110 protein-coding genes (1 of these 110 running past the window's edge) are annotated in these 111,614 nt (G+C 63.8%); 51 read left to right on the top strand and 59 right to left on the bottom strand.

From position 1 onward, the window contains the following. The 5 genes from M8744_RS17825 to lpdA all read left to right on the top strand — a co-directional run. Positions 1-1,839, top strand: the 3' portion of a protein-coding gene (locus tag M8744_RS17825) for an AsmA-like C-terminal region-containing protein (RefSeq protein WP_251413143.1). Its footprint begins 1,452 nt before the window's first position; only the last 1,839 of its 3,291 coding nucleotides appear in the window; its start codon lies off the left edge, out of view; it ends in the stop codon at positions 1,837-1,839. A 2-nt stretch (positions 1,840-1,841) separates the two neighbouring features. Next, complete coding sequence (gene queA, locus M8744_RS08475; RefSeq protein WP_251413140.1) at positions 1,842-2,903, top strand: tRNA preQ1(34) S-adenosylmethionine ribosyltransferase-isomerase QueA; 1,062 nt, start codon at positions 1,842-1,844, stop codon at positions 2,901-2,903. Positions 2,904-3,014: 111 nt separating this feature from the next. Next, on the top strand, positions 3,015-4,274 hold the full coding sequence (locus M8744_RS08470) for an MFS transporter (protein WP_251413124.1): 1,260 nt from the start codon (positions 3,015-3,017) through the stop codon (positions 4,272-4,274). 99 nt (positions 4,275-4,373) lie between these two features. Beyond that, positions 4,374-4,961 (top strand): DUF924 family protein, encoded by a 588-nt coding sequence (locus tag M8744_RS08465; RefSeq protein WP_251413121.1) that lies wholly within the window; start codon positions 4,374-4,376, stop codon positions 4,959-4,961. 125 nt (positions 4,962-5,086) lie between these two features. Then, positions 5,087-6,481 carry a dihydrolipoyl dehydrogenase gene (lpdA, locus tag M8744_RS08460; protein WP_251413119.1) on the top strand — a complete coding sequence of 465 codons (1,395 nt, stop codon included), beginning with the start codon at positions 5,087-5,089 and terminating at the stop codon, positions 6,479-6,481. Positions 6,482-6,487: 6 nt separating this feature from the next. Here the strand turns inward: lpdA and M8744_RS08455 are convergent, their stop codons facing one another. Continuing rightward, on the bottom strand, positions 6,488-6,883 hold the full coding sequence (locus M8744_RS08455; protein WP_251413104.1) for a rhodanese-like domain-containing protein: 396 nt from the start codon (positions 6,881-6,883) through the stop codon (positions 6,488-6,490). Between the two features lie 205 nt (positions 6,884-7,088). Between M8744_RS08455 and uvrA the strand changes: the two genes are divergently transcribed. Beyond that, a complete protein-coding gene (gene uvrA, locus M8744_RS08450) occupies positions 7,089-9,959 on the top strand; it encodes an excinuclease ABC subunit UvrA (protein ID WP_251413091.1) in 2,871 nt (956 codons plus the stop codon). 209 nt (positions 9,960-10,168) lie between these two features. Here the strand turns inward: uvrA and M8744_RS08445 are convergent, their stop codons facing one another. From M8744_RS08445 to M8744_RS08410, 8 genes are all read right to left on the bottom strand, one after another. Further along, on the bottom strand, positions 10,169-10,366 hold the full coding sequence (locus tag M8744_RS08445) for a YgaP family membrane protein (RefSeq protein ID WP_251413080.1): 198 nt from the start codon (positions 10,364-10,366) through the stop codon (positions 10,169-10,171). 69 nt (positions 10,367-10,435) lie between these two features. Further along, a complete protein-coding gene (locus M8744_RS08440) occupies positions 10,436-11,092 on the bottom strand; it encodes a Crp/Fnr family transcriptional regulator (protein WP_251413077.1) in 657 nt (218 codons plus the stop codon). Between the two features lie 39 nt (positions 11,093-11,131). Then, a complete protein-coding gene (gene mmsB / locus M8744_RS08435; protein WP_251413074.1) occupies positions 11,132-12,004 on the bottom strand; it encodes a 3-hydroxyisobutyrate dehydrogenase in 873 nt (290 codons plus the stop codon). Positions 12,005-12,007: 3 nt separating this feature from the next. Next, positions 12,008-13,048 carry an enoyl-CoA hydratase/isomerase family protein gene (locus M8744_RS08430; RefSeq protein ID WP_251413059.1) on the bottom strand — a complete coding sequence of 347 codons (1,041 nt, stop codon included), beginning with the start codon at positions 13,046-13,048 and terminating at the stop codon, positions 12,008-12,010. 39 nt (positions 13,049-13,087) lie between these two features. Further along, entirely contained in the window at positions 13,088-14,233 is a 1,146-nt protein-coding gene (locus tag M8744_RS08425; RefSeq protein WP_251413056.1) for an acyl-CoA dehydrogenase family protein, read from the bottom strand. Between the two features lie 84 nt (positions 14,234-14,317). Further along, positions 14,318-15,451 carry a carboxylate-amine ligase gene (locus tag M8744_RS08420; RefSeq protein ID WP_251413052.1) on the bottom strand — a complete coding sequence of 378 codons (1,134 nt, stop codon included), beginning with the start codon at positions 15,449-15,451 and terminating at the stop codon, positions 14,318-14,320. A gap of 117 nt (positions 15,452-15,568) precedes the next feature. Further along, positions 15,569-15,889 carry a hypothetical protein gene (locus M8744_RS08415; RefSeq protein ID WP_251413046.1) on the bottom strand — a complete coding sequence of 107 codons (321 nt, stop codon included), beginning with the start codon at positions 15,887-15,889 and terminating at the stop codon, positions 15,569-15,571. A 165-nt stretch (positions 15,890-16,054) separates the two neighbouring features. Next, positions 16,055-17,554, bottom strand: a complete 1,500-nt coding sequence (locus tag M8744_RS08410) for a CoA-acylating methylmalonate-semialdehyde dehydrogenase (RefSeq protein ID WP_251413041.1) — start codon at positions 17,552-17,554, stop codon at positions 16,055-16,057. Positions 17,555-17,674: 120 nt separating this feature from the next. Here M8744_RS08410 and M8744_RS08405 point away from each other — a divergent pair, with 120 nt between their 5' ends. The 3 genes from M8744_RS08405 to coaD all read left to right on the top strand — a co-directional run bounded on the left by M8744_RS08405 (position 17,675) and on the right by coaD (position 19,654). Continuing rightward, the gene (locus M8744_RS08405) at positions 17,675-18,565 is read left to right on the top strand and encodes a LysR family transcriptional regulator (RefSeq protein WP_251413785.1); all 891 of its coding nucleotides are present in this window, start codon (positions 17,675-17,677) and stop codon (positions 18,563-18,565) included. 71 nt (positions 18,566-18,636) lie between these two features. Continuing rightward, the gene (locus tag M8744_RS08400) at positions 18,637-19,071 is read left to right on the top strand and encodes a CBS domain-containing protein (protein ID WP_251413038.1); all 435 of its coding nucleotides are present in this window, start codon (positions 18,637-18,639) and stop codon (positions 19,069-19,071) included. An 85-nt stretch (positions 19,072-19,156) separates the two neighbouring features. Further along, entirely contained in the window at positions 19,157-19,654 is a 498-nt protein-coding gene (gene coaD / locus M8744_RS08395) for a pantetheine-phosphate adenylyltransferase (RefSeq protein ID WP_251413036.1), read from the top strand. Between the two features lie 6 nt (positions 19,655-19,660). Here the strand turns inward: coaD and M8744_RS08390 are convergent, their stop codons facing one another. The 3 genes from M8744_RS08390 to gap all read right to left on the bottom strand — a co-directional run bounded on the left by M8744_RS08390 (position 19,661) and on the right by gap (position 21,896). Then, positions 19,661-20,602, bottom strand: coding sequence for an alpha/beta fold hydrolase (locus M8744_RS08390; protein WP_251413024.1), 942 nt, complete (start codon positions 20,600-20,602; stop codon positions 19,661-19,663). Between the two features lie 72 nt (positions 20,603-20,674). Then, complete coding sequence (locus tag M8744_RS08385) at positions 20,675-20,818, bottom strand: hypothetical protein (protein ID WP_251413021.1); 144 nt, start codon at positions 20,816-20,818, stop codon at positions 20,675-20,677. Positions 20,819-20,894: 76 nt separating this feature from the next. Continuing rightward, a complete protein-coding gene (gap, locus tag M8744_RS08380) occupies positions 20,895-21,896 on the bottom strand; it encodes a type I glyceraldehyde-3-phosphate dehydrogenase (RefSeq protein ID WP_251413018.1) in 1,002 nt (333 codons plus the stop codon). A gap of 204 nt (positions 21,897-22,100) precedes the next feature. On the opposite strand from gap, the gene M8744_RS08375 reads away from it, so the two are divergent. Next, positions 22,101-23,072 carry a DUF808 domain-containing protein gene (locus M8744_RS08375; RefSeq protein WP_251413001.1) on the top strand — a complete coding sequence of 324 codons (972 nt, stop codon included), beginning with the start codon at positions 22,101-22,103 and terminating at the stop codon, positions 23,070-23,072. On the opposite strand, the gene M8744_RS08370 is transcribed toward M8744_RS08375, so the two are convergent. Further along, on the bottom strand, positions 23,069-23,227 hold the full coding sequence (locus M8744_RS08370; RefSeq protein ID WP_251412997.1) for a hypothetical protein: 159 nt from the start codon (positions 23,225-23,227) through the stop codon (positions 23,069-23,071). The genes M8744_RS08375 and M8744_RS08370 overlap by 4 nt on opposite strands. Before the next feature lie 58 nt (positions 23,228-23,285). Continuing rightward, entirely contained in the window at positions 23,286-25,307 is a 2,022-nt protein-coding gene (gene tkt, locus M8744_RS08365; RefSeq protein WP_251412994.1) for a transketolase, read from the bottom strand. Between the two features lie 241 nt (positions 25,308-25,548). On the opposite strand from tkt, the gene M8744_RS08360 reads away from it, so the two are divergent. Next, positions 25,549-26,049 (top strand): hypothetical protein, encoded by a 501-nt coding sequence (locus M8744_RS08360; RefSeq protein ID WP_251412991.1) that lies wholly within the window; start codon positions 25,549-25,551, stop codon positions 26,047-26,049. After that, positions 26,042-26,437 carry a cell division protein ZapA gene (locus M8744_RS08355; protein WP_251412989.1) on the top strand — a complete coding sequence of 132 codons (396 nt, stop codon included), beginning with the start codon at positions 26,042-26,044 and terminating at the stop codon, positions 26,435-26,437. The genes M8744_RS08360 and M8744_RS08355 overlap by 8 nt, the downstream gene beginning before the upstream one ends. Positions 26,438-26,797: 360 nt before the next feature. Here the strand turns inward: M8744_RS08355 and grxD are convergent, their stop codons facing one another. From grxD to M8744_RS08330, 5 genes are all read right to left on the bottom strand, one after another. Beyond that, positions 26,798-27,160: a Grx4 family monothiol glutaredoxin gene (gene grxD / locus M8744_RS08350; RefSeq protein WP_251412987.1), complete on the bottom strand. Its 363-nt coding sequence runs from the start codon at positions 27,158-27,160 to the stop codon at positions 26,798-26,800. Further along, positions 27,157-27,420, bottom strand: coding sequence for a hypothetical protein (locus M8744_RS08345; protein WP_251412975.1), 264 nt, complete (start codon positions 27,418-27,420; stop codon positions 27,157-27,159). The genes grxD and M8744_RS08345 overlap by 4 nt, the downstream gene beginning before the upstream one ends. A gap of 16 nt (positions 27,421-27,436) precedes the next feature. Beyond that, entirely contained in the window at positions 27,437-27,673 is a 237-nt protein-coding gene (locus M8744_RS08340; RefSeq protein ID WP_251412974.1) for a BolA family protein, read from the bottom strand. Between the two features lie 66 nt (positions 27,674-27,739). Continuing rightward, positions 27,740-29,899: a phosphoribosylformylglycinamidine synthase subunit PurL gene (purL, locus tag M8744_RS08335; protein ID WP_251413772.1), complete on the bottom strand. Its 2,160-nt coding sequence runs from the start codon at positions 29,897-29,899 to the stop codon at positions 27,740-27,742. Between the two features lie 87 nt (positions 29,900-29,986). Further along, positions 29,987-30,496: a hypothetical protein gene (locus M8744_RS08330; RefSeq protein ID WP_251412962.1), complete on the bottom strand. Its 510-nt coding sequence runs from the start codon at positions 30,494-30,496 to the stop codon at positions 29,987-29,989. A 118-nt stretch (positions 30,497-30,614) separates the two neighbouring features. On the opposite strand from M8744_RS08330, the gene M8744_RS08325 reads away from it, so the two are divergent. Beyond that, entirely contained in the window at positions 30,615-31,622 is a 1,008-nt protein-coding gene (locus M8744_RS08325; protein ID WP_251412959.1) for a pyridoxal-phosphate dependent enzyme, read from the top strand. A gap of 287 nt (positions 31,623-31,909) precedes the next feature. Here the strand turns inward: M8744_RS08325 and M8744_RS08320 are convergent, their stop codons facing one another. Next, positions 31,910-32,815: a LysR family transcriptional regulator gene (locus M8744_RS08320; RefSeq protein ID WP_251412956.1), complete on the bottom strand. Its 906-nt coding sequence runs from the start codon at positions 32,813-32,815 to the stop codon at positions 31,910-31,912. Between the two features lie 176 nt (positions 32,816-32,991). Here M8744_RS08320 and M8744_RS08315 point away from each other — a divergent pair, with 176 nt between their 5' ends. From M8744_RS08315 to M8744_RS08275, 9 genes are all read left to right on the top strand, one after another. Further along, positions 32,992-36,399, top strand: coding sequence for an indolepyruvate ferredoxin oxidoreductase family protein (locus M8744_RS08315; RefSeq protein ID WP_251412941.1), 3,408 nt, complete (start codon positions 32,992-32,994; stop codon positions 36,397-36,399). 95 nt (positions 36,400-36,494) lie between these two features. After that, positions 36,495-37,382, top strand: coding sequence for a lysophospholipid acyltransferase family protein (locus tag M8744_RS08310; RefSeq protein WP_251412938.1), 888 nt, complete (start codon positions 36,495-36,497; stop codon positions 37,380-37,382). 17 nt (positions 37,383-37,399) lie between these two features. Further along, positions 37,400-38,212 (top strand): glutamate racemase, encoded by an 813-nt coding sequence (locus M8744_RS08305; protein ID WP_251412934.1) that lies wholly within the window; start codon positions 37,400-37,402, stop codon positions 38,210-38,212. 124 nt (positions 38,213-38,336) lie between these two features. Then, positions 38,337-38,783, top strand: coding sequence for a cytochrome c maturation protein CcmE (gene ccmE / locus M8744_RS08300; protein WP_251412928.1), 447 nt, complete (start codon positions 38,337-38,339; stop codon positions 38,781-38,783). Positions 38,784-38,844: 61 nt separating this feature from the next. Continuing rightward, on the top strand, positions 38,845-39,456 hold the full coding sequence (locus tag M8744_RS08295) for a holin-associated N-acetylmuramidase (RefSeq protein ID WP_251412924.1): 612 nt from the start codon (positions 38,845-38,847) through the stop codon (positions 39,454-39,456). Continuing rightward, the gene (locus M8744_RS08290; protein WP_251412921.1) at positions 39,447-40,028 is read left to right on the top strand and encodes a holin family protein; all 582 of its coding nucleotides are present in this window, start codon (positions 39,447-39,449) and stop codon (positions 40,026-40,028) included. The genes M8744_RS08295 and M8744_RS08290 overlap by 10 nt, the downstream gene beginning before the upstream one ends. Positions 40,029-40,096: 68 nt before the next feature. Next, positions 40,097-42,073, top strand: a complete 1,977-nt coding sequence (locus M8744_RS08285) for a heme lyase CcmF/NrfE family subunit (RefSeq protein WP_251412918.1) — start codon at positions 40,097-40,099, stop codon at positions 42,071-42,073. Then, positions 42,070-42,534 (top strand): cytochrome c-type biogenesis protein, encoded by a 465-nt coding sequence (locus tag M8744_RS08280; RefSeq protein ID WP_251412915.1) that lies wholly within the window; start codon positions 42,070-42,072, stop codon positions 42,532-42,534. The genes M8744_RS08285 and M8744_RS08280 overlap by 4 nt, the downstream gene beginning before the upstream one ends. A gap of 75 nt (positions 42,535-42,609) precedes the next feature. Further along, positions 42,610-43,386, top strand: a complete 777-nt coding sequence (locus M8744_RS08275; RefSeq protein WP_251412912.1) for an enoyl-CoA hydratase-related protein — start codon at positions 42,610-42,612, stop codon at positions 43,384-43,386. A gap of 84 nt (positions 43,387-43,470) precedes the next feature. Here M8744_RS08275 and gltA read toward each other — a convergent pair whose 3' ends face one another. Further along, the gene (gene gltA / locus M8744_RS08270) at positions 43,471-44,766 is read right to left on the bottom strand and encodes a citrate synthase (RefSeq protein WP_251412909.1); all 1,296 of its coding nucleotides are present in this window, start codon (positions 44,764-44,766) and stop codon (positions 43,471-43,473) included. Between the two features lie 86 nt (positions 44,767-44,852). Further along, the gene (gene gltX / locus M8744_RS08265) at positions 44,853-46,253 is read right to left on the bottom strand and encodes a glutamate--tRNA ligase (protein ID WP_251412906.1); all 1,401 of its coding nucleotides are present in this window, start codon (positions 46,251-46,253) and stop codon (positions 44,853-44,855) included. 79 nt (positions 46,254-46,332) lie between these two features. Between gltX and M8744_RS08260 the strand changes: the two genes are divergently transcribed. Continuing rightward, positions 46,333-48,366 (top strand): ComEC/Rec2 family competence protein, encoded by a 2,034-nt coding sequence (locus M8744_RS08260; protein ID WP_251412903.1) that lies wholly within the window; start codon positions 46,333-46,335, stop codon positions 48,364-48,366. On the opposite strand, the gene lexA is transcribed toward M8744_RS08260, so the two are convergent. From lexA to M8744_RS08230, 6 genes are all read right to left on the bottom strand, one after another. Beyond that, on the bottom strand, positions 48,360-49,055 hold the full coding sequence (lexA, locus tag M8744_RS08255; protein ID WP_251412900.1) for a transcriptional repressor LexA: 696 nt from the start codon (positions 49,053-49,055) through the stop codon (positions 48,360-48,362). The genes M8744_RS08260 and lexA overlap by 7 nt on opposite strands. Positions 49,056-49,115: 60 nt before the next feature. Then, complete coding sequence (locus M8744_RS08250; RefSeq protein ID WP_251412885.1) at positions 49,116-50,300, bottom strand: molybdopterin molybdotransferase MoeA; 1,185 nt, start codon at positions 50,298-50,300, stop codon at positions 49,116-49,118. Then, the gene (gene moaC / locus M8744_RS08245) at positions 50,300-50,773 is read right to left on the bottom strand and encodes a cyclic pyranopterin monophosphate synthase MoaC (protein ID WP_251412883.1); all 474 of its coding nucleotides are present in this window, start codon (positions 50,771-50,773) and stop codon (positions 50,300-50,302) included. Before moaC ends, M8744_RS08250 begins: the two co-directional genes overlap by 1 nt. Further along, positions 50,773-51,585, bottom strand: coding sequence for an indole-3-glycerol phosphate synthase TrpC (gene trpC / locus M8744_RS08240; protein WP_251412872.1), 813 nt, complete (start codon positions 51,583-51,585; stop codon positions 50,773-50,775). Before trpC ends, moaC begins: the two co-directional genes overlap by 1 nt. A gap of 93 nt (positions 51,586-51,678) precedes the next feature. Beyond that, the gene (gene trpD / locus M8744_RS08235) at positions 51,679-52,701 is read right to left on the bottom strand and encodes an anthranilate phosphoribosyltransferase (protein WP_251412870.1); all 1,023 of its coding nucleotides are present in this window, start codon (positions 52,699-52,701) and stop codon (positions 51,679-51,681) included. After that, positions 52,698-53,279: an anthranilate synthase component II gene (locus M8744_RS08230; protein ID WP_251412868.1), complete on the bottom strand. Its 582-nt coding sequence runs from the start codon at positions 53,277-53,279 to the stop codon at positions 52,698-52,700. Before M8744_RS08230 ends, trpD begins: the two co-directional genes overlap by 4 nt. Positions 53,280-53,459: 180 nt before the next feature. On the opposite strand from M8744_RS08230, the gene M8744_RS08225 reads away from it, so the two are divergent. Beyond that, the gene (locus tag M8744_RS08225; protein WP_251412866.1) at positions 53,460-55,049 is read left to right on the top strand and encodes a divergent polysaccharide deacetylase family protein; all 1,590 of its coding nucleotides are present in this window, start codon (positions 53,460-53,462) and stop codon (positions 55,047-55,049) included. Positions 55,050-55,106: 57 nt separating this feature from the next. On the opposite strand, the gene M8744_RS08220 is transcribed toward M8744_RS08225, so the two are convergent. The 3 genes from M8744_RS08220 to M8744_RS08210 all read right to left on the bottom strand — a co-directional run bounded on the left by M8744_RS08220 (position 55,107) and on the right by M8744_RS08210 (position 57,320). Continuing rightward, entirely contained in the window at positions 55,107-55,673 is a 567-nt protein-coding gene (locus M8744_RS08220) for an rRNA large subunit pseudouridine synthase E (RefSeq protein WP_251412863.1), read from the bottom strand. A 61-nt stretch (positions 55,674-55,734) separates the two neighbouring features. After that, a complete protein-coding gene (locus tag M8744_RS08215; protein WP_251412861.1) occupies positions 55,735-56,583 on the bottom strand; it encodes a PhzF family phenazine biosynthesis protein in 849 nt (282 codons plus the stop codon). A 38-nt stretch (positions 56,584-56,621) separates the two neighbouring features. Continuing rightward, complete coding sequence (locus M8744_RS08210) at positions 56,622-57,320, bottom strand: endonuclease/exonuclease/phosphatase family protein (RefSeq protein WP_251412859.1); 699 nt, start codon at positions 57,318-57,320, stop codon at positions 56,622-56,624. Between the two features lie 32 nt (positions 57,321-57,352). Between M8744_RS08210 and M8744_RS08205 the strand changes: the two genes are divergently transcribed. Together M8744_RS08205 and M8744_RS08200 are read left to right on the top strand one after the other, a co-directional pair. After that, positions 57,353-57,988, top strand: a complete 636-nt coding sequence (locus tag M8744_RS08205; protein WP_251412838.1) for a DUF2238 domain-containing protein — start codon at positions 57,353-57,355, stop codon at positions 57,986-57,988. A 42-nt stretch (positions 57,989-58,030) separates the two neighbouring features. After that, the gene (locus M8744_RS08200) at positions 58,031-58,927 is read left to right on the top strand and encodes a DMT family transporter (protein ID WP_251412825.1); all 897 of its coding nucleotides are present in this window, start codon (positions 58,031-58,033) and stop codon (positions 58,925-58,927) included. Positions 58,928-58,966: 39 nt separating this feature from the next. On the opposite strand, the gene mnmA is transcribed toward M8744_RS08200, so the two are convergent. Continuing rightward, positions 58,967-60,109 carry a tRNA 2-thiouridine(34) synthase MnmA gene (gene mnmA / locus M8744_RS08195; RefSeq protein ID WP_251412824.1) on the bottom strand — a complete coding sequence of 381 codons (1,143 nt, stop codon included), beginning with the start codon at positions 60,107-60,109 and terminating at the stop codon, positions 58,967-58,969. 137 nt (positions 60,110-60,246) lie between these two features. Here mnmA and sciP point away from each other — a divergent pair, with 137 nt between their 5' ends. From sciP to M8744_RS08170, 5 genes are all read left to right on the top strand, one after another. After that, a complete protein-coding gene (gene sciP, locus M8744_RS08190) occupies positions 60,247-60,525 on the top strand; it encodes a CtrA inhibitor SciP (RefSeq protein ID WP_251412811.1) in 279 nt (92 codons plus the stop codon). 99 nt (positions 60,526-60,624) lie between these two features. Next, positions 60,625-61,350, top strand: a complete 726-nt coding sequence (ctrA, locus tag M8744_RS08185) for a response regulator transcription factor CtrA (RefSeq protein ID WP_251412809.1) — start codon at positions 60,625-60,627, stop codon at positions 61,348-61,350. Positions 61,351-61,432: 82 nt separating this feature from the next. Beyond that, positions 61,433-63,556, top strand: a complete 2,124-nt coding sequence (gene ligA / locus M8744_RS08180) for an NAD-dependent DNA ligase LigA (protein ID WP_251412806.1) — start codon at positions 61,433-61,435, stop codon at positions 63,554-63,556. Next, entirely contained in the window at positions 63,553-65,643 is a 2,091-nt protein-coding gene (recG, locus tag M8744_RS08175; RefSeq protein ID WP_251412790.1) for an ATP-dependent DNA helicase RecG, read from the top strand. The genes ligA and recG overlap by 4 nt, the downstream gene beginning before the upstream one ends. Positions 65,644-65,732: 89 nt before the next feature. Further along, on the top strand, positions 65,733-65,873 hold the full coding sequence (locus tag M8744_RS08170) for a hypothetical protein (RefSeq protein ID WP_251413824.1): 141 nt from the start codon (positions 65,733-65,735) through the stop codon (positions 65,871-65,873). Positions 65,874-66,075: 202 nt separating this feature from the next. On the opposite strand, the gene M8744_RS08165 is transcribed toward M8744_RS08170, so the two are convergent. Continuing rightward, entirely contained in the window at positions 66,076-66,528 is a 453-nt protein-coding gene (locus M8744_RS08165; RefSeq protein WP_251412788.1) for an iron-sulfur cluster assembly scaffold protein, read from the bottom strand. Positions 66,529-66,593: 65 nt separating this feature from the next. On the opposite strand from M8744_RS08165, the gene hisI reads away from it, so the two are divergent. Then, positions 66,594-66,953 carry a phosphoribosyl-AMP cyclohydrolase gene (gene hisI, locus M8744_RS08160; RefSeq protein WP_251412784.1) on the top strand — a complete coding sequence of 120 codons (360 nt, stop codon included), beginning with the start codon at positions 66,594-66,596 and terminating at the stop codon, positions 66,951-66,953. Positions 66,954-67,076: 123 nt separating this feature from the next. Here hisI and gluQRS read toward each other — a convergent pair whose 3' ends face one another. From gluQRS to M8744_RS08140, 4 genes are all read right to left on the bottom strand, one after another. After that, positions 67,077-67,967, bottom strand: a complete 891-nt coding sequence (gene gluQRS / locus M8744_RS08155) for a tRNA glutamyl-Q(34) synthetase GluQRS (protein WP_251413770.1) — start codon at positions 67,965-67,967, stop codon at positions 67,077-67,079. 2 nt (positions 67,968-67,969) lie between these two features. Continuing rightward, a complete protein-coding gene (locus M8744_RS08150) occupies positions 67,970-68,584 on the bottom strand; it encodes a class I SAM-dependent DNA methyltransferase (RefSeq protein ID WP_251412767.1) in 615 nt (204 codons plus the stop codon). Between the two features lie 22 nt (positions 68,585-68,606). Next, positions 68,607-69,962, bottom strand: coding sequence for a methylenetetrahydrofolate--tRNA-(uracil(54)-C(5))-methyltransferase (FADH(2)-oxidizing) TrmFO (trmFO, locus tag M8744_RS08145; RefSeq protein ID WP_251412764.1), 1,356 nt, complete (start codon positions 69,960-69,962; stop codon positions 68,607-68,609). Positions 69,963-70,268: 306 nt separating this feature from the next. Continuing rightward, positions 70,269-71,054, bottom strand: a complete 786-nt coding sequence (locus M8744_RS08140; RefSeq protein ID WP_251412761.1) for an enoyl-CoA hydratase — start codon at positions 71,052-71,054, stop codon at positions 70,269-70,271. A gap of 57 nt (positions 71,055-71,111) precedes the next feature. On the opposite strand from M8744_RS08140, the gene M8744_RS08135 reads away from it, so the two are divergent. Further along, the gene (locus M8744_RS08135) at positions 71,112-71,531 is read left to right on the top strand and encodes a PaaI family thioesterase (RefSeq protein WP_251412758.1); all 420 of its coding nucleotides are present in this window, start codon (positions 71,112-71,114) and stop codon (positions 71,529-71,531) included. A 119-nt stretch (positions 71,532-71,650) separates the two neighbouring features. Here the strand turns inward: M8744_RS08135 and speE are convergent, their stop codons facing one another. After that, a complete protein-coding gene (gene speE / locus M8744_RS08130; RefSeq protein ID WP_251412755.1) occupies positions 71,651-72,496 on the bottom strand; it encodes a polyamine aminopropyltransferase in 846 nt (281 codons plus the stop codon). Then, on the bottom strand, positions 72,493-73,002 hold the full coding sequence (speD, locus tag M8744_RS08125) for an adenosylmethionine decarboxylase (protein WP_251412752.1): 510 nt from the start codon (positions 73,000-73,002) through the stop codon (positions 72,493-72,495). Before speD ends, speE begins: the two co-directional genes overlap by 4 nt. Positions 73,003-73,229: 227 nt before the next feature. Here speD and M8744_RS08120 point away from each other — a divergent pair, with 227 nt between their 5' ends. From M8744_RS08120 to rpsI, 3 genes are all read left to right on the top strand, one after another. After that, positions 73,230-74,135 carry a DMT family transporter gene (locus M8744_RS08120; RefSeq protein ID WP_251412735.1) on the top strand — a complete coding sequence of 302 codons (906 nt, stop codon included), beginning with the start codon at positions 73,230-73,232 and terminating at the stop codon, positions 74,133-74,135. Between the two features lie 177 nt (positions 74,136-74,312). Then, positions 74,313-74,780, top strand: a complete 468-nt coding sequence (gene rplM, locus M8744_RS08115; RefSeq protein WP_251412733.1) for a 50S ribosomal protein L13 — start codon at positions 74,313-74,315, stop codon at positions 74,778-74,780. Next, entirely contained in the window at positions 74,780-75,274 is a 495-nt protein-coding gene (gene rpsI, locus M8744_RS08110) for a 30S ribosomal protein S9 (protein ID WP_251412717.1), read from the top strand. Before rplM ends, rpsI begins: the two co-directional genes overlap by 1 nt. Before the next feature lie 124 nt (positions 75,275-75,398). Here rpsI and M8744_RS08105 read toward each other — a convergent pair whose 3' ends face one another. The 7 genes from M8744_RS08105 to guaA all read right to left on the bottom strand — a co-directional run bounded on the left by M8744_RS08105 (position 75,399) and on the right by guaA (position 82,529). Continuing rightward, a complete protein-coding gene (locus tag M8744_RS08105) occupies positions 75,399-76,016 on the bottom strand; it encodes a TetR/AcrR family transcriptional regulator (RefSeq protein ID WP_251412700.1) in 618 nt (205 codons plus the stop codon). Then, positions 76,009-76,878: a polyphosphate kinase 2 gene (ppk2, locus tag M8744_RS08100; RefSeq protein WP_251412697.1), complete on the bottom strand. Its 870-nt coding sequence runs from the start codon at positions 76,876-76,878 to the stop codon at positions 76,009-76,011. Before ppk2 ends, M8744_RS08105 begins: the two co-directional genes overlap by 8 nt. A 64-nt stretch (positions 76,879-76,942) precedes the next feature. Continuing rightward, positions 76,943-77,911 carry an alpha/beta fold hydrolase gene (locus M8744_RS08095; protein ID WP_256474199.1) on the bottom strand — a complete coding sequence of 323 codons (969 nt, stop codon included), beginning with the start codon at positions 77,909-77,911 and terminating at the stop codon, positions 76,943-76,945. A gap of 1 nt (position 77,912) precedes the next feature. Further along, positions 77,913-78,836, bottom strand: a complete 924-nt coding sequence (gene metA, locus M8744_RS08090; RefSeq protein WP_251412684.1) for a homoserine O-acetyltransferase MetA — start codon at positions 78,834-78,836, stop codon at positions 77,913-77,915. Positions 78,837-78,881: 45 nt separating this feature from the next. Continuing rightward, positions 78,882-79,742: an ATPase gene (locus M8744_RS08085; RefSeq protein ID WP_251412670.1), complete on the bottom strand. Its 861-nt coding sequence runs from the start codon at positions 79,740-79,742 to the stop codon at positions 78,882-78,884. 160 nt (positions 79,743-79,902) lie between these two features. Beyond that, positions 79,903-80,802: a DMT family transporter gene (locus M8744_RS08080; protein ID WP_251412667.1), complete on the bottom strand. Its 900-nt coding sequence runs from the start codon at positions 80,800-80,802 to the stop codon at positions 79,903-79,905. 158 nt (positions 80,803-80,960) lie between these two features. Further along, positions 80,961-82,529 (bottom strand): glutamine-hydrolyzing GMP synthase, encoded by a 1,569-nt coding sequence (gene guaA, locus M8744_RS08075; RefSeq protein ID WP_251412664.1) that lies wholly within the window; start codon positions 82,527-82,529, stop codon positions 80,961-80,963. A gap of 179 nt (positions 82,530-82,708) precedes the next feature. On the opposite strand from guaA, the gene M8744_RS08070 reads away from it, so the two are divergent. Then, positions 82,709-84,256, top strand: a complete 1,548-nt coding sequence (locus tag M8744_RS08070; protein ID WP_251413758.1) for a trimethylamine methyltransferase family protein — start codon at positions 82,709-82,711, stop codon at positions 84,254-84,256. Here M8744_RS08070 and M8744_RS08065 read toward each other — a convergent pair. Continuing rightward, the gene (locus tag M8744_RS08065) at positions 84,249-84,551 is read right to left on the bottom strand and encodes a DUF6477 family protein (RefSeq protein ID WP_251412650.1); all 303 of its coding nucleotides are present in this window, start codon (positions 84,549-84,551) and stop codon (positions 84,249-84,251) included. The two genes, M8744_RS08070 and M8744_RS08065, sit on opposite strands and share 8 nt — an antisense overlap. Before the next feature lie 243 nt (positions 84,552-84,794). Between M8744_RS08065 and M8744_RS08060 the strand changes: the two genes are divergently transcribed. Then, on the top strand, positions 84,795-85,904 hold the full coding sequence (locus M8744_RS08060; protein ID WP_251412647.1) for a DUF6456 domain-containing protein: 1,110 nt from the start codon (positions 84,795-84,797) through the stop codon (positions 85,902-85,904). Here the strand turns inward: M8744_RS08060 and mobA are convergent. Continuing rightward, on the bottom strand, positions 85,865-86,497 hold the full coding sequence (mobA, locus tag M8744_RS08055; protein WP_251412644.1) for a molybdenum cofactor guanylyltransferase MobA: 633 nt from the start codon (positions 86,495-86,497) through the stop codon (positions 85,865-85,867). The genes M8744_RS08060 and mobA overlap by 40 nt on opposite strands. 68 nt (positions 86,498-86,565) lie before the next feature. Between mobA and M8744_RS08050 the strand changes: the two genes are divergently transcribed. Continuing rightward, positions 86,566-87,072, top strand: a complete 507-nt coding sequence (locus tag M8744_RS08050) for a DUF2478 domain-containing protein (protein ID WP_251412635.1) — start codon at positions 86,566-86,568, stop codon at positions 87,070-87,072. Positions 87,073-87,102: 30 nt separating this feature from the next. On the opposite strand, the gene M8744_RS08045 is transcribed toward M8744_RS08050, so the two are convergent. Together M8744_RS08045 and M8744_RS08040 are read right to left on the bottom strand one after the other, a co-directional pair. Then, positions 87,103-89,226, bottom strand: coding sequence for a 3-hydroxyacyl-CoA dehydrogenase NAD-binding domain-containing protein (locus tag M8744_RS08045; RefSeq protein ID WP_251412632.1), 2,124 nt, complete (start codon positions 89,224-89,226; stop codon positions 87,103-87,105). 2 nt (positions 89,227-89,228) lie between these two features. After that, positions 89,229-90,434 (bottom strand): acetyl-CoA C-acetyltransferase, encoded by a 1,206-nt coding sequence (locus M8744_RS08040; protein ID WP_251412617.1) that lies wholly within the window; start codon positions 90,432-90,434, stop codon positions 89,229-89,231. A gap of 147 nt (positions 90,435-90,581) precedes the next feature. Here M8744_RS08040 and M8744_RS08035 point away from each other — a divergent pair, with 147 nt between their 5' ends. After that, positions 90,582-91,451, top strand: a complete 870-nt coding sequence (locus M8744_RS08035) for an alpha/beta fold hydrolase (protein ID WP_251412615.1) — start codon at positions 90,582-90,584, stop codon at positions 91,449-91,451. A 33-nt stretch (positions 91,452-91,484) separates the two neighbouring features. Here M8744_RS08035 and M8744_RS08030 read toward each other — a convergent pair whose 3' ends face one another. Then, complete coding sequence (locus M8744_RS08030) at positions 91,485-92,510, bottom strand: LacI family DNA-binding transcriptional regulator (protein WP_251412612.1); 1,026 nt, start codon at positions 92,508-92,510, stop codon at positions 91,485-91,487. A gap of 177 nt (positions 92,511-92,687) precedes the next feature. On the opposite strand from M8744_RS08030, the gene denD reads away from it, so the two are divergent. From denD to M8744_RS07990, 8 genes are read left to right on the top strand one after another with little or no spacing between them, the layout of a single operon-like run. Further along, the gene (gene denD, locus M8744_RS08025; RefSeq protein ID WP_251412609.1) at positions 92,688-93,683 is read left to right on the top strand and encodes a D-erythronate dehydrogenase; all 996 of its coding nucleotides are present in this window, start codon (positions 92,688-92,690) and stop codon (positions 93,681-93,683) included. Between the two features lie 19 nt (positions 93,684-93,702). Next, positions 93,703-94,671, top strand: a complete 969-nt coding sequence (locus M8744_RS08020) for a TRAP transporter substrate-binding protein (RefSeq protein ID WP_251412589.1) — start codon at positions 93,703-93,705, stop codon at positions 94,669-94,671. 59 nt (positions 94,672-94,730) lie between these two features. Beyond that, on the top strand, positions 94,731-95,231 hold the full coding sequence (locus M8744_RS08015) for a TRAP transporter small permease (RefSeq protein ID WP_251412586.1): 501 nt from the start codon (positions 94,731-94,733) through the stop codon (positions 95,229-95,231). After that, positions 95,228-96,511 (top strand): TRAP transporter large permease, encoded by a 1,284-nt coding sequence (locus M8744_RS08010; RefSeq protein WP_251412583.1) that lies wholly within the window; start codon positions 95,228-95,230, stop codon positions 96,509-96,511. The genes M8744_RS08015 and M8744_RS08010 overlap by 4 nt, the downstream gene beginning before the upstream one ends. Continuing rightward, complete coding sequence (gene ltnD / locus M8744_RS08005) at positions 96,511-97,401, top strand: L-threonate dehydrogenase (RefSeq protein ID WP_251412580.1); 891 nt, start codon at positions 96,511-96,513, stop codon at positions 97,399-97,401. The genes M8744_RS08010 and ltnD overlap by 1 nt, the downstream gene beginning before the upstream one ends. After that, positions 97,401-98,651 carry a 3-oxo-tetronate kinase gene (gene otnK, locus M8744_RS08000; RefSeq protein WP_251412577.1) on the top strand — a complete coding sequence of 417 codons (1,251 nt, stop codon included), beginning with the start codon at positions 97,401-97,403 and terminating at the stop codon, positions 98,649-98,651. The genes ltnD and otnK overlap by 1 nt, the downstream gene beginning before the upstream one ends. Continuing rightward, positions 98,648-99,295, top strand: a complete 648-nt coding sequence (otnC, locus tag M8744_RS07995; RefSeq protein WP_251412574.1) for a 3-oxo-tetronate 4-phosphate decarboxylase — start codon at positions 98,648-98,650, stop codon at positions 99,293-99,295. The genes otnK and otnC overlap by 4 nt, the downstream gene beginning before the upstream one ends. Further along, positions 99,292-100,053: a hydroxypyruvate isomerase family protein gene (locus M8744_RS07990; RefSeq protein WP_251412572.1), complete on the top strand. Its 762-nt coding sequence runs from the start codon at positions 99,292-99,294 to the stop codon at positions 100,051-100,053. Before otnC ends, M8744_RS07990 begins: the two co-directional genes overlap by 4 nt. 34 nt (positions 100,054-100,087) lie before the next feature. On the opposite strand, the gene M8744_RS07985 is transcribed toward M8744_RS07990, so the two are convergent. Continuing rightward, positions 100,088-100,822, bottom strand: a complete 735-nt coding sequence (locus M8744_RS07985) for a helix-turn-helix transcriptional regulator (RefSeq protein WP_251412570.1) — start codon at positions 100,820-100,822, stop codon at positions 100,088-100,090. A gap of 53 nt (positions 100,823-100,875) precedes the next feature. On the opposite strand from M8744_RS07985, the gene M8744_RS07980 reads away from it, so the two are divergent. Further along, entirely contained in the window at positions 100,876-102,480 is a 1,605-nt protein-coding gene (locus tag M8744_RS07980; RefSeq protein WP_251412568.1) for an FAD-dependent monooxygenase, read from the top strand. Continuing rightward, positions 102,477-102,680: a hypothetical protein gene (locus M8744_RS07975; RefSeq protein ID WP_251412552.1), complete on the top strand. Its 204-nt coding sequence runs from the start codon at positions 102,477-102,479 to the stop codon at positions 102,678-102,680. Before M8744_RS07980 ends, M8744_RS07975 begins: the two co-directional genes overlap by 4 nt. Positions 102,681-102,729: 49 nt before the next feature. Here the strand turns inward: M8744_RS07975 and M8744_RS07970 are convergent, their stop codons facing one another. Together M8744_RS07970 and M8744_RS07965 are read right to left on the bottom strand one after the other, a co-directional pair. Beyond that, complete coding sequence (locus tag M8744_RS07970) at positions 102,730-103,857, bottom strand: acyl-CoA dehydrogenase family protein (protein WP_251412549.1); 1,128 nt, start codon at positions 103,855-103,857, stop codon at positions 102,730-102,732. Positions 103,858-103,860: 3 nt separating this feature from the next. Further along, entirely contained in the window at positions 103,861-105,009 is a 1,149-nt protein-coding gene (locus tag M8744_RS07965; protein ID WP_251412531.1) for a CaiB/BaiF CoA transferase family protein, read from the bottom strand. A gap of 84 nt (positions 105,010-105,093) precedes the next feature. On the opposite strand from M8744_RS07965, the gene M8744_RS07960 reads away from it, so the two are divergent. Continuing rightward, the gene (locus M8744_RS07960; protein WP_251412528.1) at positions 105,094-105,993 is read left to right on the top strand and encodes a LysR family transcriptional regulator; all 900 of its coding nucleotides are present in this window, start codon (positions 105,094-105,096) and stop codon (positions 105,991-105,993) included. A 93-nt stretch (positions 105,994-106,086) separates the two neighbouring features. Here the strand turns inward: M8744_RS07960 and M8744_RS07955 are convergent, their stop codons facing one another. The 5 genes from M8744_RS07955 to M8744_RS17820 all read right to left on the bottom strand — a co-directional run bounded on the left by M8744_RS07955 (position 106,087) and on the right by M8744_RS17820 (position 111,127). After that, positions 106,087-106,761: a c-type cytochrome gene (locus M8744_RS07955; RefSeq protein ID WP_251412516.1), complete on the bottom strand. Its 675-nt coding sequence runs from the start codon at positions 106,759-106,761 to the stop codon at positions 106,087-106,089. After that, entirely contained in the window at positions 106,748-108,130 is a 1,383-nt protein-coding gene (soxC, locus tag M8744_RS07950) for a sulfite dehydrogenase (protein ID WP_251412514.1), read from the bottom strand. The genes M8744_RS07955 and soxC overlap by 14 nt, the downstream gene beginning before the upstream one ends. 601 nt (positions 108,131-108,731) lie before the next feature. Next, positions 108,732-109,136, bottom strand: a complete 405-nt coding sequence (locus tag M8744_RS07945; RefSeq protein WP_251412505.1) for a hypothetical protein — start codon at positions 109,134-109,136, stop codon at positions 108,732-108,734. 44 nt (positions 109,137-109,180) lie between these two features. Beyond that, positions 109,181-109,630: a cupin domain-containing protein gene (locus M8744_RS07940; protein ID WP_251412503.1), complete on the bottom strand. Its 450-nt coding sequence runs from the start codon at positions 109,628-109,630 to the stop codon at positions 109,181-109,183. Positions 109,631-109,840: 210 nt separating this feature from the next. Beyond that, positions 109,841-111,127: a helix-turn-helix transcriptional regulator gene (locus M8744_RS17820; protein WP_251412500.1), complete on the bottom strand. Its 1,287-nt coding sequence runs from the start codon at positions 111,125-111,127 to the stop codon at positions 109,841-109,843. Positions 111,128-111,614 lie beyond the last annotated feature (487 nt).

Here is a 111,614-nt window from a genome sequence, read left to right as displayed (position 1 = left end):
CGCAGCGCGCCGCGCGCGGGCCCCGATCTGTATCTCGGCCTGCGCTTCGAAGATACCGAACTGACCGTTCTCAAGACCTTTCCGCATATGACAGGGGCCGCCGGGCAAGCGGTGCTGCGCGATTCACGTTTCGTGGTCTCGGCCGATGCGGGCCGGATGGCCGCGCCCCAGGGTGGCGTGGTGGACATGGCCGGCACGTCTTTCATCGTGCCCGACGTGCGTATCAGGCAGGCGCCCGCCCAGGTGCGGCTAAAGACGCGATCGAGCATAACTTCGGCGCTGTCCTTGCTTGACCTGGACCCGTTCAACTACCTGCGAAAGGCCGGCCGCGCGGTCACGTTGGCCGATGGGCAGGCCGCTATCGACGGCACGCTCGATATCATCCTGAAAAAGGGGCTGAAACCCGACGAGGTGGGTATAGCGGCCCGGGCCCGGCTGCTTGATGTGCGCAGTACCGACATCATGCCGGGACGGGTGCTGACGGCGCCCGCCCTGGATGTCGAGGTGACGCGGACGCGCCTGCGGATCGGCGGCCAGGGCCGCGTCGGGCAGGTGCCTTTCGACGCGTTCTGGGAAACCGCGTTGGGCGGCGGCGTTGGTGGCAGCCGGGTCGAAGGCGAGATCGCGCTGACCCCCGAATTCGCGCAAGAGTTCAACCTGGGGCTTCCTGACGGCACGTTGGACGGCGAGGCGCCCGCGACGATCGCCTTGACGCTTCCGGTTGGCGAGACGCCGGAATTCACGCTGCGCTCGTCGCTCAACGGGCTGGCGTTGTCGCTGCCATCGCTGGGCTGGTCGATGACGCGCAATCAAGACGGAACGCTGGAACTGGCCGGGCTTCTGGGCGACAGGCCGCGCATCGACCGCCTTGTGCTGGAGGCGCCGGGCCTGAGCGCCTCGGGGCAGATCACGTTGCGAGACGACGGCCAACTGGCCGAAGCACGTTTCGACCGGGTCCGGGCGGGCGGCTGGCTGGATGCGCCCGTGGTCCTGACGGGCCGTGGCGCGGGCGCCTCTCCCGCCGTGGCCGTGAATGGCGGCACCATCGATCTGCGCCGCACCGCGATGTCCGGTGGCGGGGGCGGCACGGCCGGTGGGGGCGCGCCGATTTCCCTGGCGCTGGAGCGTCTGCAAATTTCCGACGGGATCGCGCTTACCGATTTTCGGGGCGAGTTTTCCACAGCGCGCGGCATGGATGGCAGCTTTGACGGGCGCGTCAACGGTAACGCCTTTGTCACCGGCCGCGTGGTGCCGCGCGACGGGCGCAGCGCCTTTCGCATTCAATCGGATGATGCGGGTGCTGTCTTTGCGTCGGCGGGCCTGTTGAGCCAGGCGCGGGGCGGCGCGCTGGACCTGACGCTTTTGCCGGCGGGCGGCCAGGGCAGCTATGACGGGTTTCTGAATGTCGAAAGCGTGCGCCTGCGCGACGCGCCCGCGCTGGCCGCGCTGCTGAACGCGGTCAGCGTGGTGGGGCTGCTTGAACAACTGGGCGGCTCGGGTATTCTTTTTTCGCAGGTCGAGGGTGACTTTCGGCTGACGCCTGACAGCGTTACGGTCAAAAACTCGTCGGCCACCGGGTCTTCGCTGGGCATTTCGATGGATGGCACCTATGAGATCGCCAGCGGGGCGATGGACATGCAGGGCGTGTTCTCGCCCTTTTACATGCTCAACGGGATCGGCTCGGTGCTGACGCGCAAGGGCGAGGGGTTGATCGGCTTCAATTACCGGCTTACGGGAACGGCCGACGCGCCGCGCGTACAGGTCAACCCGCTGTCGATCTTCACGCCTGGCATGTTCCGCGAAATTTTCCGCCGTCCGGCGCCCCAGGTAACGCAGTAGACATGAAACTGTCCGATTTCGATTTCGATCTGCCCGAGCGGCTGATTGCGACGCGCCCCGCGCGCCCGCGCAGCGCGGCCCGGCTGTTGTTGGCGCAGGGCGACGCGATTGATGACCGCCACGTTTTCGACCTGCCAGACATCCTGCAGCCTGGCGACCTGCTGGTGCTGAATGATACCAAGGTGATCCCCGCGCGCCTGACGGGGCAGCGCGTGCGCGATGCCGGGCAAGGCCCGGTCAGCGCCCGGATCGAGGCCACGTTGCTGGAACCGCAGGCCGATGGCACCTGGAACGCGCTGCTCAAGCCCCTGCGCAAGGTGGCCGAGGGGGAGACCATCGTTTTCTCGCCCGACCTGTCGGCGGTTCTTGAACGGCGCAAGGATGGGCGGGGCGCGTTGCGCTTCAACCTGACGGGAGAGGATTTCGACGCCGCGCTGGCGCAGGCGGGGGCCATGCCGTTGCCGCCCTATATCGCGGCCAGGCGCCCCGCCGACGAGCATGACAAGCACGACTACCAGACCGTCTGGGCTGCAAGAGCCGGGGCCGTGGCCGCCCCCACCGCATCGCTGCATTTCGACGCGCCTTTGCTGGAAAGGCTCGCCGCGCGTGGCGTGGCGTTCACCCACGTGACGTTGCATGTGGGCGCGGGCACCTTTCTGCCGGTCAAGGTCGAGGACGTCACCACCCACAAGATGCACGCCGAATGGGGGCAGGTCAGCCAGGCCGCCGCCGACGAGATCGGGGCGACCCGGGCGGCAGGCGGTCGCGTGATCCCGGTGGGGACGACGGCGCTGCGCCTGATCGAAACCGCGGCGCGCGACACCGGCGCCATCCGCCCGTGGGAGGGAGAGACCGACATCTTCATCTATCCCGGTTTCACCTTCCGCGTCACCGATGCGTTGATGACGAATTTCCACCTGCCTAGATCTACCTTGATGATGCTGGTTTCGGCATTGATGGGCCATGACCGGATCCGCCGCATCTACGAGCACGCGGTTTCGCATGACTACAGGTTCTTTTCCTACGGCGACGCCTCTTTGCTGATACCGCCGCGCGACGGTTGAACCGCGCTTTCGAACGTGAAAACCCTCAACGATGTATAAAGAGTCGCATTCCGCCCTTACTTAAGGGGGCGAAACGGTTAGAGACAGCCCCGAGCGGCAAGGGAGAATGACGTGCTTCAGGTTCTATCCAATACGTGGGCCTTGCTTCTGGGCATGGCGCTTTTGATGCTGGGCAACGGCCTGCAAGGGTCGCTTCTCGGTGTGCGCGGCGAGGCGGCGGGATTCAGCACGCTTGAGCTGTCATTCGTCATGTCGGCCTATTTCGTGGGCTTTTTGGGCGGCTCGCGCCTGACGCCCGAGCTTATCCGCCGCGTGGGGCATGTGCGCGTCTTTGCGGCGCTGGCCAGTTTCGTGTCGGCGGTGCTGATCCTTTATCCGGCGTTCCAGCACCCTTACCTGTGGGTTGCGGGGCGCGTGGCCATCGGGTTCTGTTTCTCGGGGGTCTATGTCACGGCCGAAAGCTGGTTGAACAACTCGGTCAACAACGATCAGCGCGGGCAGGCGCTGTCGCTTTACATGATCGTGCAGATGGTTGGCATCGTGGCCGCCCAGGGCGTTTTGAACCTGCCGGATTCCAGCGGCTATCTTCTGTTCATCGTCGCCTCGGTCCTGGTTTCGGTCTCTTTCGCGCCGATCCTTTTGTCGATCTCGCCGACACCGGCCTTTGAAGCGACAAAACCCATGACTCTCAAGCAGTTGCTTACGGTGTCGCCCTTGGGTTTCGTGGGCATGTTCCTGCTGGGCGGTGTCTTTTCGGCGCAGTTCGGCATGGCGGCGGTGTTCGGCGCCGAGGCCGGGCTGAGCCTTGCGCAGATCTCGCTGTTCATCGCGACATTCTATATCGGCGCCACGATCGTTCAGTATCCGCTGGGCTGGGTGTCCGACCGCATGGATCGGCGTGTTCTGATCCTGGGGTCTTCGGCCGCGGGCGGGGCGGCGGCAATCCTGGCGTTTTCCGCAGGCCAGAACTACAACATCCTTTTGCTGTCGGCCTTTTTGATAGGGGGGTTGTCGAACCCGCTTTATTCCTTGCTTCTGGCCTATACCAACGACTTCCTCGAATTCGAGGACATGGCCGCCGCATCTGGCGGCATGGTGTTCGTCAACGGTGTGGGCGCGATCTCGGGGCCCCTGATCACCGGTTGGCTGATGAACGTGATGGGGCCATATGGCTTTTTCATCATCATCGCCGTGTTGATGTTTGCCCTAGCGGGATATGCCGGCTATCGCATGACGCAGCGCGCGGCGCCTTCGGTGGAAGATACCGGCAGCTATGCGCCGGTTATGCCAACCTCTTCGGTGGTGGCGATCGAGGCGGCGCAGGAATATGCCGCCGACATGGCCGAAGACGCCGAAAAAGAAGACTCCTGATAACAAAATGTCGCAACTGTAGTAAATATTTACTGTTAATTCGCGGCCCGGTCTGTGTAACAATTTATTAACGAATTCACTGGAGAGACGGAGGCTCCAATGGTGACGGTTGAACAGGTCTTGTCGTTCTGGTTGGACGAGGTCGGGCCAAAGGGCTGGTACGAGGGAGGAGAAACGCTGGATGAGCAGATCCGCGATCGGTTCCTCGACGCGTGGAAACAGGCGGCGGACGGCGCGTGCAGCCTGTGGCTGACCTATCCCAGCGGGGTGCTGGCCTATATCATCCTGACAGACCAGTTTCCCCGCAACATGTTTCGTGGCCATGCCGACAGTTTTGCCACCGACGACGTGGCGCTGGCCGCTGCGAAATGCGCGATCGACAAGAAATGGGATATGGCAATCGACGAGCCGGCGCGGCAGTTCTTTTACCTGCCCCTGATGCATTCGGAAAACCTGTGCGACCAGGAACGCTGCGTTCGCCTGGTGAAAGAGCGGATGCCCGAAACCGGGAAATCCAACCTGTTCCATGCCCGCGCCCATCGCGAGGTGATACGCGAGTTTGGCCGCTTTCCGTATCGTAGCGCGGCGCTGTCGCGCCCCACGACCCCGCCCGAAGATGCCTACCTGGCGGCGGGCGGGTACGGCCATACCGTGCGCCAGATGCAGGAACTGGCCCAGGCCTGCTGAACCGCGCCGGCCCTGTCGGATGCCCTGTCGGCAACGGCCCACCCGCCGTTGCCTTTTCACCGGGCGCGTTGCCAGAATTCCGAAAATAGTTTAATGCTTAACTAATTTTGGAATCGGAGGGCGCCATGGCTGCCAAATCGTTCGACATCGTTGTGATCGGGGCAGGGCCCGGCGGCTACGTCGCCGCGATCAGGGCCGCGCAGTTGGGCCTGTCGGTTGCCGTGGTCGAGCGTGAGCACCTGGGCGGTATCTGCCTGAACTGGGGCTGCATCCCGACCAAGGCCATGCTGCGCAGCGCCGAGGTGTTTCACCTGATGCACCGTGCCAAGGAATTCGGTCTTTCGGCTGATGGAATCGGCTACGACCTGGATGCGGTGGTGAAACGCTCACGCGGGGTGGCGGGCCAGCTTGCCAGCGGCGTGGGCCACCTTCTCAAGAAGAACAAGGTCACCGTGGTGATGGGCACGGCCAGCATCCCCGCCAAGGGCAAGGTCAGCGTCAAGACGGACAACGGCACCGAGGATCTGACCGCCAAGCACATCATCCTGGCCACGGGCGCCCGCGCGCGCGAACTGCCCGGCCTCGAAGCCGATGGTGACCTGGTCTGGACCTACAAGCACGCGTTGGAACCCAAGCGCATGCCGAAAAAGCTCTTGGTTATCGGCTCGGGGGCGATCGGAATCGAGTTTGCCAGCTTTTTCAACACGTTGGGCGCCGATACCACGGTGGTTGAGGTGATGGATCGCATCCTGCCCGTGGAAGATGCCGAGATCAGCGCCTTTGCAAGAAAGCAGTTCGAAAAGCAGGGCATGACGATCCGGCAAAAGGCCACGGTCAAGCAACTGGACCGTGCCAAGGGCAAGGTGACGGCCCATATCGAACAGGACGGCAAGACCGAGAAACTGGATTTCGACACCGTGATTTCCGCGGTCGGCATCGTCGGCAACACCGAGGGGCTGGGCCTAGAAGAGTTGGGAGTCAAGATCGACCGGACCCATGTCGTGACCGACGAATATTGCCGCACCGGGGTAGAGTGGCTGTATGCCATCGGTGACATCTCAGGCGCGCCGTGGCTTGCCCACAAGGCCAGCCACGAAGGCGTGATGGTGGCCGAGATGATCGCGGGCCAGAAGGTGCACCCGGTCAAACCCGACAGCATCGCGGGCTGCACCTATTGCCAGCCGCAGGTGGCTTCGGTCGGCATGACCGAGGCGCAGGCAAAAGAAGCCGGGTATGACCTAAAGGTGGGCCGCTTTCCCTTCATTGGCAATGGCAAGGCCATTGCCCTCGGCGAGGCCGAGGGCATGGTGAAAACGGTGTTCGACGCCAAGACAGGCGAGCTTTTGGGCGCTCACATGGTCGGGGCCGAAGTCACCGAACTGATCCAGGGGTACGTGGTTGGCCGGCAGTTGGAAACGACCGAAGAAGACCTGATGCAGGCGGTTTTCCCGCATCCGACCTTGTCAGAAATGATGCATGAATCGGTTCTCGATGCCTGGGACCGCGCGATTCACTATTGAACGCGCTCAGCGCGTCACGGCACCTCCAGCGCGCGCCCAGTCGTTCAGCCCGCCCAGGTTCACCACCTCGGCATAGCCCAGCTTTTCAAGCAGCCGCTTGCCATGGGCCGAGCGTGCGCCGCTTGCGCAATATAGGGCCACGGGCTTTGCCGGGTTCAGCTTGGGGTGCTTGTCGGGGTGGCTTGGGTCGGCCAGGTCGGCCAGCCGCATAAGCGGAGCGTGAATCGCGCCTTTCGCCTGTCCGGTCATGGCCAGTTCCCCCGCCTCGCGCACATCGACAAGCGTCACGTCACCGGCGGCTATCCGGGGCATGAGCGTGTCGAAATCGACCTTTCGTGACGGGTTGAGAAAACCGAACATCGTTGGATCCTTGTCATTTCCATCGGCAAGTTTGGCGCGCATGCGCTGTGGATGCGTGCATCATGCCCTACAAATTCCAAAATGGGAATGTAAAAACGAAATACCACCCCTCTCCGGCGGGGAGTTGCGCATAATGCCGGCAACTTGATCGCCGCCGGGCGAGTATGTTCCGCTTCCGTTCGCATATTTTGGTTGGAGACTCGGGCATGCTCACCTATGTGTTAACCGTTGGTTTCCGGGGGCAGAGATGGCCGAACTGAAAAAGATCGAAGTGCGCGGCGCGCGCGAGCACAACCTGAAAGGTATCGACGTGGATATCCCGCGCGATGAGCTGGTGGTCATCACCGGGTTGTCGGGGTCTGGAAAATCCAGCCTTGCCTTCGACACGATCTATGCCGAGGGGCAGCGGCGCTATGTCGAAAGCCTGTCGGCCTATGCGCGGCAGTTCCTCGACATGATGGAAAAGCCCGATGTCGACCACATCACGGGCCTGTCGCCCGCCATTTCGATCGAGCAGAAAACCACGTCGAAAAACCCGCGCTCGACCGTTGGCACAGTCACCGAGATTTATGACTATCTTCGCCTGCTGTTCGCTCGTGTCGGCACGCCCTATTCGCCGGCCACCGGCCAGCCCATCGAGGCGCAGCAGGTGCAAGACATGGTCGATCGTGTCATGGCCATGGAAGAGGGCACGCGCGGCTACCTGCTTGCCCCCATGATCCGCGACCGCAAGGGCGAATACCGCAAGGAGTTTCTGGAACTGCGCAAGCAGGGCTTCCAGCGTGTCAAGGTTGACGGGCAATTCCACGAGTTGGACGAGCCGCCGACGCTCGACAAGAAATACCGCCATGACATCGACGTGGTCGTTGATCGCATCGTGGTAAAAGAGGGGCTGGAGACGCGCCTGGCCGACAGTTTCCGCACCGCGCTGGACCTGGCCGATGGTATCGCCGTCCTGGAAACCGCCCCGCGCGAGGGCGACCCCGAGCGCATTACCTTTTCCGAGAACTTCGCCTGTCCTGTCAGCGGCTTTACCATACCTGAAATCGAGCCTCGGCTGTTTTCGTTCAACGCGCCCTTCGGTGCCTGCCCTGAATGTGACGGGCTGGGGATGGAGCTTTTTTTCGACGACCGGCTGGTGGTTCCCGATCAGAACCTGAAGATCAGCGATGGTGCGCTGGCGCCGTGGCGCAAGGGCAAATCCCCCTATTTCCTGCAAACGATCGAAGCGATTGCCAAGCATTACGGGTTCGACCGCAACGCCAAGTGGAAAGACCTGCCCGCCCATGTGCAACAGGTGTTCCTGTACGGGTCGGGGGACGAGGAGATCCAGTTTCGCTATGACGAGGGTGGGCGCGTCTACCAGGTCAGCCGCGTGTTCGAAGGGGTCATTCCAAACATGGAACGGCGCTATCGCGAAACGGATTCCAGCTGGGTGCGCGAGGAATTCGAACGCTACCAGAACAACCGCCCCTGCGGGGCTTGCGGCGGTTATCGTCTGCGCGAAGAGGCGCTGGCGGTGAAAATCGGCACGCCCGATCAGTTGCTGCACGTGGGTCAGGTGGTCGAGATGTCGATCAAGGAGGCCTATGCCTGGTGCGACACGGTGCCCGCCGCGCTCACCAAGCAGAAGAACGAGATTGCCCGCGCCATCCTCAAGGAAATCCGGGAACGTCTTGGTTTCCTGAACAACGTGGGACTGGAATACCTGACGCTCAGCCGCAATGCCGGCACCTTGTCGGGCGGCGAAAGCCAGCGTATCCGGCTGGCCAGCCAGATCGGTTCGGGCCTGACCGGCGTTCTGTACGTTCTCGACGAACCCAGCATCGGCCTGCACCAGCGCGACAATTCGCGCTTGCTGACCACGCTGAAGAACCTGCGCGACCAGGGCAATACCGTGATCGTGGTCGAACATGACGAAGAGGCGATCCGCGAGGCCGATTACGTGTTCGATATCGGCCCAGGTGCCGGGGTGCATGGCGGGCAGGTGGTCAGCCACGGCAAGCCCGCCGATGTCGCGGCCGACCCGGCCAGCCTGACCGGGCAATACCTGTCAGGTGCGCGTGAAATAGCTGTGCCTTCCAAGCGTCGGAAAGGAAACAAGAAAAAGCTGACGGTAGTCAAGGCCACGGGCAACAACCTCAAGGATGTGACGGCCGAGTTTCCGCTGGGCAAGTTTGTCTGCGTGACGGGTGTGTCGGGTGGCGGCAAGTCCACGTTGACCATCGAAACGCTGTTCAAGACAGCGTCGATGCGGCTGAACGGGGCGCGGCAGACACCGGCCCCGTGCGAGACGATCAAGGGGTTGGAGCACCTCGACAAGGTTATCGACATCGACCAGCGCCCGATCGGCCGCACCCCGCGCAGCAACCCGGCCACCTACACGGGCGCCTTCACCCCGATCCGCGATTGGTTCGCCGGCCTGCCCGAAGCCAAGGCGCGCGGCTACAAGCCGGGGCGGTTCAGCTTCAACGTCAAAGGGGGCCGCTGCGAGGCCTGCCAGGGTGATGGCGTCATCAAGATCGAGATGCATTTCCTGCCCGATGTCTATGTCGAATGCGAGACATGCAAGGGCGCGCGTTACAATCGTGAAACTTTGGAAATTCGATTTAAAGGCAAAAGCATAGCAGACGTTCTTGATATGACGGTTGAAGAAGCGCAAGAGTTCTTCAAGGCCGTTCCCAGCATCCGTGAAAAGATGGATGCGCTGATGCGCGTCGGGCTGGGCTATATCAAGGTGGGCCAGCAGGCGACCACGCTGTCAGGCGGCGAGGCGCAACGCGTGAAGCTGTCGAAAGAGTTGGCCAAGCGCTCGACGGGCCGCACACTTTACATCCTGGACGAGCCCACGACGGGCCTGCATTTCGAGGATGTGCGCAAGCTGCTGGAAGTGCTTCACGAACTGGTCGAGGCGGGCAACACCGTGGTGGTGATCGAACATAACCTCGATGTCATCAAGACCGCCGACCACATCATAGATATCGGCCCCGAGGGCGGTGATGGTGGTGGTGAGATCGTGGCCACCGGCACCCCGGAAGAGGTGGCCGAGGTCGCGCGCAGCCACACGGGGCATTACCTGAAGCCGATGTTGAAGCAGGGCAAGGTAGCCGCCGAATAGCGCGCGAACGGGCCGTGCAGGCCAGTTCGGCCTGCGCGACTGTGCGCTTTGATCCCGCTTGGTAACTCTTGGCCGGGGGTGGCGCCACCACATCGTGACCCTTGAACGTGCCTTTGCAGGCGTGATGCAAGTCGCGCCGCCCCTTGTCGCAGGTCGCGCCTTTGCGCGGTGACCTGCTAACTAGGGTGCGGGGCGACTCGCGGGGCGCATTACTTGGTCTTGCAGGTATTGATGCCCAGCAACTGATAGGGCGGGCACCAGCCGATAATGCCGGTGGCCAGCGGGATGATGCCCAGCAGGTACAGCCAGCTATACCCGCCGCCGCCATTGAGGAAAAAGCCCGCGATCAGGGCGACGCCCACCACGATGCGCAGAATGCGTTCGAAATTGCCGATATTCTTGGTCATTGGTCGACTCCTTTATCGTCGGATGTGGCGTGATGATACCAACTCGCGCGGTGCGCGTCTGTGACCGCGTCACATTTCGCCGCTGGCGATCCGGGCCAGGGCGTCCTTGTCATGGATCTCGACCGTGCCGCGCCCCGTGCGCACCAGCCCGCGCCGTGCCCAGGCATCAAGCCGGCGCGTGACCACCTCGCGCGCGGTGCCGACTTGGGTGGCCAGTTCCGATTGGGTGGCTCGCACGGTACTGCCACCGCCGGCCAGCAGCAACAGCCTGTCGGCCAGGCGGCATTCGACGCGGGTAAACGCGACCTTTTCCAGAAGCGTCATCATCGTCTGCATGCGCTGCGCGAAGGCCCCAAAGACCAGGGCCCGGAAAGGGGCCGAGCGGTTCATGAGGTCCAGGAACATGGCGCGCGGGATCAGCACCAGTTGCGTGGTGCAGGTGGCCTGGGCCTCGGCGGAATAATCGCTGTCGGACAAAAGGCCCATTGTCGTCTGGATGCAGGATTGGCCCGGTTCGACCGAGTAAAGCAGCATTTCGCGGCCCGACGCGCCCGTCAGGCAGACATCGACGCATCCCGACAAGACGAAGGCGTATCCCTGCACACGGTCGCCGGGGCGAAAAAGAACCGCGCCGGCAGAGAGCGTTTGCGCGGGCAGGGCGGCAAGGCGCGCCCGGTCGGGCGCGTCAAGCGTGGCCAGTGGCGTGCTGTCGGGGGACCATGTCATGACGATGACATAGCCCGCGCGCGCATCCGCGCCAAGCGTTCAGCCGCGCCCGCGTTTTTCGAACCGGGGCAACATGGCGCTGAAATCGCGCCCCGTTCCGCCCTCGTCCTCGACGAATTGCCGGTAAAGCGCCAGCGCCGCCTGGCCCATCGGGGTATCGGCGTCCACCGCTTCGGCGGCTTGCTGCGAAAGCCCGAGGTCTTTCAACATCAATTCGGCCGCAAAGCCGGGTTTGTAATCGTTGTCAGCAGGCGATTGCGGGCCCACACCCGGCGCGGGGCAATAGGCGTTCATCGTCCAGCTATAGCCCGACGAGGTGCTGACCACGTCGAACATCTTTTGCCGGTCCAGCCCCAGCTTGTCGGCCAGGGCAAAGGCCTCGCAGGTCGCGATCATGGTCACGCCCAGGATCATGTTGTTGCAGATCTTGGCTGCCTGGCCTGCGCCCGCCTCGCCGCAATGCACGGCCTTTTGTCCCATGATGTCGAACAGCGGCTCGGCCTTGGCAAAGGCATCCGCGCTGCCGCCGCACATGAAAGTCAGCGTGCCCGCGGTGGCGCCGCCCACACCGCCCGACACGGGCGCATCGACAAAGCCAAGGCCCGCCTTTTCCGCCTGCGCGGCCACGGCGCGGGCGCTGTCGACATCGACGGTCGAGCAATCGACCAGCGTCGCGCCAGCCTCCATCGCGGGGACAAGCTCGTCGGCGACGTTGCGCAGGATCTGGCCATTGGGCAGCATGGTGATCACCACCTCGGCCCCTTTGGCGGCCTCGGGCCCGCTGGCGGCTTGCGCCACGCCGTCGACGGTGACGCCCGCCACGTCATAGCCTGTCACCTCGTGCCCGGCGGCGACAAGGTTGGCGGCCATCGGCGCGCCCATGTTGCCTAGTCCGATGAATCCGATTTTCATGGCTTATTCCTCCTCCTCGAATGTCAGGGCGTCCGCGCCCAGCGGTTCCAGCAAGGCGGCGACGTCGTCCGGGCTGACCGTGTCGAGGTCATGCCGCCATTGCGGGTTGCGATCCTTGTCGATGATGGCGGCACGGACTCCTTCCAGGAAATCGGCCTGTTCCATCGCGCGCCAGGTAAAGCGGTATTCCATGTCGAGCGCGGCGCGAATCCCCGCCCCGGCGCGCAGCCGTTTCAGCATTTCAAGCGTCACGGCCATCGACAGGGGGGAATTGCGGGTGATCGACTTGAGCGCGCTTGCGGCCAGCTCGCTGTCATCGGCGCGCAGCGCGGCCAGAATGGCGGGCAGGCTGCCCTCGTTGAACAGCGCGTTGATACGGTCCATCTGCGGCGCAAGCGTGCCTTGCGGTGTGGGCAGGGCGGCGGCGGCCACGTCTGCCGCGTCGCCGGTTTCGCACAGCCGTGCGATCAGGGCGGGCCACTGATCCTCGGGCAGGTAGTGGTCGGCAAAGCCGGCCACGATGGCATCGCCCGGCCCCATGCGCGCCGCCGTCAGGCCCAGGTATTCGCCCAGCCGCCCCGGCGCCCGCGCCAAGAGGAGCGAGCCGCCCACGTCGGGCACCAGCCCGATGCCACATTCGGGCATGGCGATCTGGCTGCTGTCGCCCACGACGCGGTGGCTGCCGTGACAGCCCACGCCCACGCCTCCGCCCATGACAAAGCCCTGCATCAGGCTGATCACGGGTTTCGGGAACTCGAACAACGCCGCGTTCATGCGGTATTCATCGGCCCAGAACGTGCGGCCATAGGTGAAATCGCCCTCGGTGCCGCTGCGATAGAGGTCGGCAATGTCGCCGCCCGCGCAGAACGCCTTGTCACCGGCCGCGTCGATCACGACGACACGCACCGCGTCGTCGTGGCGCCAGTCGCGCAAGGCGGCATGCAGAGCCATAGCCATGTCATATGTCAGCGCATTGAGCGCCTTGGGCCGGTTCAGGGTGATGCGCCCGGCGCGGCCCTCGGTGCGAATGTCGATCTCGGTCATGTCTCCCCCGGTGTTTCAGCGGCAAGGCCCGGCAGGCGCTCAGCCGCGATCGGCCAGCATCTGGCGGCTGATGATCATGCGCATGATCTCGTTCGTGCCTTCCAGGATCTGGTGCACGCGCAAATCGCGCACGATCTTTTCCACCCCGTAATCGGCCAGGTAGCCATAGCCGCCATGCAATTGCAGGCACTGGTTGGCCACGTCAAAGGCGTTGTCGGTGACCAGGAGTTTCGCCATGGCACAGAACTTGGTCGCGTCATGCGCGCCATTGTCCAGCTTCCACGCGGCCTGCCGCAGGAAGGTGCGGGCCGATTCCAGCTTTACCTCTTGCTCGGCCAGGCGGAATTGCAGGGCCTGGAACTGGTCGATGGTCTGGCCGAAGGCCTTGCGCTCGCCCATGTAGGCCAGCGTCAGGTTCAACGCCTGCTGCGCGGCTCCCAGCGCACTGGCCGCGATGTTCAACCGGCCGCCATCCAGCCCCGCCATGGCATAGCTGAACCCGCGGCCCTCTTCACCGATCAGGTTGTCGAGCGGTACGGTGCAATCGTCGAACTGCACCTGCGCTGTGGGTTGGCTGCGCCAGCCCATCTTGTCTTCAAGCCCGCCATAGCTCAGCCCGTCGGCGCCCGATTCGACAACGACCGTCGAAATGCCCTTGGGCCCCTTGTCGCCGGTGCGCACCATTGTCACGTAGGCATCGGAATAGCCGCCGCCCGAAATGAACGCCTTGGTGCCGTTCAGGCGATACCCCTCGTTCGTCCTTTCCGCACGCGTGCGCAGCGCCGCCGCGTCCGAGCCGCTGCCCGGTTCGGTCAGGCAATAGGAAAAGACCTTGTTCATCGCGCACAGGTCGGGCAGCCATTTCTGCTTGGTTTCATCGCTGCCGAACTTGTCGATCATGCCGCCGCACATGTTGTGGATCGACAGGAACGACCCCACCGAAGGGCAGGCCATGGCCAGCGCCTCGAACACAAGCGTCGCATCCAGGCGGCTCAGGCCAGAACCGCCCCATTCCTCGGAGACGTAGATCCCGCCCAGCCCCAGCTCGGCCACCTTGGGCCACAGCTCTTTGGGGATGGTGCCCTGTTTTTCCCAATGCTGCGCGAAGGGCGCGATATGTTCCTGGCCAAAGGCATGGGCCATGTCGAAGATGGCGGTCTGTTCTTCGCTCAGTGCGTAATCCATCTGTCTCCTCCCGGGATGCGGCGAATTGAACGACTGTTTAATTCCCAATCCTTACAGCAGTTTTTCAACGGTTGGAACCGGGGTTCAGAGATCGGCGTGAAACTCGTCTATCAGGTGGGCCACGACGGCGCGCATCGCCGCGTCATGGTCGCGGCCCAACTCTCGTGCGCGCGCATAAACGCCGCGTTGCAGGCTGGCGGAATTGCCCGTCGCCACGATGGCGCGGGTGTTTTCGACCTCGGCCAGCGCATCCAGTGCGGCGGCATCCTCGGCCACCAGGGCCACCAGTTCGTCGGCCAGCATGTCAGGGGGCACGATCTCGTGCGCGCCGAAATTGATCAGCCCCTGCGACAGGCCATACCGCTGCGCGCGCCAGCGATTTTCGTCGACCAGGAAGGTGTCGTAGATTCGCCAGCGTTGGTTCTTCAGGCTCAGCCGCCACAGCATCCGCGTCAGCGACTGGACCAGCGCCGCCAGCGTCAGCGTGGTTTCCACCCGCGGCGAACCATCGCAAATGCGCGCCTCGATGGTGGGAAAACGGGACGAGGGGCGCAGATCCCACCAGATCTTGCTGGCATCCTCGATCACGCCCAGCTCGGTCAGCGCGGCCACCGAGCGTTCGAAACTGCCCCAGCTTTCCAGCCGCGGCGGAAGGCCGGTACGCGGCAGGTTGTCGAACACCGTCAGCCGATACGAGGACAGGCCGGTATCCTCACCCTGCCAGTAGGGCGAGGAACAGGACAGCGCCAGAAGATGCGGCAGGAAATAGGCAAGCTGGTTCATCAGGTCGATGCGCTGGTCGGGGGCGTCGATTCCAACATGCACATGCATCCCGCAGATCAGCATCCGCCGCACCACGCCGGCAAGATCCTGGCGCAGGCTGTTGTAACGGTCGCGGTCGGTATGGTGCTGCTGGCGCCAATCGGCAAACGGGTGGCACGAGGCGGCGATGGGGGCCAGGTTGTAATCGGCCGCGATACGCGCCACGGTGCTGCGAAGGTGGCGCAGGTCGTCGCGCGCCTCGGCCACGTCGGCGCAGACACGGGTGCCAATTTCCACCTGGCAATCCAGGAATTCGGGGCTGAACTGCCCCTCCAGCGCGGCGCCGCAGCGTTCCATCAACTCGGTGGGGGCGGGCGACAGGGCCAGGCTGTCGCGATCGACCAGCAGGTATTCCTCTTCGATGCCGATGGTGAAATCCGGTTGTGCGATGGCCATCGGCTGATCCTCCCTGCCGGGTCAGTTCAGCAGGGATCGTGCGCGAAAACAAGTGGAAGGGTGCATGGGCCATGCCAAGGCGGCAGACGTGCTGCCAGCCGGCGCAAGCTGGTCGCTCTACCCGGGTGCGACGGCCCGCAACCTGGCCATGTTCAGCCCGGCAACCCCCAGAAACGACAGCGCCTGCGCCTCGTCGTCGAAAATGCGGGCAACCACGCCGCGCAGGCCATCCCAGCTGCGTTGCACCATGCATGCCAGCTTGATGGTTTCGTGCGTTGTCGCGAAATAGGCCATCAGCGTTTCGGCGCCGCCTGTGCCCAGGAAATCCGCCTTGCGGGCCTGCATGTGCAGCAATCCGGGGTGGTCGAGGGCAATGCCGGTGACATCTTGCAGATCGACCAGGTGCCTGTGGCAGCGCCCGGCTTCGGCATCTGTCATGAAACGCGCGAACGCATCCAGGGTTTCATCCGCCCGGACAAACCCGGAGTAACGGACGTAAACCAAGCCCTTATCGGGGAATATATGATAGGAAACCGCCATGTCCCGATCCGGCAAGGCAATGCCGCGCGACCGGGGGCCGCGCGGCATTCTGGTGTGTCAGGCTCAGTCCATGGCCTTGAAGTTGAACTCGCCACCTTCCTTGATGCCGCTGGGCCAGCGTGCGGTCACGGTCTTGGTGCGGGTGTAGAACTTGAACGCGTCCGGCCCGTGCTGATTCAGGTCGCCAAAGGCCGATTTCTTCCAGCCGCCGAAGGTATGATAGGCCAGCGGCACCGGGATCGGCACGTTGACGCCGATCATGCCCACGTTGACCCGGGCGGCGAAATCGCGCGCGGCGTCGCCATCGCGGGTAAAGATCGCGGTGCCGTTGCCCATCTCGTGATCCATGGCCAGTTGCAGCGCCTCTTCGTAGCTGCCGGCGCGCACGGTCGACAGGACGGGGCCAAAGATTTCCTGCTGGTAGATGTCCATGTCGGGCGTCACGCGGTCAAAAAGATGCGGGCCGATAAAAAACCCGTCCTCGTAACCCTGCAGGTTGAAATCGCGGCCATCCACGACCAGCTCGGCGCCCTGGTCGACACCGGATTGCACCAGCCCAAGGATCTTTTCCTTGGCCGCGGCGGTCACGACGGGGCCGTAATCCACGTCGTCGCCTGCCGTGTAGGGGCCGACTTTCAGCTTTTCGATGCGCGGCACCAGCTTTTCGATCAGGCGGTCGGCGGTTTCGTCGCCGACCGGCACGGCCACGGAAATCGCCATGCAGCGTTCGCCAGCCGCACCATAGCCCGCACCCACCAGCGCGTCGGCGGCCTGGTCCATGTCGGCATCGGGCATGATGATCATGTGGTTTTTCGCACCGCCAAAGCACTGCACGCGCTTGCCGTTCGAACAGCCCCGGCCATAGATGTACTCGGCGATGGGGGTCGAGCCGACAAAGCCGATCGACTGGATCACCGGGTGGTCAATGATCGCATCAACCGCTTCCTTGTCGCCGTTGACGACCTGCAGGATACCCTTGGGCGCGCCGGCCTCTTCCATCAGTTCGGCCAGCATCAGCGGAACGGACGGGTCGCGCTCGGACGGCTTGAGGATGAAGGCGTTGCCGCAGGCAATGGCGGGCGCGAACATCCACATCGGGATCATGGCGGGAAAGTTGAAGGGCGTGATGCCCGCGGTGACGCCCAGCGGCTGGCGCATCGAGTACATGTCGATGCCGGGGCCGGCGCTGTCGGTGAACTCACCCTTCAGCAGTTGCGGCGCACCGATGCAGTATTCCACCACCTCAAGGCCGCGCTGCACATCGCCCTTGGCGTCGGGCAGCGTCTTGCCGTGCTCGCGGCTCAGCGCCTCGGCCAGCTTGTCCATGTCGCGGTTCAGCAACCGGACGAATTCCATCATCACCCGCGCCCGGCGCTGCGGGTTGACCGCGCCCCATGCCGGTTGCGCGGCGGCGGCGAAGTCGACGGCGCGGGCCATTTCGTCGGTGCTGGCCAGCGGGCATTTTGCCTGCACTTCGCCGGTGGCGGGGTTGAAGACATCGGCGAAGCGGCCCGAAGTGCCCTTCACGTGTTCGCCGTTCATATAGTGGGTCAGTTCCTGCATGGAATCCTCCTCTGATCTATCACCGACAGGATAGGCTTGCAAAATTCACAGGTATAGAGGCAAGATTCCAAAAAGGTATTGCGAATTTGCAAGAGGGGGCAGGACATGAGCGGCACCGACATCCATTGGGACGACCTGCGCATCTTTCTGGCCGTGGCCCGCACCGAAAGCCTGTCGGGCGCGGGCAAGCTGCTGCGCGTCGATCCGGCCACCGTGGGCCGCCGCATCGCCCGGCTGGAAGAGGGGATGGGCACCGCGCTTTTCGCCAAATCGCCCCAGGGCTACGCGATGACGGATGCGGGCCAGCGCCTGCTGACCCATGCCGAACGGGCCGAACAGGCCATGGCCGGCGCCCTGGAAGAGGTCCAGGGCCAGGCCGGCAGCCTGTCGGGGCAAATTCGGATTGGCGCGCCGGATGGGTGCGCCAACTACCTTCTGCCGCAGGTCTGCACGCAGATCATGGCCGAGAACCCCGACCTCGAAGTGCAGATCGTCGCGCTGCCGCGCGTGGTGAACCTGTCCAAGCGCGAGGCAGACATGGCCATCGGCGTCAGCCCGCCCGCCACCGGCCGCCTGCTGGTGCAGCGGATCACCGATTACAAGCTGCACCTTGCGGCATCGCGCGCCTATCTCAAGCATCATCCGCCCATCAAGACGCTTGATGATCTGCGCGGTCACCGGATCATCGGCTACATCCCCGACATGATCTTCGACAAGGAACTGGATTACCTGAACGAGATCGGGGTCGAGCGGGTAACCATGGCCTCGAACTCGGTTTCGGTTCAGTTCAACTGGTTGCGCAAGGCCGGTGGCATCGGCGTGGTGCATGACTTTGCCATTCCCTCGGGCCACGGCATCCTCAAGGTGCTGCCCGACAAGATCAGCCTGACCCGCAGTTTCTACCTGATCCGTCACGCCGACGACCAGCGGCTTGAGCGTTTGAACAGGTTCGCCGCCGCCCTGAGCGAGGGGTTGCGCGCCGAGGTTGCGCGGCTTGAAGCGCGAAGCTGAGCGCAAACTTGACAGAATGTCGCGGCCGCGCGACGCTGATCCGGCCTGCACGAGCAAAGGGAGGGCGCGTCATGCTGGTCCATCAGATCCTTAAATCCAAGGGCGAGGGCCCTGTTATCACGGTCAAGCCGGGCATGCTGGTGTCGGATGCCGCGCAGATCCTGGCCGAACGTCGGATCGGCGGCGTGATCGTTTCAAGCGATGGCGCGGCGGTCGAGGGCATCCTTTCCGAACGCGACATCGTGCGCAACCTGGCCCTGCGCGGGGCGGTCTGCCTGTCGGAAACGGTCGACGAAATGATGACCCGCAACCCCAGTTGCTGCCGCCGCGAGGATACCGCCGACAACGTGTTGCAACGCATGACCGATGGCCGGTTTCGCCACATGCCGGTCACCGAGAACGGCGCGCTGGTGGGGATCGTGACCATCGGCGACGTGGTCAAGGCGCGGCTGGAAGAACTGGCGATGGAACGCAACGCGCTGGAGGGCATGATCATGGGCCATTAGGCGGCCCGGGCAAAATCGGGTTGCATTCCGCCGGGCAATATTATTGCGTGCTGGCAACCAAAAACGCGTTGAGCGAGGGACAGTCATGCGCATCGGCCTCTACCCCGGCACTTTCGACCCGATCACCCTGGGTCATATCGACATCATCCGCCGCGCGGCGACACTGGTTGACCGGCTGGTGATCGGTGTGGCGATCAATCGTGACAAGGGGCCGCTGTTCTCGCTGGAAGAGCGGGTCGACATGATCGAATCCGAGTGCAAGGCCCTGAGCGAGGAAACCGGCACCGAGATCGTGGCGCATCCGTTCGAGAACCTGTTGATCAACTGCGCCCATGACGTGGGCGCGCAGGTGATCGTGCGCGGCCTGCGCGCGGTGGCCGATTTCGAGTATGAATTCCAGATGGTCGGGATGAACCGCGCGCTCGACAGCTCGGTTGAAACCGTGTTCCTGATGGCCGATGCACGCCACCAGGCGATCGCGTCGAAGCTGGTCAAGGAAATCGCCCGGCTCGATGGCGACGTGTCGAAATTCATCCCGCCCCTGGTCAAGAACAGGCTTCTGGCCAAGCTGGACAAAGGCTAGGCGGGCCTAAACCCCCGGATCGTTGCGCCGGATGAAATCGGTGCAGGCCTCGGGCCGGGTCAGCGGCAACATGTGCCCGCCGGCGATCAGTTCAAGCGTGATCGCGGGATGCTCGGCCACCAGCTTGCGCCCCTGGGTCTCGGCCGACAGGATCCTGTCGTCCTCGCCAAACAGAACGGCCATTGGAACGGGCATCTCGGCATAGCCGGCGCGCATCCACTTGATATCCGTCATCGACGCCACGTAATCGCGGCTGGTCGCGACGAACGACCCGGGCCGCAGCCCCAACAGCCCGCCACCTTTCGTGCCGTAATCGGCGGGCACCCGGTCGGGGCCGAATACAAGATCGAAAACCAGGTCGGTGCTGCGCATGCCCATAGGCGTGGCCAGCGTCCATGCGGCAATCTTCCGCATCAGCGGCGACCTTATGCCAAGGCTGGCAAATGCGGGCGAGGGCGCATCGCCCCCGCGCGTGAGCGGGGCCAGCAAGGCCAGCCCACGGATCTTTTCGGGGTGGTCCAGCGCAAGGCAAACGCCGATTGCACCCCCAAGCGAATGACCCACGATCAGCGGGCGGTCCAGCCCCAGCTTGTCGATCACCTCGGCCACGTAGCCGGCCTGCGCGCGCGGGTTGGCTGCCGCGCCCTCGGGCCGCTCCGACCAGCCCATGCCGGGCCGGTCGATGGCGATGCAGCGATGGGTCTCGGCCAGCGCGTCAACCAGCGCGTAATCGAAATTGCCCAGTTGCGCGCCCAGCCCGTGCACCATCACGATGGCCGGGCCCTGGCCCTTGTCGACATAGTGCAGCCGCCCGGTCGATATCTCGATGAACTGCCCGCGCGGGGGCACCGCGGCCTCGACCTTGCGTTTGGTGTTCCAAGTGAACCAGACCAGCCCCGCCACTGTCAGCGCCACCAGCCCCAGCACAAGCCAAAGGATCGTCAGCATCTTCAAAACCCCCGTTATCGTTTGACCGCAACGATAGGGGCAGGGGGCCGCGCTGGCCAGCGGGTCGTCACGTCACCGCCAGAACGCCAGCCATTCGATCAGCGCCAGCCCCTTCTTGGCAAGGAACAGCAGGGCGGCCCCGTCTTGCGAATAGTGATCATACCCTAGGGCGGCGAGGATCAGCAGCCCAAGCGCGATGGCGATCTGGTTGGTCATGATATGCGGTCCGGGCGGTTGTGCATGGCACAGGTATGGACCGGGCCGGGGCGCCGCGCAAGCGCCCCGCGCGGGGTCAGAGCAGCCGGCCCATCGCGGCGGCCACGTCGGCCATGCGGCACGAAAAGGCCCATTCGTTGTCATACCAGGCCAGCACCCGCACCAGGCGCTTGCCTGTCACCTTGGTCTGGTCGGGCGCGAAGATCGAGCTTTCCTCGGTATGGTTGAAATCGATCGAGACCTTGGGCGCGGCATCATAGCCCAGAATGCCCTTGAGCGCGCCGTTCGCGGCCTCGGCCACGACCGCGTTCACATCCGCTTCGGTCACGTCCCTTTTGGCCACGAACGTCAGGTCGACCGCCGACACGTTGGGCGTGGGCACGCGGATGGCCGAGCCATCGAGCTTGCCCTTGAGCTGTGGCAGAACCTCGCCCAGGGCCTTGGCCGCGCCGGTCGAGGTGGGGATCATCGACATGGCGGCGGCGCGGGCGCGGTACAAATCCTTGTGCCGGCGGTCATGCGTTGGCTGGTCGCCCGTGTAGGCATGGATCGTGGTCATTATGCCGCTTTCGATGCCGATCCCGGCATCCAGCACCTTGGCCAGCGGCGCCAGGCAGTTGGTCGTGCATGACCCGTTCGAAATCATGACATCGCCCTTGGCAAGCTGGTCGTCGTTCACGCCCATCACGATGGTCTTTTGCACGTTCTTGGCAGGTGCCGAGATCAGCACCGACTTGGCGCCGCGATCCAGGTGCTTTTTCGCCTTGTCGCCATCGTTGAACTGGCCCGTGCATTCCAGGACCACGTCAACGCCCGACCAGTCCAACTCGTCCATCTCATAGGTCGAGAACATCTGCATCTCGCCCTGGCCCAGGTCCATCGTGCCATCGCCGATCTTGACCTCGTTACCGAAACGCCCGTGAACGCTGTCATAGCGGATCAGGTGAGCGGCGGTTTCCAACGGGCCGGTGGCATTCACCTTGACCACGCGCACATCCTGGCGCGCGGCCTCGGCGATGTGCATCAAGGTGCAGCGCCCGATACGTCCAAACCCGTTGATGCCAAGCGTGATGGTCATGTTCCTGATCTCCTGCACATGAGAGTGAGTTTGCGCGCGGTATAGTGTGCGCCGCCCGCGCCGGAAAGGTGAAAAGCGGCGGTTTTACACGCTGTTAGCGCAAACCGACGGCGGTTGCGCTAACAGCCCGACAAAGCAGCGGCCTTGCGGCGCGCGCTGCATGGAGTAGGGTGGCGTCAACGGGTCAGGCAGGGGTTTGCAGGTATGAGCGGTCTTTTGGCATTGCTGGATGATGTGGCGGCGATCGCGAAGGTCGCGGCCACCAGTGTTGATGACGTGGCCGCCGCCGCCGCGAAGGCCGGCAGCAAGACGGCCGGTGTCATCATCGACGACGCGGCCGTGACGCCGAAATACGTGCAAGGCTTCGCGCCCGCGCGCGAATTGCCGATCATCTGGCGCATCGCGCGCGGGTCTTTCTTCAACAAGCTGGTAATATTGCTGCCCGTTGCGCTTTTGCTGGCCAATTTCGCGCCGTGGATGGTGACGCCCCTGCTGATGCTGGGCGGGTCTTACCTTTGTTTCGAAGGCGCGGAAAAGATATTCCACACGTTGTTTCCCCATGCCGACAAGCATGTCGCGGCCGACATGTCGGTAAAAGACCCCGGCCACCTCGAAGAGGAAAAGGTGAAGGGGGCGATCAAGACCGATTTCATCCTGTCGGCGGAAATCATGACCATCTCGCTGGCCGCGATCGAGGCGCCGAATATCTGGATGCAGGGCGCCACGCTGGCGCTGGTGGGGATCATCGTGACCATCGCGGTCTATGGCTCGGTCGGGCTGATCGTGAAGATGGACGACGTGGGCCTGTTCATGGCGAAGAACGCGCGCACCGGGGCAGGCCGGACCTTTGGCCGGGGGCTGGTGAAATTCATGCCGGTGCTGCTGAAGGTGCTGTCGGTGGTGGGCACGGCGGCGATGTTGTGGGTGGGCGGTTCGATCATGGTGCACGGGCTGCATGATCTGGGCCTGGACGTGCCGTATGACCAGATCAAGCAACTGGCCGCGGCGGTGGCCGGCGGCATCGAAAGCGGCGCGGGCGCCGTGAAATGGGCGGTCACCGCGTTGAGCGACGGCCTGCTGGGCCTGGGGTGGGGGCTGCTGCTGATTCCCATCGTGACGCGGGTGGTCGGCCCGGCGATCGCGGTCGTGACGGGCCAGAAGACCACCGATCATTAACCGCGGTTTAACCGCTGCGCGCGCAGGGTGCCGGCATGAAAGCGCATCTGCCCATTCCCGCGCCCACGCTGCGGTTTTCCCATGGTCGAGAACGCGGACCGGTTCATCGTTTTCTGCAACAATGAACCGGTCCGCGTGATCTGTTGAAAATCCATGTTTCATGGATTTTCGCCCGATTTTTCGTGAAAACCCGGCGCAAGGCGGGGGCGACGGTCAGCCCAGCAGGCGTTTTACCTCGTTCACCACGGCTTCCGCAGTGATCCCGAACTTTTCGTACAGAACCTCTGCCGGGGCCGACGCGCCGAAGCTGTTCATCCCGATGAACCCGGCCTTGGTTTCGCGCCCGCGCTCGCCGCACAGCCAGCGGTCCCAGCCCTGGCGCACCGCTGCCTCGACACCCACGCGCACCGGCCCGGCAGGCAGCACGCGGCGGCGATATGCCTCGTCTTGTTCCGCGAACAGCTCCATGCAGGGCATCGAAACCACGCGGGTGCCGAGTCCCTCGGCTTCCAGCGTCGCACGCGCCTCCATCGCGATGGCCACTTCCGAGCCGGTCGCGATCAGGATCGCCTGGCGCTTGCCGGCCTCGGCCTCGGCCAGGACATAGGCGCCCTGCGCCGTCAGGTTCTTGACCTTGTGCTGGTTGCGCAGCGTCGGCACGCCCTGCCGCGTCAACGACAGAACCGACGGCGTCGCCTTGGCCGTCAGCGCCAGTTCCCAGGCCTCGGCGGTTTCCACCGTGTCGCAGGGGCGGAAGACCATCGTGTTGGGCGTGGCGCGGCTGATCGCCAGGTGCTCGACGGGCTGGTGCGTCGGGCCATCCTCGCCCAGCCCGATGCTGTCATGGGTCATGACGAAAACGCTGGGAATCTTCATGAGCGCGGCCAGGCGCATGGCGGGGCGTGCGTAATCGGTGAACGCCATGAAAGTGCCGCCATAAGGCCGGATGCCGCCATGCAGCGCCATGCCGTTCATCGCCGCCGCCATGCCGTGTTCGCGGATGCCCCAATGCACGTAGCGGCCCTTGCGGTTATCCACGTCAAAAACGCTCATATCGGCGGTCTGCGTGTTGTTCGAGCCCGACAGGTCGGCCGAGCCGCCCACGGTTTCGCCCATCACCGGGTTGACCAGTTCAAGCACCATTTCGCTGGATTTGCGGGTTGCCACCTTGGGCGTGCTTTCGCTGACCTGTTTTTTCAGCGCGCGGATCACGGCAGACAGCTTTTTCGGCACGTCGCCCGCCAGCCTGCGTTCAAACTCGGCCCGGCGGCGCTCGGACAGCTCTGCCATCCGCTCTTGCCAGGCGGCGTGCTCGGGCGCACCGCGGCGGCCGATCTCTTCCCATTGCGCCTTGATCGCCTCGGGCACCTCGAAGGGGCCGCCCGTCCAGCCATAGGCCTGTTTCGCGGCGGCCAGTTGCCCCGCATCGGTCAGCGCCCCGTGGCCCTTGGACGTGTCCTGTGCCGCATGGCCCAGCGCGATATGCGTCTTGCACGCGATCATCGAGGGTTTGCGCGATTTCTTCGCCGCCGCCAGCGCGGCGTCGATGGCCTCGGGGTCGTGACCGTCGATTTCCTGCACGTGCCAGCCCGCCGATTTGAACCGGGCCACCTGGTTGGTGTCGTCGGCCAGCGAAACCTGGCCGTCGATGGTGATGTTGTTGTTGTCCCACATCACGATCAGCCGGCCCAGGCGCTGTCGGCCCGCAAGGGTGATCGCCTCCTGGCTGACCCCTTCCATCAGGCAGCCGTCGCCCGCCATCACGTAGGTGAAATGATCGACGATCTTCCTGCCGAAGGTGGCGCGCTGCATTTCCTCGGCCATGGCAAAGCCCACCGAATTGGCAAGCCCCTGGCCCAGCGGGCCGGTGGTGGTTTCGACCCCGTCCAGCAGGAAGTTCTCGGGGTGGCCGGCCGTTTTCGCGCCCCACTGGCGGAAATTGCGCAGCTCTTCCAGCGTCACTTGCTGGTAGCCGGTCAGGTACAGCAACGAATAGATCAACATGCTGCCGTGACCCGCCGACAGGATGAACCTGTCACGGTCGGGCCAAAGCGGCGCGGCGGCGTCGAACTTCAGGTGCTTTTCGAACAGCACGGTTGCCACGTCGGCCATGCCTATCGGCATGCCGGAATGGCCGGAATTGGCGGCATGCACCGCATCAAGCGTCAGGGCGCGAATGGCGGCTGCGCGCATCCAGTGATCGGGGTTTGCGGAACGCAGGGCTGAAATGTCCACGGGGGGATGTCCTCTGATAGCGGGGCTTGGGTCTCAGTGCTCAATACCAGCCCCGTGCCCAAGATCAAGCGGACGCGCTAAGTGCTTGGTGTCAAAGGGGGCGCATTTTGACGGGGCATTGGATAGACTGTCGTGCAAAAGGAATACCCGGCCGATTCGCCGGGCAGTTCCACAGGCCGGCGCAGCGGATCGAAAAGGCAAACGCCACCCTGCGCCATGACAAGGGTGAAGGCAAAGAGGCATGAGCGATATCACCGAACTGGAACGACGCCTGACAGCCGCGATGGATCGCATCGCGCGCGGTCTTGACGGTATCGGGGCCGCACCGGGCGGCGCCGACCCCGAAGAGATGGCGCAGCTGAAACAGGCGCTCGAAGATGAAAAGCTGGTCACCGCCCAGCTTGAAGAGCGGATCAAGACCCTGCATGAACGCCAGGACAAGGCCAGCACCGCGCTGCAATCGGAACTCGACGAAGCGCGCAGCACGGCGGCCCGGCTGGATGACGAATTGCAGCGGCTGCGCCAGGCCAGCGAACAGTTGCGCGAAAGCGTGGCCAAGCTGCGCGAGGCAAACGCTGCCGGCGTTGCCGAGCCGCACCTGATCAACAAGGCCATGCTGGCCGAGATCGAGGCGTTGCGCGCCGCGCGCGCCACCGATGTGGCCGAGGCCGACGCCATCATGGCCCGCATCGCGCCGCTTCTGGCGCAGGGCACGGACACGGAGGAGGGGGAAAATGCCTGAGGTTGAAATCCGTATCGGCGGCCGCGCCTTCGAAGTGTCCTGCCAGGAAGGCGAAGAACATTACCTGATGGCCGCGGCCGCGATGCTCGATACCGAGGCCGCGACGCTCAGCCAGCAGATCGGGCGTCTGCCCGAGGCGCGTATGCTTTTGATGGCCGGCCTGATGCTGGCCGACAAGACGGCGGGCGTCGAAGACAAGCTGCGCGAGGCCGAGGCCAGGATGGCCGACATGCAGGCCGAGATCGAGCGGTTGAAATCCGCACCCGCGCCCGAACCTGAACGGATCGAGGTGCCGGTGATCCCTCCGCAGATCACGGAAACCATGGCCGAACTGGCCGCGCGGGCCGAGTCGCTGGCCGACCGGCTGGATGAAAACGCCAAGGCCTGAGGCGCGGGGCAGGGGCGAAACGCGGTAACGCGGGCACCCAACCTTCGGCCGGGGCAGCCGTGGCCGAACGGCCCCGAACCCGGGGCGTGGCGCGCTGCGTATTCCGCTCAAGGCGCAAGCGCCCTGGGCGACGCCGCGTTAACCTTTGGTCGGCTTGGGCGCGGCAGCGCCCGCGCGGTATCCAGCCGAAAGCGCGCGGTTTTGGTGCCGGGCGGGGCGGCGGCGCCAGCTTGGGTCTCGACCGGACCTATTTTCACGGGGCAGGATGCAAAAAGCGCGCGATTGCCGTGGCATATCGCGCGCTCTTAACAGGCCGGGCGGGGCGTTACCGTGCGGTTTTCGCCCAGGATCGCGCGGAAGTCAGGCGTTCGCTTCGCGGATCTTGTCGGCGGCATCCTTGTCATAGGCCACGCCGTTCTGCTCGAACATCTGGTCCAGCTCGCCCGACAGGGTCATCTCGGTGATGATGTCGCAGCCGCCCACGAACTCGCCCTTGACGTAAAGCTGCGGGATGGTGGGCCAGTCGGAATAATCCTTGATGCCCTGGCGGATCGCGTCATCCTCGAGCACGTTCACATCGGCAAAATCAACGCCCATGTAGGTCAGCACGCCCGCGACACGCTGCGAAAACCCGCATTGCGGCATCGTCTTGGTGCCCTTCATATACAGCACGACATCGTTGGACTTGTTCGTTTCCTCGATCTTGGTCTTGGCGTCGGTCATTCTGATTTCCCTTTCACATCAGTGATTTGGCGTTTCGCCGCCGGCACGAAGCGGCGGGCGTATTCCTGTGGGTCACGCGGCACTTTCCAGCTTGTGTCATGCCCGCCCAAGCCCGAACTGTAGTTGGAGCGCAGCGTGTGGTACCCCTTGCCCGGTTCGCTGCCGCGCGGCGCATCGTCACCGCCCTGCGCACGCTGGCGCACCACGCCGATCGCCACGGTCACGGCCAGGATCAGCCCCAGCAGGATCGGTATGGTCACGCCGGTTCCCATCGGCCTAGTCGGGCGCGCGCGTTGTCAGTGCCAGGGCGTGCAATTCGCCGCTGGGGCCATCCATCTTGCCCTTCAAGGCGGCGTAAACGGCCCGCTGCTGCTGCACCCGGTTCTTCCCGCGAAAGCTCTCGTCGATCACCACGGCGGACATGTGAACACCATCGTCGCCCTCGACGATGATCTGCGCATCGGGGAAGGTTACGCGCAGAAGGTCTTCGATCTCCTGGGGATGCATCGGCATTGGTAAGGTCTCCTGTGCTTCACTTGAAAGATGTAAGGGTGATATGTCTTTAAGGCAAGCCGCCGATCACCCGACCGCAGCCTCGAACGCGCCGCGATACAGCGCGGCAAGTTCGCTCAAAGGTGCCTCGGCCCCGCCCATGCGCACGTTGGAACCTGTGAACTTGCCAACGGTCTTCAGCGGCAAGCCCGCCCGGCCAGCGGCAATCATCAGCGCCTCTGCCTGGTCGAAATTGCACGCGATCAGGTAGCGGGCCTGGTCTTCGCCGAATAGCTGGCCCATGTCGCCGTCATCGAGTTGCACCCCGACGCCGCCGGCCTCGGCCATCTCGAACGCGGCCAGGGCCAGCCCGCCATCGGCCAAGTCGGTGCACGCCTTTATCATCTCGTGATTGGCGCGGATGAATTCGCCATGCGCGCGCTCGGCCTCCAGGTCGACATGGGGCGCGTCGCCGTCTTCGCGGTTGAACACCTCGTAGAGCAGCGCCGACTGGCCCAGATGGCCTTGCGTTTCGCCCAGCAAAAGCGCCACGTGCCCGTCACGCGCGCAGCCGGTGATCGCCTGTTCGGGGCCGTCGATCAGGCCCACGGCGCAGATCGTGGGGGTGGGCAGGATTCCCTGGCCATCGGTTTCGTTGTAAAGCGACACGTTGCCCGACACGATGGGCGTGTCCAGCACGCGGCAGGCCTCGCCGATCCCCTGGATCGCACCGACGAACTGGCCCATGATCTCGGGCTTTTCGGGGTTGCCGAAGTTCAGGTTGTCGGTGGTGGCCAAGGGCCGCGCGCCGACGGCGCAAAGATTGCGATACGCCTCGGCCACGGCCTGCTTGCCGCCCTCGACAGGGTTGGCCCGCACGTAGCGGGGCGTGACATCGCTGGTAAAGGCAAGGTGCTTGTCGGTGCCGTGGACCCGCACGATGCCCGCGCCAAGCCCCGGCGTCTGGACCGTGTCGGCCATCACCATCGTGTCATACTGTTCATAGACCCATTGCTTGGCGGCATAGTTGGGGCTGCCAATCAGCGCCTTGAGCGCGTCGATCGGATCGACGCCGGGCACGTCATCGAGCGGCTCGGGCGCTTCGGTCGGGGCCCAGGGGCGGTCGTATTCGGGCGCGGCCGAAGACAGTTTCGACAACGGCAGATCGGCCTTTACGTCATTGCCATGCAGGATCAGGAACCTGTCTTCGGCGATGGTTTCGCCGACGATGGCGAAATCCAGGTCCCATTTCTCGAACACGGCGCGGGCCTCGGCCTCCTTTTCGGGGCGCAGCACCATCAACATGCGTTCCTGGCTTTCGGACAGCATCATTTCATAGGCGGTCATGGCCTCTTCGCGCTGCGGCACGTCGTCAAGTTGCAGCTGGACGCCCAGCCCGCCCTTGTCGCCCATTTCCACGGCCGAGCAGGTCAGCCCCGCCGCGCCCATGTCCTGGATCGAGATCACCGCGCCGGTGGCCATCAGTTCAAGCGTGGCCTCCATCAGGCGCTTTTCGGTGAACGGGTCGCCCACCTGCACGGTCGGGCGCTTTTCCTCGATCGACTCGTCGAACTCGGCGCTGGCCATGGTGGCGCCGCCCACGCCGTCGCGCCCTGTCTTGGCGCCGAGATAGACTACCGGCATGCCGACACCGCTGGCGGCCGAGTAGAAGATCTTGTCGGCATCGGCCAGGCCCGCGGCAAAGGCATTCACCAGGCAGTTGCCATTATAAGCAGCATGGAAACGCACTTCGCCCCCGACGGTGGGCACGCCGAAACAGTTGCCATAACCGCCGACCCCCTCGACCACGCCATGCACGAGTTGCCGGGTCTTGGGGTGGCTTATCTCGCCGAATGACAGGCTGTTCATCGCCGCGATGGGGCGCGCGCCCATGGTGAACACGTCGCGCAGGATGCCGCCCACGCCGGTGGCCGCGCCTTGGTAGGGCTCGATATAGCTGGGGTGGTTGTGGCTTTCCATCTTGAACACCACGGCCTGCCCGTCGCCGATATCGACGACACCCGCGTTTTCACCGGGTCCGCAAATCACCTGCGGTCCTTCGGTGGGTAGGGTGCGCAGCCATTTCTTGGAGGATTTGTAAGAACAATGTTCGTTCCACATGGCCGAAAAAATGCCCAGTTCGGTGAATGTGGGTTCGCGGCCAATGATTTCCAGGATGCGGTCGTATTCATCGGGTTTCAGCCCGTGTGCTTCGATCAGGTCGGTGGTGATCTTTGGCTCGTCCATGTGCTGTTTCCCCCGTGGCGCATGCGCCGGTGTTGACATCTCGGGCCTCCTTTAAGGCATCGGGCGCGCTGGGGGAAGAGGCATGGGCTAGCCCGGTTGCGTCACCGCGTGGCACAGCGCGGCCTGGATCGCGGGGGGCAAGGTGGGGGCATGGCGAATGTGGCGCGGGGCGCGCCCGCGCGGGTGCTCGGCCAGTGCAAGCAGGTCGCTGCCCGCCACCAATGCGACCTGGCGGTGCAGCCCCCCGCCTTGGACCATTTGCAGCGGCGGGGCGTGGTCGTCCATCACGAAGATCGGAGCCTTGCGGCCCGTCAGCAGCGAAAGGGGGCTGCGGCGCGGCACCGTCCAGGCATGGAAGAGGTTCGGGCCTTCCAGCGTCATCTGCCAAGGGCGCCACAGGGCGGCCTGGCCATCGTTCAGCTGCCCCAGCGAGATGTCGAAGGCCAACCCGTGCAGGCGCACATGGCCCGGCCCGCGGCCTGCCGGAATCACGTGGCCGGCCACGCCGTCCTCGGTTTCGGCGCTCCACGCGGTTTCGCCGCGCGCGGGGGGCGTCAATGTCAGGGTGGCGGTCAAGAGATCCGAGTGCTGGGCCATGAAGATCACATAGGGTAGCTTGGGCCGCTCTGCCACCCGGCGCTAGGCGCGAAATGCATGTTGACGCGGGGCGGGGCGGTGGCTTTGCTGCGCGACGGGGCGGCAAGAGGGCCAGAACATGTTGCACAACCGGTTTCGCGGGCAGGGGCTGGCGCTGGATGCGCCGTACCCCAGCATTGACGGCGAGGCGCCGCGCCACCTGCTGGTGCGCTGCCCGGTCCATGCCGCCACCCCCCTGGTCGACGCGCCCGGGCTGGCGCGCCGGGCGGGCGTTGCATCGCTGCATGTCAAGGACGAACGTGGGCGCATGGGGCTGGGCAGTTTCAAGGCGCTTGGCGCGGCTTATGTCATTGCCCGCGACGCGGCGGGCGGTCAGGCCTCCGGGCGCGGGTATGTCACGGCCAGCGCGGGCAATCACGGCCTCTCGGTCGCGGCCGGGGCACGTGTGTTCGGCGCGCAATCGATCGTCTACCTGGCACGGACCGTGCCCGAAGGTTTTGCCGACCGGTTGCGCGCCCAAGGGGCCGAGGTGCGGCGCGCGGGTGCCGATTATGCCGCCAGCATGGCCGCCGCCGAGACCGCGGCGCACGACGAGGGGCTGGTGCTTTTATCCGACAGCTCCTGGGCTGGGTACAGCGAGATTCCGCATCGCCTGATGGAGGGGTACTTGGTGCTTGCGGCAGAGGCCGCCGAACAGATGCCGTGGCCGCCGACGCATATCCTGCTGCAGGCGGGCGTTGGCGGGTTGGCCGGCGCAGTGGCCGCCCATGCCCGCCACGTCTGGGGCGAGGCGCCCATCATCGTCGTGGTCGAACCCGAGGCCGCGCCCGCACTGCACGACGCCATCGCCGCGGGCAAGAGTGTCGATGCGCAGGGGCCCGCCAGTTGCATGGGGCGGCTCGATTGCAAGAGGGCCAGTTGGATCGCCCTGCGGGGCCTGTCGCGCGATGCGGACGGTTTTGCCCTGTTGTCCGAAGGCCAGGCGCAGGCCGCCATGCCCGTGCTGGCGCGGGCCGGGCTTGCCACCACGCCTTCGGGCGGGGCTGGGCTGGCGGCGTTGCTGGCCGGGCTCGACCTGCCCGCGGACGCACGGGTCATCGCGATCTTGTCGGAAGCGCCGGAATGACCGCGCGACCTTGGCGCAAAGACAGGGGCCTGTTGGTCCGTGTGCCGCGACATTCGTCAACGAACCACGGTCTCAACCACGCTCGATAGGGTTGAACGGCGTTGGGCAAAAAAAAGGCCGAGCACTAAGCTCGGCCAAAGTCCAACAGGGAGGTATGAAGATGATGAAGATTTGATCGTCATCACCGTCACGTGCTGAATTAGGCGTCTGGTCTTGTCTGATCAAGCCAAATCATGCCGCAGGTGCAGCATGCCCGATATGCGCCAAATGCATATCTGGGCGGGCTGCTAGTAGATCGACTGATCCTTCAGGTGTTTGCGGTAGTTCATGATCTCTTCCTGAACGAAATCACGGAACGCCGAGATGCGCTTGGAGTGGCGCAATTCCTCGGGGTAGGCCAGGAAAACCGGAACCTCGCTGGATTCCACCTCGGGCAATACGCGCACAAGGTCGGGAAAGTCGCGCATCAGGTAATTCGGCAGAACGCCGATGCCCAGATCGTTCAACACGGCTTGCAGCACGCCGAAATAATTGTTCACGGTCAAGGTTGAGTGCACATCATGTGTCATGAGCTCGGCCACCAATGTCGCGCCGGCGCCAACCTGTGTCGATGACGGGTTCTGGCAGATCAGCCGGTGGTCGACGATGTCGGACACATCTTCGGGTATGCCGCGACGCTCGATGTAGCGCGGCGAGGCGTAAAGCTGCATGCGCACGCCCATCAGGCGTTTGCGGATCAGGTCGGCCTGGCTGGGCTCTTTCATGCGAATGGCGACATCGGCCTCGCGCATGGGCAGGTCCAGTACCCGCTCTTCCAGCATCAGGTCGATCTTGAGATCGGGGTATTTTTCGTAAAGCGCGGGCAGACGCGGTGCCAGCCACAAGCTGCCAAAGCCCGTCGTGGTCGTGACGCGCAGCTGGCCGAACACTTCGTCTTCGCTGTCGCGAATACGGGCCGACGCGGTATCGAGGCGCTTGGCCATGGCCGTCGTGGCATCGAACAAAAGCTCGCCCTGCTCGGTGAGAATCAGCCCCCTGGCGTGGCGGTGAAAAAGGGTGGTATTCAGGCTTTCCTCAAGCGCGCGCACCTGCCGGCTGACGGCAGATTGCGAAAGATGCAGCGCCTCACCCGCGTGGGTCAGGCTGCCGGCATCGGCCACGGCATGAAAAATTCTTAGTTTGTCCCAGTCCATATCCACAACTTCCGATTCATCCGTAACACATAATTGAAATATTCTTAAAAATAACAGATTGGCCTGTGGTTACGTAGGGTGATTTCCGCTGTAAAGGGGTTTAGGTCACAAAATTTGACCTAAAACTGCGCGCGATTTGCGCTATAGTTATGCCAAACGTGCGATGGGAGGACGTCATGACAAAACCGGAAATTTCCTTGAACGACCGGTTCGATATCGAAAAATCTCCGGTGCTGTTGAACGGCACGCAGGCACTGGTGCGCCTGATGCTGATGCAAAAGGCGCGCGACCGCGCGGCCGGGCTGAACACGGCCGGGTTCGTGACTGGTTATCGCGGCTCTCCTCTTGGGGCGGTCGACATGCAGATGAACCGCGCGGCAAAGTTTCTGGCCGCGGCGGATGTGAAGTTTCAGGAGGGCCTGAACGAAGACCTGGCCGCCACCGCGCTGTGGGGTAGCCAGCAGGCCGAATTGCGCGGCGAGGGCAAGTTCGATGGTGTCTTTGGCCTGTGGTACGGCAAAGGGCCGGGTGTTGACCGCACCGGAGACGTGTTCCGCCATGCCAACATGGCCGGTAGCAGCCCCAATGGCGGGGTGCTGGTGGCGATGGGCGATGACCATACCGGCGAATCCTCGACCGTGCTGCACCAGTCGGAATGGGCATTGATCGATGCGCAACTGCCTGTTGTCAGCCCTGCGGGTGTGCAGGAAATTCTGGATTACGGGATTTACGGTTATGCACTCAGCCGGTTCGCCGGTGTCTGGGTCGGGCTCAAGACCATGAAAGACACGGTCGAGGCCACCGCCGTGGTCGATGGCCGCCCTGACCGCATGCAACTTGTCCGCCCCGATTTCGATATGCCCGAGGGCGGTTTGAACATCCGCCTGGTCGACGACCGTATCGCGCAAGAGGCGCGATTGATCGATTACAAGCGCGTCGCCGCCGAGGCATTTGCCCATGCGAACGGGATCGACAAGCGCGCCTGGGGCAAGCCCGGTGCCAAGATCGGCATCGTGAGCCACGGCAAAAGCTGGCTGGATACCGTACATGCGCTGAGCCTGTTGAACATCGACGCGGCCGAGGCCGAACGGCTTGGCATCACCACCTACAAGGTGGGGCAGGTCTGGCCACTGGACATGAAGGGCTTTTCGGAATGGGCCGAGGGGCTGGACCTGATCATCGTGGTCGAGGAAAAGCGCAAGCTGCTGGAAGTGCAGATCAAGGAGGCGATCTTTGACGATCGTCGTGGTCGCCGCGTCTACGGGTGGCGCAAGGAAAACAGCGGACCCGAACTCTTCCCGGCGAAATGGGCGCTGGACCCCGTCATGATTGCCGAAAAGCTGGGCGGTATCCTGATCGAGGAAGGCCGCGACGGCGACGGGATCAAGGCCGGCATGGCCGCGCTGGAAGAGGTGCGGCGCAACGACAATGCCGAGGATATCGCGGCACGACTGCCCTATTTCTGTTCAGGCTGTCCTCATAACAGCTCGACCAAGGTGCCCGAAGGCAGCCGCGCCTTTGCCGGTATCGGTTGTCACTTCATGGTGCAATGGATGGACCGTGACACGCTGGGTTATACCCATATGGGCGGCGAGGGCGCGAACTGGATCGGCGAGGCGCCGTTCTCGACCTGCAACCACGTGTTCCAGAACCTGGGCGACGGCACGTATAACCACTCGGGCATCATGGCCATTCGTGCCGCGTTGGCCGCGGATGTGAACATCACCTACAAGATCCTTTACAACGATGCCGTGGCCATGACCGGCGGACAGGGCAACGAGGGTGGCCTTGATGCCTATCGGATCGTCGAAGAGATGCGCGGCATGGGGGTGAAGCATGTTTTCGCCGTCTACGACGAAAAGGAAGAGGTCGACCTCAGCCGCTTTCCCAAGGATGTCGAAACCTTCGAACGTGCCGACTTGCAGACCGTTCAGGAACGCTGCACCAAGCTGGAGGGCGTGTCGGTCATCGTCTATATCCAGACCTGCGCCGCCGAAAAGCGCCGCCGCCGCAAGCGCGGGCAGTTTCCCGACCCGGATCGTCGCGTGTTCATCAACTCGGATGTCTGCGAAGGCTGCGGAGATTGCGGGGTGCAATCGAACTGTGTCTCGATCGTGCCCAAGGAAACCGAACTGGGCCGCAAGCGCGCCATCGACCAATCAAGCTGCAACAAGGACTTTTCCTGTCTCAAGGGCTTTTGCCCCTCGTTCCTGACGATAGAGGGCGCGACGGTGAAAAAGGCCGCGACCACCGATCTGACGCTGCCCGACATGCCCGCGCCCACCCTGCCCACCATCGACGGCACCTGGAACGTGGTGATTACCGGCGTTGGCGGCACGGGCGTTGTAACCATCGGTGCGGTGCTGGCACAGGCCGCGCAGATCGACGGCAAGGGCGCGGGCATGATGGAAATGGCCGGGCTGGCGCAAAAGGGCGGCGCTGTGCATATCCATTGCCGGATCGCCGAAAAGCCCGACGATATCAGCGCCGTGCGTGTCGCCACCGGCGAGGCCGATGCCCTCATCGGCGGTGATCTTGTCGTCAGCGCGGGGGCTTCGACCCTCGGGTTGACGCAACAGGGCCGCACCGGCGCCGTGGTTAACAGCCACGAGATCATAACCGGCGATTTCACTCGCGATACCGAGTTCGCATTGCCCAGCGACCGGCTGTCGCTGGCGCTTGAGGCGCGGCTGCGTGACAAGGCCATCCTGTTCGATGCGTCCGACCTGGCCAGGGTCACGCTGGGGGATTCGATCTATTCCAACATGATGATCTTTGGTGCCGCATGGCAGCGCGGGCTTGTGCCGGTCAGCTACGAGGCGATCAAGAACGCCATCGACCTCAATGGCGCCGCGGTCGAGCGTAACCTGCGTGCCTTTGAAATCGGGCGCTGGGCCGCGCTTTACCCGCAGGACGCCGAAAAACTGCTGACGTCTACGGTGGTGGACAAGCCCAAATCGCTGGACGAGAAAATCGCCTTTCGGGCCAATCACCTTGTGGCCTACCAGGGCAAGCGCCTGGCCAAGCGTTACACCAACATGCTGGACGGGATCGACGATCTGCGCCTGAAAGAGGCGGTGGCCAAGGGCTATCACAAGCTGCTTTCGTACAAGGACGAGTACGAGGTCGCACGGTTGCACCTGGACAGCTATGAAAAGGCAAGCCAGGAGTTCGAGGGCGATTTCAAGATGAAATTCCACCTCGCCCCGCCGCTGTTGTCAAAGGATGGCCCCGATGGGCGCCCGCAAAAGCGGGAGTTCGGTCCCGGCATGATGCGCTGGTTCCGCTTGCTGGCAAAGATGAAGGGCCTGCGCGGGACACCGCTTGACCCGTTTGGCCGCAGCACTGAACGCAAGATGGAACGCGCGCTGATCAAGCAATACGAGGCCGACATGGCCGACCTGCTGCCCAAGGTGACACCCGACACCATGGATGCAGTGGTTGCACTGGCCGAATTGCCCTTGCAGATCCGTGGCTTTGGCCCTGTCAAAGAGGCCAATGAGCGCAAGGCCGCCAAACGCCGCGAAGAGTTGTTGGCCGTGATCCGCGCGGGTGGCAGCGGCATGGCCAAGGCAGCGGAGTAAGAGCGGTCTTCGGCATGGTTACACAAACTTTAAAAAATCTGGTCAGACTCGTCATGACGACGTAAACGAGCGCCAGGTTTTCGGAGGACGTGACCATGCCGGGCCAGCGGCAGATCGCCCGCGATATTTCATATGCCCATTCCGCCAGCACGCGCGGCGGAAGGGCCATGATCCGCGTGATGGAGAACGTGACCGGGCGGATCAGCCTGATCAAGCGGGCCGCCGGCTACGAACACGAGGTCGCCGCCGGCCGTGATTTTTGGCAGGTCATGGTTGACCGCTACGGGCTTTCCCTTGAAGTCGCGGGCGGTGACCTTGCCAATATTCCCCGGACAGGTCCGTTGATCATGATCGCCAACCATCCCTATGGCATCCTAGACGGGTTGATGATGGGGCATATGCTGTCGGTTGTACGGGGCGATTTCAGGATACTGGCGCACAAGGTTTTCCAAAAGGCCGAAGACCTGAACCGTATCATCCTGCCGGTGAGTTTCGACGAGAGCCGCGCGGCGATACAGGAAAACCTTGAAACCCGGAGAGAGGCGCTGCGCTACCTTGGCGCGGGCGGGGCGATCGGCATCTTTCCCGGTGGCACTGTCTCGACGGCGAGCAAACCCTTCGCGCAGCCGATGGACCCGGGATGGCGATCGTTTACCGCGCGGATGGTGGCAAAATCGGGTGCCACCGTGGTGCCGGTCTATTTCGATGGCCATACCAGCCGCTTGTTCCAGATCGCCAGCCACCTGCACACGACGCTTCGGATGGGCCTGCTGATCAAAGAGTTTCGCAAACGCGTGGATACGCCGGTCAGGGTGGTGATCGGGCAACCAATCGACCGTGGCGAGATCGCCGCGCGCGCGTCGGATGCGAAGGCGATGATGGATTTCCTGCGCAAAGCCACGTATGAATTGTCGCCGACGCCGTTGCGCAGCTATGACTACGGCTTCGAATTCGAGGGCAGGCACCGCGCCCGAGGCGCGTGACAGACGGGACATGGCGCATGGCTGTTGGTATTTTCGATTCCGGTCTGGGCGGGCTGACCGTGCTGGAGGCCGCGCGCAAACGGTTGCCAGATGTGCCGTTCGTCTATTTCGGCGACAGTGCCCATGCCCCCTATGGTGTGCGGGATGCCGATGACATCTATGATCTGACCACAAGGGCGGTTGAACGGCTGTTCGATGCGGGCTGCGACCTGGTTATCCTGGCCTGCAACACGGCCAGCGCAGCAGCCCTGCGCCGCATGCAGGAGTCATGGGTGCCGCGCGAAAAGCGGGTGCTGGGCGTCTTCGTGCCCTTGATCGAGGCGTTGACCGAGCGGCAATGGGGCGACAATAGTCCTCCGCGCGAAGTGGCGGTGAAACACGTGGCGCTGTTTGCCACGCCTGCCACCGTGGCCAGCCGCGCCTTTCAGCGGGAACTGGCGTTTCGTGCCATCGGCGTGGATGTCGAGGCGCAGGCTTGCGGTGGTGTCGTCGATGCCATCGAAGAGGGCGACATGATCCTGGCCGAGGCATTGGTGCGCAGCCATGTCGATGCGCTCAGGCGCAAGATGCCGTCACCGCAGGCGGCGGTTCTGGGCTGCACGCATTATCCGCTGTTGCAGGACGTGTTCCAGGAAGCCCTTGGCGCACAGGTGAACGTATACAGCCAAGCTAACATTGTGGCCGAAAGCCTGGCCGACTACCTTGAGCGTCATCCGGGCATGATCGGCCCAGGCACGGCCGAGGCATATCTGACAACGGGTGACCCCGCGCGCGTCTCCAACCGGGCCACGCAATTCCTGCGTCGCGAAATCCGGTTTACGGCCGCGTGAGTTTTCGACTGGCCTGATCGAGGTCAAGGCGCAGTGTCGCAGCACGGGCGAATTTGCTTGAAAGATACACGGTCAATGCCGATATTTCTGCAAGCCATCGGACAGGCCGCAACGGAGTGCGCACATGAGATCGCTGAAGAAAACCCGCCGCATTCAGGTTATCGCCCTGGCCACTGTTGCGTTGATCATATCCACCGCCTTGATCGGCTATGCCATGCGCGACGGAATCAACTTTTTCCGCTCGCCGGTGCAGGTGCTGGCCGAGCCGCCCCAGCCGACCGAGGTGTTTCGCATCGGCGGTCTGGTTGCCGAAGGCAGCCTGAAGCGGGGGCAGGGTGAAACGATCCACTTCGAAGTCACCGATGGCGGCGCGACCATCCCGGTGATGTTTACCGGCGTCCTGCCCGACTTGTTCGAGGAAAACCAGGGCATGGTCGGCACCGGACGTTACGTGAATGGTGTCTTTGAAGCCTCTGAAATTCTTGCGAAACACGATGAAACTTACATGCCGAAGGAAGTCGTCGATGCGCTCAAGGAGCAAGGCATCTACCAGGACCCGAACGGTAGTTAATCGCGGCGTTAACCTCTGACCCGCCAGTGTTTGCCCACGAGCAAACAACGAGGCGGGAAACATGCCGGAAATTCAAGACATTGCGCGCGCCATCGTGGCGCGCGAGGGCGGGTTCGCCAATGACCCCGATGACCCGGGCGGTGCCACGAAACATGGTGTCACCGTTCACACCATGCGGCGTTTGGGGCTGGACCTGACCGGCGACGGGCTGGTTGACGCACACGACGTGCGGGCCCTGAGCCGGGCAGATGCCGAACGCATCTTTCTGCGCCACTATTATCAAGGGCCCCGCATCGACGCGTTGCCGGCGGTGCTGCGGGCCAGCGTCTTCGACATGTATGTGAATGCAGGCGCCAATGCGGTGAAGATCCTGCAACGGCTGTTGCGTCAGATGGGGCAGGATGTCGCCGTCGATGGAGTGATCGGGCCGCAAACCATCGCGGCGGCACGGTCCGTTGCAGAGGCCGCGCCCGAGCATATCGCGGATGCCTACGGAATCGCGCGGCGCAACTACTATTTTCGTCTCGCCGACAAGCGCCCGGCCAGCCGCAAATACGTGCGCCGCCGCGATGGCGGCAAGGGGGGCTGGATCATACGCGCCGAGGAGTTCATCACCCCCCGTTATCACCTGTCGCGCGCGGAATTCGACGAAAGGATCGCATCATGGCATTGATCGAAACCGCCCTTGGCGCGCTTTTCGGCAATGGGCGCAACGTGCTGCGCGAGACGGCCGAGCTATTCCGCGAAAATGCCGAATCTGCTGACGCGCGCGCGGCCGAGCGCCAGCATGCGGCGCTGGCACAATTCGGCGCCGAATTCACGCCACCGGCGCGGGGGCGATTTGATCGCGTGATGGACGCAGTCAACCGCCTGCCACGCCCGGCATTGGCGCTTGGTACGCTGGGCCTGTTCGTCGCGGCGATGGTCGATCCGGTCTGGTTTGCCAGCCGAATGCAGGGAATCGCCCTGGTGCCCGAACCGTTGTGGTGGCTTCTGGGGGCCATCGTCAGCTTTTATTTCGGGGCACGCCACCAGGCCAAGGGGCAGGAATTCCAGGCCCGTATCGCCCGTGGTATCGCGCAGATGCCAAAGGTGGCCGCCGGGCTGTCGCGCGGGCGCGCGGCAGGGGCGGAAACGCCCGGTGTCGCCCGCAGCGATGACGATGCGGCGCTGACATTGGACGCGCTGCGCCCCGAGGCCAACCCCGCGCTCGAGGCGTGGCGGCACGGTGGTGGACGGCGCTGACCGCGACAAGTTGAACAGGTGGGCAGAATCGCATTTGCCCGCCTGCATTAAAGACATATAAATGGGGCATGATTACAGAACTCGGCCACTTTGCCCTCGTCCTCGCTTTCCTGGTTGCCATCATCCAGGTTGTTGTGCCTCTTGTCGGTGCGCACAAGCGCTGGCCGGGATGGATGGCCGTTGCCGAACCAGCGGCGAATACGCAATTCCTGCTTACTGCGTTTTCTTTTGCTGCGCTGACCTATGCTTTCGTCACCTCTGATTTCTCGCTGCGGCTTGTGACGCTGAACAGCCATTCGGCCAAGCCGATGATCTACAAGATCAGCGGCGTCTGGGGCAATCACGAGGGCTCGATGCTGTTGTGGGTGCTGATTCTGACATTGTTCGGCGCGACGGCGGCATGGTTCGGCGGAAATCTGCCGCCCACGCTGAAAGCGCGGGTTCTTGCGGTGCAGTCTGCCATTTCGGTGGCGTTTTTCGCCTTTATCCTGTTCACATCCAACCCGTTCCTGCGGCTGGCCGTGCCGCCGTTCGATGGTCAGGATCTGAACCCGCTTCTGCAAGACCCCGGTTTGGCCTTCCATCCCCCGTTCCTGTACCTGGGATATGTCGGGCTGAGCATGGCGTTTTCCTTTGCCGTGGCCGCCCTGATCGAAGGGCGCGTCGATGCCGCCTGGGGCCGGTGGGTGCGCCCCTGGACGCTGGCGGCCTGGGTGTTCCTGACGATCGGTATCGCCCTGGGCAGCTGGTGGGCCTATTACGAACTGGGTTGGGGCGGTTTCTGGTTCTGGGACCCGGTTGAAAACGCTTCCTTCATGCCCTGGCTTTTCGCGGCGGCCCTGTTGCACTCGGCCATCGTGGTGGAAAAACGCGAAGCGCTGAAAAGCTGGACGATCCTTCTGGCTATCATGTCCTTCGGCTTTTCGCTGATCGGCACCTTCATCGTGCGGTCGGGCCTCCTGACTTCGGTGCACGCCTTTGCCAACGACCCCGAGCGGGGCGTGTTCATCCTGATGATCCTGGTGTTCTTTACCGGGGGCGCGCTGACGCTGTTCGCGTTCCGGGCCAAGGCGATGGAGGCCAAGGGCGTTTTCGGCATGGTCAGCCGCGAATCCGCGCTGGTCGCAAACAATATCCTGCTGGCGGTGTCATCGATGGTGGTGTTCGTGGGCACCATGTGGCCGCTGGTGGCCGAGATGTTCTTTGACCGCAAGCTGTCGGTGGGGGCGCCATTCTTCAACATGGCGTTCACACCCTTCTTCGTGGTCCTTGGCGCGATCCTGCCCATCGGCGCGATGTTGCCTTGGAAACGGGGTAGCATCGCCCGGGCGTTCCGGCCCTTGCGCGGGGCGTTCATCCTGGCAGTGGCGCTGGCGGCGCTGGCCTTTGCCATGCAGACGGGCCGTAGCGCGATGGGGCCGGTTGGACTGTTCCTGGGCTCCTGGCTGGTCTTCGGGGCGATGGTCGACATCTGGACCCGTACGGGGCGCGGCGCTGTTTCGGGGCGCCTGCGCAGGTTGATCCGTTTGCCCGGTGCCGATTGGGGCAAGGCTGTTGCACATGGGGGCCTGGGCGTGACGATGTTCGCCATTGCCGGGCTCTTGGCTTGGGAAGACGAAGATATCCGCGTGGTCCGAGAGGGTGAATCCTTCGAGGTTGCAGGCTACAGCCTGACGCTTGACAAGGTCGAACGGGTGCAAGGCCCCAACTACATCTCGACAATGGGCACGGTGCAACTGGCCCGCGACGGGCGCGAGATCACGACGCTTTATCCCGAAAAGCGCGTATACCCGGTGGCCGAGATGCCCACGACCGAAGCGGCGATCGACTATGGCTTTCTGCGCGATGTCTATGTCGTGATCGGCGATCCGCAGGATAACGGCGGCTGGGCCATTCGCACCTATTACAAGCCACTGGCCAACTGGATCTGGGGCGGGGCTATCCTGATGGCCCTGGGCGGTTTCCTCAGCCTGTCCGACAGGCGTTATCGCGTGGCGGCCGGGGCCCGGCGTCGGCGCGACGGTGTCGGGGTGCCGGCGGAATGAAACGTCTGATATTCGCTTTGCTTCTGGTGGTGATGCCGCTGGGTCCGTCGCTGGCGGTACAACCCGACGAGGTATTGAATGACCCGGTTTTGGAAGAACGCGCCCGCGAGCTGTCAAAGGGGCTGCGCTGCCTTGTGTGCCGCAACGAAAGCATCGATGAGTCGAACGCCACGCTTGCGCGCGACCTGCGCCTCTTGGTGCGCGAACGCCTTGTCGCGGGCGATAGCGACGACGAGGTGATCGACTACGTGGTCGACCGTTACGGCGAATACGTTCTGCTGCAGCCGCGTGCCTCGGGGTCAACCTGGGCGCTATGGGCCGCCGGGCCGATCATGCTGCTTTTGGCCATGGGGATTGCGCTGATGTATCTGCGGCGCCGTCAATCCGCGCCCGAGCCGGCCGACGGCGCTGGCCTGAGTGACAAGGAAAAGGCTCGCCTGGACGACATTTTGAAAAAGTGACGCCCGGTCCCCCTTTTTCTTACCGCGCGGTCGGTTATGCTGCCCCCTGACGACACCAGTGGGAGGGCAGAACGCATGGGGTATCAAACCATAAGCTATGAGGTGGCCGACGATATCGCGGTGATCACCTTGGACCGCGAAGACAAGATGAACGCGCTGAACGCGCAGATGCGGGCCGAAATCGCCGACGCGGCCCGCCAGGCGCCGAACGAGGCGCGGGTACTGGTGCTGACGGGCAAGGGGCGTGCGTTTTGTTCGGGCCAGGACCTGTCGGATCGGGCCAACGCCGCCAATCTGGACATGGAGCGCACGTTGCGCGACGAATACGGGCCGATGCTGCGCGCGATTTTCGACAGCCCGATTCCCACCATCAGCGCGGTGAATGGCCCCGCCGCCGGGGCAGGGGCCAACCTGGCGCTGGCCGCCGACGTGGTGATTGCCAGCGAAAATGCCTATTTCCTGCAGGCATTCACGAGGATCGGCCTGATCCCCGATGCCGGGGGCACCTACTGGATGACCCGTGGCATGGGCGCGGCCAAGGCCATGGGCGCGGCGCTATTTGCCGACAAGATCAGCGCCAAGCAAGCCGATGACTGGGGCCTGATCTGGGAGGCGGTGGCAGATGACGCGTTTGACGAGACATGGAAAGCACGCGCGGCGCATCTTGCCGCGGGGCCAACCGCGGCCTATGCGCAGGTAAAGCAGGCCATTCGCCAGTCTTGGGACAACACGCTGGACGAACAGCTTGAGCTTGAAGGGCGTTTGCAGGGCAAGGCCGGGAAAAGCCGTGATTTCCAAGAGGGCGTGCTGGCCTTTCTTGAAAAGCGAAAGGCGCATTTCGAAGGCCGGTGACCGCCACGACAAGGGCACGCCGTGCGAAACGGAAAAGGGCGCCCGATGGGGCGCCCTTTGCATTTATCCAACTCCGATCGGCGATCAGCGGTTTTCGACATCGATGTAATCGCGCTGGGTTTCGCCCAGGTACAGCTGGCGCGGACGGCCGATTTTCATCTGCGGGTCGCCGATCATCTCTTTCCACTGGCTGATCCAGCCAACCGTGCGGCTGAGTGCAAAAATCGGCGTGAACATCGAAGTCGGGAAGCCCATCGCCTCAAGAATGATGCCCGAATAGAAATCGACATTCGGAAACAGCTTCTTGTCGGCGAAATACTCGTCCTGCAGGGCGATGCGTTCCAGCTCCTTGGCGACCTGCAGCAACGGGTTGTCTTCGATGCCCAGCAGGTCGAGAACCTCGTCTGCCGACTGTTTCATGACCTTCGCGCGCGGATCGAAGTTCTTGTAGACGCGGTGACCGAAACCCATCAGGCGGAACGGGTCATCCTTGTCCTTGGCGCGGGCGATGAATTCGGGAATGCGGTCAACGCTGCCGATTTCCTTCAGCATCTCGAGGCAGGCCTGGTTGGCGCCGCCATGGGCCGGGCCCCACAGGCAGGCGATGCCGGCCGCGATACAGGCAAAGGGGTTGGCCCCCGAAGACGAGGCGAGCCGCACCGTCGAGGTGGATGCGTTCTGCTCGTGATCGGCGTGCAGGATGAAAATGCGATCCATCGCACGGCTGAGGATCGGGTTGACCTCGTATTTCTCGGCCGGAACGGCAAAGCACATGTGCAGAAAATTCGCCGCGTAATCCAGGTCGTTGCGCGGATAGTTGAAGGGCTGGCCGATCGAGTATTTATAGGCCATTGCCGCGATGGTCGGCATCTTGGCGATGAGCCTGATCGACGCGACCTCGCGCTGCCACGGGTCGTTGATGTCGGTGGAGTCGTGATAAAAGGCCGACATCGCACCGACCACGCCAACCATCGTGGCCATCGGATGCGCATCGCGGCGGAAACCGCGGAAAAAATTGTGCATCTGCTCGTGGATCATGGTGTGGCGCGTCACGCGCGTCTCGAAATCCTCAAGCTGGGCGGCCGTGGGCAATTCGCCGTAAAGCAGCAGGTAACACACTTCGAGGTAATGCGACTTGCTGGCCAACTGGTCGATCGGATACCCGCGATGCAGCAGCACGCCCGCGCCGCCGTCGATATAGGTGATGGTGCTGTCGCAGCTGGCTGTCGACGTAAAACCGGGATCATAGGTGAAAACACCGGCATCGGCATAAAGCTTGCGAATGTCGATCACGTCAGGGCCGGCGGTCGGGCTGTATACGGGCAGGTCAAAGCTTTTCCCGTCGTAGGATAGCGTCGCGGTCTTTTCGGGGTCTGTCATGGCCTATCTTCCTTCCTCAAGGGCCGCGGGCGCGGATGCGCCGGGCTTTGCTATTCCGGGCTGGCTGAACAGCGGGTTAAAGCCGGTCAGCTAGCAGCGTCGGTAATACGGGCAACGGTTTCATCACGCCCAAGAACCAACATCATGTCAAAGACGCTTGGTGTCGCGGCCCGACCGGCCAAGGCGGCCCTCAAAGGGCCCGCCAGCTTACCGAATTTCATGCCCCGTGTTTCGGAAAACTCGGTCGCGACAGTCTCAAGCGCGTTTCGCGTCCAGCTAGCACTTTGCAGATGCGGCGTCAATTCTCCCAGTATACCACGGGATACATCATCAAGCGCCTTGGCCGCCTTCTCGTCTGGCACGATCGGGCGCTCGGCCAAGGCAAATTCCGCCTTTTCAATCAGTTCCGGAAAGGTCTTTGCGCGCTCTTTCAGGCAATACATGGCACTTTCCACCAAGGCCGCCTTGGCTTCGGGCAAGGCCGGGCGCCCCGTGGCCACCAGGTAATCCTGAAGCTCTTGCAGCAGTGCAGCATCCTGCGCCGCGGCGATGTGCTGACCGCTCAGGTTTTCAAGTTTCTTGAAGTCGAAGCGTGCGGGCGATTTGCCGATTCCGTCCAGATCGAACCATTCGCGGGCCTGCGCATCGGTAAAGAATTCGTCATCGCCGTGGCTCCAGCCCAGCCGCGCCAGGTAGTTGCGCATTCCCGCCGCCGGGTAGCCCATTTTCTGATACTCATCGACGCCCAAAGCACCGTGGCGTTTCGACAGTTTCTTGCCATCGGGGCCGTGGATCAGCGGGATATGCGCCCAGATCGGCACGTCCCAGCCCATCGCTTCATAGATCAACATCTGGCGCGCGGCGTTGTTCAGGTGGTCATCGCCCCGGATCACGTGGGTCACCCCCATATCGTGATCGTCCACCACCACGGCCAGCATGTAGACGGGGCTGCCATCGCTGCGCAGCAGCACCATGTCGTCGAGCTGGTCATTGCCGATGGTCACATCGCCCTGGACCTTGTCACCGATCACGGTCTGCCCATCACGCGGGGCCTTGATGCGCACCACGTAGGGCGCGTCGGGGTGACTGGCCGGGTCGACATCGCGCCAGGGGCTTTGAAACAGGGTCGACCGCCCCTCGGCCCGCGCCGTGTCGCGGAATGCCTGGATCTCGTCCTGCGTCGAAAAGCACTTGTAGGCCTTGCCCTCGGCCAGCAATTGCCGCGCCACCTCGGCGTGACGCTCGGACCGGGCGGCCTGGCTGACCACGTCACCGTCGTGATCGAGCCCCAGCCAGGCCATTCCGTCGAGAATGGCCTGCGTGGCCTCGGGGGTGGAGCGGTCGCGATCGGTATCTTCGATCCGAAGCAGGAACTTGCCGCCACGGCCGCGCGCGTAAAGCCAGTTGAACAGCGCCGTACGCGCGCCGCCAATGTGCAAAAAGCCGGTGGGCGAGGGCGCGAAACGGGTCACGACTTGGTCGGTCATCGGGGCGGTTAACCTTTCGGTAAGCTTGTTGAAGATAGTGTTTGCGCCTGTCTACCGATGCAGGATGCGGGGGGCAAGGATGCACATCTTCAAGGGACCGCAGGCGGTTCTGGCCGCGCAGCGCGGCCACCTGTTCCCCTGGGTGCCGGTGGCGTTGGCCAGTGGCATCGGTCTTTACCTTGCGCTCAAGTGGGAGCCAGCCTTGCCGCATTACCTGTTGCTGGGGGGGCTGGCACTGTTCTTTGCATCCGTCGCCAGCCGGGCCGGGGTAACGCTTGGCCCGTTGCTGTGGCTATGCGCGTTGCTGCCGGCGGGGGTCATCCTTGCGGGCGCAAGGGCGCATATGCAGGCATCGCCGGTGCTGGACTTTCGCTATTACGGCGCGGTCGAGGGCCGGATCGTCGCGATTGACCGATCGGCCTCGGACGCGCTGCGCCTGACGCTTGACCGGGTGTGGCTGGATGATGTGCCCCCGCCGCGCACGCCCGCGCGTGTCCGCATCGCGTTGCATGGCGAACAGGGCTTTGCCCCGCTTGCCCCAGGTCGCCGCGTGATGATGACGGCGCATTTGTCGCCGCCCGGCGGCCCTGTCGAACCGGGTGGTTTTGATTTCCAGCGCCATTCCTGGTTTTTGCAGCTGGGGGCGGTGGGCTATACCCGCTCGCCCGTTCTGCTGGCAACGGCTTCGCGTGAGGGCGCGGCGATTGCCGCGATCCGGCTGGCGCTTTCCGGTCGCGTGCAAGCCGCCCTGCCGGGCGAGCGTGGTGCCTTTGCGGCCGCTATCATGACGGGCGACCGCGCGGGAATCAGCCAGGGCACGCTCAAGGCGCTGCGCGATTCGAACCTCGCGCATCTGCTGGCCATTTCGGGGTTGCATATGGGGCTTTTGGCGGGGTTCGTTTTTGCCGCCTTTCGGCTGGGTTTCGCCGCGATCCCGTATCTGGGGCTGCGCTGGCCAGCCAAGAAGCTGTCGGCCGGTTTGGCCTTGATGGTGGCGGCGGGTTACCTTGCGCTGTCAGGCGGCAATGTCGCGACCGAGCGCGCTTTTGTCATGGTGGCGGTGATGCTGGTGGCGGTGATTCTGAACCGTCGGGCGCTGTCGCTGCGCGCTGTGGCCGTCGCGGCGCTGATCGTGCTGGTGTTGCGCCCGGAGGCCTTGTTAAGCCCCGGCTTTCAAATGAGTTTCGCCGCGACCACGGCATTGGTGGCCGTGTTCGGCGCGATTCGTGACAACAAGTGGTCGCTGGGGCCGAAATGGCTGCAACCGCTGGCGGCGGTCGTGATCTCCTCGGCCGTGGCCGGGGCGGCGACCGGGCCGGTGGGGGCTGCGCATTTCAACCAGATGGCCCATTTCGGCCTGCCCGCCAACCTGGTTTCAGTGCCGCTTATGGGTGTGCTGGTGATGCCTGCGGCGGTTCTGGCCGCGATACTGATGCCGTTCGGTTTGGAGGCGGTCGCGCTGTGGCTCATGGGGCAGGGGTTGGCGTGGGTGCTGGCGGTGGCGCATTGGGTGGCCGATCGTCCCGGGGCCACCGGCGGGGTCGTCGCGCCCGATGGCGCGGTGCTGCCCATGATGGCGTTGGGGATGTTGTGGCTGATCCTGTGGCAGGGCAGGGCACGCGTCCTGGGGCTGGCGCCGGCGCTGGCGGCGGTGGTGCTTTGGGCCCAGACAGAGCGGCCGCCGATCCTGATCTCGGAAAGCGGTGGCCTGGTCGGCGTCCTGACGTCCAAAGGCCGCGCCCTCAGCGCGCCGCGCGGGGCGGGGTTCGTGGCCTCGATCTGGTTGGAAAACGACGGTAGCACTGCGCTGCAAGCGCAGGCGGCGGCGCTGTGGCCGGGCGCGGTGGCGCTTGGCGGCGGCAGCCGGTTGCTCGTGGCAAAAGGCAAGCGCGCCTTGGCCGCCCAGAGCTGTGATGCGTCGGATTGGGTGGTCACGAATGTTTCCCAACCGCGCGATCTGCCCTGCCGCGTTTTGTCACCGCGTGCCTTGCGCGACAGCGGCGCGTTGGCCATCTGGCCGGATGCGCGCAACGGGCCGCGCATCCTTGGTGCCAAGGAGGTATCGGGCGCACGCCTGTGGAATGGCGGCGCCCCCGATCGGGCGTATCAATAGCTGCGGATCAAGCCCACCAGACGGCCCTGAACCTTGACCTGGTCCGAGGGCAGAACCCGCGTTTCATAGGCCGGGTTCGCCGCTTCCAGCGCGATAGAGGCTCCCCGGCGATAAAGTCGCTTCAACGTCGCTTCCTGGTCCTCGATCAGGGCCACGACGATATCGCCGTTGTCGGCCGTGCTGGTCTCGCGGATGATGACGATATCACCATCGTTGATCCCGGCCTCGATCATCGAGTCCCCCTTGACCTCAAGCGCGTAATGTTCGCCCTTGCCCGATATCATGCTGCCCGGCACCGCGACGTGGTGTGACACTTCGGCAATCGCCTCGATCGGAACACCGGCCGCGATGCGGCCCATGACCGGCAGTTCCAGCGCGTGCACGGTTTCGACGGGTATAGCAGATGCGGGCCGGCTGTCGGGGCGGTCGCCATCGATCACCGACAAGGCTGGGCTATCCGTGCTGCCGCCCAGGGCCTCGGGCAGTTTGACCACCTCGATCGCGCGGGCACGGTGGGCCAGGCGACGGATGAAACCGCGTTCTTCCAGTGCGGTGATCAGCCGGTGAATGCCCGATTTCGAGCGCAGATCAAGCGCTTCCTTCATTTCGTCGAAACTGGGCGGCACCCCGTCGCGCTGCACGCGTTTATGAATGAAATTCAGCAGGTCGAGCTGTTTTTTCGTCAACATTTTCGGTGGCCCTCTGGTCCCATGCGTATCGCTTTGTTCTACGCATGTTCTTGTTTTGTGTCAACTCCGCGTGAACAAGGGCACGTATTCGACGGGCTCTCCGGCTTTGCGCGGACCGTCGCCGATGGGGCGGATCAGCAGGGCGTTGGCCTCGGACAGGATCGACAAAAGCGAGCTGTCCTGGCGTGCGAACGGGGTGATCATGCCATCTGTCAGCCGCGCGCGCATGTAGTGTTCACGCGGCCCGTTTGCATCGACATCGGCGCCCAGTTGCGCAGTTGCGCGGGGGGCGGGGCCGGCGTGCAGGCCCATCATCGCGCGCAGCACGGGCAGCAAGAACAGGTGGCCGCAAACCATCGCCGACACGGGGTTGCCAGGCAAGCCGATCATCACCGCGTCGTTCAATCGCCCGGCCATCAGCGGTTTGCCGGGGCGCATGGCGATCTTGTAAAAGGCGCGCTCCATCCCGACCTCTTCGGCCACGCGAGCCACGATGTCATGATCGCCCACCGAGGCGCCGCCGATCGTCACGATCACGTCGGCGTCCTTTGCCAGGTCCAGGGCGGTGCGCAGCGAGGCGGGGATGTCACGCGCTATGGGCAACAACCGCGCTTCGGCGCCGGCCTCTTCGACCAGGGCGTGCAGGCCGAAAGTGTTCGATGCGATGATCTGGTCGGGGCCTGGGGTTTCGCCCGGCATCACCAGCTCGTCTCCCGTGGAAATCAGCGCCACGACAGGGCGCCGCGCAACCGGCACCTCGGCGACGTTCATCGAGGCCAGCAGCGCCATGTCGGCAGGCGTCAGGCGGCGCGGGGCGGAAAGGCGGTCGCCTTCTCGGAAATCGCCGCCAGCAGGGCGGATATTCGTGCCATCGCCGGGCGTGCCGGTGATGCTGACGCGGGAGTCCACGGCGGTGCAGTCCTCTTGCAGGACGACATGGCCCACGCCTTCGGGCACGGGCGCGCCGGTGAAGATGCGCACCGCTTGGCCGGGGCCGACCGTGCCCGCAAATCCGTGGCCCGCCGCGGCCTCGCCAATCACGTCGAAGGCCGCGCCTTGCTGGGCGGCGCCCGCGGCGATGCCATACCCATCCATGGCCGAGGCGGCAAAGGGCGGCTGACTGCGGTTGGCCACGGCATCGGCGACCATAACCCGGCCGCGCGACCGCAAGAGCGGCACGGTTTCCGCCACCGGCGCGGGGGCCAGCGCAAAGAGGTGGTCGAGTGCCTCGTTTACGGTGATCATTACGCCTCGTAACGGCCTGATTTTCCGCCGTCTTTCAGGGTCACGCGGATACCGCCGATTTCCATTGCCTTGTCCACGGCCTTGGCCATGTCATAGACGGTGAGCGCAGCGGTGCTGACGGCGGTCAGCGCCTCCATCTCGACGCCGGTCTGGCCGGTCGTCTTGACGGTCGCCTCGATCTCGACGCCGGGCAGATCGGGCAGCAGCGTCAACTCGACCGCAACCTTGGTCACGGGCAGCGGGTGGCAAAGCGGGATAAGATCGGGCGTTTTCTTTGCGCCCATGATGCCCGCCAGCCGCGCGACGGCCAGAACATCGCCCTTTTTGGCGCGACCTTCGGAAATGATATCAAAGGTTTCGCGTGCCATCTTCACGTGGCCGCGCGCGGTGGCCACGCGTGCAGTCACGGCCTTGTCGGACACGTCGACCATGTGGGCATCGCCCTTGCCGTCGAAATGAGTCAGCCCCGACATCACATAGGTCCGGCTGTCAGGGGGTGGGCCAGCAGCTCGCGCGTGGCCTGCGCCACGTCGTTCTGGCGCATCAGGCTTTCACCGATCAGGAAACAGCGCGCGCCATAGCGGGCCAGCTCGGCCAGGTCATCGGGCGTGTTCAGCCCGGATTCCGAAATGATCAGCTGTTTGGGCGGCACCAGCCGCGCCAGACGGCGCGTGGTGTCAAGCGAGGTTTCAAAGCTGCGCAGGTCACGGTTGTTGATGCCTGTCAATCGCGAGTCGAGCGCGGCGGCACGTTCCAGTTCCTGCTCGTCATGGACCTCGATCAGCGCGTCCATGCCCCAGCGTGTCGCGGCATCTTCAAGCTCCTTTGCCTGGGAGTCGCTGACGCTGGCCATGATGATCAGGATGCAATCGGCCCCCAGTGCCCGCGCTTCTGCGACCTGGTAGGGGTCATACATGAAATCCTTGCGCAGAACCGGCAGATCGCAGGCCGCGCGCGCCTGGACCAGGTATTCCTTGGCCCCCTGGAAGCTGGGCGTATCGGTCAGAACGCTCAGGCACGAGGCTCCGCCCTCGGCATAGGCGGCAGCCAGCGTTGCGGGGTCGAAATCTTCGCGGATCAGCCCCTTGGACGGGCTGGCCTTCTTTACTTCGGCAATAAGGCCGTAGCCGCTGACACTGGCCTGGAACAGCCTGTCGAAAAAGGAGCGCACCGCAGGGGCGGCGTTGGCCTCTTCCTCGACCGTGGCAAGCGTTTTCTCCGCCTTGGCGGCGGCGACTTCTTCCAGCTTGTATGCCTTGATCTTGTCGAGAACTGTATCTGTCATGCCCGAGTCATACCCAAGCATGGGGCCCAGGGGAAGCGCCAAAGCTCAACCGGGACAAAGCCCTGGTCACAAGCGGCAGCGGCGTTGGGCCGATCAGGTGCCGGCGCTTGTGACCTCGGCCAGTTTCACGATCTTTTCGCGTGCGGCGCCGCTGTCGATGCTGGTGCGGGCCATCTCGACCCCCGTTTTCAGGTCCGTCGCGGCCTCGGCCACCACCAGCGCGGCCGCCGCGTTCAGCAGCACCGCGTCGCGATAGGCGCCCTCGGCCCCGTTCAGCAGCGCGCGAAAGGCGCGGGCATTATCCTCGGGAGAGCCGCCAAGTATGTCCTCGAACGGGTGAACCGGCAGGCCGAAATCCTCGGGGTGGAGTTCGACCTCGCGGATCGAGCCGTCGGTTTCCAGCGCGGCCACCCAGGTGGGGCCGGTGATCGTCATTTCGTCGGTACCGTCGCCGCCATGCACCAGCCATGCATGTTCACTGCCGAGCCGGCCCAGGGTTTCGGCCATCGGACGGATCATCTCGCGCGAGAACGCGCCGGTAAGCTGGCGCTTCACGCCCGCCGGGTTGGTCAGCGGCCCCAGGATGTTAAAGATCGTGCGGGTGCCAAGTTCCGATCGCGTGGGGCCGACATGGGCCATGGCAGGGTGATGCATCGGCGCCATCATGAAGGCGATGCCGCAGGTTTTAAGCGACTTTTCAACGAGATCGGGGCCGATCATGACGTTGACGCCCATCTGCGTCAGCGCATCGGCCGCGCCGGATTTCGATGAAAGGTTGCGGTTGCCGTGCTTGGCGACCGGCACCCCCGCGCCCGCCACCACGAAGGCGGTTGCGGTCGAGATGTTCAACGTGCCCTTGCCGTCGCCCCCTGTGCCCACGATGTCGATCGCGCCTTCTGGCGCGCGCACCTTGTGGCATTTGGCCAGCATCACCGCGGCGGCGGCGGCGTATTCGTCAACCGTTTCGCCGCGCGTGCGCAACGCCATCAGCAAACCGCCGATCTGGCTGGGCGTGGCTTCCCCTTCGAACAGAACGGTAAAGGCGGCCTCGGCCTCGTCACGGGTCAGGGCACGCTCGCAGGCGGCGGCCAACAGAGGTTTCAGCTGGTCGCTCATGCGGGCACCTTCATCATGTTCAGGAAATTCTTCAGCATCGCATGCCCGTGTTCGGACGCGATGGATTCGGGGTGGAACTGCACGCCGTGGATCGGCAGGTCGCGGTGTTGCAGGCCCATGATCGTGCCATCGTCAAGCGCGGCGGTGACGCGCAGGCAGTCGGGCAGGCTGTCACGCTCGACCACCAGCGAATGATAGCGCGTGGCCCGGAAAGGGCTGGGCAGCCCGGCAAAAACGCTTTCACCGTCGTGATGCATTGCACCCATCTTGCCGTGCACGATCTCGTGGCAGCGCACGACCTTGCCGCCAAAGGCCTGCCCGATGGCCTGGTGGCCCAGGCAGACGCCCATCAAGGGGATGCCGGCCTCGGCGGCGGCGCGGGTCAGGGACAGGCAGATACCCGCCTGGTCGGGATCGCAAGGCCCGGGTGACAGCAGGATGCCCGCGGGCTTCATCGCCATCGCCTGCTGCACATCCAGCGTGTCGTTGCGATGCACCTGCACATCGGCGCCCAACTCGCCCAGGTAATGGACGAGATTGTAGGTGAAGCTGTCGTAGTTATCGATGAGAAGAAGCATAAGCCCTGTCTTTTGCGGTTTTCGGGGCTGGTTGCCCGCGTCCTGGTCGCGGTATACTTGCCCGTGCTTATGTGGCAAGGTCAAGCCGCCCGCATGCGCCCGGTCGCAGCGATGGGCGCACAGGTCGCGCCAAGGGGCGCAGAACAGCCCCGGCGGCACGAGTGGTATGGGAGCAGGCGTATGACACGCGGATTCTTGGGTGGGATTCTGTTGGGCACGGTCGTGTGCGGTGCGGCGGCGGTGGTGATCACGGCCGTGATCGGCCCGCCCAAGGCCCCAACGCCCGAGGCCACCGCGCTGGAGGTGCCGCCTGGATCGGAGTTCCAGGAGCGGCGCGAAGATGGTGCTGCCACCGTACCCGCCACCCTGCCGCAGTCCAAGCCCGAGGCCGCCCCGGCCGTTGCCCCGCCCGCGCCCGATTCGATCGCGCCGATGACGGAGGCCGATACCCAACCTGCCGCGCAGCCACAGACCGGCGCGGCCGAAAACGAATTGGCCACGCCACCCGAGCAGGGCCAGCGCGGCCGGGTCGAGGTGGGCACGGATTCCCCCGTCTTGCCCAGCCCGCAGGCAGTGTTGCCGGTTGCGCCGGAATCCGACGAAGGCGTGGCGGTGCCGCAGGCATACACACCCGTGGCGCCGCAGGCCGCCGAAACGGGTGAAGCGCCCGAAACCGGCGTTGATGCAGGTCCGCCTACGCCCGAAGGCGCCTCCGGTACATCCCCTCAAACCGACGAAGAGGCTACGCCGGAAACGGCGGAGGCGGCACCGGATGATGACGCGGCGGCAGAGGTGTCACCCGATAACGAGGATTCCGAGGCGCAGCCATCTGCGCCCGCGCAACCCGCCGAGCCCGATGTGCAAGCCGCCGAAGCCGAGGCGCAGGCCCCCGAAGAACAGGCCATGCCCGAAGATGGAGAGGATGACACCCGCCCCGGTATCGGCACGCCGGCGCAATCGCTGATCTCGCGCAACGAGCCGGGCGCGTCACGTTTGCCGCTGATCGGCGACCAGGCCGCACCGGAGGACGCGGCGGTCCCCGACACGGAATCCGATGACGCCGACGGTGCGGCGCAACCGCCGATCATCGCCAATGCCGTGCCTTTCGAAGCCCCCGGTGAAAAGCCGCTGATGTCTATCGTTCTGATCGACGATGGCGCGTTTTCCAGCGCGGTCGAGGCGCTGAGTTCCTTTCCCTATCCGCTGAGCTTTGCCATCGACCCCATGCGCGCCGGCGCGGATGCCGCCATTGCGCGCTATCGCGAGGCCGGGTTCGAGGTGTTGGCCCTGGCGAACATCCCCGAATCCGCCGCCGCCGCGGATGTCGAGGTGAACCTTGCCGCGCTCTTGTCGCGTTTTCCACAAGCCGTTGCGGTCATGGAAGGGGATGGCACGGGCCTGCAGGCCAGCCGCGCGGTTTCGGATCAGGTTGCCGCCTACCTGGCCGATAGCGGGCATGGGCTGGTGATGTATCCCAACGGTCTCGATACCGCGCGAAAGCTGGCCGAGAAAGAGGGCGTGCCCGCCGCCACGCTGTTTCGCGATTTCGACGCCGACGGTCAGGATGCCGCCGTGATCCGGCGTTTCCTTGACCAGGCCGCGTTCAGGGCCAACCAGGAAGAAAGCGGCGTGGTGATGGTGGGGCGCGCCCGCCCCGAAACCGTTTCGGCATTGATCCTGTGGGGGCTGGCGGATCGCGCCGGCAGCGTCACCTTGGCGCCCGTTTCGACCTTGTTGCGGGCGCGGGCTGGGATGGAGCCGGCCCGCTAGAGCGTCAAGCGCCACGTCTAAGGCCCGGCCGTGCAGATCTGGCGCTGGTTTCGCCGCCTATTTTCGCTGCTCGGGTGACAGGTCGCGCCAAGCGCCCGGTTGCAGACCGTCCAGCGCCCAAGGGCCGATGCTGGCGCGGATCAGGCGCAGGGTCGGGTGGCCCACGGCGGCCGTCATGCGCCGCACCTGCCGGTTGCGCCCTTCGGTGATCGTCAGCGCGATCCAGCTGTCGGGCACCGACTTGCGAAAGCGGATCGGCGGATTGCGGGGCCAAAGGCCCGGCGGTTCGGGCATCCGCACCACCTTCGCCGGGCGTGTCGGCCCGTCCTTGAGCGTCACGCCGCGGCGCAGCGCCGCCAGCGCGGCATCGTCGGGCAGCCCTTCGACCTGCGCCCAATAGGTTTTGGGCATCTTGTTTTTCGGATGGCTGATGCGCGCCTGCAGCTTGCCGTCATCTGTCAGCAGCAAGAGGCCCTCGCTGTCGCGATCAAGCCGCCCGGCCGGGTAGACGCCGGGTAAGTCGATATGATCCGACAGCGTGGCGCGGGGGCTGTCGGCGCTGCCCCGGTCGGTGAACTGAGACAGCACGTCGAAGGGTTTGTTGAAAGCGATCAGCCGGGTCATGCCCGCGTGCATAGCCTTTGGTGTTCGCGCTGAACAGGGGCAGGTGCAACGCATTTGGGGCCTAACCGCGATAGATCAGCCGGCCCTCCATCACCGGCACGGCGCGGCCCGATACGGTGACGCGCGGCCCGTCGGTGTGCAGGGTGATGCGGCTGGGGCGGCCCATCTCGCAGCCCTGCGCATACTCCAGCACGAGGTCGCGGCCAAGCGTTTGCGCCAGCAGGGCCGCCAGCGTGGCCGCGGCGCTGCCGGTGGCCGGGTCTTCGGGGATGTTGTCGAGCGGCGCGAACATCCGCGCGGCGACCCTGTCATCCGCGCGCACATATGCCAGTTGTGCGAAATCCAGCGCACCGGGATAGCGGGCGGTGCCATCGCGAAAGGCGGCGATGTCGGTCTGGATTGCCGCCAGCGCCGTGCGGTCGGTCACCTCGGTCAGGGTAAAGGGCAGGCCAAGCGAGGCCATTATGGGCGGGTGCGTGTCGGTGCGGATCTGGCCCGCATCCAGCCCCAGCGCGCGGGCGACCAGCGCCGGGTCGGGATGGACCAGGCGTTCCAGCGCGGCGTCGGTCGTGAACTGCGCGGCGCCCTTTTCGGCCCGCGCGCGGATCGGGCCGACGCCCAGTTCCAGCACCATGTCGGGGCCATGGCCCATCTCGGCCAACGCCACGGCGGTGCCGATGGTCGGGTGCCCGGCAAAGGGTATTTCCGTGGTCGGGGTAAAAATCCGCACCCGCGCCGTGTGTGCGGGGTTGGCGGGCGGGTAGACAAAGGTCACTTCCGAGAAATTGAACTCGGCCGCGAGGCGCTGAAGATCGGCTTCGGGCAGGGCGGTGGCATCGGGGATCACCGCCAATTGATTGCCGCCAAAGGGCGCATCGGTGAACACGTCGTAGACAAGGTATCGGGTCATCTTGGCCTCGGGGTTGGTAGGGCAGGATGCACCGGGCGTCATCCTCGCGCAAGATCGACCCAGACCGGCAGGTGGTCCGAGGCGATGCGCGCCGGGCGCGCCACGTGTACGCCGCAGGCCTGCGCGCGCAGATCGTCCGATATCAGGAACCTGTCCAGCGCGGCCACGGGCCGTGGGCTGGGAAAGCTGGGGGCCGGCGGCACGAAATGCAGCCCCGGCACCTGGGCGTCAAGGTCGCGGCCGGCGCCCCAATCGTTGAAATCACCCGCCACCACGGTGGGCATGCGCGGCAGGTGGCGCAGGTTGCGCATGATCGCGGCCAGTTGCAGCAGTCGGAACCGCTTGACCAGCCCGAGATGCACGCCGATCACCCGCAGCTGGCCCAGCGGCGTGTCCAGCTCGATGCGGATGGCGCCGCGCGGCTCCAGCCCCGGCAGGTCAAGATGGTGGCTGGCCCGCACGACGAGCCCGGGCGCCAGCAGCATCGCGTTGCCGTGCCACCCGAGCGAGCCGCCGGGCTCTCCCACCTCGACCACCTGCCAACCCGCGTCGCGCGCCATCTGCGCAGGCAGCGCGGCTGGGCGCGGCGGCAGGCGTTTGTCGGCCTCTTGCAGCACCACGATCTGGGCCTGAAGGCCCGCGATCACCTGCAAGGACCGGTCCGGCCTGCGTCGCAGGTCGAGCCCGACGCATTTTTGCAGGTTATAGCTGGCTAGTCTGATGGCGGATGAACGCATATATTGGGTACGTCGCAAGCAATGAGGGTTTCATGTTCGCAGAACAGACATGGGTGGCCAAGGGCATATGGGCGCTGCTGGTTCTGTTCCTGCTTGATGCACTTTTCGTGGGCAATTGGCCATTGGCCTTTGTGTCGCTGGCGACATTGGTGTTGTCGCTGGCGCCGGTCTATATGGCCCGCTGGGCCAGGATCGTGGTGCCGCCCAGTTTCGTGGCCGCCATCGTTCTGTTCGTGGGCGGCACGCTGTTCCTGGGCGAGGTGTTCGGTTTCTACGAACGGTTCTGGTGGTGGGATCTCGTGATGCATGCCGGCAGCGCGGTGGGGTTCGGCCTGATCGGTTTCATACTGATCTTCATGATGTTCCAGGGGGATCGGTTTGCCGCGCCTGCCGTGGCCATCGCGTTCTTCGCATTCTGTTTCGCCCTGGCCATCGGCGCCCTGTGGGAGATTTTCGAGTTCGGGATGGACCAGGCTTTCGGGTTGAACATGCAGAAATCGGGGCTGATGGACACGATGGGCGACCTTATCGTCGACACGCTCGGGGCGCTGGTCGGCGCGGGGTCGGGCTGGGCCTATCTCAAATGGCAATCCAAGGGCGGTCTGGCCCGGATCATCGACGATTTCGTAGCACGCAACCCACGGTTTTTCAGTCGTTTCAAGAAGTAGGGCGCTTGACGCCGCTTTGGCTTTGCCGTCTGACTGCCCGCGATGGAACGCAAGGATCATATCGACCTGTTCGGGGCCGTATCGCTGGTGGCCTTTGCCTGTGTGCTGGCCTTCAACCAGGTGGTGATCAAGGTCGGCAACGACGGGTTCCAGCCTGTTTTCATGGCTGGCCTGCGGTCCCTGGGGGCGCTTGCCGTTTTGCTGCTGTGGATGCGTCTGCGCGGTGTGCGGATGGATTTCAACCGGCGTTACTGGGCGTCAGGCACCATGCTGGGCGCGCTTTTCGGGTTCGAGTTCGTGTGCCTGTTCTGGGCGCTGGACAATACCACCGTGTCGCGCGCCTCGATCCTGTTCTACACGATGCCGATGATGTTGGCGGGCATCGCGCATTTCGTTCTTCCGGGGGAGCGGTTGACGCTGCGCCGGGCGGCGGGGCTGGTTCTGGCCATGTGCGGCGTGGCGCTTGTGCTGTCGGTGCGCCATGGGGGCGAGGCCAGCGTCATGGGTGACGTCGCCGCGCTCGCCGCTGCCGCCGGCTGGGCCGGGATCGCGCTGACCGTGCGGTTGACCCCTGTGTCGGAACAACGCCCCGAGATGCAGCTGATGTGGCAACTGATCGTGTCGTCGGTGATGCTGATCGGCGCGGCGTTCTTTTTCGGGCCCTTCGTGCGGGCGCTGGATCCTGTGCATTTCTGGGCCCTAGCCTACCAGGTGGTGATCGTGGCCAGCCTTGGCTACATGTTCTGGTTTTTCCTGATGGCTCGTTACCCGGCCTCGGGCGTGGCCAGTTTCAGCTTTCTGTCGCCGGTATTAAGCGTGTTTTTCGGCTGGGCGCTGCTGGGGGAAACGGTGGGCTGGAACACGGTGGGCGCGCTGGTACTGGTGGCGATCGGCCTGGTGCTGATCAACCGCCGCCACCGCCCGCAAGGCGGCGCGTGACCGCGGCAGGACAGGGCTGTGCCCGCGCGCGTGCCGCGATCAGCCCTTCCAGATCCAGCCGCCGCCCAGGATGCGGCTGCCGCCCGTTTCATAGAACACGCACGCCTGTCCGGGGCTGACACCTTCCTCAGGGGTCAGCAATTCGACATTGGCCGTGGTGGGCGATGTCGGGCGGATGATCGCCTCGCGCGGGGGGCGGGTCGAGCGGACCTTGACCGAAACGTGCCATTCCGGGCGGCTGTCAAAAGGCGCATCGCCCAGCCAGTTGATCTCGCGCACGGGCACGATACGGGTGGCAAGCATTTCCTTGGGCCCCACCACAACCTGCTTTGCGTCCACGTCCAGTTTGACCACGTAAAGCGGTTCGGACAGGCCGCCAATGCCAAGGCCCCGGCGCTGGCCGATGGTATAGTGGATCACCCCGTCATGCGTACCCAGAACACGGCCATCCGCATGAACGATCTCGCCCGGTTCGGCCGCACCGGGGCGCAATTTCTCGATCACGCTGGCGTAGTTGCCATTGGGCACGAAGCAGATGTCCTGGCTGTCGGGCTTGTCGGCCACGGCCAGCCCGTATTTCGCCGCAAGTTCGCGCGTGGCATCCTTTGAGGGCAGGTGCCCCAACGGGAAACGCAGGTAATCGAGCTGTTCCGGCGTTGTCGAGAACAGGAAATAGCTTTGGTCGCGGTTGGCGTCGGCGGCGCTGTGCAGCTCGGGGCCGTTCGCGCCGGTCTTGCGCTGGATGTAGTGGCCGGTGGCCATGCAGTCGGCCTCGAGATCGCGGGCGGTTTCCAGCAAGTCCTTGAATTTCACCCTTTCGTTGCAGCGGATGCAGGGCACGGGCGTGGCCCCGGCCAGGTAGCTGTCGGCGAATTCGTCTATCACCGCGTCCTTGAAGATGTTTTCATAATCCAGCACGTAATGGGGAAAGCCCATTTCCTCGGCCACGCGGCGCGCATCGTGAATGTCGATGCCGGCGCAACACGCGCCTTTCTTGGCCAGCGCCGCGCCGTGGTCGTAAAGTTGCAGCGTGACGCCCACGACATCATAGCCCTCTTCGGCCAGTTTTGCCGCCACGACCGAGGAATCCACCCCGCCCGACATGGCCACGACAACGCGGGTTTCCGCGGGTGGTTTGGCAAAGCCCAGTGAATTCAGCCGTGTATCAGTGTCGAGGGCCATACCGGCCTCCCTTTATCGCGCGTTTCGCAGGTCGGCGAGAATATAGGAAAATCCTAAATACTCTCAAGCCCCGGTTTCACAGGTCATTAAACGCCTCGGCGCCAATTTGCCACGTGATGCAAACAGGGGTGACGGAGATGTATCTGAAAAAGGTGGATGGCCCAAGGGCCGTGAATTTGCCAGACGGAACAGTGATGACGCGAGCCGACCTGCCGCCGGTTCAGACCCGGCGGTGGGTGGCCAGCCGAAAGGCCGCTGTGGTCAGGGGCGTGCTGGCCGGCCTTATTTCGCGGGACGAAGCGCTGGAGCGGTACAAGCTGAGCGACGAGGAATTCGATGAATGGCTGCGCGCGGTCAGCAAGCATGGTTACCAGGCGCTAAAGGCCACGTCGTTACAAAAATATAGACAACCATAGATTGCCAGTAATAATGTCAGTTCGTGGTTTACTTGCAGTTAACTATTTTTGTTCACGTTTGATTCCAATCACATCTGATCATTGAACGGAGATCATGACATGCGCGTGCTGCTGGTGGAAGACGATCCCACGACCTCGAAAAGCATCGAACTGATGCTGACCCATGCCAACCTGAACGTCTACACGACCGACCTGGGCGAAGAGGGGATCGATCTTGCCAAGCTCTATGACTACGATCTGATCCTGCTGGATCTTGGCCTGCCCGACATGACCGGGCACGAGGTTCTGCGCCAGTTGCGGCTTGCGCGCATCGAAACGCCCATCCTGATCCTGAGTGGCGCCGACGACACCGACAGCAAGCTCAAGGGCTTTGGCTTCGGGGCCGATGATTACCTGACCAAGCCGTTCCACCGCGATGAGCTGGTGGCCCGCATTCACGCGATCATCCGCCGCTCCAAGGGCCATTCGCAATCGGTGATCCGCACCGGGAAGATCAACGTGAACCTTGACGCCAAGACGGTGGATGCCGACGGGCAGACGGTCCATCTGACCGGCAAGGAATACCAGATGCTGGAGCTTTTGAGCCTTCGCAAGGGCACGACACTGACCAAGGAGATGTTCCTCAACCATCTCTATGGCGGCATGGACGAGCCCGAGTTGAAAATCATCGATGTCTTCATTTGCAAGCTGCGCAAGAAGCTGAGCCACGCCACGGGCGGCGACAGCTATATCGAAACGGTCTGGGGGCGGGGCTACGTGCTGCGCGACCCGCAGCCCGAGGTTGATCCAGGGCAGGGTGACCGGCAGCTTGCGGTCGGGGCCTGACGCGAAACTCCACCACTCTCGGTCTGGACCTTGACCGGGCGCGCCCCTATCACTTGGATCACGTGGTGATAGGGACGCATCCATGACGAAGGACCTTCCGGTTGACCAGTTGACACGCGACATGGCGCAAAAGGAACTGTCGCGCCTGTCGCGCCGCCTGGCCGCGGCCAACGAGGCGTATCACCAACAGGATGCCCCCGAGATATCGGATGCAGAATATGACCGGCTCAAGGCGCGCAACCTGGAGATCGAGGCGCGGTTTCCCGACCTGAAACGTGCCGACAGCCCCAGCGAGCAGGTGGGCGCCGCCCCCGCCGAGGGGTTTGGCAAGATCACCCACGCGGTGCGCATGATGAGCCTTGGCAACGCTTTCGATGCCGAGGACGTGGCAGATTTCGATCGTTCGATCAGGAAATACCTTGGGCTGGGCTCCGATGCGCCGCTTGCCTATACCGCCGAGCCCAAGATTGACGGGCTGAGCCTGTCGTTGCGCTATGAAGGGGGGCGGCTGGTCAGCGCCGCCACCCGCGGTGACGGTGCCGTGGGTGAGAAAGTGACCGAGAACGCCCGCACGATCACCGATATCCCGCATAGCCTGCCATCGGATGCGCCCGACGTGCTGGAAGTGCGCGGCGAGGTTTACATGAGCCACGATGATTTCGAGGCGCTCAACCTGCGCCAGGCCAAACGGGGGGCCAAGACCTTTGCCAACCCGCGCAACGCGGCGGCGGGTTCTTTGCGCCAGCTCGACGCGGAAATCACCCGCGCGCGCCCTCTGCGCTTTTTTGCCTATAGCTGGGGCGAGCTGTCCGCGCCGCTTGCAGACACCCAATTGGGCGCCATCGCCCGGCTTGAAAAGCTGGGGTTTTCAACCAACCCTTTGACGGTGCGCTGCGACACGCTGGATGATCTCTTGTCGCATTACACCCGGATCGAACAGCAGCGCGCGACCTTGGGGTACGATATCGACGGCGTCGTCTACAAGGTCGACGACCTGGCCTACCAGGGGCGGCTGGGGTTTCGCTCGACCACGCCGCGATGGGCGATCGCGCACAAGTTTCCCGCCGAGCTTGCCTGGACCCGGCTTGAGGCGATCGACATCCAGGTGGGGCGCACCGGTGCACTGTCGCCGGTGGCGCGGCTGACGCCCGTCACGGTGGGTGGCGTTGTCGTCAGCAACGCCACCCTGCACAACGAGGATTACATTGCCGGCCGCGACGCCAAGGGCAATGACATCCGCGATGGCAAGGACATCCGCGTGGGCGACTGGGTGCAGGTCTATCGGGCCGGCGACGTGATTCCGAAAATCGCCGATGTCGACCTGTCGCAGCGTCCCGGGGGGACGGAACCCTATCGCTTTCCCACCACTTGCCCCGAATGTGGCTCGGACGCGATCCGAGAAGAGGGCGACGCCGTGCGACGCTGCACGGGCGGGTTGATCTGCCCCGCGCAAGCGGTGGAAAAGCTGAAACATTTTGTCAGCCGCGCGGCGTTTGACATCGAGGGGCTGGGCGCCAAGCAGGTTGAGCAATTCTATCGCGATGGCTGGATCAAGGAGCCCGCCGACATCTTCACGCTGGAACAGCGCTATGGCCAGGGGATGCAGCAGCTCAAGAACCGCGAAGGATGGGGCGAGAAATCGGCTGAGAACCTGTTTCGGGCCATTGACGAGAAACGCACGATCCCCTTTGGCCGCCTGTTGTTCGCGCTTGGAATCCGGCATGTGGGCGAGGCGGCCAGCAACATGCTGGCCCGGTTTTACGGGCGCTGGGATGATTTCACCGCCGCGATGGACGCCGCGCGAAACTGCGACGGCCCCGAATGGGAACGTCTGCTGGGTATCGACGGCGTGGGCGAGGTGATGGCCCGTGCCCTTGTCACCGCCTTCGCGCAAGAGTATGAGCGCGCCAGCATCGACCGTCTCGTGGCGCATCTGACGGTCGAAGAGGCCGCGCAGCCCGACACCAGCGGCAGCCCGGTGGCGGGCAAGACGGTGGTGTTTACCGGCACGCTGGAAAAGATGACACGCGCCGAGGCCAAGGCCCGGGCCGAGACCCTGGGCGCCAAGGTGTCGGGCAGCGTGTCGGCCAAGACCGACCTGCTGGTGGCGGGGCCCGGTGCCGGATCAAAGGCCAAGAAAGCGGCGGAGCTGGGGATCGAGACCATCGACGAAGATGGTTGGCTGACCCTGATCGGCGACGCATGAGCGGGCGGCCCGAGCAGCTTTTCCCGCTGTTCGCTGGGATCGAGACGCTGGACGGCGTCGGCCCCAAGACGGCGCAATTGCTGGAACACCTGGATATCACGCGGCCGCGTGACCTGGTTTTTACCTTGCCGCATACAGGCATTGATCGCCAGCTGCGTGACAGCGTGCTTGGCGCCGACCTGCCGCAGGTATTAACCGTCGCGGTGACGGTGGGCCAGCATCGTGCGCCGGCGCGCAAGGGCGGCGCCTATCGCGTGACGGTGGAGGATGCGAAAACCTCCTTCCAGGTCGTGTTCTTTCATGCCCGCGGCGATTACCTGCAAAAGCTGCTGCCGACAGGGCAGCGCCGGGTCATCTCGGGGCGGGTGGAGCTGTTCGATGGCATCGCGCAGATGGTGCATCCCGATCACGTCGTGCCGGTCGAGGAGGCGGGCGAAATCCCCGCGTTCGAGCCCGTCTATCCCCTGACGCAAGGCGTCAGCCTCAAACAGATGACGAAGGCGGCGCGCGCGGCGCTGTCGCGGGTGCCGCAACTGCCGGAATGGATCGACCCCGAACAGAAACGCCACGCGGATTGGCCCGATTGGCATGAGGCCATCGCGGCCGCTCACGCGCCCGAGACCCTTGCCGACCTGGCTGCCAGCGCGCCCGCGCGCGCGCGGCTGGCCTATGACGAATTCATGGCCCACCAACTGACGCTGGCGCTTGCCCGGTCGAAACTGCGCCGGGCCAAGGGGCGCCAGACCAAGGGTAGCGGCGCGTTGCAGGCCCGGGTTCTGACGGCGCTGCCCTATGCGCCCACGGACGCGCAAAGCCGTGCGATTGCCGAGATCGCCGAAGACATGGCCAACCCCTTGCGCATGAACCGGTTGTTGCAGGGCGATGTGGGCGCGGGCAAGACGTTGGTGGCCTTCATGGCGCTTTTGATCGCGGTCGAGGCAGGCGGGCAGGCGGTGATGATGGCCCCCACGGAAATCCTGGCGCGTCAGCACCTTGAAGGGTTGCGCCCCATGGCCGAGGATGCCGGCGTCGTTCTGGAAATCCTGACGGGCCGCGACAAGGGGGCCGAGCGGCGCGCCAAGCTGGCGGCGCTGGCGCGCGGCGATATCCAGGTTCTGGTGGGCACCCATGCGGTGTTTCAAAAGGATGTCGAATTTCGCGACCTGCGCCTGGCGGTGGTGGATGAACAGCACCGTTTCGGCGTGCGCCAAAGGCTGGAACTGGGCAAGAAGGGGCTCGCGGTGGACGTGCTGGTGATGACGGCCACGCCGATTCCGCGCAGCCTGTCGCTGGCGCAATATGGTGACATGGATGTGAGCGTGCTGGACGAAAAGCCGCCCGGGCGAAAGCCCATCAAGACGGCAATGGTCAGCACCGCGCGCATGGACGAGGTGGTCGACCATCTGCGCCGCGCGGTGGCCGAGGGGCGACAGGCCTATTGGGTCTGCCCGCTGGTGGACGAATCGGAATCGGTTGACCTGACAGCGGCTGAAGAGCGGTTCAAACGCCTGCGTGCCGCCCTGGGCGAGGGCGTGGTGGGGCTGGTGCATGGCCAGATGCCCCCGGCCGAGAAAGACGCGGCGATGGGCGCGTTCCAGTGCGGCGAAACAAGCGTTTTGGTGGCGACCACGGTGATCGAGGTGGGTGTGAACGTGCCCAACGCCACGATCATGGTGATCGAACGGGCCGAGATTTTCGGGCTGGCGCAGTTGCACCAGTTGCGCGGGCGCGTCGGACGGGGCGATGCGGCCTCGACCTGCCTGCTGATGTACCAGCCGCCGCTGTCGGACAGCGGTGAGCGGCGGCTGACCACGCTACGCGATACCGAGGACGGATTCCGCATTGCCGAGGTCGACCTGGAGATGCGCGGTGCGGGTGACCTGATCGGCACCGCGCAATCCGGGCTGCCCCGGTTCCGCGTGGCCGACATGGAGCGGCAAGCCGCGCTGATGGCCACGGCACAGACCGACGCGCGCAAGCTGATGTCCGAGGACCCGGACCTGACCGGACCGCGCGGGCAGGCGGCGCGCATCCTGTTGTGGTTGATGGAGCAGGACCAGGCTATTCGTTTGATTTCAGTGGGTTGATTGCAAGTGTTCTGAAAAGTTCGCAAATGTTCTTAAAAAGTTCTTTACCTGCGGTCAAGAATATGAGAACAAAAGGGCAACGAAAGAACATGAGCAGGAGAGACCCGATGCTGACCGAGATCATCACAGCCGCCCGCCGCAATCGTGACACCCTGGCCGCCGACGCGCTTGGCGTTGCAGCCTTGATGGTCATGCTGGTGGCCGGCCTGCACCTGCCTGTCCTGTCCTGAGTTTCTGCCTGCGCGATTTGCACCCAAGGAAAACGTGCATCCCTGTCCCAATTCGGTGCACGAACGAGATATTGCCTGTCTCTCGAACCTGACCCCAAGGGTCGACTGCCTCTGACCCGCCTTCGGGTTGCAAATACGCGCCACTTACCGCCGCCGTCTTTCCGACGAGCGGCGGTTTTTTTTGTCTGCCGGTGTATCGGGGTCAGGCAGTCTGTGTCGCCTCGGCCTCGGCCATCGCTTCGGCGGTGGCGTCGATCGACAACAGTATAGAGGCGTGACGATTCTTGTAGGCGCGCGCGGGGCGCAGCACCTCGAACCCGTCGAAGGGGGCAGGCGGCGTGGGGCCATCATTGACCAGCATCTCGCGCAGGGCATCGCGCGCCTGTTCGACCTGGGCGCGGGTGGCGCCGATCACGGCCCCGCCGACCACGGCGGCCGCCGCCTGGCCCAATGCGCAGGCTTTCACGTCCTGGCCGAATTCGGCGATCTTGCCATCTTCGACCGCGACATCGACCGTCACGGTCGAGCCACATAGCGGAGACCGTTTGCGCACGGTCGCTTGCGGCGCCGAAAGCCGTTCGTGATGCGGGATGTCGGCGGCCAGTTCGAGGATGCGGCCGGAGTATAGCTTGATAAGGTCGGTTTCGGCGGGCATGGCTTTTCCTTCGTCTCTTGACCCCATAGATAGGTGCGACGCCATTCAATGCCAAAGGAAAAACCATGCAGTTTACCCCGGACTCGCTGAAATATGATGATCGCGGCCTGATCCCGGCCATCGCGCAGGATGCCGAGAGCGGCGAGGTTCTGATGATGGCCTGGATGAACGCACAAGCGGTTGCGCGCACGCTCGAGTCGGGGCGGGTGACCTATTGGAGCCGTTCGCGGCAGGCGTTCTGGGTCAAGGGCGAAAGCTCGGGCCATGTTCAGGACCTGGTGGAACTGCGTGTCGATTGCGACCGCGATTGCCTTTTGGTGCAGGTGCGCCAGACGGGCCCGGCCTGCCACACGAACCGGCGCAGCTGTTTCTACACGGCGGTGCGGGATGGAAAAGAGGTGGAGATCATGGGCCCGGAGGCGTGATCCGGATGTGTCGCTGACGCGACGCTTTTCATCTCGACCCCTGGCGGGGCCTCGGGCGCATGGGGGCGCTGCCCCCGGCGCGCGTTGCGCGCCTCCCCCAGGGTATTTGCGGCAAGAGGAAGATCAGAGCCCGACCATGCGGCGGATATCATTCGGGCTGGCGCCGTCGGCCCGGTACCTGGCGATGGCGCGCGCGTCGTCGCGCTTGGCCAGGCGTTTGCCGGTCTCGTCGCGGATAAGCGGGTGGTGATGGTAGATCGGCGTGGGCAGGCCCAGGAGTGATTCCAGCAACACGTGGATGCGCGTCGCGTCGAACAGGTCGTCGCCACGCGTGACATGGGTGATGCCCTGGGCCGCATCGTCTAGAACGACCGACAAGTGGTAGGACGTGCCGAAATCGCGGCGCGACAGGACGATGTCGCCGACCTGCGTTTCGTATGCGTGGCACGAGGTGCTGACCGGCCCGGCATGGGCGGCGCCGGTTTCCATGAATGCAAGGCCGCTGCCATTGTCGGCGGCGCCGGGGCTATCGTTGAGACTGGCGAGGCAGGCCGCCGCGATGTCGAGGCGCAGGTGGTGAGTTTTGGGGCGGGGTCGCGCTGGATGGCCGGTTGGCGCGTCGGGGCGGCAAGTGCCGGGATAGACGGGGCCATCGGGCCCGATGGCCGGGCTTGTGCCTTCTTGCGGGGCTGAAAGCGCATCGGCGATGTCGCGGCGTGAGCAGGTGCAGGGGTAGAGCAGGCCGCGCCTCCAAAGCCTGTCGAGCGCGGAATCATAGGCGGCCATCCTTTCGGATTGCCGCATCACAGGCCCGTCCCATGACAGCCCGAGCCAGCGCAGATCGTCGTAGATCTGGTGTTCCCATTCCGGTTTCGCGCGGGCCTGGTCGATATCCTCGATCCGGAGCAGGAACTGCCCCCCCGCCGCGCGCGCCATGTCATGCGCTAGGATCGCCGAATAGGCGTGGCCCAGATGCAGCGGCCCGGTGGGCGAGGGGGCAAAGCGGGTGCGGATCGTCAAAGTCGTTCAAGCACGTAGACGATGGCGCCCAGGTCTTTTCCGGGCAGGTGCGGGCCATGTTCGCGAAACAGCAGCCGTGCGGCGGCCGGATCGACCCATTCGTTCACCTTGCCTTCGAACTCGGGGTGTTCAAGCGTGTGGTCATTGAACGAGAAGGCGAACAATCCGCCCTTCGGCAACAGGTGCATCAATTCGTCGAACAACGGCAGAGGTGCCGCGCCGGCGCCGATCACGCCGACCGCGGCGATCATCGGATAATGTTCCGCTGTCACCGGTGGTGGCGCGTCCGGGTCGGCCAGGATCGTGCTGCGATAGGTCTCCTTGGCCTTCGCGATATCAAGCATCTCGGGCGACACGTCGATGCCGTCGACGGTGGAAAAACCGGCCTTTTCAAAGGCCACGCCGGATAGCCCGGTGCCGCATCCGTAATCGAGCAGTGGGTGTGCCGGGTCGGGCGCGAATCGCGCGAGCGCACGGGCAAGACGCAGCGGCGTGGCATAGCCGTTGGTGGCAAGGTCTGCCTCGTAGCTTTCGGCCCACTCGGCATATAGTTTTCGGGAATCCCCGCCTTCGGACAGGGAATAGGCTTGGTTCAGGAATGTATCAGTCATGCGCGCAACATAAGCGCAGGGGTCAGGCCGCGTCCAGTGCTGCGCTGGTCAGCCAGGCCTCCCATGCCGCCTTGGCGCGATCTGTATAGGCCTTGTACCGATCCTTGCGGCCGCGCCGGCCGCCCTTGAGCCCGTCCACCGGGCGGAACAGGCCGAAATTCACGTTCATCGGCTGGAAGGTCTTGGCCTCGGCCCCGCCGGTGATGTGGTGAATCAGCGCGCCCATCGCCGTGTCTTGCGGGACCGCGGGCAGGGGCCGGCCCAATATCTCGGCAGCGGCCATGCGACCGGCCAAAAGGCCCATGGCAGAGGATTCGACGTAGCCCTCGACCCCGGTGATCTGGCCGGCAAAGCGGATATTGGGCCGTGATTTCAGGCGCATTTCCGCATCTAGCAGCGTGGGCGAGTTGATGAACGTGTTGCGATGGATGCCGCCCAGCCGTGCGAAACGCGCGTTTTCAAGACCGGGAATCATGCGGAACACATCGGTTTGCGCGCCGTATTTCATCTTGGTCTGGAAGCCCACGATGTTGAAAAGCGTTCCCAGCGCATTGTCGCGGCGCAACTGCACCACCGCGTGGGGTTTTTCGGTGGGGGTGTGCGAGTTGGTCAGGCCCACGGGTTTCATCGGCCCGTGGCGCAGGGTTTCGCGGCCGCGTTCGGCCATCACCTCGATCGGCAGGCAACCGTCGAAATAGCCGGCGGTTTCGCCCTCGTGAAACTCGGTCTTGTCGGCCGCCAGCAGCGCGTCGATGAAGGCGTCGTACTGGGGTTTTGTCATCGGGCAGTTGAGATAGGCCTTTTGCTCGGCCTCGGTTTCGCCCTTGTCATAGCGCGATTGCGCCCAGGCCACGCTCATGTCGATGCTGTCGGCATAGACGATAGGGGCGATGGCATCGAAAAAGGCCAGGCGCTCGGCGCCGGTTTCGCGCGCGATGGCCTGACCCAGCGTACCCGATGTCAGTGGCCCGGTGGCGATGATCCAGTGGCCCTGGTCAGGCAGGTCGGTGATTTCCTCGTGGCTGACGCTGACATTGGGCATCGCGGCCAGCGCGGCGGTCACGTCTTGGGAAAAGGTATCACGGTCGACGGCCAGAGCCCCGCCGGCGGGCAGGCGGTGGCGTTGCGCCATCTCCATGATCAGGCCACCCGCCCGGCGCATTTCCCAATGCAGCAGGCCCACGGCGTTCTGTTCGTCGTCGTCCGAGCGAAACGAGTTGGAACAGACCATTTCCGCCAGGTTGCCCGTGCGATGGGCGAAGGTCTCAACCTTTGGGCGCATTTCGTGAATCACAACGTCCACGCCCGCTTGCGCGGCCTGCCAGGCGGCCTCGGAACCGGCCATGCCGCCGCCGACGATATGCAATGTCTTGTCCATGGCCTGCATCTAGGGGATCGGGCGGCATTTGGAAAGGGTTTGGTGGCACCTTGGCAAGGCGTCGGCTTTGGCGGGAAAGTCAGCGTGGGTTAGTGCCCGGAGCGCATCGGCCGCCAGTGAGAGGCTGGCGCGGAGAGACAGAAAACCGGAAAACCCGACAATAACCCACGCACGCACGTACACCAAGGCCCGAGGATGAAAACCGAACCCTTGATTTTACCCTAACACCGGGCATTGGGGCCGAAAATGGGCAAACCCGGAAATAATGCGGCGCGGAAATGGAAACATTGGCCCGCGCCGCAAGTGTTAATGCTGCCAATCGGGGGGGCGCTTTTCGAGGAACGCGGCGATGCCTTCGGCGGTGTCGCGATAGAGCATGTTCTGCACCATCACGTCGCCAGTGTATTCATAGGCGTCATCCACGCTCATCTCGATCTGGCTATAAAAAGCTTCCTTGCCGATCTTGACCGCCGCGCCCAGTTTCGCGGCGACGGTTTCGGCCAGCTCTTGCGTGGCTGCATCAAGCTGGTCATGCGGGACCACGCGGTTGACCAGCCCCAGCGCCTCGGCCCGCTCGGCAGAGATGAACTGCCCGGTTGTCAGCATTTCGAAAGCCTGTTTGCGCGGGATGTTGCGGCTGAGCGCCACCATCGGAGTCGAGCAGAACAGCCCGATATTTACCCCGTTCACGCCGAATTTCGTGCCTTCGGCGGCCACGGCCATGTCGCAACTGGCGACCAGTTGACACCCGGCGGCGGTGGCGATGCCGTGGGGTTGGGCAATCACCGGCTGCGGCAATTTTCGGATGGTGGTCATCATCGTTGCGCAGCGATCGAACAGATCCTTGAAATAGGCCTTGCCGCCATCCTCGGCCTGGCGACCGGCGGTCATTTCCTTCAGGTCGTGACCTGCGCAAAATGCCTTGCCCGCGCCCTTGATCACCACGGCGCGGATTTCGGTGTCGTCCATAAGGCGGCCGAATTCATCTTGCAGCGCGGCAAGCATCCCGTCGCTGAGCGCGTTGAGCTTTTCCGGCGCGTTCATCGTCAGGGTGGCGACGGCGTTCGTGTCGTTACGTTCAAGCAGGGCCATCTTGTTCTCTCCTCCAATTCAGGCCAACTCTAGTCCCGGGACGGGACGGAGGACAAGATGACACTGAAGATGACTGTCGAGGAATTGGGCGCCTTCATGGCTGCCGAGTTTCCCCAGGTGGCCGCGGATTTCGCGATCGACCGGCTGGCGCAGATGGAGATAGACCTGCGCCTGCAGGTCGAAGAGCGGCACCTGCGCCCTGGTGGAACCGTTTCGGGGCCGTCGATGTTCAGCCTCGCGGATTGCGCGATCTATCTTGCCGTGCTGGCGATGATCGGGCCGCAGGGGCTGGCGGTGACAACGAATGGCAGCATAGATTTCATGCGCAAACCCGCGGCGGGCAAGGATATCGTGGCGAAATGCCGGTTGCTCAAGCTGGGGCGCGTGCTGGCGGTGGGGGATGTTCTGATGGTTTCGGACGGGATGGACCAGCCGGTGGCGCGCGCGTCGATGACCTATTCGATTCCGCCAGGTTGACCGGAGGCGCCCGTAAAGGCGCGCGAAACTCCATTGGCCTGCGGCCTCACCCCGCCCGCGTTTGCCGGGTGCGATGAAGACCGTGGCACCTGTGCAGGAACGCGTGAAACCGCGCTGTTTCAGCCCAGCAACCGCGCGATGTAGCCGGGCAGGGCAAAGGCCGCGCGGTGCACCGCGGGGGTGTAGTAGAAAGGGTCAAGCGCGGCGTCGGCAAAGCGGCCTTCCAGCACGTCGAGGGGCGTGCTTCGTGCAGCGCCATCGGTGCCCCAGCCAAAGGCCATCGGCCCGCCCGCGTAGGTGGGGATCGTGGCGGTATAGCAGGTGGCATCGGCGAACAGCGCGCTGAAAGCCCGCATCGTGTTTCTCAACTCGTCGGGTTGCAGGAAGGGCACGCCGTTTTGGGTTACCAAGATACCGTTCTGGGCCAGGGCACGCTTGGCTTGGCCGTAGAAACTGTCGGTAAACAGAACCTCGCCCGGGCCGATCGGATCGGTGGAATCCACGATGATGACATCGAACCCGCCATCGGTGTCGCGCATGAAGGCCGCGCCATCGGCAATCACGAGGTTCAGGCGCGGATCGTCGAAGGCGCCGTTGCTGAGCGCGGGAAGATACTGCCGCGAGAATTCAACCACGCCCGCGTCGATCTCGACCATCGTGACATGGGTTACGCTGGCATGTTTGAGCACTTCGCGTGCCATCCCGCCATCGCCGCCCCCCACGATGCAGACCCGGCTTGCGGCCCCGTGCGCCAGGATCGGCACGTGGGTCAGCATCTCGTGGTAGATGGCGTTGTCGCCCTCGGTGGTCTGCACCACGTCGTCGAGGGTCAGAACCCGGCCAAAGGTCGGGTTCTGAAAGACGCGCAGCCGCTGGTGGGCCGTTTCGCTGTCGTAAAGCAGCCTGTCGATGCGCAAGGACTGGGCATAGTCGGCGTGCAGTTTCTCGGTTGACCAGTCGCTCATGGGCTGATCCCCGCCTCGGACACGACACCCTCGCCGCGGCGCAATTCGCGCACGCGCACATCGGAGGTGTTAAAGGCCCGCGCCAGAACATCGACGGCCAGCCACGGTTTCGCGTCGCCGCACATGAACACGTCAAAGGCACCATACCCGATCTCGGGCCAAGTGTGCACCGAGATGTGGCTTTCGGCCAGTACCGCCACGCCGCTGACGCCCTGGGGCGAGAACTTGTGCGTATGGATATGCAGCAGCGTCGCGCCGCAGGTGCCGACGCAATCGCGGAACGCCTGCTGGATGCGCGCCTCGTCATCAAGGCCGGTTCCCTTCACCACCTCGATGATCAGGTGCGTCCCGGCGAAAACGCCGGCCTCGTCGCGGATGAAATGATCGTCGCGGGTATCGTCGAATACGTCGCGATCACATGCAGGGACTGGACCCCGTGCGGTGTCTTCCTCTTGGGCGCCTGTCTCCAGACCGTACCCCAGTTGGAAGAGGTTTACGTCTTTCATGACGTGCCTCCTTCAAGCCAGCAGTGCGTTCCAGTCGTTCCCTTAGCGCCCCCCGGGAAGTCATCACGGGTTGGGATCGGGTCCGAAAGTGAGGGGCAATTATGGGTTTGCCTTGAGTCGTTCAAGGATTTTCTGCCCGGCGCGGTGAGAAAATCTTCGTTCTGTTCCGTTACGTCACGAAAGCGGCGGTTGCTTGTGCTTTCGCGGCATTGGCATTTGATGGGGCCATGACGTTGGCGCGCGATCAGGGGCAGGCTGTTAAGGCCGTTGGGTTATTGCTTTTGGCCTTTGCCTGTTTCGACCTGATGGGCGTTCTGGTGCGGGTGCTGTCGGCGCGCTATTCCCCGCTGGAGCTTTCGGCCTATCGCAACGTGCTGGGCATCATTCCCAGCTTGGCGTTGCTGATGGCGACCGGCGAACTGCGCCTTCGCGGGACCAACCTGAAAATCGAGAAATGGCCCTTGGCGGTCTTCCGTGGCCTGGTTGTTGCTGTGGCGCAGGTGTTGTTTTACGGCGCGCTGGCGGTTTTGGAACTTGCGACCGTATCGGCGCTGGCGCAAACCAATGCGCTGTTCGTTGTCATCCTGTCCGTTCTGCTGTTGGGCGAGCGTGTGGGGCCTTGGCGCATGGCCGCGCTGGCCATCGGTTTTGGCGGCGCGCTCTGGATCATGCGACCGGGCAGCGAGGCGTTTTCGCCCTATGCGCTCCTGCCTGTGTTCGCGGCGCTGTGCTATGCGTATTCGATGATCTCGGTCCGGTTCTTCGGGCCGGGTACATCGAACGCGCTGCTCTATCTTTATGCCTCGGGCGCGGCGGCCGTGGGGGCCATCGTGCTGGCGCTGTTCACGACCGATTTCTCGCCGATACAGGGCTGGCTGGATGCGTGGCTGATCTTTGTCATGGCGACGCTGGGCGGAAGCGGCGTGCTGTTCATGATGCTGGCCTATCGCATGGGCGAGCCTTCGATGCTGGCTCCTTTCGGCTATTTCGGGCTGATCACGGCCTTCGTGTTCGGCTGGGTCTTTTTCGGCGAAGCCCCGGTGGATACGCTTTTCCCCGGCGTTTTACTGATCGTGGGGGCAGGCGTGCTGATCATCTGGCGCGAGCAGCGCGGCAGCCGAAAGGTGCCATGATCAGCATGGCGCAATCATGGGGTATTTAGATACCTAAATCACAAGGCATTGTTTTTACGTCGTAAATTCAAGTGTTGCGCCCTTGACCGGGCTGCAAGGACGTATATAACCACGCAATCCGAATGCGGTGCCGGGGTCATCCCGTCGCCATAACACTTGAACCAAGGGTGATCCTGAATGAAAACCTTTTCTGCAACGCCTGCAGACATCGAGAAGAAGTGGATCGTGATCGACGCGGAAGGCGTCGTTCTGGGCCGTCTCGCCTCGATCGTCGCCATGCGCCTGCGTGGTAAGCACAAGCCGAGCTTCACGCCCAACATGGACATGGGCGACAATGTGATCGTCATCAACGCCGACAAGGTGCAACTGACGGGCAAGAAGCGCACCGACAAGACCTATTACTGGCACACCGGCCACCCCGGCGGCATCAAGAACCGCACCGCCGAGCAGTTGCTGGAAGGTGCCCACCCCGAACGCGTCGTGACCCAGGCGGTCAAGCGTATGCTGCCGGGCAACCGCTTGGCACGCCAGCAGATGACCAACCTGCGCGTCTATGCCAGCGCCGAGCATCCCCACGAGGCGCAAAGCCCCGAGGTGCTGGACGTGAAATCGATGAACTCCAAGAATACGCGGGTGGCGAAATAATGGCTGATCAGATCAATTCCCTCGAAGAGCTGAAGGGCGCCGTGTCGGAAGATATCGCCGGCGTCCAGGGCGAGGCGGAAGCCCCGCGTGAGCCCGTTCGCGACGACCTGGGCCGGTCTTATTCGACCGGCAAGCGCAAGGACGCGGTCGCCCGCGTCTGGATCAAGCCCGGCTCCGGCAAGGTCACCGTGAACGGCAAGGAAATGAATGCCTATTTCGCGCGTCCGGTTCTGCAGATGATCCTGCGCCAGCCGTTCCAGGTTGCCGGTGTCGAAGATCAGTTCGACGTGATGGCCACCGTCAAGGGCGGCGGCCTGTCGGGCCAGGCCGGCGCGGTCAAGCATGGCATCAGCCAGGCGCTGCAGCTCTACGACCCGTCGCTGCGCGCCCCGCTGAAGGCCGCCGGCTTCCTGACGCGCGACAGCCGCGTGGTGGAACGCAAGAAATACGGCCGCCGCAAGGCTCGCCGCAGCTTCCAGTTCTCCAAGCGTTAATCGCTTCGCGCAAGATCACGGCAAAAGGGCCACCCTTGGGGTGGCCCTTTTTGCGTTGCGGTGCACACGGTGCCTTGCGGGGATGGGATGTTGCCTAAAGGCGCGCGCCTGCGTGCGAGGTGGTTCAATCGTCCGCCGGGATCAGCCCCAGCCCGCGCAGATAGACGCCGATGGCGGATTCCAGCAGTTCCTCGGGCGGAAAGGGGCTGGCGCGGCCGGGGGAATTTCGGGCGAAAAGCTCGACAACACCGTGCGACAAGGCCCAGATATGGGCCGAGAACATCGCCGCTGGCGGGCGTTTCTCGGGCGGGATATGCTGCGACAGGTCGCCCGCCGCCCGTTCCAGCACATCCGAGGCGCGGCGCGCCACTGCGGCCAGATCTGGCGTACGATTGATGCTGATTCCGCTTTCGAACATGGCAATGTAATGGCCCGGATATTTCCGCGCGAAGGCCAGGTAGGCGCGGCCCGTCGCCTCGAACGCGGCCAGTGCCGAGGGTTGCCCCGATTGATAGGCGTATTCCATCACGTCTGCAAAGATGCCGTATCCCTGCCGGGCGGCCTCGGCGATCAGGTCTTCGCGGCCTTCGAAATGCCGGTAGACGGCCGCTGGGGTGACACCGGCGCGCTTGGCCGCCTCGGACAGGGTGAACCCCGTTGGACCCTTTTCCTCGATAAGGGCCAGGGCCGAGTCGACAAGCGCCTGGCGCAGGTTGCCGTGGTGGTAGCCGCGCTTAACCATCCCAGATGTCCGGGCCACCGCAGATCTGCCGGTCGATCTGGCCGATCGCGCGGGTATCCTTGCGCGCGTAATCCAGCCCGTGCAGCACCGTGCGAATGGCGGCAAGGCGGGCGCGTTTCTTGTCGTCCGAGCGGATGATCGTCCAGGGGGCATGGCGTGTGTGGCTGCGGGTCAGCGTTTCGCGGATCGCGGCCGAGTAGTGATCCCATTTCTTCAACCCCTCGACATCGATCTGGCTGAGCTTCCATTGCTTCAGTGGATCGGTTTCGCGTTTCAGGAAGCGGCGGAGCTGTTCGGCGCGGCCGACATTAAGCCAGAACTTGAAAACATGGATGCCATCGTCAACCAGCATGTTCTCGAAATCGGGGACCTGGGTAAAGAAATGTTCACGCTGCGCATCGGTGCAGAAACCGAACACATGCTCGACAACGCCGCGATTATACCAAGACCGGTCATAGAACACGATTTCACCCGCGGATGGCAGGTGGTCGATATAACGCTGGAAATACCATTGCGATTGTTCCTTGTCAGTGGGTTTCGGCAGCGCCACCACCCGCGCACCACGTGGGTTCAGGTTTTCGCGAAACCGTTTGATCGTGCCGCCCTTGCCCGCCGCGTCGCGGCCCTCGAACACGCAAATGATCCGCGCACCGCTGTCCTTGGCCCAGTGTTGCAGCTTGACCAGCTCGATCTGAAGGCGGGCGATGTCCTGCTTGTAGTATTTTTTGCGAATCCGCTTGGAATGCGGATAGTCACCGTACAGGATGTCACCCTTGTCGGCGCTGTCTATCGCCTTGCGGATTTCGGGCGGCGCGTCGTTTTCGTAATAGGCGCTGATCGCGCCGTCGAATGGCAGATCCATCGCGCACTCCTTTTTCGGTCACTATGGAATGTGAAGGCGTTTAACGCAAACGGGTTCGGGCGGGTCAGCGCCGCAACCCGGCGCGGGTTGCCGCGCGGTGAATGGCCGCTTCCACCGCGTCGGGGGCGGCATGGTGCGGCATGTGGCCCACGGATTGCAGCCGCGTCAGGTTGGCGCCGGGTATCTGGCGGGCCAGCGGTTCGGAATGGATGTCGATCGGTACGGTGTCGTCCTCCGTGCCGTGCACGATTTCCACAGGCATGGTCAGCGTCGGGTAATGTTGCGACATCTCGACCACGTGGGGGCGCAGCGTGTTGACCTGGCGGGCATTGGCGCGAAAGCTTTCGCGGCGCAGCGTCAACCCCGCCCCGATATGGCGGGCATAGCCGGGCGGCACGGGGTCGGGCGCGAAAATACCGGCCAGCGCGTCATCGACCTGGCCTTCTGGCCCCAGCGCGGTGATGAGCGGCGCAAGAAGCGCGCCGCCCCAGCTGGAGCCCATCACCCGGTAGAGCGGCCCCAGGCCACCGGGCCACGGGTTCGAGGCCCCCGAGACCACGATCAACCCGGCGGTCTCCTCGGGCCGCTCCAACCCCCATGCCAGCGCCACGGCACCCCCGTAGGAATGGCCCAGAACCAGCGGGCTTTGCACGCCCAGCCTGTCGCTTGCGGCCTGTAGCAGCCGGGCCTGTTCGCGCGGGCTTTCGGCGCGGGGCGACCAGGGCCCGTAACGTGCGTCGCGTTCCGTCCAGCCCAGACCGGGGCGGTCAAACGCGATCACCCGGTAGTCGTCTTTCAGCCGGTCGACGAAGGAAAATGTAAAATCGCGCGTATTGCCGCTGGCCCCGTGCAATAGCACCAAGTCGGGGCCCGATCCCTGCACATCGGCATGCACGATGCGACCATCGACCTCGATCAACTGGCCGGTCGGGGGATAGCGGGCCTCGGCCTCGGCTTCGCGCAGGTCGGCGCGGCGGTCGATCACCACGCTGCACCCGGCCAGTGCCGCAACGGTCAGGGCCGCGCCGATCATTCTAATTGCCGATCTGTGACATCTCATATGGCGTTGTCTGGTATATCTGGTTGATCCAGTTGCCATATAGAAGGTGGGCGTGACTTCTCCAGCGGTTTTGCGGCTGACGCGCGGGGTCGTCATCGGGGTAGTAATTCACCGGCAGGGTTACATCGGCGCCGCGCGATACGTCGCGGTCGTATTCTTCTTTCAACGTGCCGCTGTCATATTCCAGGTGGTTGAAAATATAGAGCGCGCGATGTCCCTGGTCTTCAACCAGGCAAGGCCCGACCGCATCGCTGCCCAGCAGGGTGGTCAGCCCGGGCACCGCGTCGACATCGGCCTGGCGGACCTCGGTCCAGCGGCTGACCGGAATCACGCAATCGTCGGAAAACCCGCGCAGGTAAGGCGAGGCGGGTGCCAGGTTGCGATGCCGGAAACAGCCAAATGCCTTGTGGTCGAGCATGTGCTTGGGCACGCCGTTCAGGTAATGGATCATCGCCATGCCGCCCCAGCAAACGCCAAAGGTGGAATGCACATGCGTCTGGGTCCAGTCAAATACGCGGGTCAGTTCCTCCCAATAGGTGACCTCTTCAAAGGGGAGGTGCTCGACCGGGGCGCCGGTTATGACCAGCCCGTCGAATTTCTCGCCCGAGGCGGCGACATCGGAAAAGGGGCGATAGAACGCTTCCATGTGTTCGGCAGCGGTGTTCCTGGCGGCGTGTTCGCTCATGCGGATCAGCGAAAACTCGATCTGCAGGGGCGTTGCGCCGATCAGGCGGGCAAACTGGTTTTCCGTCTGGATCTTTTTCGGCATCAGGTTCAGCAGGCCGATGCGCAGCGGGCGAATATCCTGTCGGGCTGCCGCGTCCTCGGACATGACCATCACACCTTCGCGCGTCAGAACGTCGAAGGCAGGCAGGTCAGAGGGCAGTTTGATAGGCATTGGTTCAGGTATCCGCGTTGCAAAAGAGGTGAGATAAGCGCCGGTCTAATGCCCGGCAAGCGTGTCTGCGATCAGGGTGTCGAATTCCTCGGTCGTGGTGATGCGGGCCACGTCATCGGCCGATACGGTCAGGCCCCAGTTGCGCGCCATCTTTTCATAGCGCGGCTGGCGATGGGCCAGCGCCTGCGCATAGGTCCAGCGGATAAAGGCGTCTGGGTCAACCTCGCCCTCTTCCAGTTTGTTTTGGTTCAGATACTCGGTCCAGACGCGATCCAGGAACTCGGGCTGGTAAGACATCGGCTTGGGCGCGCGGTCAAAGCGGCGGATCAACTCGGCGGTATGGGCATCATCGCCCTTGATCCAGACCATCAGCGTGTTGTTCGACAGCTCGGCCATAAGCGGGTCGTCGGGGTCATCGGGGTCGACCCATTCACAGATGGATCCGCCGGTGTCGCAGACGAAATGCGGATAGCCATATAGCCGCTCGGCGCGGTCGATGAAATAGGCGGTATCGAGCAAGGCGTGGATCTCGGCCATGCGAAACTGTGCCTGGCGGCGCGTGTATTCGGCGTAGGGCAGCCCACCCTTGGCCGGATCGCCGGGCTTGCCCAGGTAGGTCGAAACGGGGGTGAGGTTCTCGAAAGTGATGTTCGAGCCGATATAGATCGAATCCGACAGAAGCAGATCGCGCAGAAATGGAACCTGCATGGCATGTGCCTTGGCGTTGTCGGTGATGTATTCGCCCATGTAGCGCGTGCCGATCCGGTAATCGATCGAATAATGAAACCAGTCGCCCGCCGCGCGCAGCATGTTCGACACATGGGTCTTGCCCAGGCCCGACATGGCAAAGAAGAGCACCCTTTTGCGCGGGGCGCGCAGCCAGTCATCGGCAGAAGAATAAAGCATGGTCCGGGCCCGTGTTGTTAGACCCCGTTAGTTATCCGGGCGGGCGGTGACGGTCAAACGCTATCGCCCGCGCCGGAATGTCCGGCCATCGCCCGTCGGCCACCCGAACCGCGCCAAGGCGTGCGGCGACCGCGTTTCCGAACGAGGATACCGGGCCGGCTCAGCCGCGCAAAGGCCATGCGGCGACGCGGACCTTGCGGGTTTCGGTCCAGATATTGAGGTAGTTGCCGCCAAAAATGAACAGCGCCCCCAGGAACACCAGTGCATCCAGCGGCTCGCCGTAGAACAGCATCCCAACCACCGCGATCAGTGGCAGGCGCGCGAAATCGAGCGGAACGACGACCGTGGCGGGGGCCAGCGACAGCGCGCTGGTCAGGCAGAAATGCGCCAGAAGACCGGCACAACCGATCAGCACCAGCCAGGGCAGGGTAGAGGCATCGGGCAGGGCGATGTCACCATCGAACCCGGCGCAAGCCAACCCCATCACCGCTTGCATCGCGGTCATGTAGAACAGGATGCAGGTCAGCGTCACGGTGCGCGTCAGCCGCTTGGTGAAGATGATCGAGATGGCAAAACCGATCGCCGAAAGCGCGGCGGTCAGCACACCTATGTTCAGGCTTTCAGGGCTGGGCCGGGCCACGATCAGGATGCCGATGAACCCAAGCAGCGCCGCCATCAACCGCACCCGGGTGAACCGCTCGCCCAGTACCAGCGGCGACAGCACCAGCACCCAGAGCGGCGAGGTGAATTCCAGCGCGAAAACCTGTGCCAGCGGAATAACCGTTACGGCAAAGAACCACAGGTTCTGCCCGGTGAAATGGCCGATATTGCGGACCAGGTGCAGCCCCATGTGTTGCCGTGTGACCTGGCCCAGCGTGCCCGACAGACCCGCCACGACCAACACGATGACCAGCCCGACAAAGCTGCGATACATCATGATTTCGAACGTATCGAGCTGGAAGCTGACAGCCCGCCCCGCCACCGCCATCGAGGAAAACGAGGCAATCGCCCCGGTCATCCAGAGCGCGGCGATCAACACGTTGCGGCCAGTGGGTTCCATGCACCTGGGTTCCTTATTCCTGGACCTGTCCCTGGGTAGAAAGGCGGCCGAGGGGCCATGGGCACGTCATGCCCGGTGCGCTGTGATGCGAGCGCGTCATCATGCGAATGCCCCGGTGATGACGTGCCGGCCGGCGGGCGGGGTGACTTGGGTCAGGGTCACTCCCACTCGATCGTTCCGGGGGGTTTGCTTGTCACGTCATAGGTGACGCGGTTGATGCCACGAACCTCGTTGATGATGCGCGTCGCGGTTTCGCCCAGGAAATCATGGCTGAACGGGTAATAATCGGCGGTCATGCCGTCGACGCTTGTCACGGCGCGCAGCGCGCAGGCGTAATCATAAGTGCGCCCGTCGCCCATCACGCCCACGGTGCGCACGGGCAGGATGGCCACGAAAGCCTGCCATATTTCATCATACAACCCGTGCTTGCGGATCTGGTCGATATAGACCGCGTCGGCCTTGCGCAGGATCTCCAGCTTTTCGCGGGTGATTTCGCCGGGGCAGCGGATGGCAAGGCCCGGGCCGGGGAAGGGGTGGCGCCCGATGAAACTGGCAGGCAGGCCCAGCTCGTGCCCCAGTGCGCGCACCTCGTCCTTGAACAGCTCGCGCAGCGGCTCAACCAGTTTCAGACCCATCTTTTCCGGCAGGCCGCCGACATTGTGGTGGCTTTTGATCGTCACGCTTGGCCCGCCGCTGAACGATACCGATTCGATCACGTCGGGATACAGTGTGCCCTGGGCCAGGAACTCGGCGCCCTCGATCTCGCTCGCGTATTTCTGGAACACGTCGATGAACAGCCGACCGATGGTTTTTCTCTTTTCCTCCGGGTCGCTTACGCCATCAAGCTCACCCAGGAACAGTTCGGATTCATCGGCGTGGATCAGCGGGATATTGTAGTGATCGCGGAACATGGTGACCACTTCTTCGGCCTCGTTCAGGCGCAACAGCCCGTGATCGACGAAGACGCAGGTCAGCTGGTCGCCGATCGCCTCGTGGATCAGCACCGCCGCCACCGAGGAATCGACCCCGCCGGAAAGCCCGCAGATGACCTTCTTGTCGCCCACCTGCTCGCGGATCAGGCGGATCGCCTCGTCGCGGTAGCTGGCCATCGTCCAGTCGCCGGTGAACCCGGCATCGCGGATGAAATTTTCATACAGCGTCTTGCCGTGCGGCGTGTGGTGCACCTCGGGGTGGAATTGCACCGCGTAAAAGCGGCGTTCCAGGTCGGCGGTGATCGCGAAAGGGGCGCCGGGAGACGTGCCAAGAACCTGGAAACCCGGTGCAATTTCAGACACATGGTCGCCGTGGCTCATCCAGACCTGCTCTCGGCCCGAGCCGTCCATGAACCAGCCTGCCAGGAAATCGGGGCGCGGGCCATCGGCCGGCGTTACCCAGGCGCGGCCAAACTCGGCGGTGGCATGTTCACCGGCCTCTACCTTGCCGCCAAGATCATGCATCATGACCTGCTGGCCATAGCATATCCCGAGGATCGGCACGCCCATCTCGTAGGCGCGTTTGGGTGGACGGGGGCTGCCCTCGCGCATCACCGAGTCGGGGCCGCCCGAAAAGATGATCGCCTTTGGGGCGAACTCTTCCAGGAAGGTGTCGGTGACCTTCTGGTAGGGGTGGATTTCGCAGTAAACGTTCAACTCGCGCAGGCGACGCGCGATAAGCTGCGTCACCTGGCTGCCGAAATCGATGATCAAGAGGCGGTCATGCTGGGTCATGGCAGGGGAATACGGCCAAGCGCGGCCGCGCGCAAGCGGCAAGGATGGCGGAAAATGTCGGTCGTGAATGTCGCTTTCTCCCCTCAAGCGCCGCAAATCCGCCGCAGCGCCAGCAGCCGGTGCGATATGCAAAGGCCAACCCCGATCGCGCAAGGATGACGCCTATGGAGGATTTTTCGATGGCCGAGGCAGAAGCACCCCGCAAACGCGCCCGAGGCGGAGGCGGCGCCGCGCGCCGCGCCGCCCGAGGCGCGGTTTCGTTCGAAACGGCCAAGTATATCGAACGAAACATTCCCAATTTCGAGGTGCTGAACGAAGAGGCGCTTCAAATCATCGAAACCAACGCCGAAACGGTGCTGGAAGAGATCGGGGTGAATTTCGTCAATAACCCAAAGGCGCTTGAACGGTGGCGCGACGCCGGGGCCGATGTCACCGGCGAGCGCGTGCGCATCCCCCGTGGCCTGGCACGGAAACTATGTGCCACGGCGCCCTCGCAGTTCACGCAGCACGCGCGCAACCCGGATCGCAACGTGGAAATCGGCGGGCGGAACCTGGTCTTGGCCCCGGTCTATGGCCCGCCCTTCGTGCACGACGTGAACGGCGGCCGCCGATACGCCACGATGGAAGATTTCCGGAAGTTCGTGAAACTGGGCTACATGTCGAAATGGCTGCACCATTCCGGCGGCACGGTATGCGAACCCACGGATGTGGCGGTGAACAAGCGCCACTTCGACATGCTGCACGCGCATATGACCCTGTCGGACAAGCCGTTCATGGGGTCGGTCACCGACCCGATCCGTGCCCAGCACAGCGTCGAGATGTGCGAGATCCTGTTCGGAAAGGAATTCGTGCAGGACAACACCGTGATGACCTCGCTCATCAACATCAACTCGCCGCTGACCTTTGACGACGTGATGATGGGCGCGTTGGAAATCTATGCGGCCAACAACCAGGCCTGCATCATTTCGCCCTTCATCGTTGGCGGTGCGATGGCCCCTGTCAGCGTGGCGGGCACGCTGACCCAGGTTCTGGCCGAGGTCATGGCCGGCATCGCCTACAGCCAGTTGATCCGCCCCGGTGCCCCGGTGATTTTCGGTGCCTTCGTGACGTCGATCGACATGAATAGCGGCGCGCCCACCTTTGGCACGCCCGAGGCGGCACAGATCACCTATGGCGCGGGCCAACTGGCCCGGCGCCTTGGGTTGCCCTACAGGTCGGCGGGGTCGTTCAACGGGTCGAAACTGCCCGATGCGCAGGCGGCCTATGAGACGGCCAACACGTTGAACGTGGGGCTGCTGTCGGGCGTCAACTTCATGCTGCACGCCTGCGGTTGGCTGGAAGGCGGATTGGTGTCGAGCTTTGAAAAATTCGTCATGGATGCCGACCAGCTTGGCGCGCTGCACAAGTTGGCCGAGGGCGTGGCGATGGATACGCAGGCGCAGGCCATGGATGCCCTGCGCGAGGTCGGGCCCGGCGGGCATTTCCTGGGCTGTGCGCACACGCAGGCGCATTTCAAATCGGCATTCTGGAAAACCGATGTGCTGGATTACAAACCCTACGAAACCTGGTCGGAAGAGGGCGCGCGCGACACCGTGACCCTGGCCGCCGCGCGGGTGGAAAAGCTACTGGCCGATTACCAGCAGCCCGGGATGGACCCGGCGGTTGCCGAGGCGTTGGCTGCCTACGTGGCCGAAAAGAAGGCATCCGAGCCCGACGCCTTCAGCTAGGGTCGGCCCCTGATTGCGAGGCGCGCATCTGGCGGGCCTCGCCCATCAGCGCGATCAGAACCGAGACATGGTGGCGCGGCGAATAGGCCGCATCACCCCGGCGTCTTGCGTCGTCCATCTCCTGCTCGATCTCAAGCAGCGCCATCACCGCGGCCCCGGCCACCGGCAGCGTCGCGGTTTTCAACAGCGGGCGCAAATGCGCGCCGCGGCGATAGTCATGAGCCCCGATCCGTGCCGCGCGCAAAAGCAGCCTTGGGCGGTGCAGGCTTCCCAGCATGGTGGCGATGTCTTGCATGATGTCCTCCTTGGCATGACCCAAGCAATCAATCACAACCTAAGCGGGTGTTGCGCGACAAGGCGGGGCAGCGCGCGCTGGGTTTTCCCACCATTCACCATTTCCTAACGAAACTTGCCAAACCGGAAATGGTTAACGGACAGGCAAGCTTTACTCCCCAATTTGTTAATAATTCCTGGGATGATCGCTGCAAAACCAAGACAGATACGTTGACCTTTTCACTGGAGGAAATGGGACGAACCGATGCTGAAACAGCAATGCGCGCCAATGCCGGACTGGGTGCCGGCCGCCACCACGAGATACCTGGCGCATACCGAGGCTGGCCTGCCGATCCGCGAATTGGCGCGACATGCCGGATGCCACGCATCGACCGTTCTACGTCAGATCCGGCGAATGGAAAGCCGCCGGGAAGATACGCTGGTCGACGAGGCGCTGCGCCATCTTGGCAAATCGGTGTTCCGCCCGTGCCGGCAGGAAAGCGAAAGGGATTGCCGCCTCATGAATGCTCAGAACATGCCGACCGATCTGCCCCCCGACGAAGAGACATTGCGCGCCGAAGCGATGCGTATCTTGCGCCGACTGACCGAACGGGGGGCGATACTGGCGGTCGCGGCCGACCTGGACAAGGCCGTGGTGGTGAGAGACGCCCCCGACGGCAGCAGCCGATCGGCCGTTGTCGCGCGAAACGTGGCGCAGGCGATGGCGCTGAAAGACTGGATCACCTGCGAGGCTCCGGGCCGCGTTTCGCGCTACGCGATCACGGCAGCCGGGCGGGCGGCGCTGTCGGAGATGCTTGGTAAAAGCAGCAACGCCCAGCCGGGCTTTGCCGAGGCGCAGGCCGGGTTTGCCGGTCAGCACCGGATCTGGGATGAACGGGTGGTGGCCGACGGCAATGCCAGGCAGCGGCGCATCCGTTACAACGCCGCCGAGTCGCCGCTGACGGCGCTGGCCCGCCGCAAGGATCGTGACGGCAAACCCTTTCTGAGCTTCGAACTGGTGGCCGCGGGTGAGCGTCTGCGCGAGGACTTCGAACTTGCGCAGATGGGGCCACGGGTGACGCAGAACTGGGACAGGTTCCTGACCGGCAGCGAGCGTGGATCGTTCGCTGGCTCGAAATCGGGCATGCGCGGTTCCGAGGCGGCGCGTGACCGCGTGGCGACCGCGCTTGCCGCGTTGGGGCCGGGCCTGGGCGACGTGGCGTTGCGCTGCTGTTGCTATCTCGAAGGGTTGGAAACGGCTGAAAAGCGCATGGGCTGGTCGGCCCGCTCGGGCAAGATCGTGCTGCGCATTGCGCTACAACGGCTCAAGGCCCATTACGACCGCCGCGATCCGGGTGATGCGCTGATTGGCTGATCGGCGGGGGTCAACCAGCGGGCGGCCTGTTCCAGCTCTTGCGGTGTGTTGATATTGAAAAAGGCAGGCGGCGCGGGGTCGGGAAATGCGACGGGCGCCGCCCCGATCGCATGGCAGAAGGCCATCATGCGGTGTTCGCGGCGCGCCAGGCGTTGGCGCAACTCGTGCTCACAGGTGACGGGCCAAATACCGCAAACCGGATGGGCGCGCCCGTGCCTGTCCAAGGCATAGGCGGCCGCGCCGGGGGTGCGTAACCGGGTGACCAGGTCACCGGGCAGAAAAGGCGTATCGCCCGCCACGGTGAGCACCTGAGTTGCGCCACGACATCGCGCCCATTGCATCGCCGCAAGGATGCCTGCCAGCGGGCCGGGGCGGTCTGGCACCGGGTCGGGCAACACCGGCACTCCCAGGTCGGCCCAGCGGTCCGGCACGCCATTGGCATTCAGTGCGATGTCGCCCACCTGCGGGCGCAGCCGTGCAAGCAGGTGGTCGATGACCCGCGCGTTCCCCAATGGCAGCAGCGCCTTGTCGCCGCCGCCCATGCGGCTTGCCAGGCCACCGGCAACAATCACGGCGGGAATCGGGTCGGTCATGGTGTCGCATGTCTCCTGCAAGGCGGATCGGGCTACTGTGCCGCATATCGCCTTTCGGGAAAACCACGATGCCGCTTATTCTTGCCATGTCCAGCAGTCCGGGCACCGACGCGGCGCTGGCCGATACGCGCGACCGCTTGCTGGCACAGGGCGTGCCCGTTGCCGGCGTTCTGCAATCCCGCGCGCCTTGGGTGCGGGGCGGCAAGGACCAGATGGTGCTGCATGACGCGGCGCACCGTTTTTCGCGGGTGATCTCTCAAGATCTGGGGGCAGGGGCCGACGGTTGCTCCCTCGATCCCGGCAGCCTCGAAGAGGTGGCACAGCAGGTTGGGCAAACCTTGCCGGGCGCGCGGGTGCTTTTTGTCAATCGGTTTGGCAAGCAAGAGGAAACGGGCCGCGGTTTCGCCCCGTTGATCGCCCGCGCACTGGAGCAGGGTAGCCATGTCGTCATTGCCGTGGCCGCCGAGAAACGCGCGGCTTTCATCGGCTACGCGGGCGAGATGGCCCAGTGGACAACGCCCGAGGCGTTGACAGATGCGTTGCAACTTCATCTTGCCGGCGAAATCCCGGGGTGATTTGCGCCGCAAATTGCGCGGCGCAATTGATCACGCGGCCTTGCGCAGGCTTTCGGGCGGCGCGAAGCGGGGCCCGTATTCGGCGGCCAGTTCCTCGCAGCGGGCGATGAACCGCGCCCGTCCGTAGGTTTCGACGAATTGCGCATAGCCGCCCGTCCAGGCGGGGGCGCCGATACCCATGATCGAGCCGATATTGGCATCCGCCGTCGCACGCAAAACGCCCTCGTCAAGGCAACGCAGGGTTTCCAGAACCGCGCGGAACAGCATCCTGTCCTTTATGTCCGCGTCGGGGATATCGGCATCCGCCTTGCGCCATTGGGCCAGGCCCGGCCAGGGGGCCTTGCCATCGTCGGAATAGTCGAAGAACCCGCCGCCCGTGCCACGGCCCTTGCGGCCCTCGGCCACCAGCGCGCGCAACAGGCTGCGGGCCTCGGGTGTCGGGTCATCCTCGGCGCGGCGCAGGCCCATGTCCAGTTGCGTGTCGAAGATGTCGAGGGCGAGGGACAGTTTCACCTCGTCGTAAAGCGTCAGCAGGCCCGTCGGAAAGCCTACCGCGCGCGACAGGTTTTCCACGCGCACCGGGTCCAGCCCCTCGGCGACCATCTGCACCGCCTCGTCCATCTTGGTTCCGATAGTGCGCGAGGTATAAAAGCCGGTGCTGGCATTCACCACGATGGGTGTCTTGCCGATCTGGCGCGCGAAATCGAAGGCACGGGCCAGGGTTTCATCATCAGTCTTTTCACCCACGACGATCTCCAGCAGGGGCATCTTGTCGACCGGCGAAAAGAAATGCAGGCCGATGAACTTTTCGGGCCGGGTCGCGGCTTGCGCCAGGCGACCGATCGGCAGGGTCGAGGTGTTCGAGCCCCAGAAACCGGCGTCGCCCAAAAGTGTCTCGTGTTCGGCCAGAACCGATTCTTTCACGTCGATGCGTTCGAACACGGCCTCGATGATCAGGTCACAGCCCGCCAGTGCCTCGGCGCTGTCGGTGGGCGTGATCCGGGCCAGCACCGCGTCGGCCTGTGCCTGTTCCATCCGGCCCTTGGCCACGCGCGTTTCAAGAAGCTTGGCGGTATGGCCCTTGCCGCGTTCGGCGGCGTCAAGGCCGGTGTCTTTCAGCACCACCTCGATGCCAGCCATGGCCGCGGAATAGGCGATGCCCTGGCCCATCATGCCCGCACCGAGGATACCCAGCTTGCCCACCTTCGACTGCGGCACATCGCCGGGCCGCGCGGCCCCGCCATTGACCTTGTTGAGGTCGAAAAAGAAGGCCTGGATCATGTTCTTGGTCACCGGCAGCGGCACCAGCGATGCGAATTGCCGGCTTTCATAACGCTGCGCGCCGTCGAAATCGACATTCGAGGCGGTATTGGCCATGATATCCATGATCTTGCCCGGCGCGGGTAGCAGGTCGCGCGTTTTCTTGTACAGCATGGCCGACCCTACCGCGAGGCGCGGTGCCGCTGCGGCGGTGTTCGATGGCCCGCCGGGAATGCGATACTTGCGGTCGTCCCAAGGCTGGGTGCAGGCCGCCGCATCGCCCGCGACCGATGTGATGTAGGCCTTGGCGCGCGGCACAAGCGCGTCGATGCTTTCGGTCACTTCGTGAACGATGCCTGCGTTCAGCGCCTTTTGCGCGCTGACCATCCGGCCCTCGAGGGCAAAGGGCATCGCCCCCTCGATTCCCAGCAGGTAGGTCATGCGCACCACGCCGCCGCCACCGGGCAGCAGGCCCAGCGTAACCTCGGGCAGCCCGATCTTGACCTGCGGCAGGTCGGCCGCGATGCGGTAATGACAGGCCAGGCAGATCTCGAACCCGCCGCCCGCGGCCGCGCCGTTGATCGCGGCCACGACCGGCACGCCCAGCTTTTCCAACCGGCGCATGTTGGCCTTTGTGCGCTCGACATTCTCGTAGATTTCCTGTTCCTGCCCCGGCTGCACCCCGATCAGCCATTTCAGGTCGCCACCGGCGAAAAAGGTCTTCTTGGCCGAGGTCAGCACAACGCCCGTCAGCCCGTCTTCGGCGCAAAGCCTGTCGGTCATGTCCTGGTAAAGCCCGTCGAACTGGGCGTTCATCGCGTTCACGGGGCCGTCCATGTCCATGGTGACTGTGACGATGCCGTCGGCGTCTTTTTCGTAGCGAAATTCACCCATGGTCACACCCGTTCGATAAGTGTTGAAATGCCCATGCCGCCGCCGACGCACAGGCTGATCATTGCGCGATGCGCGTCACGCCGTTCAAGTTCATCGAGAACGGTGGAAACCAGCGCGCCGCCAGTCGCGCCCAGCGGGTGGCCCATGGCGATGGCGCCGCCGCAGACATTGGTGATCTCGTGGTCGATATCCAGATCGCGCATGTAACGCAGCGCGACCGAGGCGAAAGCCTCGTTGATTTCCCAGATGTCGATGTCTTCGCGGGTCAGCCCGGCCTTGGCCAGGCATTTCTGGGCCGCCGGGCCTGGGCCTGTCAGCATGATCACCGGATCGGTGGCCAGTACGGCGGTGGCCACGACGCGCGCGCGCGGTGTCAGCCCGATATCGCGGCCCGCCTGCTGGCTGCCGATCAACACGGCGCTGGCGCCATCGACGATGCCCGACGAGTTGCCGGGCGTGTGTACGTGGTTGATGCGGTTCACCTGCGGGTACTTGGCAATCGCCATCTCGTCCATTCCCAACGCGCCCATCTGGGCAAAGCTGGGTTTCAACGCGCCAAGCGTCTGCATGTCGGTGCCGGGCTTGATGAAATCGTCGCGCTCAAGAATCGTGGCGCCGTTTTCGTCGCGGACGGGCATGACCGATCGGTCGAACCAGCCGCTGTCGCGCGCATGGGCCGCGCGGCGTTGGCTTTCGACGGCGAAGGCATCCACATCCTCGCGCGAGTAGCCATCGAGCGTGGCGATCAGGTCGGCCCCGATGCCTTGCGGCACCGAGTTGTGATCGAGCACGAATTCGGGGTCGGCGAACATCGGCCCGCCCGACGAGCCGATGGGCACGCGGCTCATCGATTCCAGCCCGCCTGCGACAACCAGGTCTTCTTGCCCCGAGCCGACCTTGGCGGCGGCCATGTTCACCGCCTCAAGCCCGGAAGCGCAGAACCGGTCAAGCTGCACGCCGGGCACGCTTTCATCCCAACCTGCCGATTGCGCGGCGGCCTTGGCGATGCAACTGCCCTGTTCCAGAACCGGCGCGACGCAGCCCATCACCACGTCGTCGACCCGCGCTGTATCCAGATCGTGGCGCTGTTGCAGCCCCTCCAGCAGTCCGGCCAGCAGGCGGATCGGCTTGACCTCGTTCAGCGTTCCGCCTTGCTTGCCCTTGGAACGTGGCGTGCGCACGGCATCAAAGATATAGGCCTCGGCCATGATCCCTGTCCTCCTCGTTTTGGTTGGCAGCAGCCTAGGGGCGCCGGGCGGGGCATTTCAATCGGGTGGGCAGCAAATGCCCCAACGTCACGGGGCTTGTGCCGGCATGGCGGTGGCGGCAGGCTGGCATTGAAAAGGGGGGCGCATATGCACATCACCGCGAATGACATCACGCTGGAGGTGGAAGAGCACGGGCCGCGAAACGGTGTGCCGCTGGTCTTGATCCGCGGGCTTGGCAGCCAGTTGATCCATTGGCCCGATGCCTTGTTGCAGGGGTTTGCCAAGCGCGGGTTTCGCGTGGTGGTGTTCGACAACCGCGACGTTGGGCTTTCCGCGCGCTGCCCGGCGCCGGGTGTGGACGGGCAGGCCGATACGATCCTGGCCACGCTGGCTCGGGGCGAGGTGCCGCAAGCCGCCTATGGCCTTGATGACATGGCCCACGACGTGGTGGGCTTGATGGATGCGCTGGAAATTGGCCGGGCGCATGTTCTTGGCATCTCGATGGGCGGTGGCATCGCGCAAGTGCTGGCGATGGATCACGCCGAGCGACTACAGAGCGCCTCCATCGTCATGACGCGCGCGGCCTTCACGGGGCAGGGCGGTATCGACCAGTTGCTGAGCCGCGATCAGGACAGGGCGGGCTACATCGAGACCGCCCTGGCGGGCGATCACGCGTGGGGCAGCCCCGGCTTTCCCGCGTCCGACAGTTATTTTCGCGAACTCGCGGGCCGTGCCTATGACAGGGGCGCGGATGCGGCGGGGGTGAACCGGCAATTGCTGGCGATCCTGTCATCGCCCGATCGGCGCGAAGACCTGCGCGCGGTCGATCTGCCCTGCCACGTGATCCACGGTGCCGACGACGCGCTGATCCCGCCCGAGGCGGGGACGGAAATCGCGGCTCTCATCCCCGGGGCCGAGCTGGAGATCATCCCCGGCATGGGCCACATCATAACGCCCGCGCTGGCACCCCTGTTGGTCGGAAAAGTGACAGATTTCATCGAAAGGCGAGGTAGATAGAGCCACGCTTTCAACGGCTGGGCATGGCCCGGATCAGGCTGTTGCGCCCGGAACCAGCCGGAAATCTATGCGCCTGACGCTTTGCGGAGCAAGCCCCCGGAGCTTTTGCACGATACTGTCTGCGGCGGCAAAGCCGATTTCCTCGCGGTTCGAGGCGATGGTGGTCAACGGTGTCGGCAGGGCTTGCCCGATGCTGAGCCCGTTGAAACCGGCCAGCGCCAGATCATCGGGATTGGCGATACCGGCGCCCTGGCAATGGAACACCGCGCCCACCGCCATGTCATCGTTTGAAAAGAACACGGCTTCGGGGCGCTCGGAGGCATCGCGCAACAACGCCTCAATCCCCTGTTTTCCCAGCAGAACGGATGACGGACCTTGCATTATCCGTGTCTCTGAAAGCGCGACACCAATTTCCGCCAGCCCCTCGCGAAAACCGTCAAGCCGGGCCAACGCGCGGAAATCGGTCGATATGTCATGGCCGAGATAAGCGAATTTGCGATACCCGCGCCCGACCAGGAAATGCGCCATCGCCCGGCCCGCGGTATGGTGTGAAAACCCGACAGCCATGTCCGTGACCGGCCTGTCTATGTCCATCACTTCGACGATGGGCATATCCGCTGCGCCAAGCAGCGACCTCGTGGCCTCTGTCATTTGCGCAGGGGCCAGAACCAGGCCGGCGGGCCGCCACATCAGCAGATCGCGCAGCAGCTGTTCCTCGCGCTTGGGGTCATAATGTGAAATGCCCAGAATGGGGTGGTAGCCGTCATCCTCCAGCCGCGCCTCCAGCCCCTTGAGGACATCGGCGAAAACGATGTTCGACAACGAAGGCAGGATCACGCCAACCTGCCGCGAGGCCCCGCCGGCCAATGTGCCGGCCAGCCTGTTTGGCACGTAATTGAGCGCCCGTGCCGCTTTTTCGACGCGGGCCCGCGTGGCCTTGGCAACGACCGATCCGTTGCGCAGGGCACGGCTCGCGGTAATTTCGCTGACGCCCGCGATCCTGGCAACCTGCGATAGCGTGGGGCGTCGGGCCGGTTTGTCGTTCTCGTGCGAATCCATAGGCAAAATATCGGGCAAAATGATTGCGCTGTCACATCAATCTTGCGCCAGTGCCGCTTTGCGAGACACCGGGTATTGTCCTGTGGATCGGGCAGGCTTGAGCATGCCCCTGGCTGGCGCGATAAAAGTTGACAGCGCTATCACAAATAGTAACCGTTTGCCCGGGGAGGATTCAGCGTGCGCATATTGATCACCGGGGCGGCAGGTTTCCTTGGGCAAATGGCTGTCCGCTGGTTGGCGGACAAGGATGAAATCGTTCTTGACGGCGAAGCGCGCCGGATCGAGGCGATCATCGCGAACGACATTTCGGCCGATGCGCTGGCACAGCTCGAACGCGAGTATCCCCGCGTTCACGCCCTTCAGGGCAGCGTGGACACCCCCGAGGTCATCGCGCGTATCGGCGCCGAGGCGCCGGAGCTCGTCATTCATCTGGCCGCGGTTGTGTCCGGCCTGGCCGAGGAAGATTACGACCTGGGAATGCAGGTGAACCTGCAAGCGACCATCGCGCTGATAAATGCATGCCGGGGTTTCGCGCGCGCCCCTGTCTTTCTTTTCTCGTCCTCGGTTGCCGTGTTTTCTTGCCGCGACAACGACACGATTTCCGAAGACATGCTGCCAGCGCCGCTGTCATCTTACGGCGCGCAGAAACTGATGGGGGAATTGCTGGTTCGCGATGCCAGCCGAAAGGGGTTCATAAAGGGCCGCGCGTTGCGGTTTCCCACGATATCGGTGCGACCAGGCAAGCCGAACCGCGCCGCGTCCAGCTTTGCCAGCGGGATCATTCGTGAGCCCTTGAAGGGGGAAGAGGCCGACCTGGCTGTTGGCCATGATCTGCGGCTGCACCTTGCATCACCTGCCAAGGCGCTTGAATACATGGTTGTGGCCGCGTCGTTGCGGCAAGACGCGTTGGGCACCGACACGACCGTGACGCTGCCGGGTATTTCCGTCACCGTCCACGGCATGCTCGACACGCTCACCGCGCTTGCGGGGGCTGCGTACACGGCGCGCGTCGTCGAACGCCCCGATCCCGCCATTCAAAGGATCGTCACGACATGGCCCGGCCAGATCGTGACACCGCGCGCCCAATCGCTGGGGTTCTCGGCGAATGCCGATTTCGCGGAAATCGTTCAGGAACATATTGACGGTTTCGGAATGGCCGGGCTGACCGGCTGAAAAAAAGAGGAGGAGACTTATGAAACATTTCACAATTGGTGCTGTTGCTGCCCTGGTCATGACCACGGCTGCCCAGGCACAACAAAGCATCGTCGTCGGCCATTCGCTGTCGCCCACATCGCATTACGGCGTCGGCGCGCAGGCGTTCATCGACACGCTGACCGAGCTGTCGGGCGGCGAATTCACCGGCGAACAGGCCCCGGCGGGCCAGCTTGGCGGCGAGCGTGACATGATCGAAGGCTTGCAGATCGGGTCGATGGACGTGGTTATCACCTCGACCGGGCCGCTTGGAAACTTCGTGCCAGAGATCTATGCGCTGGACCTGCCGTTCCTGTTCCGCGACTACGATCATGCGCGCACCGTTCTTGACGGTGAAATCGGCCAGGAGCTGCTGGACAAGATCGGCGAAAACAACCTTGTTGGCCTGGCCTGGTCCGAAAACGGCTTTCGTCACGTGACCAATTCGCAACGCCCGGTGCGCACCCCCGAAGACCTTGAGGGCCTCAAGCTGCGCACGATGGAAAACCAGGTGCACATGGCCGCGTTCGAGGGCATGGGCGCCGCGCCGACGCCGATGGCCTTTCCCGAGCTGTTCACCGCGTTGCAGCAAGGGGTTGTCGACGGGCAGGAAAACCCCGTGACCGTGATCACCTCGGCCAAGTTCTGGGAAGTGCAGGACTACGTGTCGCTTACAGGTCACGTATATTCGCCCGCCGTGGTGTTGGCGTCGCCCATTCTGTTCGACGGCTTGACCGAGGAACAGCAGGGCTGGTTCATGGAGGCGGCCAAGGCATCGGCCGCGGCCACGCGCGCCGAGGTCAACCGCCTGGAAGAAGCCGGTGTGGCGCTGCTGCTTGAAAACGGCATGGAAGTGATCACCGATATCGACAAGGCGCCCTTCGCCGCGCTGGCCGAAGAATCGTCTTACTCGGTTTACACCGATCAGCACGGCGGTGAGATGATCGAGCGGATCAAGGCCGTCGAGTGATCATGGCATGATAACCGGGCCGGCGCATGATCTGTGCCGGCCCTTTTTCCGAGGCCGTCATGAAATATTTTCTCAAGCTCGAAGCCATCACGACAGGCATAGCCTTGCGTGCGGCGATCGTGTTCTTGCTGATCGCCACCTGCCTTGCGCTGTACCAGGTGACAACCCGCTTCGTATTTGGCCAGCCATCGACCTGGTCCGAGGTCATCACGCGCTCGGCCATGATATGGTCGGTTTTCCTGGCGGTGGCCCCGGCCTTTCGCGAAGGCGCGATGATCGCCGTTGAAATCGTTCAGCGAATGTTGCCGCCCCGGCTGGGCTTTGGCCTTTACCTTGTCTCGATGGGCCTGTCGCTGACGTTTTTCGCGATCCTGTTCTGGCAAGGCTGGGCCATGACGGAACGGGTGGTTTCGCAGAAACTGGCCGCGCTCGAGATTTCCATCGCCTGGGTCTATTCGGCGCTGCCGGTAGGTTCCGTATTCATCCTTATTGCCATTCTGGGCTGCATCGTCCGTGCGATTCAGCACGGGGCGATCGTCACGCCGGAGACAGTGGAATGAACACGGCTCTTGCCCTTTCACTTGCGATTTTCTTTCTTGCCGGTGTTCCGATTGCGGTTGCGATCGGGTTGGCATCTGTAATCGGTATCGAGGCCCACGGACGGCTTCCGCTGTTGCTTGTGGCGCAGCGCATGTTCACCGGGATCGACAGTTTCCCGCTCATGGCGATCCCGCTGTTCATCCTGGCCGGTAACCTGATGTCGGCGGGCGGCATCTCGTTTCGGCTTGTCGAACTGGCAAAATCCATTGTCGGCGGCATCCAGGGCGGGCTTGCGGCTTCCTGCGTTCTGACCTGCATGATGTTTGCCTCGGTGTCCGGATCGTCGGTTGCGACGACCTTTGCCATCGGCGCCATCCTGATACCCGCGATGGTGCGGCACGGCTATCCTGCGCCAATGGCCGCTTCGGTTCAGGCCAGTTCGGCCGAGCTGGGCGTGCTTATTCCGCCCTCGATCCCGCTGATCCTGTACGGCGTGTCCACCGATACCTCGATCGGTCAGCTTTTCCTTGCGGGCATTGGCCCCGGTGTTCTGGTGGCGGGCGCGTTGACGGCATTGGTCCTGATCATGTGCCGCATTCGCGGGATCGGCCTGGAAGACGGCAAGGACCGGCAAAAGATCGGAGCCAGCGTGCTGGCCGCGTTGCCGGCATTGATCGTGCCGGTCGTCATACTGGGCGGCATCTATACGGGCGTGTTCACACCGACCGAGGCAAGCGCCGCCGCCGTGGCCGCGGCGCTACTGGTTGGTATGCTGTTCTATCGCGAGCTCAAGTTTTCGGATCTGCCGGAAATTCTGAAGAAGACGGTGCTTGCCACGGCGGCGATCATGCTCATCATTTCGGCGGCGGCGCTGTTCTCGTTCCTGATCACGCGCTCGGGCCTGCCCAACGAGATCGCCGCCTGGTTCAAGGACATGTTCGAAAGCAGGCTTGCCTTTCTGCTGGTCGTCAACCTGATGCTGCTGATCGTCGGCATGTTCATCGAGACATCGGCCGCGATCCTTGTCCTGGCGCCTATCCTGACGCCCATCGCGGTGGCCTATGGTGTTGATCCCGTACATTTCGGCTTGATCATCGTCGTCAACCTGGCGCTTGGGATGATCACGCCGCCGCTTGGCGTCAACCTGTTCGCCGCCTGCGCGGTGGCCAACCTCTCGGTCGAAAAGATCATTCCGCACCTGTTCTGGTTCGTGCTGACCGTGTTCGGGGCGCTGATGGTCATCACCTACGTGCCGGCGATCACGCTGTGGCCGATGCAGACAATCCTGGGGATCAATTGATGTCGGCTGTCGTACATTTTGCCGGGCTGGGCTCGATGGGGCTGGGCATGGCCCAATCGGCTGTCGCCGCGGGCCTGGAGGTTCACGGGTTCGACCCCGATCAGACCCGCGTTGACGCACTGGTGCAGGCCGGGGGTCAAAGGTTGAACAGGGCCGCGCCCAAGGCATCCGTCCTCGTTTGTGTCGTGTTGAATGGTGACCAGATGCAGGCCGCGCTTTTCGGCCCCGATGGCTGGCTGGAGTGTCTCGCGCCGGGCGGTGTCATCCTGGGCTGCGCAACCGTCGCCCCCGAGGTTGCCCGCGATATGGAAGCGCAGGCACAAGACCGTGGTTTCCTGTATCTTGATGCGCCGATTTCCGGTGGTGCGGCCAAGGCGGCGCAAGGGCGCCTGTCGATCATGGCCTCGGGCGGGCCCGAAGCGTTCGACAAGGCGGCCCCGGTATTGGATGCGATTGCCGAAACGGTGCACAGGCTGGGTGATGTGGCCGGGCCAGGGTCGGCCATGAAAGCCGTGAACCAGCTTTTGGCCGGTGTTCACATCGCCGCCATGGGCGAGGCGCTGACATTCGCGGCGTCGCAGAACCTTGACCTGGCGCGTGTGCTTGAGATCATTCGGGTTTCCGCCGGAGCGTCGTGGATGTTTGAAAACCGCGCCCCGCACGTGATCGAGGGCGATTACACCCCGCGCTCGGCCATTGATATCTGGCCCAAGGATCTGGGAATCGTCACGGCGATTGCAGAAGATGCGAACCTTCGACTGCCGTTGACCGAAACCGCGCTGGCCCAATACCGCTCGGCCTCGGCGGCGGGGCTGGGCCGCGAGGATGACGCGGCGATCACCAAGCATATAGCGGGCCGCGCCAATATCAGACTGCCGGGGGAGGGGTGATGCTGCTGGGTTGTATCGGCGACGATTTCACCGGATCGAGCGACCTTGGAAACACCCTTGCCAAGGCAGGCATGCGCACGGTGCAATATGTCGGTACTCCCGACGAACCGGCCCCGGCACAGGTAGAAGCGGGGATAGTGGCGCTCAAATCACGCTCGATCCCGGTGCAGGACGCGATCAGCCAATCCCTGGCGGCGCTGGATTGGTTGCGCGCCCAGGGCTGCCGGCAATTCCTGTTCAAATATTGCTCGACCTTCGATTCAACGCCCGAAGGCAATATCGGCCCCGTCGCCGAAGCCTTGGCTGCGGCGCTTGACGCAAGGCAGGTGATTGTCTGCCCTGCGTTTCCAGCGACCGGGCGGTCGATATACCTGGGCCATCTTTTCGTGTGGGATCGGCTGTTGAACGAGTCCGGCATGCAGCATCATCCGCTTACACCAATGACAGACCCCGACATTCGTCGCTGGCTGTCGCGCCAGGCCAGGGGCAGCATTGGCCATGTCGATGCGGCTGTGGTGCGGCAGGGCGCCGTTGCGATCAGACGGGCATTGGCCGACGAGGATTCGCGGGGCCATCGCCTGATCGTGACCGATGCGATTGTCGATGACGACCTGATGGCGCTGGGGCAGGCGGCGGCCGAGCTTCCCCTGATCACCGGGGGGTCGGGTATCGCGATGGGTCTGCCCGAGAATTTCCGGGCCCGTGGCGAACTGGCAGGTTGCGCGGTGCCTTGGCGGGGCCAGGCCGGGCCCGCCGTCATCCTGTCGGGGTCATGTTCCGCAGCGACGCGCGAACAGGTGGACCGCCATGCAGCACGCCACCCGGCGCGCGCGCTTGACGTGGGCGCGATCATGGCCGGCGATCTGGATGTGGCCGAATACGCCCGTTGGGCGCTGGCGCAAGACGGGATACCGTTGATCTATTCATCCGCCGACCCGGCACAGGTTTCGGCGACGCAAGAGCGCTTTGGCCGGGAACGGACGGCAACGGCGATCGAGGCGTTCTTTTGCGACCTTGCGGGCGCACTTGTGCAGCATGGCTGCACCCGCCTGATCAGTGCGGGCGGCGAAACATCGGGTGCGGTCGTGACGGGCCTGAACCTGGCGCATCTGGAGATCGGCCCCGAAATCGCACCGGGGGTGCCCGTGATGCGGGCAGGGGACAATCTTGTTCTGGCGCTGAAATCGGGCAATTTCGGAGAGGTCGATTTCTTCGCGGCAGCCGCACGTGTGATGGAGCGTTCGTCATGACTGAAACGCACCTGCGCGAGCAGATGTGCCTGTTGGCGAAATCCATGTTCGATCGGGGGCTTACCGGGGGCAGCACCGGCAACATCTCGGCCCGGACAAGCGATGGCGGACTGCTGGTTTCGCCGACCGGGACAAGCTTTGGCCGGCTCGACCCCGCGCGTTTGAGCCGGTTCGACGCGCGCGGCGTTCTGATCGACGGCGACCCGCCAACGAAGGAAATGCCGCTGCACAGCGCGTTCTACGACACGCGCGCGAAAGCGGGTGCCGTCGTGCATCTTCATTCCTGCCATTCGGTGGCACTTTCGATGATGACCGATGTCGATGCCGACAATTTCCTGCCGCCGCTCACACCCTATGCGTTGATGAAACTGGGCAAGGTCAAGCTGCTGCCGTTTTTCCTGCCGGGCGACCCTGCCATGGGCGAGGCCGTGCGCGGCTTGGCGGGCAAGCGTTCTGCGGTAATGCTTGCCAATCACGGTCCGGTGGTTGCCGGAAAGGATATCGAGGCGGCCTGTTTCGCCATCGAAGAACTGGAGGCAACCGCAAGGCTGGCGATGCTGACGCGTGGCCTGTCGCCCCGGCTGCTGTCCGATGCGCAGGTGCGCGACGTGGTGACGAAATTCGACGTGGAATGGGATACATGAGATTTTCCGCCAACCTGGGATTCCTTTGGACTGATCGCGCCTTGCCCGACGCCATCCGGGCCGCGAAGGCCGCGGGCTTTGACGCGGTCGAATGTCATTGGCCGTATGACACGCCCGCCGCGGCCGTGCGTGACGCCTTGCAGGAAACCGGGTTGCCCATGCTGGGCCTGAACACGCGGCGCGGTGATGTTCAGGCGGGCGAAAACGGGCTGTCGGCCCTGCCGGAACACGAATCGCGCGCCCGCAATGCGATAGACGAGGCGATTGCATATGCCATCGAAACGGGCACCGGGGCGGTGCATGTCATGGCCGGAAAGGCCGCCGGCCCTCGCGCCCGCGAAGCGTTTTGCAAGACCCTTGGCTATGCCTGCCGGCAGGCCGGGCCGCATGGCATCACCATCTTGATCGAGCCGCTGAACCACTACGATGCGCCGGGGTATTTTCTTTCGACAACCGATCAGGCCGCCGCCCTGATCCATGAGCTTGGGTTCGAGAACCTGAAGCTGATGTTCGACTGCTACCACGTGCAGATCATGGAAGGCGACGTGACGCGCCGCCTTGCCCGGCTGCTGCCGCTTGTCGGCCACATCCAGGTGGCCTCGGTGCCCGACCGTGGCGCACCTGACCATGGCGAGTTGAATTACCAGTTCGTGTTTCACGAAATCGACAGGCTGGGCTGGGTCAAGCCAGTCGGCGCCGAGTATCGCCCGGCCGAAGGTGAACCCGTCGGCACAGGCTGGTTGCTGCGGCCACGGTGACAGCGCGATCATCGGCGCTTTGCACCCAAGCCGATCACTTGCCACAAACCGCGAACAGCGACCCGCGCGAGGATATGCCAAGTTTTTGGTAGGCGCGGGTTCTGTAGGTGACGACGCTGGAAACCGCCACGCCCAGGTCGGCGGCGATGGCCTCGGCCTTCTTGCCCGAAAGGATACCAAGGCAGACGGCGCGTTCCCGCTCGGATAGCACGGCCAGCGGCGCGGGGTAATTGTGTTCGGGGCGGGCCTCGAAATGCAGCAGCGCCAGCCGCCCCGCGATGGTTTCAAGCGGGCAGGGCGCCGCCGAGCTGGCCGCGCGCGGCCAGTAAAGGTTCACGGCCAGTTTGAGCTTGGCGCCCGTGGCCAGTATCGCCGTCTTTCCCTGAAGCCCCGGTCGGTCATAAAACCGGCTGCGATAAGCCGATGACATGTCGGGCAGGACATCCCCGCTTTCAACACGGCGCAGCGCGCCGGTGGGCAGGGACAGCAGAACCTCGAACAGCGGATCTTGGCGAAACCAGCCCTGAAGGTATTCCGCCCCCAGCCGCGCGCCAAGCGCCTTGGCCCGGAAATTTCGTGACAAAAGGCAGGCGGCCGCGTCGGGTGTATAGCTGAATATCATCACCTGTGCTGCACCCGTTCGCTGGGCAAGCGTGACAAAGGCATCGGCCCAGCCGTCATCACCCAGCCGGGCAAGGCAATCGTCAAGGGCGTGAAGCACGCCGTCACGGGGCGTCGATGCTGTCTTGTCCTCCATATTGTAGGACATAGTGCAAGCGTTGGCTGCGGTATAGACGCGGGAGACCCAAACAGGAGAGACCCATGCGCCCGGCTGGCCGCGACACGCTCGACTCGCTTTATTTCGACTATCCGCATTTCGATGCGCCGAAACGCCCCGCCACCGAGGCGATGAGCCCCGTGGCCATCGTCGGGGCCGGGCCTGTCGGCATGATCGCGGCGCTGACGCTTGCAAAACATGGCGTCTGCTGCGTGTTGCTCGACAACAAGGCGACGTTCAACGACGGCAGTCGGGCGATCTGTGTTTCGCGGTCGAGCTTTCATATCCTCGACAGCCTGGGCGTCGTAAAGCCTTTCTTGGAGAAATCCCTGGGCTGGACAACAGGGCGCAGCTTTTATCGCGGGCAACAGATCCTTGAGTTTGCCATGCCGGACGGCGCGAATGAGAAGTTCAGGCCGATGTATAACCTGCAACAGCAATATATCGAGCAGTTCCTGTGGGACTCCGTGGCGGCCTCGGACCTGATCGAGACGCGCTGGCAGAGCGAGGTTGTCGGCCTGGCCGAGGAGGATGACTTTGTCCGGCTACAGGTCACCGACCCGTCGGGCACATACGATTTGCCCGCCCGGTGGGTGGTCGCGGCAGATGGTGCCCGCAGCGCGATCCGCAGGATATGCGGGTTGCGCCTGAAGGGTGAGAATTACGAAGGCCGCTATGTCATTGCCGATATCCGTATGCGTCACGATTATCCGACGATCCGCCGAGCGCTGTTTGACCCGGCTTCACGGCCGGGCGGCACCGTGCTGATACATCGCCAGCCAGACGATATCTGGCGGATCGACTACCAGCTTGCCGATGACGAAAGCGCCGACGAGGCAACGCGCGAAGAAAATGTCCGCGCAGCCGTCGCGCGCGTATTGCGCGACATTGATCACGATGGCGAATGGGAGCTGGAATGGTGGAGCGTCTATTCCGCCAACACGCTGCTGCTTGACGATTACCGCAAGGGGCGGGTTTTCTTTGCCGGTGACAGCGGTCATATCGTGCCCATCTTCGGTGTCAGGGGGTTGAACAACGGCATTGCCGATGGTCACAACATCGGTTGGAAACTGGCGGCAGTCCTGAACCGAGAGGCCGGGCCAGCCCTGCTGGGCAGCTACACGCCAGAGCGGCGCGGCGCGACGCTGGATGTGTTCGCCAATGCCACCAAGAGCACTCGATTCATGACACCGCCCAGCCATGGCTGGCGCATCATGCGCGATGCCGCGCTGTCACTGGCCTTGACGCGGGAAAGCGCTGGCTGGCTGGCCAACCCACGCCAGATGACCCCCTATACCTATGCCGAAAGCCCGGCGACGGCCCCGGATGATCCGGCCTTTGCAAAGGGGCCGATCGCGGGTGCGATGTTCCAGGATGTCGCGCTGGACGATGGGTTCCTAGGCGATCTCCTGGGCCGCGATTTCACCTTGCTGGTCTTTGGTGATGGCCCCGCGCCCGAGCAGGCGGGGCTGACGGTTACCAGGTTGCCGGCCAAGGGCGCGGTGGCCGAGATTTACGGTGCCGAGGATGGCAGCGCCTATCTTGTCCGCCCGGATCTGCATGTTGCCGCCAGGTGGCGCCGGGCCTCGGAGGACGGGGTGCGGCGGGCGCTCAACGCGGTTCTCGCACGACAGGAGGAGGTTGCATGAGACATGATGAGCTTGAAAAGATTTACGACGCGCTGGCCGAAGCTGTTGATGCCGTGGGACCGGACCAGAGCGAGCTTTACCTGGCAAAGCTGGCGCTGGCCCTGGCCGAACGGCTGGGCGACCTCTCAGACAGCCTGGGCGTGATCGAAGAATGCAAGACCGGCCTGATCGCGCAGGGGCCTGGGCAGGGCGGCGCGTAACCTGTGCAGGCGCGGGCGGCAGGTCGCCGCCCGACCGCACGACATCCTGTCAGGACAGCAGCTCCCTTGCGATGATCGTGCGCTGGATTTCCGAGCTGCCCTCGTAAATGCGGAAAATCCGAAGATCGCGCAAGTGGCGTTCAAGCGGAAAGTCGCGGCAATAGCCGTAGCCTCCGTGGATCTGCAACGCGCGGTCGGCGATGCGCCACGCGGCTTCCGATGCAAACAGCTTGGCATGGGCGCTTTCGCTGGAATACCGTTTGTCCGTGCCCCGCAAGCGTGCGGCGGCGTAGCCCAGGGCTCGGGCGGCGGCAAGGTCATTGGCGCTGTCGGCCAGCATCCATTGCAGGCCCTGGAAATCGGCAATCGGATGGCCGCTGACCCGCCGCTCCTTGGCATAGGCGATGGCGCTGTCGAGCGCGGCGGCTGCAATGCCCGTGGCCTGGGCTGCAACCTCGATCCGGCCGTTGTCGAGCACCTTCATCGCGGTACGAAAGCCGGTGCCCTCGGCACCGATACGGTTCGCTTCGGGTACGTGACAGTCGATCGTCACCCCGAAGACATGACCGCCGCGCAGGCCCATCGTGCGCTCGGCCGGTGATACCGTGATACCGGGCGTCACCGCGGGTTCGACCACGAAGGCCGAAACACCGCGCGCACCGGCGTCGGGATCGGTCTTGGCATAAACCACGATGAAATCTGCGGCCCCGGCATTGGAGATGAAGCATTTGCTGCCGCGCAGGCGATACCCGTCCCCCTCGCGCCGTGCGGTCGTGCGCATGTCGGCCGGGTTCGAGCCGGCCTCGGGTTCGGTCAACGCGAAGGCCCCAAGCGCGCCATTGGCGGCGCGGGGCAGCATACGCGCTTTCAACGCGGCGTCGGCGCCAAGATGCAGGCTGTCGGTTGCAAGGTAATGGGCGGTCAACATCGACGCGGTCGACGCGCAGGCCCCGGCCACAAGTTCGACCGCCTTGTAGAGCATGGGGCCGGAAAGCCCCATCCCGCCATGGGCCTCGGGCAGGTTCAGCCCCAGAAGGCCAAGCTCGGCCAAGGCGGGCAGGTGACAGGTGGCGAAGGTGGCGTTCTCGTCAAGCTCGGCTGCCCGTGGGGCAAGTACCTCGTCGGCAAAACGCGCCACCTGGTCAAGCATCGCTTTCTCGTCGGCGTTCCAATCCATTTCTTATCCCTTCAGTTCGGCGCGGATCTGCGCCCCGTGTTCGTCGAGCGCGGGTGCGGCGCGGCGGCCACCGCGCGGGCTGCCTTCGAAGTGAACGGGCTGCTCGGGCAAGGTAATGATGCCGAGCGCCTGGTGACTGACGGGTGACACCAGTTCCCGGTCGCTGGTCCTGTCCGATGCCCAGGCATCGTGCGCCGTGGCCAGCGGGGCGGCGGGAATACCGGCTTCGGCCAGGGCTGCCGCCGCGCTTTCGGCGGTATGCTGCGCGGCCCAGCTCTCGATCGCCGCGGCCAGGAGCGGCTCGTTCTCGCGCCGGTCGCTGTCGCAGCCAAGGCGTGGGTCAGAGGCCAGTTCAGGCCGGTCGATCGCCGCGCAGAAGCCGGAAAACAGCTTGTCGTTCAAGACGGCCACGGCAAAATGGCCTTTGCCTGCAGCGTAGACCCCGAATGGCGCCGAAAGCGCGTGCTTGTTGCCCGTGCGCACCGGGCTGTCGCCCGCAAGAAGAACGCGTGCCGCCGCTGTGGGCATCATCGACATCAGTGAATCCGCCAGTGATATGTCGACCACCCGCCCGCGGCCCGTCTGGCCCCGCTCGACAAGGGCAGCCAAGATGCCCCAACTTGCGAACAGCCCGCCTGCCACGTCTGCCACCGCTTCGCCAACCATGGTCGGCGCGTCATCGGGGCGGCCAGTCAGATCCATCAGGCCGCTCATGGCTTGCACGATGATGTCATAGGCGGGGCGGGATGCCTCGGGCCCGGTTTGCCCGAAACCGGACACAGAGGCATAGACAAGCCGTGGATTGCGTTCGCACAACGCCCCGGCGCCAAGGCCGAGCCGGTCCATCACGCCGGGGCGGAAGTTCTCGATAACGACATCGGCGCGGTCGGCCAGCGCCTGGGCAACCTCAAGATCGGCGGGGTCTTTCAGGTCCAGCACGATCGACCGCTTGCCGCGATTCACGGTTTGAAACAGCGCGCTTTCCCCCTTTAGAAACGGGCCGACATGGCGGTACTCATCGCCGCCCGGGCTTTCCACCTTGATCACGTCAGCCCCGAGATCTGCCAAAAGCGCCGTGGCGTAGGGCCCGGCAAGTACGCGGGTGAAATCAAGTACCCGCAGCGTTGAAAGGGGTTTTGCGGTGTGGGTCATGGGGCGGCCTTTTTGTAATTTCGCGCCCAGCGTAACGACAGGATCGGAATAGAAAGAAATAATAGTTTGATATAGACTAGATGAATGAATCCTATTCCATTCTCCTTTCGCCAGATTGATTACCTGCTGGCCGTGGCGGAAAGCGGCTCTACGGCGGCGGCGGCCCGGGCGCTCAATGTTTCACAACCGTCGGTGTCCGTGGCGATAACGCAGATCGAGGCGTTTTTCGGCGCGCCGCTGTTTCGGCGTCTGCCGGGGCAGGGGATGCGCCCCACGCCTTTCGGCCGCGATCGGCTGGCAAGTTTGCGGGCGCTGCGCACCGAAGCCGGGCGGGTTTTCGCGGGGGCGGAGGCAGCGGTGCAGGAATTGCGCCTTGGCGTGTATTCGACACTGGGCCCACGCTATGCCCCGATGTTGATGCGGCATTTCGACAAGGCACATCCCGGCGCCAAGGTCGATGTGACCGAGGGCGATATCGCTACGCTGACCCGTTCGGTCCTGGCCGGAACGCTGGATCTTGCCCTTGTCTACGATGTTGGCCTGCCCGTCGGGTTCGAAACCACCCTGCTTGCGGAGGCGCCGCCGCGCGCGGTGCTGCCACCGGGTCACCGGCTGGCAGGATGTGAAAGGGTCGACCTGCGCGAGCTTGCCCTTGATCCGCTGATCCTGATCGGCCTGCCACATAGCAGGGGTTATTTCCTGTCGCTGTTTCAGATGGCCGGGGTGGTTCCGGAAATCGCGTATGAAACGGGCTCGATCGAGATGCTGCGCGCGCTCGTCGCCAATGGGCACGGCGTCGGCCTGCTGGCGACCGAACTGCCCTATGACCGGGCCTATGATGGCCGCACGGTCATTTCGCGCCCGGTGGCGGGCAACATGCCGTCAAGCCGGGTCGTGCTGATCCGTGACGCGAAATTTGCGCCGACCGAGGCAATGGCCACGTTCGAAGCGCTGGCACGCAAGACGATAGCCGACGGAGCATAGGCCCTGAAGGTATAGCTATGGCCGATACGTGCGGACGGAAAGGGGCGCAAAGGGCGGTGCGGGTTGCACCGGCCTTTTGCGCCGCTGTTATTCCTATTTTTCGGGGCTGCCATCACGCGGATCAGGCACAAACCCGTCTGCGTTCGGCATTTCGACCTCGGTCATGCTTTGCTTGTCGAGTGTCGTATCGGGATTGTCCGATGTTATTCCGGCACGTCCCAGGATATATGCACTGATTGCGTATACCTGATCGTTTGACAATGACCCGGGCGCCTGCATTGGCATCGCGCGGTGAACATAGTCAAAAAGCGTCGAGGCGTAGGGCCAGTAGCTTTCCACCGTTTTTACCGGCGCATCGCTGGCAAGCGATCCACGCCCACCGATCAACCGCGGCGCGCCAAGATCTGCGACACCTTCCAGGTTTTCGCCATGACAAGAAGAACATTCCTGAAGATACAGCTCTTCACCCTCGGCATAGGTTCCACTGCCTTCCGGATATCCTCGGCCATCTGGCATGACATCGATGTCGATTGCCGCGATCTGTTCTTCTGTGGCAGGACGGCCTATTCCAAACCTTAGATTTTCCGGCGCAAGGTCGGAAATATCTTCGGCGCTTGAGGTGGGAACCGGCTGGGGGGCCCGCTCGCCGGTTGCTTCGAGCGTTTCTGGCAGCGCGGCCACCGTGCGCTTTGCCGTGTCGCTTTGTGCCAATGCGACCGAGGCGGTGGCGATGAACACAGGCACGAGTATGAATTTACGCGTGGACATTGGTGACCTCCCCGTTGGCGGCAATATGCCAGCTCTGGATTGCGTTCAGATGGTAAACCGACTTCGTGCCACGCACCTCTACCAGTTCCTGAAGCGTTGGCTGGATCGAGCCGGTATCGTCGACAGCGCGGCTTTGCAGAACGGCCTCTTCGCCCGTCCATGTCCAGGGTAGCCTGAATCGCGTGTGGCATTTGGGCAAAACCGGCCCTTCAAGCTGTGCCTCTTGCCATGTCTGCCCGCCATCGGCGGACACTTCGACGCGCGTGATGGCGCCGCGCCCCGACCACGCAAGGCCGGTAATTTCGTAAAAGCCCGCACGGGGCAGCTTCATCGCCCCCGAGGGGAAAGTGATGACCGACTTGGTATCCATCTCCATGCTGAACTGGCGCGCCGTGCCATCGGGCATCAGGTCGGTATACTTGGATGTTTCTTCTCGCGTCATGAAGGGCTTGTCGCTGACTTCAAGCCGGCGCAGCCACTTGATGTGCGTGTTGCCCTCGTAACCCGGCAGCAGGAGACGAAGCGGGTATCCCTGTTCGGGGCGCAATGCCTCGCCGTTCTGGGCATAGGCAAGAATCGCGTCATCCATGGCCTTGTCGATGGGCACCGAGCGCGTCATCACGGCCGCGTCCGCGCCTTCGGCAAGTATCCAGGCGGCGCTGTCTTGGATGCCGGCCATTTCAAGCACCGTCGACAGGCGCACGCCCGTCCACTCCGAGGTGGATGTCAGGCCATGCGTGCCTTGAACCGTCTTCAGCGTTGGTTCGACCCATTCGGTCAGACCGTTGCCCGAACATTCGATGAAGTGAAGTCGGCTGACCGCGGGCAAGCGTTTGAGATCGTCCATCGTGAACCGCATGGGCTGATCGACCATGCCATGCAGGACAAGCGTGTGCGTTTCCGGGTCGATCGCCGGAATGCCGCCGTGATGGCGCTCGAAATGCAGCCCTGACGGGGTGATGACCCCGTGACCGGACGCCAAGGGTGTCATGGACCAGCTCGAATCCAGGCTCGCGGTTGGATAACGCCAGCGCACCTCGTTCTCGAACTGCGAACGCGACCCATAGCCGCCGTCGTCAAGAATGATCCGCCCCTGTTCCTTCGTGGGATCGGGTTGCACGTAATATTCTTGCGCGCCGGGAGGAGCCTCGGCTGCCGCACGTCCGCCCGCAAGCGCGGCCCCGCCCATGGCAAGACCACCTGCCAACAGGCCGCGCCGGGACAGGCCGTTGAACATGCCCTCTTTGCAATCGCAATCCTCCTCGGTTTCACCCGCGAGGATGCGGCTTTCAAGCTCGACCAGGCTTTCAGCCATCTTGCGCTCGACCGGCCCATACCTGGAAGCCGGGAAACGTTCATTGTGTGACATGTCATCCCTCCCTTAAAAATAAGGCGTTCGCCGAAGATCAAATTCTTCGACGCATCGACAGTGTCCCACAAAGCCGAAATAAGTAAACGAACCATCCGGGCCTGTAACATCTTGCGGTGGTTGCGCATCCTGAAGACGAGGAAGTCAGCCGAAAGCCGAGAAAGGCGAATTTCGCTCTGTCAGAAACGGGGCGTTTCCGGGTTGTGAGGCGGCGATTTCCTCCCGGCGGGCACGTTTGGCCCGGGCACTTGCAAGGCTGCGGCAGCCGCGACCAGATGCCGCAGAACCCCGCAGGCCAAGGCGTTGAGCAGGAATGGCACGGGCGGTCCAACCAGTCGTCGTTCCGTGTTGGCAATCCCCCCGTGCCGTGTCTTCGACGCGGAGGACCGGCTCCGTTTTTCGGTAGTATGAGACCGATCCCGCTTAGGGCCCACGGGCGGAAAAAGCCGGTTCCCATGCGCCGATGCTGTCCGCACGCCTCACCAAAGAGTGACTGAATATGGGGTCTGATACGCCGAAACGTGAAGCTGGTCCGCGTCAGGTTTGATTCGAATGGTCGAGACATGGCCAAAGCCCGCGCGGCGCGCGGGCCACGCGCGGCTCAACCTGGTGCGGGGTTTGCGGTTCTTGTCGCCGGACGCTTGCCAAGGAAAACCACGACGGCGAACAACAGGACGCCCGCAAAGACGACAAGCGATGAAATCGCGACCAACGGCTCAAGCGCAGGATCGCCCCTGAGCATGAAATAGAGCGAGGGCATCATGACCGCGACACCTGTCGTATAGACACCGTACTGGATGCGCGCGAGACGCGACCGGGCTTTTTCAGGTTCGAACGCGTAATAGGTTCCGAACAATGCCATGGTCACCCAGCCGAGAAGGTTTGTATGCGCATGTGCGCCAACCACGTCGTGATTGCCGACAATCGACATGTGAATCCCTGCCGCGATGCCGATGGCAAGAAAGACGATCGCTGTCTTGAAATACAGGTAAGAAAGTGCGGGCATCGGAAATCCTCCCTTTATCGGTTGTGACGGCGAAGTGCCGCGGTTCATTCATCCTCCAGCGGAGGGCCGGTGAATTCGAGCGCGTGACGGCGGGCGGTTTCGACGACCCGCTCCATGTCTTGCGGTATCGTCAGTTTTCGTCGGCCCATGTCTTCGAAGAAGGCATCGAGCCCGCCCGGTGTTACCGTGACCAGGTGGCGCGACCAGTCGCTGCCGCTGACGCGAAAGGTGTGTTCACAGCCCTTCGGAATGAAAGCCGACTCGCCTGGGCCGCGCGTGAAGCGCGTGCCCTCGAACCAGAACTCGATCTTGCCGGTGAGAATGACAAAGATCTCATCCTGTTTGTGGTGGATGTGGCGTGGCGGCCCGCCTCCCGGCGGGGAGATGCTGTCGATGATGGCAATCGACCCTTCGGTGTCGTCGCTTGAAAGGATGGTCTTGTACCAGGACCCGATCCATTCGAACGCACCGTTTCCCAACACTCTATGCGGCATCAACCTTTCCCTCGCTTCGCCGGCTGTCCGGCCATTCAAGCCAGATCATGCGTATAAGTCTTGGGGAATGCGGTTGGCGAAAAAGCCGGGTTTCGGGGGCGACAGGCGCCCGCATCGCTTTGTTCTATCAGCGCCAGAAGCCAGGCAAGCCACGCAAGGCGCTGCGAGACCGCAAGTGACGGGACGCGCGGGAATGGCGGGTTCGCGGCGTTACTCAGGCTTTGTACGCCTATTGCGCATCTCGGTCGGCGTCATCTTGAAACGGCGGCGAAACGTATGGTGAAACCACGAAATATCCCCGAACCCACAATCGAAGGCGATGCTGGCGACGTTGATATTTGCAAGCCCGGCGTCCAACAGCATATCCCTCGCGCGCTCAAGGCGGAGATTCAGAAGGTAGTCGGTAAAATTCGTGTTCTCCGCATAAAACAGGTCTCGCAAGCGGCGAGGGGAAATACCGTGGCGGCTGGCAAGCCACGACAACGAGAGATCGCTATCATCGCAATGGTTCTCGATGTCTTGCGTGACCGCGGCAAAAAGTTCCGCTCTTGTCCGGTTGCGCGGGCGTGAAACTGGCCCTTGATTTTTGTTGTCTTCTTCTGGCGCGGCCTTGGCGCGCAGATCGTGAAACAGCAGAATGGCCGCGGGCCGTCTTCCGGCGACGTCGAGGCTGGTAAGTGTCCATGACCATGGCAGAACCTCGATCGACAAGGCCGGGGCGCCATTCCTGCTTATCCAAGGGATGTGGCGTGGCCCGGGCATGTCCTTGTTATATCCGGCGCAGGCCCTGACCGCGCGCTGCAATGTTTCCTGTGTCGCCAGGTCGTCAAGCGCAAGGCTTTGATTGCAAACGCGAAGGCCCGCGCCCTGGGCAAGAAGCGCGTCGCCTTGTTCATCTGCGAACAATATCCGCGACCACGGATCGACCACGATGATGCCCCGGTGCGAGCGGTCCTTGGGAATGGTGAGCGCAGACCGTTCCAACGCAAGCCGTTGCAGCCGTCCCTGGATTGCCACGGCACGAACAAGGTGGGGCGCGAGAACGGCAAGACGGTCCCGCGACCAATCGTCGAACGCATCCCGCTTGGCCGATGCATGCAACACGCAACTGGCGAAATGATCCTTGCCCAGATCGAGGTTCATCGCCAATCGCTCTGCGCCAAGGCCCGAAGCGGCCCAGAATTCATTGTGAAAGGGGCTTTTGCGAAACACCTCCTGGCCGGTGCTGGCAAGGCTGGTGATCCGGCCGATGGGCGCGGTGCTGGTGGCCGCGATCGTCGGGTCTTCGGCCCACCATTTCTCGATATACGCGGCGATGACCGCAGGATCGGCGCGCGGCGCCAGAACCGAGGACTGCCCGACAGACTGATCCGCGCGCACAAGCGCCGCGCTTTCCGCGCCGCAGAAATCCGCGAGCCTGGACAGCAGGTCGTTCCAGTCTCCCTCGCCGGTTGCGGCAGCGTAGAGTTGGTCCACAACCTTGAGCACGCGTTCCACCGTCCTCCTCCCGGTCCCGATGCCAGATTATTGTAAAGGACGCGGCCGGTATCTTGAAATCAAATTGTGAGGGTGGTCGGGCGCATGAGGCTCAATGCGTTGGGTCCAAACCAAAGTCGCGGTGCCGATGCCACACGCCGGGAGCGTGGCTTGGGGCACATGCAACGGACCGTGATACGGAATGGTGCACCTGTTCATGCTCGTGCACAGGGGAGTCCGACTCCGCTGGAGTGGATTCCCTTGAAAATCAGTAGCTTGGGAAGTTTTTGGCTCCGGCGTAGGGGCCGCTCTTCAAGGCCAAAACCCATTGATTTCAAAGGAACTTTTTGGTGCGTTTTCGGTCGGTACTTGCATGGACTCCACAATGTGCACCGGAGGGTGACGTACTTAGGGTCAGGACCCATTGATTTCTGCGAGGCGGCGTGATTCACGGTTCGAAAAACGAGCGGTGAACATGTCTGATCTCTTCTGGTTGACCGACGCCCAG

The organism is Lutimaribacter degradans, from assembly GCF_023703375.1.
Taxonomy (GTDB): Bacteria; Pseudomonadota; Alphaproteobacteria; order Rhodobacterales; family Rhodobacteraceae; genus Lutimaribacter; species Lutimaribacter degradans.
Note: the sequence above shows the minus strand (reverse complement) of the source record. Positions and strands in the feature narration are given on the sequence as shown.

Excerpts from the sequence above, each read along its gene's own strand:
- M8744_RS08260 (WP_251412903.1), top strand. The coding sequence starts at position 46,333 with ATGCACATCTTCAAGGGACCGCAGGCGGTTCTGGCCGCGCAGCGCGGC.
- M8744_RS07955 (WP_251412516.1), bottom strand. The coding sequence starts at position 106,761 with ATGTCCACGCGTAAATTCATACTCGTGCCTGTGTTCATCGCCACCGCC.
- M8744_RS08010 (WP_251412583.1), top strand. The coding sequence starts at position 95,228 with ATGAACACGGCTCTTGCCCTTTCACTTGCGATTTTCTTTCTTGCCGGT.
- M8744_RS08060 (WP_251412647.1), top strand. The coding sequence starts at position 84,795 with ATGCTGAAACAGCAATGCGCGCCAATGCCGGACTGGGTGCCGGCCGCC.
- M8744_RS08095 (WP_256474199.1), bottom strand. The coding sequence starts at position 77,911 with ATGATCGGCGCGGCCCTGACCGTTGCGGCACTGGCCGGGTGCAGCGTG.
- ligA (WP_251412806.1), top strand. The coding sequence starts at position 61,433 with ATGACGAAGGACCTTCCGGTTGACCAGTTGACACGCGACATGGCGCAA.
- M8744_RS07985 (WP_251412570.1), bottom strand. The coding sequence starts at position 100,822 with ATGTCCTACAATATGGAGGACAAGACAGCATCGACGCCCCGTGACGGC.
- rplM (WP_251412733.1), top strand. The coding sequence starts at position 74,313 with ATGAAAACCTTTTCTGCAACGCCTGCAGACATCGAGAAGAAGTGGATC.
- M8744_RS08020 (WP_251412589.1), top strand. The coding sequence starts at position 93,703 with ATGAAACATTTCACAATTGGTGCTGTTGCTGCCCTGGTCATGACCACG.
- M8744_RS08400 (WP_251413038.1), top strand. The coding sequence starts at position 18,637 with ATGCTGGTCCATCAGATCCTTAAATCCAAGGGCGAGGGCCCTGTTATC.
- ccmE (WP_251412928.1), top strand. The coding sequence starts at position 38,337 with ATGAGATCGCTGAAGAAAACCCGCCGCATTCAGGTTATCGCCCTGGCC.
- M8744_RS08045 (WP_251412632.1), bottom strand. The coding sequence starts at position 89,226 with ATGGGTGAATTTCGCTACGAAAAAGACGCCGACGGCATCGTCACAGTC.
- recG (WP_251412790.1), top strand. The coding sequence starts at position 63,553 with ATGAGCGGGCGGCCCGAGCAGCTTTTCCCGCTGTTCGCTGGGATCGAG.
- ctrA (WP_251412809.1), top strand. The coding sequence starts at position 60,625 with ATGCGCGTGCTGCTGGTGGAAGACGATCCCACGACCTCGAAAAGCATC.
- M8744_RS08340 (WP_251412974.1), bottom strand. The coding sequence starts at position 27,673 with ATGCCGATGCATCCCCAGGAGATCGAAGACCTTCTGCGCGTAACCTTC.
- M8744_RS08215 (WP_251412861.1), bottom strand. The coding sequence starts at position 56,583 with ATGACCCGATACCTTGTCTACGACGTGTTCACCGATGCGCCCTTTGGC.
- M8744_RS08315 (WP_251412941.1), top strand. The coding sequence starts at position 32,992 with ATGACAAAACCGGAAATTTCCTTGAACGACCGGTTCGATATCGAAAAA.
- M8744_RS08015 (WP_251412586.1), top strand. The coding sequence starts at position 94,731 with ATGAAATATTTTCTCAAGCTCGAAGCCATCACGACAGGCATAGCCTTG.
- M8744_RS08415 (WP_251413046.1), bottom strand. The coding sequence starts at position 15,889 with ATGACAGATGCCGAAGCCGGGCGCTGCCACAGGCACCTGGTCGATCTG.
- M8744_RS08355 (WP_251412989.1), top strand. The coding sequence starts at position 26,042 with ATGCCTGAGGTTGAAATCCGTATCGGCGGCCGCGCCTTCGAAGTGTCC.
- M8744_RS08440 (WP_251413077.1), bottom strand. The coding sequence starts at position 11,092 with ATGACATGGTCCCCCGACAGCACGCCACTGGCCACGCTTGACGCGCCC.
- M8744_RS08330 (WP_251412962.1), bottom strand. The coding sequence starts at position 30,496 with ATGGCCCAGCACTCGGATCTCTTGACCGCCACCCTGACATTGACGCCC.
- M8744_RS08120 (WP_251412735.1), top strand. The coding sequence starts at position 73,230 with ATGACGTTGGCGCGCGATCAGGGGCAGGCTGTTAAGGCCGTTGGGTTA.
- M8744_RS08230 (WP_251412868.1), bottom strand. The coding sequence starts at position 53,279 with ATGCTTCTTCTCATCGATAACTACGACAGCTTCACCTACAATCTCGTC.
- M8744_RS08070 (WP_251413758.1), top strand. The coding sequence starts at position 82,709 with ATGGCCGAGGCAGAAGCACCCCGCAAACGCGCCCGAGGCGGAGGCGGC.
- M8744_RS08445 (WP_251413080.1), bottom strand. The coding sequence starts at position 10,366 with ATGACCAAGAATATCGGCAATTTCGAACGCATTCTGCGCATCGTGGTG.
- trpD (WP_251412870.1), bottom strand. The coding sequence starts at position 52,701 with ATGAGCGACCAGCTGAAACCTCTGTTGGCCGCCGCCTGCGAGCGTGCC.
- moaC (WP_251412883.1), bottom strand. The coding sequence starts at position 50,773 with ATGTCGGGGCTGACTCATTTCGACGGCAAGGGCGATGCCCACATGGTC.
- M8744_RS08430 (WP_251413059.1), bottom strand. The coding sequence starts at position 13,048 with ATGACCGAGATCGACATTCGCACCGAGGGCCGCGCCGGGCGCATCACC.
- M8744_RS08305 (WP_251412934.1), top strand. The coding sequence starts at position 37,400 with ATGGCTGTTGGTATTTTCGATTCCGGTCTGGGCGGGCTGACCGTGCTG.
- metA (WP_251412684.1), bottom strand. The coding sequence starts at position 78,836 with ATGCCTATCAAACTGCCCTCTGACCTGCCTGCCTTCGACGTTCTGACG.
- M8744_RS08370 (WP_251412997.1), bottom strand. The coding sequence starts at position 23,227 with ATGGATTTTCAACAGATCACGCGGACCGGTTCATTGTTGCAGAAAACG.
- M8744_RS08050 (WP_251412635.1), top strand. The coding sequence starts at position 86,566 with ATGCCGCTTATTCTTGCCATGTCCAGCAGTCCGGGCACCGACGCGGCG.
- grxD (WP_251412987.1), bottom strand. The coding sequence starts at position 27,160 with ATGACCGACGCCAAGACCAAGATCGAGGAAACGAACAAGTCCAACGAT.
- M8744_RS08085 (WP_251412670.1), bottom strand. The coding sequence starts at position 79,742 with ATGCTTTATTCTTCTGCCGATGACTGGCTGCGCGCCCCGCGCAAAAGG.
- M8744_RS08285 (WP_251412918.1), top strand. The coding sequence starts at position 40,097 with ATGATTACAGAACTCGGCCACTTTGCCCTCGTCCTCGCTTTCCTGGTT.
- speE (WP_251412755.1), bottom strand. The coding sequence starts at position 72,496 with ATGAGCGACTGGTCAACCGAGAAACTGCACGCCGACTATGCCCAGTCC.
- M8744_RS08325 (WP_251412959.1), top strand. The coding sequence starts at position 30,615 with ATGTTGCACAACCGGTTTCGCGGGCAGGGGCTGGCGCTGGATGCGCCG.
- M8744_RS08425 (WP_251413056.1), bottom strand. The coding sequence starts at position 14,233 with ATGGATTACGCACTGAGCGAAGAACAGACCGCCATCTTCGACATGGCC.
- M8744_RS08280 (WP_251412915.1), top strand. The coding sequence starts at position 42,070 with ATGAAACGTCTGATATTCGCTTTGCTTCTGGTGGTGATGCCGCTGGGT.
- soxC (WP_251412514.1), bottom strand. The coding sequence starts at position 108,130 with ATGTCACACAATGAACGTTTCCCGGCTTCCAGGTATGGGCCGGTCGAG.
- coaD (WP_251413036.1), top strand. The coding sequence starts at position 19,157 with ATGCGCATCGGCCTCTACCCCGGCACTTTCGACCCGATCACCCTGGGT.
- otnC (WP_251412574.1), top strand. The coding sequence starts at position 98,648 with ATGACTGAAACGCACCTGCGCGAGCAGATGTGCCTGTTGGCGAAATCC.
- M8744_RS08170 (WP_251413824.1), top strand. The coding sequence starts at position 65,733 with ATGAGCAGGAGAGACCCGATGCTGACCGAGATCATCACAGCCGCCCGC.
- M8744_RS07960 (WP_251412528.1), top strand. The coding sequence starts at position 105,094 with ATGAATCCTATTCCATTCTCCTTTCGCCAGATTGATTACCTGCTGGCC.
- M8744_RS08410 (WP_251413041.1), bottom strand. The coding sequence starts at position 17,554 with ATGCAGGAACTGACCCACTATATGAACGGCGAACACGTGAAGGGCACT.
- trmFO (WP_251412764.1), bottom strand. The coding sequence starts at position 69,962 with ATGGACAAGACATTGCATATCGTCGGCGGCGGCATGGCCGGTTCCGAG.
- queA (WP_251413140.1), top strand. The coding sequence starts at position 1,842 with ATGAAACTGTCCGATTTCGATTTCGATCTGCCCGAGCGGCTGATTGCG.
- M8744_RS08385 (WP_251413021.1), bottom strand. The coding sequence starts at position 20,818 with ATGACCAACCAGATCGCCATCGCGCTTGGGCTGCTGATCCTCGCCGCC.
- ltnD (WP_251412580.1), top strand. The coding sequence starts at position 96,511 with ATGTCGGCTGTCGTACATTTTGCCGGGCTGGGCTCGATGGGGCTGGGC.
- ppk2 (WP_251412697.1), bottom strand. The coding sequence starts at position 76,878 with ATGGATCTGCCATTCGACGGCGCGATCAGCGCCTATTACGAAAACGAC.
- M8744_RS08375 (WP_251413001.1), top strand. The coding sequence starts at position 22,101 with ATGAGCGGTCTTTTGGCATTGCTGGATGATGTGGCGGCGATCGCGAAG.
- gltA (WP_251412909.1), bottom strand. The coding sequence starts at position 44,766 with ATGACAGACCCCGAAAAGACCGCGACGCTATCCTACGACGGGAAAAGC.
- uvrA (WP_251413091.1), top strand. The coding sequence starts at position 7,089 with ATGGCCGAACTGAAAAAGATCGAAGTGCGCGGCGCGCGCGAGCACAAC.
- mmsB (WP_251413074.1), bottom strand. The coding sequence starts at position 12,004 with ATGAAAATCGGATTCATCGGACTAGGCAACATGGGCGCGCCGATGGCC.
- M8744_RS07980 (WP_251412568.1), top strand. The coding sequence starts at position 100,876 with ATGCGCCCGGCTGGCCGCGACACGCTCGACTCGCTTTATTTCGACTAT.
- M8744_RS08295 (WP_251412924.1), top strand. The coding sequence starts at position 38,845 with ATGCCGGAAATTCAAGACATTGCGCGCGCCATCGTGGCGCGCGAGGGC.
- M8744_RS08065 (WP_251412650.1), bottom strand. The coding sequence starts at position 84,551 with ATGCAAGACATCGCCACCATGCTGGGAAGCCTGCACCGCCCAAGGCTG.
- M8744_RS08150 (WP_251412767.1), bottom strand. The coding sequence starts at position 68,584 with ATGACTGATACATTCCTGAACCAAGCCTATTCCCTGTCCGAAGGCGGG.
- M8744_RS08080 (WP_251412667.1), bottom strand. The coding sequence starts at position 80,802 with ATGGAACCCACTGGCCGCAACGTGTTGATCGCCGCGCTCTGGATGACC.
- M8744_RS08360 (WP_251412991.1), top strand. The coding sequence starts at position 25,549 with ATGAGCGATATCACCGAACTGGAACGACGCCTGACAGCCGCGATGGAT.
- M8744_RS08030 (WP_251412612.1), bottom strand. The coding sequence starts at position 92,510 with ATGGATTCGCACGAGAACGACAAACCGGCCCGACGCCCCACGCTATCG.
- M8744_RS08455 (WP_251413104.1), bottom strand. The coding sequence starts at position 6,883 with ATGCGCGCCAAACTTGCCGATGGAAATGACAAGGATCCAACGATGTTC.
- mobA (WP_251412644.1), bottom strand. The coding sequence starts at position 86,497 with ATGACCGACCCGATTCCCGCCGTGATTGTTGCCGGTGGCCTGGCAAGC.
- speD (WP_251412752.1), bottom strand. The coding sequence starts at position 73,002 with ATGAAAGACGTAAACCTCTTCCAACTGGGGTACGGTCTGGAGACAGGC.
- M8744_RS08225 (WP_251412866.1), top strand. The coding sequence starts at position 53,460 with ATGACACGCGGATTCTTGGGTGGGATTCTGTTGGGCACGGTCGTGTGC.
- trpC (WP_251412872.1), bottom strand. The coding sequence starts at position 51,585 with ATGACAGATACAGTTCTCGACAAGATCAAGGCATACAAGCTGGAAGAA.
- purL (WP_251413772.1), bottom strand. The coding sequence starts at position 29,899 with ATGGACGAGCCAAAGATCACCACCGACCTGATCGAAGCACACGGGCTG.
- M8744_RS08040 (WP_251412617.1), bottom strand. The coding sequence starts at position 90,434 with ATGGCCGAGGCCTATATCTTTGATGCCGTGCGCACGCCACGTTCCAAG.
- M8744_RS08465 (WP_251413121.1), top strand. The coding sequence starts at position 4,374 with ATGGTGACGGTTGAACAGGTCTTGTCGTTCTGGTTGGACGAGGTCGGG.
- rpsI (WP_251412717.1), top strand. The coding sequence starts at position 74,780 with ATGGCTGATCAGATCAATTCCCTCGAAGAGCTGAAGGGCGCCGTGTCG.
- gltX (WP_251412906.1), bottom strand. The coding sequence starts at position 46,253 with ATGACCGACCAAGTCGTGACCCGTTTCGCGCCCTCGCCCACCGGCTTT.
- M8744_RS08275 (WP_251412912.1), top strand. The coding sequence starts at position 42,610 with ATGGGGTATCAAACCATAAGCTATGAGGTGGCCGACGATATCGCGGTG.
- M8744_RS07970 (WP_251412549.1), bottom strand. The coding sequence starts at position 103,857 with ATGGATTGGAACGCCGACGAGAAAGCGATGCTTGACCAGGTGGCGCGT.
- M8744_RS08390 (WP_251413024.1), bottom strand. The coding sequence starts at position 20,602 with ATGCTGACGATCCTTTGGCTTGTGCTGGGGCTGGTGGCGCTGACAGTG.
- M8744_RS08420 (WP_251413052.1), bottom strand. The coding sequence starts at position 15,451 with ATGGCCATCGCACAACCGGATTTCACCATCGGCATCGAAGAGGAATAC.
- M8744_RS07940 (WP_251412503.1), bottom strand. The coding sequence starts at position 109,630 with ATGCCGCATAGAGTGTTGGGAAACGGTGCGTTCGAATGGATCGGGTCC.
- M8744_RS08290 (WP_251412921.1), top strand. The coding sequence starts at position 39,447 with ATGGCATTGATCGAAACCGCCCTTGGCGCGCTTTTCGGCAATGGGCGC.
- M8744_RS08320 (WP_251412956.1), bottom strand. The coding sequence starts at position 32,815 with ATGGACTGGGACAAACTAAGAATTTTTCATGCCGTGGCCGATGCCGGC.
- M8744_RS08165 (WP_251412788.1), bottom strand. The coding sequence starts at position 66,528 with ATGCCCGCCGAAACCGACCTTATCAAGCTATACTCCGGCCGCATCCTC.
- M8744_RS07945 (WP_251412505.1), bottom strand. The coding sequence starts at position 109,136 with ATGCCCGCACTTTCTTACCTGTATTTCAAGACAGCGATCGTCTTTCTT.
- M8744_RS08140 (WP_251412761.1), bottom strand. The coding sequence starts at position 71,054 with ATGGCCCTGCTTGAACGTAACGACACGAACGCCGTCGCCACCCTGACG.
- M8744_RS08135 (WP_251412758.1), top strand. The coding sequence starts at position 71,112 with ATGACACTGAAGATGACTGTCGAGGAATTGGGCGCCTTCATGGCTGCC.
- M8744_RS08220 (WP_251412863.1), bottom strand. The coding sequence starts at position 55,673 with ATGACCCGGCTGATCGCTTTCAACAAACCCTTCGACGTGCTGTCTCAG.
- M8744_RS08105 (WP_251412700.1), bottom strand. The coding sequence starts at position 76,016 with ATGGTTAAGCGCGGCTACCACCACGGCAACCTGCGCCAGGCGCTTGTC.
- M8744_RS08035 (WP_251412615.1), top strand. The coding sequence starts at position 90,582 with ATGCACATCACCGCGAATGACATCACGCTGGAGGTGGAAGAGCACGGG.
- hisI (WP_251412784.1), top strand. The coding sequence starts at position 66,594 with ATGCAGTTTACCCCGGACTCGCTGAAATATGATGATCGCGGCCTGATC.
- M8744_RS08250 (WP_251412885.1), bottom strand. The coding sequence starts at position 50,300 with ATGATCACCGTAAACGAGGCACTCGACCACCTCTTTGCGCTGGCCCCC.
- lexA (WP_251412900.1), bottom strand. The coding sequence starts at position 49,055 with ATGTTGACGAAAAAACAGCTCGACCTGCTGAATTTCATTCATAAACGC.
- otnK (WP_251412577.1), top strand. The coding sequence starts at position 97,401 with ATGCTGCTGGGTTGTATCGGCGACGATTTCACCGGATCGAGCGACCTT.
- guaA (WP_251412664.1), bottom strand. The coding sequence starts at position 82,529 with ATGACCCAGCATGACCGCCTCTTGATCATCGATTTCGGCAGCCAGGTG.
- M8744_RS07965 (WP_251412531.1), bottom strand. The coding sequence starts at position 105,009 with ATGACCCACACCGCAAAACCCCTTTCAACGCTGCGGGTACTTGATTTC.
- M8744_RS07975 (WP_251412552.1), top strand. The coding sequence starts at position 102,477 with ATGAGACATGATGAGCTTGAAAAGATTTACGACGCGCTGGCCGAAGCT.
- M8744_RS08205 (WP_251412838.1), top strand. The coding sequence starts at position 57,353 with ATGTTCGCAGAACAGACATGGGTGGCCAAGGGCATATGGGCGCTGCTG.
- M8744_RS08200 (WP_251412825.1), top strand. The coding sequence starts at position 58,031 with ATGGAACGCAAGGATCATATCGACCTGTTCGGGGCCGTATCGCTGGTG.
- sciP (WP_251412811.1), top strand. The coding sequence starts at position 60,247 with ATGTATCTGAAAAAGGTGGATGGCCCAAGGGCCGTGAATTTGCCAGAC.
- lpdA (WP_251413119.1), top strand. The coding sequence starts at position 5,087 with ATGGCTGCCAAATCGTTCGACATCGTTGTGATCGGGGCAGGGCCCGGC.
- mnmA (WP_251412824.1), bottom strand. The coding sequence starts at position 60,109 with ATGGCCCTCGACACTGATACACGGCTGAATTCACTGGGCTTTGCCAAA.
- M8744_RS08210 (WP_251412859.1), bottom strand. The coding sequence starts at position 57,320 with ATGCGTTCATCCGCCATCAGACTAGCCAGCTATAACCTGCAAAAATGC.
- gap (WP_251413018.1), bottom strand. The coding sequence starts at position 21,896 with ATGACCATCACGCTTGGCATCAACGGGTTTGGACGTATCGGGCGCTGC.
- M8744_RS08310 (WP_251412938.1), top strand. The coding sequence starts at position 36,495 with ATGCCGGGCCAGCGGCAGATCGCCCGCGATATTTCATATGCCCATTCC.
- M8744_RS07990 (WP_251412572.1), top strand. The coding sequence starts at position 99,292 with ATGAGATTTTCCGCCAACCTGGGATTCCTTTGGACTGATCGCGCCTTG.